This is a genomic window from Pyrodictium brockii, from assembly GCF_055379715.1.
Genome location: NZ_AP042401.1, coordinates 1,405,392 through 1,516,773 on the forward strand (window position 1 = coordinate 1,405,392; position 111,382 = coordinate 1,516,773).

The following is a 111,382-nucleotide window of genomic DNA, read 5'->3' on the forward strand; positions in this document are numbered from 1 at the left end:
GGGTTGCTATGCGTACAATCCTCCATCCGCGGGCGCTGCCGAACTCGCGGATGCGGAGATGCTTAAGCATCCTGTCGGGTATAATGTTGCCTGGCGTCTTCCCGCCGCGCAGCAGCTCCTCAATCATCTCGTCGTCCAGGCCGCCCTCGTTAGCTATCTGGAGTGCGCACACTATCTTGCCCGAGGGCACGCGTACCCCGCGTATAATGTGGTGGGGCGCGTCAGCCAGTATAGCCAGGTCGTCGGGCTCGTTGCGGTAGTGGGCTAGGACATAGATGCCGAAGAGCTGGCGCAGCGTCTCCTCCCCTTCGGGGCTGAAGAGCCACTCGGGGTCGAAGCGTACATACTCAAGCCTGCCCTCCTCTATGGCCTTGATATCGTCCTCGCCCAGCTCGGCGGGCTCGGCGTCGAGCAGGAGTGCGTCGAAGAGCCACTTCTCTATAGGGTCGTCGGGCGCATAGCGTATCGGCTCATGCATCTCGACTTCTATAACCTCGGTCCTCGGGTCCTTCTTGAGGGCGGGGAGGAATCTTACAGAGAAGCCTCTCCCGGCACCCTCGTAGCCGTGGATGGTGGTTGCGAATATCATTCTGCGGTGGCTGCGCCATATACGGTGTAGTAGTGGTACATGCATGCCTGCAGCCTCGTCAACTACCACTATGTCTGCCTTCAGCTTCGGCACGTGTATGGGCTCCCAGTACTCTATGCTGAAGCCCTCGCCGTGAAGCTCTAGTATATTGTCTCCACGCTTTACGATCCTGGTCTTCAGCTTGAGCTTCTCGGCAGCCCTGCTTGCCAGGGTGAAGAAGGACTGCACGTTAGACAGGTTGGGAGCGGTCACTACTATCCTGACTCTTCTGCGCTCCTTGGCGAGCCCTACTGCTAGGCCTATCGAGGCTATGCCTACTGCTCCCGACTTGCCTCTACCACGATCCGAGGTTATCACTATTGCTTTCTTCCTCTTCTTTGAGTTCCTCTCTAAGAGCAGCTCTATAGTCTTTATCACGTTTACCTGGTCCTGGGTGAGCGCTAGCTCGTAGAGCTCACGGGGGAAGAGCGTCTCCCTAGGGATCTTTATCTCCTCCCTGCTGTAGCGCTTCATGGGGTAGTCGTCGGCCTTGATAACCTCTTCATCGTCGACGTCGTATATGTAGATCCCGTCATGCTCTATTAGCTTGCGCTTGAACCTCTTTATGAAGATGTGACGGGGCTCCCGGTAGCCGGGCACTAGGAGGTTCTGCTTGAATATGGTCATCCACCGGTCCCATTCGATCCACGGAGGCACCATGAATACTATGAGCCCGCCTCCCTCGACTATCCCCACGAGCCTGCCTACATCGTTTGGCTTGAGATCGTTAACGAGATCCATGACTAGTAGCTTGAAAGTGGTTCCTAGGAAGCGGTCGCTCTCCTCGTACCTTGCTATAATGTGTGTTATCATATTGGCTCTAGATTTTAGAGTCCTCTTTACTATCTCCTTCCTTATTTTGGCGTCCTTAAACTCGTCGTGGAACACGTAGAGTAGTGGCAGCTCTTCTTTACCCTTTACCCTGCGGTACACCCTCTCATAGAAGAGTAGGGCTCTTGCAACGGTGGCGCCTATCTTTACTGGATCGCTGCCAGTGACTACGAGAAGCCTCCTATGCCTGGACACGATGGACCTTTCTATTCCCCTGCTTAGCTTTCTGAGAAGCTTGTTGAAGCTTGCAGGCACGTAATCCTTTAGACGCTCAGCTACGCGCTTACCCAGGTCCTCTATATCCTTCTTCGTAAGGTCCTCGTAGCTGACGTCAATGGCGCCCAAAAGCCCTCTTCCCCTTCAGCCGTAGGGGTTCAAAGGAGAGAGGGTTAATACTGGTAGACTGCCTGGACTCATCACAGAGGCATTGTAGCATGCAATTACCTCATCTAAATTCTAATTCTGTGAGGTTTAGCTCTCTGAGCTCCTCAAGGGTCAGGACCCTCTGCTCCCTCTTCGCCAGATCTCGTAGAACGAGCTTACCCTCCCTGGCCTCCTGCTTGCCTACTATGGCCGCATAGTGGTAGCCCTGCTTGGCCAGCCGGGGGAGCATTTTCTGGAGCTTCGAGCCCGTGTAGAGTGCGGCTGACACGTTATCCTTTGACGCCAGTATGTCTTGCACCTTGGCTGCGTAGGGTGCCAGCGACTCGTCAAGGACTATTACAGCTATCCTCACCGGCTCCTGGTATATTATTCTTGGTCTAAGCCCCGAACTCTCCATAGCTGCTAGTGTGCGGTCAAGCCCTATGGCGAATCCCGTGCCCGGCACCTTCTCACCGCCGTAAAGCTCGATTAGGTTGTCGTAGCGGCCTCCCCCGGCTATGCTCACGGGGAACCCCGGCACCTTTACCTCGAATATTGTGCCGGTGTAGTAGGCTAGTCCGCGCGCGAATGCTAGATCTATCTCTAGATTCAGCCTGCTATTATAGCCCTTTAGCATGTCTACTAGCTTCTTAAGCTCCTCTAGGGATTCTATGATCTCTTCGCCGCTCTTCGAGAGTATGTTCTTTGCTGCGTCTATGTCGTCCCTGGCATTGCTCCATAGTTCTTCCAGTATACTGGCTAGACCGGGGTGCTCCGCCCCCATGAGCGCCTCCAGGGCCTCCTTGTACATGCCTTTATCCATTAGGTGGAGTATATGGTCTTGGATCTCCTCGCTTATCCCATGCTTGGCGAAGAGCCTGCGGTAGAGCCGGGTGTTGCCTATCTTTAACACTATGTGGTCAAGCATGTCTATGCTCTCGTAGAACTTGAGCAGTAACTTTATGACCTCGAAGTCGCCTAATATAGAGGGCTCCCCGAGAAGCTCTACCCCGGCCTGCCAGAACTCGCGGTAACGCGCCCGCTGGGGCTCCTCGTAGCGGAAGCAGTTGACTACATAGTATAGCCTCACTGGCTTCGGCTGGCCCCGGAGGAGCCGGAGGTATATCCTGGCTATGCTGGCGGTTGCCTCTGGCCGGAGTGCTACCTCCCGCCCAGCCTTGTCACGGAACACATACATGGAGCGTCTTATCTCCTCCCCGGATTTCACTGCGAATAGCTGGAACCGCTCGAGCGTAGGTGGCTTCACCTCGCCGTAACCATAGGACCTGGCTATCCTCGCGAATATCTCGGCCAGTCTTCTGAGGGCCTCGGACTCCGGCGGGAGGATGTCGCGGAATCCGCGGAGGGGCTCTAGCGGCACCTTGCTCATGGCTTGCTACCCGCCCTCCTTGGGCAGCCTTGTGAGGCCCGGTCTGAAGACTAATGCTGTATAATATGTTATGTCGCCATAGCGGTCTACGATAGCTAGTAGTGGCTCCCAGTTGTTCTTCGAAGCCTCTTCGACGAAAGAGTACAGGGTGTCCAGCTTCACCGGCCTGCTCTCCTCGAGGACTAGTATGTAGTGTGTGAACTTGGGCTCCTTCTTCCTCTTCTTGAGGAGCAGGGAGTGAGGCCGAGGCCCGGGGACGGGTAGGCGCCCCCTTTTCCTCAGGTCCAGGTAGACTTCGAACTCTACCCAGGCGTACGGGTTCCTAAGGCTGTAGAGCCTTACGAGGTTCTCGAAGCTATACCTCTTCCCCCTCCTGTCAGTGACTGTCGCTACGCCATTGTATACGAGGTAGAGTGCTTCGAGCGGATGCACGCTTTCAGCGCTGCTGCGTGGTAGGTAGCGTAGAGCCTCTTCGACGCCCCTTACTATCCGCAGCTCCAGGGCCTCCGGATCCTCAACTATTATTTCTATGGTCAATCCTGCACCCTCACTGCTCTCCAGCTGGGACTCCCGGGCCTTGGGCTTTCGCCAAGCCTTTTATAGCCGATTATAGGTGTGCTCTGCCTCATAACCGGTTGATGCATCTTGGAGATTCTCGAAAAGCTCAGGATAAGGCCTCTCGAGTGGGTTGAGGATGATCCTGAGGGCCCTAGGCTTAGATGGCTTGATACCAGGCTTCTACCGTGGGAGGAGGTCTATAGAGAGACCCGTGACTACCGCCGGGTCGCTGAGGCCATAAAAGCTATGGAGATCAGGGGTGCCCCTGCGATAGGCGTCGCTGCTGCATATGGCTTAGCGCTGGCGGCATTCTACTCCGGCGCCAGAGAGCCGGGCGCCCTCTGGAGAGTGCTCCAGGAGGCTGAGAAGCTGCTAGCCTCAACCAGGCCTACCGCATACAACCTCTTCTGGGCTCTACGCCGTGTCATGAATAGGGCGAGGGCTAGCCTGGAGAAAGGTGAGGATGTGGATGGAATTATCAGGACAGTTATCGATGAGGCCAAGAAGATACACATAGAGGATATCAGGACTAATATGGAGCTAGGCCGTATAGGGGCTAAGCTTATCGATGACGGCGATACAATCCTTACACACTGTAACGCTGGGGCCCTCGCTACAGCAGGCTACGGAACCGCCGAGGGTATAATGAGGGCGGCTGTGGAGGAGGGGAAGAGGATAAGAGTGATAGCGACGGAGACTAGGCCGCTGCTCCAGGGTGCAAGGCTCACGGTATGGGAGCTTATGAAGGAGGGAATAGAGGTTAGGCTCATAACCGATAACATGGTCGGCTATGTAATGTACCGGGGCCTCGTGGATAAGGTGATTGTTGGAGCCGACAGGATCACGGCCGATGGCTATGTGGCCAACAAGATTGGGACATACATGATAGCCGCCCTAGCCTACAGGCACCGCATCCCATTCTACGTTGCAGCCCCCTCCTCCACCTTTGACCTCAGCATAGAGGGCGACAACATACCTATAGAGGAGCGCGACCCGGACGAGGTGAGGACAGTGCTCGGTAAAGTACTGATAACAGTTAAGGATGTGGAGGTCTACAACCCCGCGTTTGACATAACCCCGCCAGAGCTTGTGACGGCCATAGTGACGGAGAAGGGGATAATCACGCCACCCTACCGTGAGAATATAGCACGTGTACTCCGTGGAGGATAAAGCCTCTCTAGCACCCTGCTCCTAGGAGAGCATGAGGAGTAGCGCGCCGCCAACTATTATAAGCGGTGCAGCGATGTTATAGGCCAGTGCCCCCCATACCGCGTATGCTATAGCGAAGCTGGCTCCAACCCCCGCTATGGCTATAGATTTCACCGCCAGGGTACTATCGATCGACGCCGGTATAGGGGCTGTGGCGAAGGGTGCATAGCTGGCTTCAAACCTGCTGCCAAATACCTTCGAGATATACACAGTCGAGGCAGCTATTACTAGGACGACACTGGCCAGTAGCACGTTAACGACAAGAGCCTTGTTAAACACCATACGAGTGCTCTCATGCAGTGACTCCAGTATCGCGTTAGCGATGCGCGACACCTTGGCAGCATTACTGCCACTCCTTACCACGGAAGCTATTACCTTGGACAGCAGGTAGGCTAGATGCCACTTCTCCGCGTTACCCGGTACGGCTCTTCCAGTCCTAAGAGCGTATATTAGGGGGGACTCGGTGCCGTCGCCCTTCACCATGGCTACAATCGTGTCAATATTGGAGAGCCTTAACGTAAGCCCCTCAGTGACTACATGCACGGCGTATATGAGTTTCGATAGTTTAGTAAGATCCCCCTTAATTCTCACCAGGCTGTATACATGGATGGGAAGCGCTGTGATGGCGAGCATAGTTGCGTAGAGCGGGCTGCCTTTAACCAGCAGTAGGAGGGAGGCTACAGATAGGACCAGCAGTACGGCATCTATCATAGGGCTTATTCGTCGAGGCAACATGACGGAGAGAATCCTCACCCTCGTGGTAAGGGCTATGGCAAATGACATAGCAGCTACCACTACCGCGGCCATATATGCTGCAGCGTAGTTAGCTGATATAGATGAAGACAAGACCACCGTCAAGAGCACCATGACGGTGGCTGTAGCTATCAGCTCTACACCCTGGATAAGAGTCCCTACCTTCTCCCTGAGCCTCTGCTCGAAGGCATCCACAGCCATTACAGCCAGCTGATGAAGCGTATCAAGGGGGTTGCCTCTTAGGATATAGGAAGCTATGTAGGATCTTATAATCCTTGAGAGGGTCGGGCTGGCTACTCTCTCAGCCACCTTTTCGAGCGCCAGGAGGGTATTGCCGTATTTCTTTACGAGCATTTGGTAAAGACTAGCGATTTTAGCCGACTCCCTTAGCACCGTTCTAAAGCCTTCATCCCGGTTGATATCGTTCAGAGCCTCGTGAGGCGCCCTGTTACCCCCCGCATAGGAGAGAGAATAGAGCATGAGCAGCGGAAGCTCCGCTGCCAGCCTCTCATAGTCGACCCGGATTCTCCCATCTCTGGGAGGCATTGTATCAAACCCTTCCTCCCTCTTTAAGGCGGTCGAGGACGCTGAGCAGAGCCCAACGATAGTACTCGTCAACCATGGCCCTTAGTGATCTAAAATCGCAGGTGATGCAAGACCGTAGCAGTGATTCAAGCTTCGTAAGTTTCTCCCTTATATTGCTCCTGCTGAGCCCATAGACATCCATAATGTATTTTAGCCGGTAGCTAGAGTCTATTACCGTGTCTGCATCGGTTGGGAGAAGCAGGTCTTCCCGCGGACTCCACTTGAAGACGACGTTGAATGTAATGCTGCCGCCCCGTGGTACAACCTCCACTATCTCAACAACCCTTCTCAACTCTAGGCCTTCAGCATTGCGGACTCTGCGCAGCACTATGATGAGCCATATAAGCTGGAGGAAGCTGTCGCCCAGGCTTATCGGTCTGCTCTTCAGCCTCTGGAGAGCGGACTCCGGAGAATCTGCGTGGAATGTAGCTAGAGCAGCGTGCCCGCTTCCAGCGGCGTGTATGAAAACCCGCGCCTCCTCGCCCCTGATCTCGCCTATAACGAAATAGTCTGGCCTTCGGCGTAGCGCGAACTTTGCCAGCTTATACACGTCAATATCCTCGCCCTCGTAGTCGTTGTAGGTGTATCGTGTAACAAGGCTGTCCCACTGCTCGTAGGGGAGATTCAGCTCCGGCGTGTCCTCTATAGTCACTATCCTCGAGTAAGGCGGTATTAGCGAGAGCAGAGCCTGTAGAAAGGTCGTCTTACCCGATGCAGTCGGGCCTACTATTAGTATAGCGGGCCTATACTCCATGAGGAGCCAGAGGTAGGCGGCGGCGAGCGGCGAGACAGTGTTATTTGCTATGAGAGACGCCATGGAGAGCGGCTCCATGCGGTGCTTCCTAATCACGATTGACGAGCCAAATCTGCTAATCTCATTGGAAAAGGTTGCAGCCACTCTATGACCTTCGGGTAGCAGGGCCTCTAGATAGGGGTGTGCGAGGCTCACGTCTCTACCGCTCCTTCGTGAGAGCTGTATTATGAGACTATCAAGAACATCCTGGCGCAGGGTTATGTTAGTCTTGATCCATCCTACCGGTATATCTCGGTGCACAATATATGCTGGCTTGCCGGGACTGTTGACAGCGATTTCCTCTATCCTGGGATCCTCTAGTAGCGGGTAAAGAGGGCCATAGCCGCTAAGCCCCTTAGCTATAAGATAGCTCATTACGGTGTAATTTGATTTGAGAAAGTCATAATCTATTGCATATTTTTCGGCAAATTTTTTCAGCTCCTCACGCTTTGAGGGCAGGCCCTTCAAGCCCTCAGCTATGACACCCTCGATGACGAGAGCTGCTGTCTCGAGAAGCTCGGCCCCGCCTACCTGGGGCTCGTTGACGCAGTAGACGACCTCGTTATTGGTGGTTACGCCTATACCTACATCCACTACGCCTGCCACAGTATACTCAATAGCCTTCTTCCTGAAAGTCTCGGTACAAGCAACCGGTCTTATCAGCTCAATGAGTACATCGTCTATGTCAGCCCTTCTCTTAGATAGAGCCTTCTGGAGTCTGGGCATAACTTTAGGACCCTCCCCAGAGCCTGGTAGAGCCCAAATAAGTATTGATAAACTTCCAAAGCATAGTAATGCTAATAGCTTATATAAATAGAAAAAAGATAGAATCGGTCTAGGATACCGATATTCTTATAGGGTCTGTTGTGTATATCTTATCTCCGGCCTTGTAGCTTATTATTAAGACACGGGGGCTCTTGCACTGGCTTGATATCTCAACGGTCCGTGTCTCTCCTGCCTTTATTGTAGGCCCGTTGAGCGTTACTCCTACTTGCTTGTTGTTGGCGTCGTCGCAGAACAGCGTTGCGTTAAGGAGGGTCACGGGCTGTGAGCCGCTGTTATCGATGGTAACGTATATCACACCTAGGTCTGCCATGTATTCGGCGTTGTAGCCGTATACTATCGGCTTTTTCGTCATTACTTGTACGGTGTTGATGAAGTAGTGGTACATTATGGCGCCGGCTGCAAGTGTGGCTAGCAGTAGTATTACGGCCGATAGTATGGGGGATATTGCTCTCATGTTCTCCTCCAGGTCTACTGGATGCATGGGGGAGGTTATGGTCAGCATTTATTGGTGGAAATGCTTTTAAGCCAGAAAACAGTTTCGGGCCAGCTATTTAAGGCCTCTCTGCTTCAAGTAGACGAGGGTTCAGGTTATGTCTAAGAGGCAGCAGGTAGTGCAGAGAGAGAGTTTCCGCAGCATGACGCCATCCCAGTTCTTCTATGAGTACAGGGAGGTCGCCGGATTCGGCAGCCCCTCCAGGGCCCTATACCAGACTGTGAGGGAGCTTGTCGAAAACGCCCTAGACGCTACTGACGTCCACGGCATACTGCCCGAGATCACACTTATCATCGAGCAAGTGCCCACCCACTCAACCTACTACCGTGTAACCGTGGAGGATAATGGGATAGGCATACAGCCCCAGCATGTACCCTACGCCTTCGGCCAGGTACTCTACAGCTCCAAGTATAGGCTACGGCAGGCCCGAGGACGCTTCGGACTTGGCGCAAAGATTGCAATACTCTACGGCCAGATAAAGACCGGAGAGCCGGTTGAGGTGTACACAGCGCCCATAGGCTCGTCTAGGATATACTTCTTCAGATTGAAGATAGACATAGAGAGGAATAAGCCCATAGTGCTTGCCCGGGGCGAGTACCCCAACCCCAGCGGCTGGCATGGGACACGGGTAAGCGTGGTAGTTGAGGGCGACTGGCCCAGGGCCCGGCAGAGGATACATGAGTACATTAGGAGAACTGCTATAGCAGCGCCATATGCTAACATAACATTCATAGACCCTGACGGCAACGTGACCGTGTATCGCCGTACTATCCAGAAGCTTCCAAGGCAGCCTCACGAAGTGAAGCCCCACCCGCACGGTGTTGATATAGAGCTGCTCAAGCAGCTAATAAGAAAGTCCAACGCTAGGACACTCCTGGAGCTCCTAGTGGAGTCCTTCCAGGGTGTCGGCAGGAAAACTGCCGAAGCCTTCCTAGAATGGGCGGGCTACGACAAAGACCTGGATCCCCATAAGCTAGATGATAAGAGGCTTGAGAGACTCTCGAGGAAGCTGCGTGAATACCCGCGCTTTAGGCCGCCAAGCGCCGACGCCCTCTCACCTCTAGGACCCGAGATAATTGAGGCGGGACTGAAGACCATATTGAAGCCGGAGTTCGTCGCAGCGGTCACCCGGAGGCCTAAGGCGTACGAAGGACACCCCTTCATAGTGGAAGTAGGCATAGCCTACGGAGGAGAGATACCGCCATCTAATGAGCCCATACTCCTTCGCTACGCCAACAAGATACCCCTGCTCTATGACGAGAAGTCCGATGTGGCATGGAAAGTAGTTGATCCTAGGAACTTCGACTGGCGCAACTATCTCGTGGTATTCCCGGCTCCAGTGGCGGTGCTAACCCACATAGCAAGCACCAAGGTGCCATATAAGGGCGTGGGTAAGGAGAGCGTTGCAGACGTGCCGGAGATAGAGCACGAGCTGCGCAACGCTCTCCGCGAGGCAGCCAGAAGGCTGCGGGAGTACCTGCTCCAGAAGAAGAGAGAGGAAGAGGCTAAGAAGCGCGTAGTAACCTTCATGAAGTATACGCCTGAGGTGGCGAAAAGCCTGGCCACAATACTCAAGGACTATAATGTCGGCGAGAAAGATGTTAGGGAAATGCTTCTATCGGCTATGAAGAGGAGGCTCAAGATAGAGGACGAGAAGTTCGCGAGACTAGTAAAGGGGCTAGAGGTTAACATAGAGGAGTAAGAGGAGGTGAGCAGGACCTATGACGGGGACCGGGAAATACATGGACAAGGCTGACATGGAGGCTAGGAAGAAAGCTCTCCAGGTGTTCCGGGAGCGCTTCCGCGAGATATTCGAGCAGATAAAGAGGAGTGAGAACCCGACACTAATGCTGCCTAAGAGGACGCTCTCCAACACCATATACGATGAGAGGAGGAAGCTACTGCTCCTGGGCCCGGAGAAACTGAGGAGAAGCTTCTTCGACCTCAACGAGTCAAAGAAGTTCATGCAAACGCTGCTCATGGCTAGGATAATATACGAGGCGCTGGAGAGGGACGAGTACCCGACAATCCGTGACCTTTACTACCGAGGCAAGCACACCATAGTCTACCGGGAGCCGGGTGGCCGCCGCCACGAGGAGAACACCTGGGATGAGCAGCGCGAGTCAGACGCAGTGATAAGAGACGTTGAGGTGTTCACCGGGCTGCTGCGCGAGGAAATGCTGATACTAAGCAAGGAGAAAGGCAAGGTAGTAGGCAACATGAGGATAAGGAGCGGCAACGATGTCATAGACCTCAGCAAAATGGGTCATGGAGCCTATGCCATAGAGCCCACTCCAGACCTTATAGAGTTCGTAGACGTTGACGCGGAGTACGTGCTGGTCGTCGAGAAGGACGCTGTATTTCAGCAGCTGCACCGGATAGGATTCTGGAGAAGGCATAAGGCTATACTCGTAACAAGCGCTGGCCAGCCTGACAGGGCTACGAGGAGGTTCGTACGTAGACTCAACGAGGAGCTGGGCCTACCAGTCTACATACTGACCGACGCCGATCCCTACGGATGGTATATCTACAGCGTCTTCAAGATAGGCTCGATAACACTGAGCTACGAGAGTGAGAGGCTGGCCACGCCCCAGGCCAGGTTCATAGGCGTAAGCATGACAGACATATTCGGCTACGGGAAGAAGAAGCCCTACCTGACAGAGCAGGAGCGCCGCAACTATATAATCAAGGCCAAGGAGGCGGACATAAAGAGGGCTTATGAGCTGCGCAACTACAAGTGGTTCCAGACTAAGAAGTGGCAGATAGAAATAAACATATTCCTGGAGAAGAAGGCGAAGCTAGAAATAGAGGCCATGACCAGTAAGGGGCTGCGCTTCCTGGCAGACAAGTACCTGCCAGAGAAGATAGAGACCGGCGACTGGATAGAGTAGCGTCGAGGGGCGGGTCATGGGAGAGGGCAGGGGAGCGTTCTGCAGCCTAGCCCCGGGCGAGCTGGCCGCACGGATAGACCACGCAGTCCTCAAGCCGTGGAGCGGGAGGAGCGAGCTGGAAAGGGCCGTAGACGAGCTCGAGGAGCTGGGCCTACGCTGCCTCATACTCAGCCCTACACTGCTCCGCGAAGCCCGCGGCATAACCAGCAGGTGCCTCGGCGCAGTGGTTGGCTTCCCCTTCGGCTACCACACAATAGAGGCCAAGATAAAGGAGATCGAAGACGCGATAGCTATGGGCGCAGATGAGATCGACTATGTTGTCAACACACAGCTCTACCTAATCGGCCGCAGAGAAGAGTACCTTAACGAGGTAAAAGCGGCTATAGAGATCTGCAGAAACGCTAAGGTAAAGTGCAAGGTCATAATAGAGGCGCCGGCACTTACGCCCAGCCAGGTAGAGGAAGTCGTAAGGCTGGTTGCCAGCCTAAGCCCCTCCTTCATAAAGACGAGCACCGGATACGGCCCCCGCCCCACCCTGCCGGAGGACGTCGCACTAATAGACCGGGTGTTGAGGAACATGGGGAAGAGGAGCAGCGTAGGAATCAAGGCTGCAGGAGGGATAAGGAGCGGCCTCCAGGCAGCAGCTATGATAACAGCCGGCGCGGATATTATAGGCACTAGCACGCCGCGCCAGGTGCTGGAAACCTACCGCGCAGCTTGTACAACGTCCTAGAGCGAGCCAATCAAGATCTAGGATGATGAAACGACGGTCTCGGGAGCCTTACGCGATGAAGAACATTCTCCTTGCTGACGCCTAGTGCATGGGGCGTCAGCTGAGACAGGTGTCCGCATCCCCCAGCAGCCCTCCGGGGGTCGGAACCCCTTCCTCATCACAGCCTTCTAGAGCCCTTAGACGGGCCCGGAGAGAGGCCTACCCTCCCTGCTGCGGGGCTCCGAGAGCCCCAGCTCTGCATCCCCGTCCTCGTCAACCCTCTCGAGTATCTCGTGGAATGTATTGCGTTTACAATACCTGCAATAGTGGTATAGTTTCCCGCTGGAGAGCTTGGTTAGGTCGAAGCTGACCTCAAGCTCCCACGTGTTGCCGCACGACGTGCATCTTAGCAGCCACTTAGTCAAGGCTTCGTGCTCACCTCCTGTTCCTATGCCTCCTGCCTCTATCCCTATCCTTCTCCTCGCTGGGTGGCAGCCCGCTCCTGACCCTTATAAGCCCCTGCTTCACAAGCCCCGATAGGACGCGGCGGAGCACCCTTCGAACACGCCATCGTTTCTCCAATCCTCCATAGAGCCTTACAGCGGTGGAGCGTATACTGTTGGTGATCGTCAAGTCTCTTAAGATCTTGCGCTCCTCCTCGGTGAGCATGTTGGAGAGGTAGCGCAGCCCTAGCCTCGCTATATCAGCCGGCTCGAGCCCCAGGTAAGGGTCCTGAGGCTCGAGGGAGGAAAGATCCTGGACGACCTCGAACTCTATAATGGTTACGTAGTCGTCTTCGCTAAAGTCGCCGTACATGCGTCGAAGAGCTTCTAATAGCTCCTCTCGGCTCCGAAACCCGTCCTTCACAGCATCCTCGTCGGTTAGCTCTGAGACCCTCTTGTAACGGACCCCCGTGACCCTCACCTTGGCTACGGGTCGACCGCCCCCATGTACAATAAGCTCGTTGTACTTGAGCTTCACCTTGCCGAGCCTTATGGTGGCCTTCTTCCTCCCAGACAGTATATCCTTAACGAACTCCCCCTTTACCATCAAGTGCCTTCCGAGGAACTTGCCCCGCTCCTCGTGCTCCTTCACTATGATCCCCCAGTAGTTGCTCCTGGAATAATGCCGTAGAGGAGACCTTTTTAGCCGCACATAGGCTACCCTACGCTCTCCTCCGGGGCTGTGAAGCTAGAGAGGCACTTGCCCAGATCCCCGGCCCCCTACAAGCCTCTTGGCGTCCTGAGAGGCTTCCGGGCCGGGCTGCTGACATGCCGGGTGAGGAGGGGCCAAAGCGCTGAGCCCCCAGGTTTAATACCGTCCTGGCAGCCGTAGCTCTCTACGCCTCGTCCCCAGGGTATACCGAGGCAGGCCTCAGCACGCTGTGCGGCCTGGTCCTGCTCCCCGCAGCTATCACGGCCCCTATCTTGAGTCCCTCGAGGGGGTGAGTCGAGGTGACAACGATCTCGCCTGCTACGCCGGTGTAAGGTATGTTCTGGGTCACCGTGTACGGGGCCACGCTAGCCTCCTTGCCAACGATGCTATCCGCTATGTAGCTGTGGGACCCAACGCGGGCGGAATTGTAGACGACGCTCCTCTTAACCTCGGCATAAGCCCCTATAACGGTGTTCTCGTAGACAGCCACGCTGTTCCTTAGGAAGGTATGGGCGCCTACACGAGAGCCGGGGCCAACGTAGACGGGGCCCTTTAAGACGGCATAGTGGTCTATGAAGGCCCCGTTATCTATGTAGACGGGGGGCTCCAGGATTGCGGTATCCTTCACGGTAGCCTGCTCGCTTATGTGGATCCCCTTAAGCCTGGCTAGGCTCAGTCTCACCGCGAGTAGATAGTCCCAGGGAGTGTCGAGGTCTACCCACTCGCCGAGCCACGCGTTCACGTGTATGCGCTGGGACTCGGACAGCTTGCGTATAGCATCATGGAGCGATACGTCTTGCTGGCATATCAGGCTGCGCAGCTCGTTGACGCCTATGCTCATCAGCCCGGCGAACACGTGTTGTCCACTGCCCACAGCATTGATATACATGTCTATGGGGTCCACATCTACGCGGAGGAAAGCGCCGCGCATCATAACGGGCTTTGTGACAGTTATAACAGGCTCATAGTACCTGGCAACAATATTCATGTGGGAGTCCATCATACCAGAGGGCGCATAGATATCGCCGTATAGTATTGTTACAAGCTTCTCCCCCGTATTCAGGATAGACGCTATGCCATCACATATGGCTCCCTCTATCCCTGGCGACCTCTGCTCCACGAACACACAGCCGCTTATCTCCGCGCACCTGCTCCCAACACGTGGATCATCGGATACAACTATGACGCTGTCGAAGTACTTCAACATAGAGCCTACATGCCTGTCAAGAAGCATGCCATCCGGGAACCTCAGCAGGCTACGTGAGCTCGCATCGCCAAGTACAAGCCGCAGCAGCTTAGGGGGGCCTCCTGCAAGCACAATACCTATCATGCTGTCTACACCCTCTGCAAGGACTTATCTCCTCCTATTCAACCGTAACAGTCTTTGCAAGGTTGCGCGGCTTGTCGGGGTCCCGGCCCAGCACCACGGCAAGCCTATATGCTAGCAGCTGGAGTGGCGGCACCAGGGCGTACGGCGCTAGTATCTCGTCAAAGCCGCCGACATCTATAGCGAAGTCCACTCCCTCCAACTCTAGGTAGCTCGACGTCCCAACTAGTATCGTGGAGGCGCCTCTACTCTTCATCTCCATGACGTTGCTCTGTATCTTCTCGAGAAGCTCGGCCTCGGGCGGCGTAGCTACGAAGACGACCGGGAAGTCCTTCTCAACCAGTGCTATTGGGCCATGCTTGCTCTCCCCCGCCGGGTACGCCTCTGCATGTAAATAGCTGACCTCCTTTATCTTGAGCGCCGCCTCATAGGATAAGGGTACGCCGAGGCCGCGTCCGAGAACGTAGATGTTAGTCTTATTCCTCAAGCTGGAGGCGAGCAGCTCGACCTGCCTTATACTGCGGTTGATCCCCGTAGAGGCCGCGCGTCCAGCATCCTTTAGCCTCTCTGTGGCTTCTCTATACTCGCTCTTCGTGAGCGACCCGCTGTATAATGCTGTGGCTAGTGCTATCATGGAGAGTGTGAGCACCTGCGTAAGGAAAGTCTTCGTAGCCGCTACGCCTATCTCTGGACCGGCTCTAGTATAGACAGCAATATCCGACTCCCTCGGTATTGTACTCCCAACCACATTGGATACAGCGACTACTCGTCCACCGCTAGCCCTGAAGCCTCTAAGAGCCTGGAGAGTGTCTATGGTTTCACCGCTCTGGCTTATCGCTATGAGCACCGAGCCCGTGTGATCAATATTCTTAAACACAGCGTACTCGCTGGATATGAATGGTATAACAGGCTTTCCAGCTATCCTCGACATGTAGTAGGCGAATACTAGGCCTGCATGGAAGCTAGTCCCAGCACCCGTGACGAACACGCTCCCGGCCTCGGCTATGAGCTTGGCGGCCTCCTCTACCTCGCGGCTTGAGACGAGGCCGGTATAGGTCTCAAAGAGCACCCGGGGCTGCTCCATTATTTCCTTAAGCATGTAGTGTGGGTAGCCTCCCTTCTCAGCGTCTTCGATGCTCCACGTGGCTGTTATTATCCGGTGGCGCCACTCGACGTGGCTGCCATTCTTTTCTATGTAGAGGTGGTAGGGCTCTATGTACCCGTACTCGCCGTCGTTGAGTGCTACAAACCTCCTCGTGTACTGGAGCATTGACGGTATATCGCTTGACACCATGTTGAAGCCTTCTCCGAGACCTATGATGAGGGGACTAACCCTTCTAGCAAAGTAGATGCGGTGCGGCTCCCTAGCATAGAGCACAGCTATAGCATAGGCGCCGTCTATCACCTTTACGAGCTTTCGGAAGGCATCCCACATGGATTCTGAGGTCTTCAAGTACTCCTCTAGCAGATGCGCTATGACCTCCGTATCGGTTTCGCTCCGGAGCCGATGCCCCTTCTCCTCAAGGAGGCGTCGTAGCTCGAGGAAGTTCCTTATGATACCATTATGCACGACAGCTATCTCGTCTCTACAGTCTACATGGGGGTGTGCGTTAGCCTGGCTAGGCTCGCCGTGTGTAGCCCACCGCGTATGAGCTATACCGCTTATCGAGCAGTAGCGGCTAATACCATAGGCCTTGACGACGTCGTCTATCCTGCCCCTGTCCTTGAAGACGAGGAGTTTCCCGGTGCTGCATTCCACCAGGGCAAAACCGGCGCTATCATAGCCCCTGTACTCGAGCCTCTTCAGCCCCTGTATAAGCATACTTGTTACGTTGTTGATGACTTCTGGATCGGCCACAACGCCCACTATGCCGCACATAGCTTACACGCTCTCCGATGACGCTACTTCCCAGAGGTTTCCTGAGGTCCGCGCCCTGCTACTCCAGGCCTAGCCATGGGAAGCCTATATAATGTTAGCATGAAGGGGATTTTGTGAGACTGGAGCGGTGGATGAAGACTGAACCCCTGTGGCGAGAAAGGCTGGATGAGCGCTCTTCAGCGTGCGGACACCGCCTCCTTCTCCCTACCCACTATCCGGCCCTATACCCTCTTGGCTGCTAGCCCTTGCCCGGCTCTAGCTCTAGGCTTCTCTCGAGGTATACTAGGCTCGGACGCTTGGATACATAACGTGGCAGTGTGGACTGTACTCTTGGATAGTCTTCAATATCTTTGAGAACCATGTCAAGCAGCTCCTCCGGCTTTAGAGCTACTCGGTCGTTGCTACGTCTTATGGTCACGTTTATAGTGCCCGTCTTCACCTCCCTGTCGCCTATGACGCCTATGTATGGTATCCACTCGCGCGCAGCGTCTCTTATCCTCTTGCCGAGGCTGATATCGCGGTCGTCTATGTCTACCCTAATCAGGTTATGTTCTAGCATGTCGGCTACCTTGCTGGCGAGCGCTATCTGGTCCTCGGACTTGGGGTCTACGGGTATTAGGCGTACTTGTATAGGGGCCAGCCAGGTGGGGATATATGGCCTCTTTCCTTGTTGCTCCATCTGAACTGCCGTGTCAAACACCATGTAGATGTATCTCTCTACAGAGCCTATCAAGGCGGTATGGATTATTACAGGATACCGCTCCTGGTTGTTCTCGTCTACATACTTTATGCCGAAGCGCTTAGCATTGCCTATGTCGAACTGGAACGTTGCTATCTCCCGTGGACGGCCCACGCTATCCACTATATGGTACTCGACGTTCACTACCCAGTAGTATATGCCGGCGGGGTATAGTGCTACTACGGCGGGCCTCCCGTCACGTCTTACCAGCTCTAGTAGGAGGTCGCGCTTCTGGCTCCAGAAGTCCTCGGTCACATTGTATACCGCGTAGTACTTCCTGCCTAGTTTGGCTGCCTCACGGTGTATCACTTCCTGCAGCTTCTCGCTGACCTTGACCGCCTCCTCGACGTCACGTGTCAATATATGTAGGTCGGGCATGTAGAATTTGCGGAGGCGGAAGCAGAGTGTAACCTCGCCGCTCTGCTCGAACCGGTAGCTATCAGCTACCTCGAACATGCCTAGGGGGAGATCCTTGTAGCTCAATACATAGTCTTTTAGCATAGCGAACTGCTGGTGGCATGCAGCGTAGCGCATGACTAGGTGCTTCTTATCGGCCCATAGCTCGTATAGCCTGTCTCCGAACAGTGCGGCATGCTCGTAGACAGGCCTCGCGGCCAGGTCGAACATGTTTGTGCCACGTATTCGAAGCACGGGGATACCCAGGCCTCTTGCCAGCTTCCACGCGTACTCCGACACAGCCTCTATCATGAGCGCCGCGTGGGGCTCGTACCTCATATGTCCGTAGTCGGACATGGGCTCCCATTCGAACCCGAACTTGGCGCAGAGCTTGTTTACAGGGTTCTCGACCTCGCCCAGCTCTTTGCCTAGGGCCTCCTTCTCTATCAGTATGCGTAGCTCCTCATCAGCCTTCTCCAAGTATTCTTCGGGCTCATATACATCGCCTTCCGGCGTGAGCACGTAATACTTCTTCTCTACATGGGGCTTCTTGGAAGCCTTTGGAGTGTATGTCCTAGATAGCTCTGAGAGTGGATGCCCATAGCAGTGTATCCTAAACTCCTTATACCAGCCGAAGGGCGCCCTGATCACCCTGAACTTCCCGCTTGCACGGCTCCTCACCATGTCCTCTAGGAGCCTCATCGCCTCAATAGCGGCCTTTGGCGGCGCCAGCTTCTGGGAGAGATGGGCGTACGGGTACAGCACTATGGTTGATGCCTTTACCTTCTCTGCCACATTAACTATATCCGCTGCGGCCTTCTCCACGGCCTCGTTTATGCCTTGTGTATCTATGTCCTCGACTGTGGTAAATGCGACCAATGCATTTTCGGCCGAGGCCTCTTGGGGCGCGCTTTCGGGGGGCTCTGCCTCAGCTATGGCTTTGCTCCTAGCCTTGTAGTAGAATTCTTTGGCGTGTATCAGTATTACACGCATAGCGGTGCACCACTCATAGGCCTCTATGGCCAGCCGTAGTCTAGCGGCAAGGCGGCATAAAAAGGTGGTATATACGCCTGCCCCACATAGTTCATGAATTAGTTTCGGTCAACTAAGGAGTCCTATATAAGGGTGCTACTGAACCGCCCTCTCCACGGGATAGAAGGTATGAGCAGGGGAGAAGTGAAGTCGATAACAGACCTTCCGGGTGTGGGCCCCGCGACAGCGAACAAGCTGATAGAGGCAGGCTATGCTACCCTCGAGGCAATCGCTGTGGCCACGCCCCAGGAGCTGAGCGCAGCAGCCGGCATACCAATAACCACGGCCCAGCGGATAATAAAGGCGGCCCGCGAGGCCCTAGACATAAGGTTCAAGTCAGCGCTTGAGGTAAAGAAGGAGCGCCTCCAGACACGTAAGATAACCACCGGCAGCCGTAACCTCGACGACCTGCTCGGCGGCGGCATAGAGACTCGAACGCTAACCGAATTCTTCGGTGAATTCGGGAGCGGTAAGACACAGATATGCCACCAGCTCGCTGTGAACGTCCAGCTACCGGTAGACAAAGGTGGGCTAAGCACGCCGGACCAGGTAGCCAAGGCAGTGTATATAGATACGGAGGGTACCTTCCGCTGGGAGCGTATAGAAGCTATGTCCAAGAGGTGGGGCCTGGACCCGGATGAGGTGATGAGCAACATCCTCTACATTCGTGCCATAAACAGCGACCACCAGATGGCCATAGTGGACGAGCTATTCAACGTGGTGCCAAAGGATAACATCAAGCTAGTAATAGTCGACTCTGTAACGAGCCACTTTAGGGCGGAGTACCCGGGCCGCGAGAACCTGGCGGCGCGTCAGCAGAAGCTGAACCGCCACCTCCACCAGCTCTCAAGGCTGGCCGAGATATACAACGTGGCAGTCATTATAACAAACCAGGTTATGGCCAAGCCCGATGTGTTCTACGGAGACCCGACCCAGGCTGTAGGTGGCCACGTACTATACCACGCGCCTGGCATACGAGTACAGCTCCGGAAGAGCCGCGGGAACAAGAGAATAGCAAGGATAGTCGACGCCCCGCACCTGCCGGAGGGTGAGGCGGTATTCATGATAACCGACTACGGGATAGCAGATCCGGAGGACTAATGCGGGCAAAATAGCTGGCAGCGGCTCCAGCAAGCATTTACAAGCATTTAGATGCAGTATCAGGGTAGGAATACCTTACTTAGCTTGGGGCAATGCGACGACACCTACCACACCTTTCAACAATGCTCCTGGCTAGGACAAACCGGGAGCCACGCCACTCAAGCTCAACCCTGCAATTGTCTATAACAAGTACTGGTGCTTGGACCCACAGCCTCAGCCCACTCAGCTTGTCCTCAACTATCCTCTTTCTGCATTCAAGCCCTATATGGGAGCCTATGCATACGTAGTAGCTCCTGCTCAACCCTTTCCTGTCAAGCAGTATTAGCACCTGGTGTTCACGGCCCCCCGCTTTAACGCGGCTAATCCGCCTCCGAAGCACCTGGCTAAATGCCTGGAGATCACGCGTATCATAGGGTATTTCGAGTACGCCTCCCTTCTCCACAGCCTCAATGCGGTTATGATCGATCAACCGCTCTAGTAGCCTAACTATATCTATCCCCACTCCTGGAGCCCCCGCTGCCGAGGACTTTTAGGGGGCTTATCAAGCCTTGTACACGGAGCTTGCAGCACTGCTGGTCCTAGCAGTTCTATCGCTCCATGATATTAGGGCTAGAGAGCTGCCCCCGAGAATGGTCCACGCCTCCCTGGCCCTGGTGGCGGTGCTCCGCGTAGCTGAGTACATGCTCCACCCGCCAGCCCCTCCAGCGCCGCTATGGCTCTACGCCGCCGTAGACGCCATCATGCTAGCCGCTACCGCTGCTGTGGCCGCCCTAGGGCTCCTCGGATGGGGTGACGTGGCGGCCCTGCTAATAGTAGCGGTAGCATCCCCCCTCCCCTCCGCCAGCTCGAGAATAATGCCTCCGCTCCTACCGACCCTCCTATACTACGTGGCCATGGGTGCTGGGGCTGCGCTGACCAACTTTGCATTAAACCTCATCCAGAGCCGAGAGGAGCTGAGAAAGCTCCCGCCCCGCTACCGCATAGCCTACGCCCTTCTAGCCCGCCCGGTAGAGGCGAGAAAGCTCATGGAGCGGCCGGGCTGGTGGTACCCATTGAACCTATGTGGCCGCTACAGCCTCCGCTTCAATATATACATGAACCCCGAGGACGTGGCTGAGGAGCTGAAGAAAGCCCTAGGGAAGGGCTGCATAAAATATAGGGACCGGCTCTGGGCCTCCTACGCGTTCCCCGGAGTACCCCTGATCACCACCGCCTACGCTCTAGCCCTGGTGCTCGGCGACAAGCCCTTGCTAGCCATAGCATGCACTAGCCTCTAGCACTTGCCCTTCCCGGGAAAGGGTTACAAAACAGCCCCAGCCAGGATAAACATCACCGGCTATCTAGGCACTGTTGGGTGGGTAAGCAGCTATGACTAGTCACATGGGGATACTCTATGCTCCCTGGCGCTACATCTACATAAAATCCACCGTCGAGAAGGGCTCTACTGAATGCGTATTCTGCACCGCACCCAGGAGGAGCGATGACGAATCCCTCATACTCTACCGGGGCAGCCACAGCTACATAATAATGAACCTCTACCCCTACAACACGGGCCACGTAATGGTGGTGCCATACCGGCATGTAGCCGATATAACCGAGCTTGCGAGAGAAGAGCTGGCGGAGATGACGAGCCTTGTACAGCTCTCGGTAAAGCTGCTAAGAAGAGTGTTAAAGCCCCATGGATTCAACATAGGCGTGAACCTGGGCCGCGTAGCAGGGGCAGGCATAGATAAGCACGTACATATCCACATAGTGCCCCGCTGGAACGGTGACACAAACTTCATGCCGGTCATCGCGGGGGTTAAGGTGATATCCCAGGACGTCCGGGAGACCTACAAGGCGTTAAAACAGGCTCTCAAAGAAATGCTCCAGGAGGAGAGGGCTAGCGAAGATAAGCCCGCAGACCATTAATAAACGCTTTTATGTCGGATATATGGCTTAGTACGTCGTCCCTTACGCTGCTTAAGCCACGGAGAGTATGGAACTCCTCAGCCCTCACCCTATAGGCCTTGACATAGCGTGCCAGCAGTCTAGCCTTCTCCGCGTAGGAATAGGCAGGCTCAACACCCATACGCCATATCTCCTCAAGCTGTGAGGCCAGCTTCTCAAGGGAAGCCTCGAGGGCGCCATTGAACAGGTTTTGCTCGAAGTAGAGCAGCTGCTCCGATATCTTATTGAGAGTGCCTAGAATGGTTTCAAGCCTCCTGTCCAGCTCGGGGCTAGCCTTTCCCGGCAGCCCTAAATACCATCTTCCTTCTCTCAAGGTCAGCCTCCCGTACTACTGTCCTACTTCTAATAAGCCGCGCTAATGTCTCACGCACCTCGTCCTGCCCTGCCTTGACCCCGCGCCGCACCAGCGCTCGGTAAAGCTCGTCGAAAGTCATGGGTTTCTCGCTCTCGGATAGAACCTCGACAATAGCCTTCTCGAGATCATTCATAAGCCTCGTCACCCCGGGTCTTCGTAGCCATGCATGGTGTAGATGCGCCAGGCGGGCCTCAGGTTATTAGGCCTCCCTTGCAACCTACAGACGCCGGGCCCAGATGCTATGAGTGTGAAGCCGATTGAGCTTGAGCTTGTTGAAGAGTACGAGCTGCTGGGCGAGAAACGCTACCGCTTTAGGGTGAAGGGTACATCGATATACCTCAATGTGGGCGCTGAGAGCCTTGACGACGCTAAGCAAAAAGCAATCAACATGATAAAGGAGATGAAGCTAGACACTATACTCTCAAAAGTAATGGAGCAGTTGGGCAAGCCCCATTAGATCTTCTTTACAGCCTGTCTGGCTTTCCTAAGCTCCTCAAACTCCTTTACCACGTCTACAGCCGCCCTCTTGAACTCTTTCTCGTCAAGCCTCTCGACGAACAGCCTAAAGAACTTGGCTAGGCATGACTTGCTGTGGAACGCCAGCAGTATGCCGGCTCTCCTAATCATTATTCCCTGGCCTTCGGGGAATACGCGCCCACACACTATGCATGTATAGCGCCTAGCCTTCATAGCGTTGCAGCCATTAAGGTGTTCCGGCACAATTATATTAAACCCTATTGCGCTGTCCGGCCCCCTGCTAGGGTTTAGCCCCAGGGGTAAGGTCCTCGGTAGATGCCCCCGCTGGGGATGCCGCTACAGGTAGTGTCCCGTGAACCCTCCCGGGATGCCAGAAGCAGCGTGGGGTGGAAGAGGTAGAGAGTCATGCCAGCCAAGCCGGTGGGAGTAGGGGCTCCAGGCTCCCTGGAGATGCTCCAGGAGAAGGTTCGTGAACTCATCCGTAAGAAGGGTTGGGAGAGGCTGACAGAGATCCAAGAGAAGGCAATTAAGCCCATACTAGAGGGGCATAACGTAGTAATAGTGGCTCCCACAGGCTACGGGAAGACGGAGGCAGCACTGCTGCCAGTGCTCTCCAAGATGCTGGAGGAGAGAGCCGAGCCGGTAGCGGCTCTCTACATAACTCCTCTGCGCGCCCTCATAAACGATATCTATGAGAGGATTAACTGGTGGGCATCCCAGCTAGGCTTCGTAGTGGCCAGGAAACATGGTGATGTGCCGCACTCGGAGAGGGCTAGGAGGCTCCGCAAGGTTCCACATATTCTAGTGACTACACCCGAGAGCCTCGAGATAGACCTCGACTGGGCGTCAAAGTTCCGGAGCTACTACAGGAACCTCCGCTGGGTTATAATAGATGAGGTTCACGAGATCGTCTCAACGAAGAGGGGAGTACAGCTCGCTATCCTGCTTGAGAGGTTCCGCAGGCTCGCCGGCGACTTCCAGCTCATAATGATATCGGCTACGATAGGCGAGCCCAGCATCACTGGGAGGGCCTTCATAGGGAGCTCTAGGAGGCCTCTCTCCATCGTGAGCATTGACCGTAGGAAGGAGCTAGAAATACTGGTAGACTACGTCGATGCCCCCAGTACTACGTTCTGGCGCCGCGCTGCGGAGAAGCTACTGAGCCGCATGGAGCCGCTCACGCTTGTATTCGTCAACTCTAAGCATGTAGCGGAGCGTCTCCACAGTGAGATAGAAAAGATGGGCATTGAAGGCGTTGTAGTGCACCATGCATCCGTGTTTGGCGAGGAGAGGCGCCGCATAGAGAGAATGGCCAAGGAAGGAAAGCTCAAGATGATAATAGCTACCAAGACTCTAGAGCTAGGCATAGACATAGGATCAGTTAAGCGTGTGATCCTATTCCGCCCCGCCGGCCGCGTCTCCTCCCTCATACAGAGGCTGGGCAGGAGCGGCCATACTATCGGCGGGAAGATGAAGGGTATAATAATAGCCAGCGATGAACTCGAACTGCTGGAGGCAATAGCTGAGGCCCGCCTAACTCTTGAGGGCAAGGTAGAGGTTCCAGAGATCCCAGCTAAGCCTCTCGACATGGCTGCGAGAGCTGTGCTGGGAATGGCCCTCTCCGGCATGTACACCGTGGACGAGGCCTACGAGGTACTCAGCAACGTCTACTACTTCCGCGGCTTGAGCCGCGAGGAGTTTGACGAGCTGGTTAAGTATCTTATAGAGAACAAGATGATAAAGATCGGGGAGGATTGTAGGATAAGCGCTGGCTCCCAATTCTACCGTATATGGAGGTTCGATACAGGGGATAGCAGGTTTAGCTGGTGGGTGCACAACTTTTCCGAGTTCTTCACAACTATGGGGGAGAAGACAACCTATATTGTTAAGACCACGGATGGCAAGACTGTAGGCGAGCTGGACTCTGACTATGTTATAAGGATGCTGCGCATAGGCCACGTGATTAGACTCGCGGGGAGAAACTGGCAGGTGATAAACATAGACGAGCACTCAAGCAAGGTTATTGTGACAGAGACGCAGGGAGAAACTACTGCAGTACCCTTCTGGAAGGGCCAGGGCCCTCAAGCCTCAAGGCTTGTCCTCTCCGAGATCGAGAAGGTTATCCAGGAGGTGCATGGTGGCTCTCTCCGGCTACCCAAGGGGCTTATGCTGTCCGACGACGCTAGAAGGGCTCTCGAGAGACTCATGAGCGAGATCAAGAAGTATTATTACCCGGCGCCAAGCCGGGACACTATAATAGTTGAGAGGCTGCCCGAGGAGATAGTTTACGTGACCCTTGCCCCGGAGAAGGTGCTTCGTACGCTGGCCTACCTAGTTATGATGGAGGCTTACCGCAATAGCTCAGAGGTGTATGCTAAGGTATCTCACTACGGGTTTGGGCTCCCGGTAAATGCTCTCGACTTTGACCCGCTGGAGTTCCTTTCCGGAATGGACCGGGAGGAGTTCATGCAGAGGGTCTGGGAGGCTGCTAGCAGATCACCTTTCTTCGTAGAGGTTGCCCACAACATACAGCTGGTCTTTGGTGTCACGAGGAGGCTGCGTAAGAGCGACAAGCTGGTCTACGAGGAGGCTGTGAGGCAGACGCTGCAGGAGTACTTTGACCCAGAGTCTGCCTGGGCACTGCTCGAGGGGCTTCGCAAGGGCCGCGTGAAGGTGAAGGTGAACCAGAGCAGGAGCAGCATATACGCTAGGCTCGTCGCTAGGGAGACGCCGGAGCGCCCCTGGATAGGCAACGTTGAGGAACTTATAGCCGAGACCCTCCGCGGCATGGCATTCACGGCGGAGGAGCTTGCAGAGGCGCTGAGCCTGCCGGAGAGCCTCATAGAGGTCAAGCTCCGTGACATGCGCAAGCCTACATCGGAGTACAGGGTGTTCAGCTTCATAGACGTCGATACGGGCGAGCAGAGATGGGCGCTCGTAGAGGACGCAGAGACAGTGGCGCGCTCGGAAGAGTTCTCCTCCTCCTTCAACCCGCCGATGAAGGATAGCCTCTACATGCTGCTGATAAAGAATGACACGGGAAGTCTGATACACGCCATAGTGAGACTGAACGATGTTATAGAGAAGCCGGAGCAAGTCGTGAAGCAGATACCCTTCAACGAGGTGTATGAGCTCAAAGTGGTGCCTCTCACAGGCTACTACGAGGGACAGCCACCCAAGTACCAGCATGTACCCAGGAGCATAGTACCCTACCTGGTGCTCAACGCGGCTACGCTGATACAAAAGATGCAGATGAATAACCCTATATTCTAGAACCGCGCCCGAGGGGCCACGAGTCCCCCGGGGCAGCCTCTGGCCTTGCTGCGATGAAGAGCGCCACGAGTTGCTGAGGCACATGGTGATGAGGGTCCGTGTTGCAGAGCAGCCATGTGCACACTTCCCCGGGTTCTTTCCCACTAGAGCCTCTCGATGATGACGAGCGTTCAGCCTACCCCAAGGCCCCAGGGATGAAGATGTTATCCCCGGCTGAGAGGCCTGGGAGCCGTCTTGGAGCTGGAAGAGGGCATAAGGGATGCCACGCTACTACATGTTCATAACCCTGGTTATCCACGTCAAGCTGGGCGCGTCGATGCCTAGCCTATTGGCTAACGTGGCTAGTAACAGTGAGGTAGAGCTAGTTGACCACGATGAAGAGTCTAGAAGAGTGGTACTACGGGCCCCTGCGAGAGAGACAGCTTACCTGCAGCTCCTGGTAATCAATTACGCCGACGCTGCTAGCTTCGAGGTTAAAGCCTCCCTCAAAGGCAGGCTTGACTGCTCTGAGCTGCGTAAGGTGGCTGACGCCTTTAGGGATCTCGGCTCCAGGCTGTTGTTCTACATGAGATGCAGCGGCGGAGGCGCAGTGCTTGGCGAGGTGAGGAAGAGGGGGATTCTGCTGAAGTACTGTAGGAGTGCTGCAAACGTAGACCCTGCGGCGGTGCCTCCAACGCTCTGTAGCTTTGACCCCCGGGGGGAGCCTATCGCTGTTGTTGTGGAGAAGGCCGGGACATGCTTCAACGAGGTCCTCGGCCGGGTAACGGGCCAAGCCTAGTGCCATCCTCGGCCTGCTTTAAGGGGATGCCTGGCGGGGTTCGGACGCCGAGCGAGTGGTTTAAAGAGTTTACAGCACGGGTCAGCCCCGTGGTAGGTGGTAGCGGGAGAGGTGAGGACCTCATGGCGGCCGAGGAAAACATCGTCATTATAGGTAAGAAGCCCGTCATCGACTATGTTCTTGCAACGATAGTGCTCTTCAACGAGGGTTATGACGAGGTAATCATAAGGGGTCAAGGCTCTAACGTCAGCAAGGCCGTGGATGTCTACAACGCTCTAGTACATAGGCTGCAAGATAGTGTAGAGCTAGTGGGGGTGAGCATAGATAGTGTCGAGCGCGGCAGAAGGCTGATCCCAGTAATAGAGATAAGGGTGCGTAGGAAGATAGCCTAGCTGCCCTTAACATTCTCAAACCGTCATTCTAGGCTGTTCACATCCTCTGGGATGCTGGAGCCTCTCCCGCTGGGGCACGGCCTCTCTAGGGGGCACACTCCTAGGTGGCATTGATGAGTCTGAGTGCGGCCGGCAGCGTTGAGGCTAGCATGCTTGGCCGCATCATAGTGGCCTTCCTCTCCGGGATGCTGATCGGTATTGAGCGGGAGAAGGCCCGTGCAGCTATCGCGCGGAAAAAACGACGCAGCGTGGGTATAGAGGAGATTGTAGCCAAGGAGTTTCCCGGTATACGTACCTTCAGTCTCATAGCGGTCTACGCCGCGGTAGTCGGGGTAATGTGGAGCAGCGGCCTAATAAGCGACTTCCAGATGGTGATGCTGCTCCTAATCTTCGCGGTTGTTGTGGCGGTATTCTCCGCTTACCGGCTTCTAGTATCGAGGATGGCAGGCATAACAACTATTGTAGTCATAATGGTCGACTTCGTTGTAGGGCTTCTAGCAGGCCTTGGAGAGGTCCTGCTAGCCGCGAGTGTGGCGGTGTTAACCACCTTCGTGCTGGCGATAAAGCTGCCTGCGGAGAAAATGGTGGGCAGGATAAGGTATGAGGAGCTACTATGGGCTCTCGAGCTCGGAGTAGTCCTTGTTGTGGTAGGCCCCATACTCTTTAGCTTCAACTACGAGTTCTATGGCATTAGCCTACGTAGCCTATACCTCTTCTTCGCCCTGGTACTTGCAACCTCGTATCTAGGCTACATAATGGCGCGTCTCAAAGGCAACGAGGGGCTAGCCTATGCCGCCCTATTTGGGGGCGTGGCCAACAGCGAGGCTACCCTGATGGCGTTGCTCGGCCTGGTGCCTCGGGAGCTTAGGAGAAGCCTAGCCTTCCATATAACGGTACTAGCCAACTCCGCCATGATTATCCGTAACGCTGTCATAGCTGTGGCTGCAGCTTATCTCACCGGAACCGGGCACTCAGCATCATCAGACTTTACACCGCTCCTCTTAGCCACCGCGGCTTCCATCGTGCCAGTCTTCTTCTCCTGGCGTAGCTCCCTAAGGCCTGGAGCCTCTATGCAGGCGGTTAGGATAGAGAACCCGCTGCGCTTCAGCGCGGCGGCTAAGAGCACGCTCTTCTACCTCTTCATAACCTTCCTGGCCTACATAGTGAGGCATAGCGGTGTGGCGAGCCTCCTTCTAGTGATGGTGGTGGGCGGCTTCGTGTCCAGCAGCGCTACTATATTAGCTCTCTTCTCTCTCGGGGGCCTAGCATCCTTCCAGCTCGCCAGGCTCGCAGTGGTAGCGACCATGGCTAGTGTTATGAACAAGGTGCTCTACGCCTATCTTGTGGACAAGGAGCGTGAGACCCTGAGGCGGGTCACCTTGGCCTGCCTCCTGCAGACGGGCCTGATGGTGGTAGGGCTCCTCCCGGGCGTTGGCCCGGGCTCCTGAAGCGGCTAGTAGAACCCGAACTTCTGGAACACCGCCATATACCCTAGGTCCACGAGCACGGTGAGGGTCCTAACACCCCCTGCATGGAGCCCTGCAACCACGTACGGCGGGGCATCGCTCACATCAACTACCTTGGCGGATATCCCCCTTGCTATCTTGGCGACCCTCCTCGCTATATCGCGGGCGGTAGGCCTGGTAGACGCTATGAGTTGCAACCGGTAGACCTCTACCAGGCCATTCTCCTCCATTGCCGAGAGCAGCGTGTTCAGAGGCCCCCAGCCCGGGACGGGCTCGCTTGGCGCTATCACGCGCAGCCTCCTACCCGAGCCCCTAGCATAAGCCATCGCGGCGACGGCGACCTCCAGGGCGGTGCGCGCGACAACAGTGTCCGGCACCACTTCGCCGCCAACCCTCTTAGCCGCCTCCTGCAGGCCCCCCTCCAGGTCCTCGAGTAGGGCTCTCGCCAGCCGCTCTCGCGCCTCCTCGCTGCCCTCAGCGAGCGCGCGCCGGAAGAGCTCGCCAACACCTAGCTCCGCCATGGCCTGGGCCCTGGATAGACACTGCCCTGGGAGCTGCCCCTACAAAGGCCTAGCAGCTCCCGGTGCCGGGGCACTCGACGAGAGCGTCCACCTCCTCCCCCAGCTCTATGAGGGCGCTGCAGCCCCTGCGGCCGAGGCAGACGTAGAGTATGCCCCCGATGCTGGCGGCGCCGGGGCTGCTGCAGCCTCCTATCACAACTACCTCCGGTCTCCACTTCTCCACTGCTTCTAGCAGCTCGAATAGGCCACGGCTCACGCCCAGCCCTGAGGCGTCGAAGAGCCCGTGGGGCGGGTACTCCGTGGCTAGGATGAGCCTGGCGGGCTTGGCCTCCCTTATCTCCCGGTCTAGAGACTGGAGGTTAGCCAGGGGCTCCCTGCCGCCCACACCAGCTATGTAGACTCCCTGGCCCTGGTAGGCTAGATGCCCCTCGACGCTCACGCTGTGGGCTGAGAGGAGCCTAGCCAGGTAGTGGTCGTCGCCCCGGCCCGGCAGGCTGTAGACCGGGTAGCCTAGCTTCCCCAGCCTCGCTGCCTCCCGGGAGGCTGGAGGCGCCCCCACCAGTATGGCGGCGTCCAGCCCGCCTCTCTCCGGGACCCGGCGCCTGTAGGCCCCAATCCTCAAGCTCCGCAGCCCCTTAGATGGCGAAGGGCCTCAGCGCTACAATGGCGTCCTCATCCCCTGACCCGGGTCCGGCCGCCCATCGCTCTTCACCGGCCGGCCCTGCACTCTACCCGTCTCGCCTCCCCGCCGAGCGCTCGGTTTATCGCGTGCTGCACCGCGTAGGCTAGGTCGCCCAGCCTGTTAAGGAGTCTTGCAACCAGCCTCGCCTCCTCCGTCTCCCCTCTCTCCTCCAGGCACCGCCATAGAGCCCGCTCAGCCCTCCTTATCATGGTACGTGCCAGTGAGGCTGCAGCGGCGGCGGGGTGGCCCCCGTTGAGGGTGAAGACGGGCTCCAGGCCGCTGCTCAGCTTGTCTATCAGCGCCTCGACCTCCTCCACGTCCCTACCCTCCAGGCAGTCCCTGCCAGCGAGGGTGAAGCCGGCGCGGAAGAGCAGCTCCTGCATCCACCGTAGCGTGTCGGCTAGCCCCTCCACCCCCCGGGCCCCCGTGTAGCGGAGGAGGCTCTCGGCAAGCCCCAGGGTGGCCTCGGCCTCGTCGAGAGCGCCCACGAACTCTACACATGGATGGCTCTTCCTAACCCTCCTGCCCAGCAGCGAGCAGAACGTGTAGCCCCTATCGCCGGTCCTGGTGTAGAGCTTCACAGCATCCCGCCTCGTCTAAGGGGGGTCGGCAGCCCGCTGAGAGTTATGGTATTGCAGCACATAACTTCATATGGTTAAAAGGCCGAGGGCGGCTAGAGCCATGTATGGGATCCACTCCCTCCTTTTATATAGCGGGGTGGCTTCAAACAAGATTCGATCCAGATCTCCGAACATTTCAACTACACAAACCAATATAACAGTCGTTATGTAGCACTCCAGCTTGACGACTCGCCGGAGCCAGAGCTACAGTTACCTAGTGTATTGTACATGCCCCTGCGGGATGTAAAAGTGCTGGCCGGCGGCCCCCAGGGCTCTGGCATCGAGACGGTAGGCCAAGTGCTCAGCGCCGCCCTCGCATACAACGGTTACGGGATACTCGTAAACCGCGAGTACTATTCCAACATAAAGGGGAGGCACAGCTATATCACCCTCCGTGCTTCCGCCCAGGAGCTCCCCAAGAGCTTGACATACCCGGTCGAGCTCGTGGGCGCTATGGATGCTGAAACAGTGTTCATGCACTACAACGATCTTGGTGAGAAGGGGTTCCTCGTATACAATGTTAGAGATGAGGATGTGCGTCTAGACAAGATTGTGAGCATGGAGGATTGCACCCGCCACCGTATCGGGGCAGAAAACTTTATAGGTTTCATTGTGTATTGTTGTGTGTAGGTGTGTAATTTGAGGGCCCTCCAGGGTGATGGGGGCTCTGCTCTAAGCCCTGGAGGGTTTTCCCGTGGATGGGAGGCTCGTGCCGTTAGCCTCGACCGCCACCAGTGAAGCCATCTGGATTTCTCAATCCAGATGGCTGAGGTGGAACTCCCTAAAGTGATACACTCTCACACAAAATGAAGCGGTAGGGAGAAACGGCTTACTGGGGGCAGCTGCAGGCTACACGTTCGACGGTTTAGGCGGCACCCTGGCCTCTGGGAGGAGCGTCCTGAGGGCCCCATGTAGGGCTCCGGCACCCCCAGGGACTCCAGCGCCTTTAGCACCCTGCCGGCATCGTAGCGGACCCGGCCGAGCCTTACTTCGCCAGTCTCGGTGTCTAGTAGCGCGTAGCCCGCCGCGGCTATCCCGTCCCTAGGCTGGCCCACGCTCCCCGGGTTGACTATCCTAGCCGCGTCCACGGTGATGCTGAACTGTACATGTGTGTGGCCGACCAGGTAGAGGCCCTTGGGGCAGCTGCCCGGAGGCCTGGCCGCCAGCCTGGCGCTGCGCCGGAGCATGGCGCATATCTTCTCGCGGCCAAGCCAGGGATAGAGGTAGCCGTAGAGGGGGCTGCTGGGGCCCCGTGGACCGCCCTGGCCTCGAGCCCGTCCAGGTCGAGGCGTAGCTGCTCGGGGAGCTGGGCGAGCCAGGCCTTGTCGTTCCTGGATAGCAGCCTCATGGTTATGTTCTCGCGGAACCATGTGCTGAGCCAGTGCGTGTCCTCGCCGCAGCGGCAGTCGACGCCGTAGGCTACCGCGTGGTCGTGGTTGCCCCTCACAGCTCTTGCCCCGAGGGAGCGGATGTAGTCAATGGTCTCGCCGGGCCAGGGGCCGTAGTCGACAAGGTTCCCTAGGACTACTACCTCGTCCCAGCCCTTGACACCCTCCACGACGCTTCTCAAGGCCTCGAGGTTGGCGTGGATATCACTGACCACTAGGACGCGCATATCTGGGCCCTGGGCACCTGGAGGCGGGCTTGCCGTAAAACTCTGCCGGGCCTCCCAATCCCCGTGGGCCTGCTAGCCGCCTGCCACCGGGGGGAAGAAGGCTACTATGTCCCCGTCGCGGAGCCTCGTCTTCTCCTTGTCGAGCCACTCTATGTTCCTACCGTTCACTAGCACCCTGGCCTCCTCGGATATCCTGTCGCCTTCCACCAGCTGGCCCCGTAGCTTTGGGAACTTCTCTTCGAGCATCCTGGCCAGCTCTAGTATAGTGTAGTCCTCGGGGATCTCCAGCTCCACCTCGCGGGCGCCAGCAGCCTCCTGGTATAAGGCGAAGAACCTCACAAGCACGCGTGGCATGGCCGTCTAGCCCCTCGCACTCTCTCCCCGGGCCCCGGGGGCCTGGTATACTCCGCGCCGGCGGCGACACAGCACAATATAGCGCGGTGCTGCGGCGTGTAACGGCCCCGGGGGTGCTGGACTGGCGGGCGCCGAGGCGCTGCTAGAGGGCTTCTGGAGCAGGCTGGCCAGGGCCCGGGGCGTCTTCATATCATACCATTGGGACGCTGGCGGGGTGGCCTCGGCCGCCCCTCCTCCCCAGGGCCCTTGGGGGCAGGGTGGAGGGCCTCTACCCTCTAAGGATAGGCTACTACAGCCAGGATCCCCTGGGGGATAGAGGGGAGCAGCGCCGACACCATAGCTGTCCTGGACCACGGCATCCCCGGCCCTGGCTACGAGGAGGCCGCGGAGAGGGCCGCGCCCAGGACGCTAGCCGTGCTCGACCACCACAACGCGCCGCCCCCAGGCGGCGGGGCAGGCTCAGGCTGGTGTATGCCAACCCCGTCGCCCTCGGCATGGGCGGGGAGGCGGGCTGGCCCGCGACGAGCCTCCTAGCCTACACGCTGCCAGGGGTCAGGGAGGCATGTGGTGGGAGCCGCTGCGGCTGGATAGCAGCCCTCGGGGTCCTGGGGGCCTGGGCCCCATGCTGCACCGGGTGCCGGGGGCCCTGGAGACGGTGTCCAGGCTACTAGGCGGCCAGGGCCTCGAGGAGGCCTGGGAGGCTGTGGAGGCCCTCGACTCCTGCTACAGGATCCTGGACGAGGAATGCACAGTCCATGCCGTAATAGTGCTGGCTGCTGCCGAGGAGCCCAGAGATCTGCTGAGCGGCGAGAGGCGCGCACGCGCCGCCCGGGAGGCCGGGAGGGCGCTGCGGGAGGCCTTGGAGAGGGTGCGGCTGGTGCTGGAGAGGCCCGGGGTTAAGGCCTACTACCTGGAGTCCGGCGCCTACGTGGCCTCCTACGTGGGGAGGAGGCTCACGGCCGCCAGCCCGGGGGACGTGATGATCCCTCCTCCACTGGGCGCCGGGGAGAGGCAGGGGCTTCGTCTACGCCCCCGCAGCGCGAGCCACCGGCTGGATAGGCTGCTGGAGCTGCTGCGGGGGGCTGCCGGCCGGCGGGAAGGAGAAGGTGCTAGCCTTCCCGGTGGAGGAGAGGAGCCTGGGCATCCTGGAGGAGCTGGTCTACGGCGCGGGGAGGGGCGGGAAACACCGCGGGACCTAGCTGAGCTGGAACCCGTGTTTGGCAAGGAACTTCTTGACCTGCTTCGGTATCCTCGGCACCGCCCTCTCGTTGACGGCTATGTAGACGGGGCGGCTGAGCCTCGGGCCCTCGACGAGGGCCCCTATCACGCGGTCCTGCTGGTCGTAGAGCAGGGTGACCCTGTACTTTCCCACCTGGCGCTCCTCCCTCCTGGCTATCTGGAGCATCAAGTGCACCACCTCCGGCCCGGGGGTTCCCTCCTGGAGGAGGCGCGGCGCCCTCCGGGGGCGAGTCGTTCTCCTCTAGTGTGGGGCTCCCTGGAGAGCGGCCTATGCAATAGCGTGGGCTGGGGCCCGCTTATAGCTGCTAGCCCTCCTGGAGGGTGCCGGCACCCTGCTGCGCCTGGGGGCATGCATCGGCGTTGCCCGGCTGCTTCGATGTCGCGAGGGGCTCTGGGCTCTGGGTGTCGGGGCCGGCGAGGGTTGCTGTGGAGAGGGGGAGCGTGTACGCCAGCGGCTACACGCTGGAGGCTGACGGGGAGGCGCTGGTGAGGGGCACCCGCGGGTTCACGTTCTACGCTATCGAGGACTCCAGGCTCTGCGTCCACGCGGGGGCCGGGGCCTCAGCAAGGCTGGTGAGAGAGGGCTTCGAGACTGTGGAGGCCTGGAACAGGCTCGTGGAGGAGCTGGCCTCCCGGGGGTTCCGGCGCCTCGTGGTGGTGGGGCCGCCGGACTCGGGGAAGTCGACGCTGACGGCCTGGCTGAGGAACCGGCTGGAGCTGTGCGTCGTGGAGGCTGATGTGGGGCAGAACGAGCTGGGGCTCCCCGGCATGGTGGCGTACGCGCCTTGGAGCGGGCGGGCGCTGGTGCTGCAGGACCTGGAGCCCGCGGGGGCCTTCTTCGTGGGCCACGTCTCCGCCGAGAAGGCGGGGCCTCTCCTGGTCTCCGCCGCCGCGCGGGCCGCCAGGGCGTGCAGCGGCGGCCTCGTCGCCGACACTGACGGGTTCATCCAGGGCAGGGGCGCGTTCCAGAAGGCCGCTGTAGCCGAGGCCGTGGGGGCCGAGGCGGCCGTGGTGCTGGGCTCGGGGCCGGGGGCCGAGCAGCTATCCAGGCTCCTGGCGGGCCGGGGCCTCGAGGTGTTCCGGGCGCCGAGCCCCGGGCTGCTCCGGGAGAGGAGCAGGGTAGACCGGAGGAGCTTCCGCCAGAGACTCTACGCGGCGCTCTTCGCCAGGGGGAGGAGCCTTGTCCTCGATACGCGTCTAGTGAGCAACCTCTGCCCATACCAGGAGGCGGCGGGCCAGATTGTCTACACCTGCGGCTCCCTGGCGGTGGTGGAGTCCCAGAGGAGGGCCGGCCCTGGGGCCTGGGTGAGGCCTGGCTGGGCACGGGGGCTTCTGGCGGGCCTCAGCCTCCGGAGTGGCGTGGATGAGCCCGCCCTGGTGGAGCAGCTGAGCCCCCAGCGGGGCAGGCTAGTGGTCCGGGTCCCCGAGGCATCGCGGGCCCTGAGGGAGGAGGTGCTGGGGGTGACGCTGGGCTGGGTGAGGCTGGGCGAGGGGTTTAGGGAGGAGCATCTCGAGCCTGGATTCTACCCGGAGGCTGCGGCTAAAACACGTAGGCGGTAGCCCCAGGGCCTGCTACCTCCGGTCCCTCCGGAGCCGCTGCGCCGACACCACGGGCTGGGCCTGCGTGAGGAGCGCCGCTGCCGGGGGCGCTAGGCTCGGGGCCGCGTCGGGGAAGAGGCGCCGCCTCACCGGGAGACCCCCGGCCGAATCTATTCCCAGGCTGCCGGGCACCCTCCTCCGCCCACGTAGCACCCGGGTAGGCACGAGCCCCAAGCCCAGAAAACCCCGGCCGCGGGCCCCGGGCGAACCCTTAATGCCGCTTGGAGAGGCCTCTCCACAGCATGCAGGGACTGAGAGCCTTGTCCTCGAAGCGTGTGCCCCGCTACCTGGAGAAGCTCACCCCGGCCCCCGAGGCCGTGAGGATAGTGGCCTCCCGGGTCAAGCCGGTTAGCGAGACCTGCGAGCTACCCGTCTGGGAGGCGGTTGGCCGGGTCCTCGCCGAGGACGTTAGGGCGCCCCATGACTTCCCCCCGCGGCCTCGCGCGGCCTATGATGGCTACGCGATACGCTCCTCCGACACGCCGGGCAGGCTCCGCGTGATAGGGGAGGCCACCATAGGCAATATAGACGTCAAGTACAGGGTGGAGCCGGGCACCGCGGTCTACGTCTCCACAGGAGCCTACCTGCCCGAGGGCGCGGACACCGTGATACCCGAGGAGGCCGTGAAGAGGGAGGGCGACTACATTGTTGTAGACAAGCAGTTCCCCCCGGGCAAGAACTACGACCCGGTCGGCGCCTATGCGAGGAGGGGCCAGCTCCTCCTCCCCCGCGGCTACGTGCTAACAATGCTCGACGTGGCCGGGCTCCTCGACGTCGCAGTAACCAGGGTCAAGGTGTACCGGCCGGTGACTGTGGGTATCATAGCCACTGGGACCGAGCTCTTCGAGCCCAGCGACCCCGCGGAGGCGGAGGAGAGGATCCTCCGCGGAGAGGTTGCGGAGACGACCGCGAAGCTTGTAGAGTGGGCCATAGAGAAGTATACGCCCTGGGCGCTGGTGGCGGAGAGGGTCCTCCTCCCCGACAACGTGGACACGATAGCCTGGTACCTGACCCGGCAGATGAGGGGCCTCGACCTCGTCATACTGACCGGCGGCACCGGGCCCAGCGACGTGGATCCCTTCTACCAGCTGGCGGAGAAGCTGGGTGGGGAGGTGCTGTTCCGCGGCCTCTTCGTCAAGGGCGGCCGCCCCACCTCGGCGATGCTGCTCCCCGAGGGGCCCTTGGTGATAGCGCTCTCGGGCCACCCCGTATCAGCGCTCCACGGCTTCATAAGGCTCGTCTACCACGTGCTCAAGCACATGGGGAGCGTTAGGAGGGCCGCCGAGCCGCCGCTCCAGGCCGTGGCGGAGCTCGCCGGCGACATACGGGCGAAGAGGCCCCAGCCGGTGAAGGTGAGGCTCTACAGGGAGAACGGGATGCTCTACGCGGAGCCCCTGTCGCTGGAGAGGCAGCAGAGCTCGGTCATAGTAAGCAACGTGGAGGCCGACGGGATAGCAGTGGTGGAGAATAGGCAGTACAGCCGGGGCGAGAGGGTGCCGGTGATGGTGTACCGGGAGCCTGAGGAGAGGGGCAGCGGGGGGAGCCCCGGCTAGCCCCTCGAGGCCCTCCTCACAGCCTCTATTATCCTCCTGGCGGAGGCCGCCGGGTCGCTGCTCCTGGTTATAGCGCCCCCCACCACTATTATCGAGGCCCCGGCCTCGACCATGGCCGGCGCTGTCTTCTCGTTGAGCCCCCCGGCCACCGCCACCAGGCCGGGGAACCTTTCGGCTATCCTCCTCACCGCCTCCCTCAGGTCGGCAGCGGTCATGCCGAGCGCCCTCTGCGCGTCTATACCGACATGAACCTCTACTATGTCCACGCCGAGGCTGGCCAGCTGCTCCGCCCTCTCAACAGGGTTCCGCACCGCTATCAGGTCGGCCGCCAGGGCTGCCCCGTAACGGTGCGCCTCCCGGGCGGCCTCAGCTATGGTCTCGTCGAGGCTGCAGGCCAGCACGATTGTCACTGATGCGCCGGCGCGGGCGGCTAGCCCGGCCTCGAGGGCGCCGGTGTCAGCGGTCTTCATGTCCGCCACGACGGGGTTAGGGGAGACCACTCTGGAGAGGAGTGTGATGCTCCTCAAGCCCTCGCTCTTTATCAGGGGGGTCCCGACCTCGGCGAGCCAGAGGCCTTCCAGGCTCCCCCGCAGCCTCGCTGCGAGCCCGAGGGCGTCGCCCAGGTCGGTGTAGTCGAGGGCCACCTGTAGGACGGGGGCTTCGCTCTCAAGCCTGGAGACTACATCTGGCTTGTACACGTCTGGGCGCCCCGTGTCGGGCAGCCGGGGGCCGCGGAGCCGGGTAGATAAGGGCTAGGCCCCCGGGGGCCTTCCCTGGAGGGCTAGGAGCTGTGCCAGAGAGGGTCCTGGTCTCGGCCCCCGCTCACCTCCACGCCGGCAACATGGACCTCCATGGCGGGCTCGGCAGGCTCTACGGCACAGTTGGCTTCACCATCTCGCGGCCGAGGCTCGTGCTGGAGGCGTGGCGCTGCAGCGGTACCCGGGCCGAGGGCCCCGACGCCGAGAGGGCTGAGGAGCTGGCTGAGAGGCTGAGGGGCCGGCTGGGGCTCCCTGGGCTGTGCGTGAGGATACACGAGTCCATACCCAGGCACGTGGGCATGGGGAGCACCACCGCCCTCGCACTAGCCCTGGCCAGGGCCTACCAGCTCCTCTACGGCGGCGGCTTCAGCCTGGAGGACGCGGCGCTGGCGCTGGGCCGCTCCACCGTCTCAGCGCTCGGGTTCTACAGCTTCACCCGCGGCGGCATGGTGGTTGATGGCGGCTTCCGGCTGGAGGAGAGGGGCCGGAGCATACCCCCGCTCATAGCCAGGTACGAGCTGCCCGCCGGCTGGCGGTTCGTGGTGGCTGTGCCCCGGGAGCCGCTGCCCGCCATACTGGAGGTCAAGGAGAGGGAGGACGAGGTACTAGACGCTATGCCCACCATGTCGGAGGAGATGGCTATGAGGGCTTCCCGGATAGTGCTGATGAAGCTTATGCCCGCCGCGGCCGAGGCCAGGCTGAGGGAGCTGCTGGAAGCACTGGAGGAGTTCAACTCGCTCCTCGGCGAGTATTGGGCCGCCAGGCAGAAGGGGCGCTACTGCTGCCCCCTGGTCGAGGAGGGGATAAGGCTCCTCCACCGTCTCGGCGCTGCGGGGGCTGCGCAGAGCAGCTGGGGGCCGACATTCTACACGATAGCCCCGAGCCTCAGCGAAGCCCTGAGAATCGCGGCCGAGCTGGAGAAGTGGCTCTCCAGCCACGGCGGCGGCAGCGTCTACCTAGCCGGCCCCGACAACCAGGGAGCCAGAGTGCTCTAGCCCCCATGCCCCCCGGGGCTTGCAGCGGCATAGCATGTTAAGACAGGCCACGCCGCTACCTGTGTCCGGCGGGATTAGAGCTCCTAAGGGCCCCGCCCCCAGGGGCCTCCGTGGCCCCGTCCTGGCGGCCTAGCTTCCGGCCTAGAGGTGGGAGTGTTGGGGCTGAGAAGCGCTGGAGTGGACTCGGGCACATACAGCGTGGACATTGTGGCGATAGAGGAGAGCGATGGAGGCTTTAGGGTGGTGTACGAGGAGGCTATACCGAGGATGCTTGTTGTCAAGAACCCTGGCATAATAGTTGAGAGGCTTAGTATGCTTGTCCGGGAGAATAATGTCTCCTCGATAGCCGTGTCCAGCGGCTACGGGGTGCCGCTGAAGAGGGCCCAGGAGACGGGCAGGGAGGAGATAAGGGCCGCCACTTTCATCCACCGCGGGGACGAGGAGAGGGGGCTCCGGATACTCGGGCTCCGGAGGGCCATGGAGTTGCTGGCTGAGAGCGATCTACCCGTCTGGTTCACCCCGGGCGTGGTGCAGCTCCCCACGGTGCCCGAGTGGAGGAAGCTAAACAAGATAGACATGGGGACCAGCGACAAGGTATACTCGGCCGCGGCCGCGCTCAGGGAGGAGGTCGAGGACCGGGGCACCCCGGTCGAGGAGGCGGACATAATAGTGCTGGAGGTGGGCTACGCCTACACCGCGGCCCTGGCCCTGGAGTCGGGGAGGATCGTGGACGGTATAGGCGGCACGGCCGGGTTTACAGGCTATATGGGGGCTGGGGCCTGGGACTCGGAGGTAGCCTACCTGGCGGCTTTCATCGAGCCCGGGTTTAGCAAGGAGAGGCTCTTCGAGGGCGGCGCCGCTGCGCTGCTGGGCGGCGGGTGGCCCCCTCCCCCGCCCGAGGAGGTGGCTGAGAGGGCCGCCAGGGGGGATGAGAGGGCCCGGCTCGTGATCGAGGCGCTGGCGGAGGCTGCCGCTAAGGACGTGCTCGCCCTCCTCGCGTCCGTCAGGCCCCGCAGGGTCTATGTTACGGGGCGCTGGTGGAGGGTGGAGGCCTTCCGCCGCGCCCTGGGGGAGAAGCTCGCCCCCCTGCTTTCCAGGCTCGGGGCGGAGGCCACCGGGCTGGGCTACAGGGGCACAGCTAAGGAGGCCGCCCTGGGCGCCGCGTTGATAGCCAACGGGCTTGCCGGCGGCAGGTACGAGTGGATCGTGGAGACGCTCCGGCTCCGGGAGAGCAGGGGGACAGTGTTTGATCACATAGTGGTCGGCGGGCTGAGTGAGAGGGCGCGCCGCTACTACGGGCTACAGCGGTAGCCTCCCAGGGGGCTGCGGGGCCTTGCCGCTCTACATCGTGGGTGCGGGCGTCTCCTCGGAGTACCTCACCCTACGGGCGCTCCAGCTGATAGGGGCCGCCGACAAGGTCTACATAGACGTGTATACAAGCATAGCGCCGGGCGTCGACCGGGAGCTTGTGAGGAGGCTCAACCCCCGCGCGGAGATCGTGGAAGCCACCAGGAGGATGCTGGAGGACGAGGCGTGGAGGCTCGTGGAGGAGGCGAGGGAGAGGAGCGTCGTGCTCCTCGTCCCCGGCGACCCGCTGCACGCCACCACCCACGTGGCCCTGCTCCTGGAGGCTAGGAGGAGGGGCGTAGAGGCCCACGCCGTCCCGGGGGTCTCGGGGCTCCAGGCCGCTGTTGACGCCACGGGGCTGCAGGTATACAGGTTCGGGAAGACCGTCACCCTTGTCTACCCCGAGGAGGGGTTCAAGCCCTACAGCACCGTGGAGACCATCTGGGCCAACCAGGAGAGGGGGCTCCACACCCTGGTGCTACTCGACCTAAGGCTCGACGAGGGCCGCGCGATGGCCGTGCCGGAGGCGGTGAGCATCCTTCTGGAGCTGGAGAAGGAGCTCGCCCGGGAGACGGGGCGTGAGCCACAGATACGGAGCGCGCTCCTAGCTGGGGTGGCGAGGGCGGGGACGAGCGAGCAGCGCTGCGTCGCGGGGACGCCGGAGGAGGTGGCCTCCGCCAGCTACCCTCCCCCGCCCCATAGCCTTGTGGTGACTGCGCCCAGGCTCCACCCGATGGAGGAGGAGGCTCTGAGGCTGCTCTGCGGCTGCAGGAGCTGCGGCAGGAGATAGCCCCTACATGTGGGTCGGGGGCTGCTCCTGCTCCTCTATGTACTCGCAGCTCCTGGGAACCAGCATAAGCATCGGGCCGGCGTCGGTGGAGCTCACGTATACCCCCGCGACGGGTGCCTCGAAGCCGTCCACGTCGAGGCGGAGCTTGTAGAGCTTCACCTCCGCCCCCGTCTCCCCGGCGTAGGCGAGGGCGGCCAGCCCCCAGAAGTGGTCTATCTCCACGTCGCCCACCATCACCCTGCCCTGGGTAACCCGGAGCTCCTGGACCTCCACAGCCGAGCCCGAGTCCAGGAGCGCCTTAACGTTCTCATCCCCGAAGGTGGCCAGGAGGCAGCCCTCGACCACTATAACCGGCACAGCAGCCCCGGGTGACTCGAGGACCGCGACACCTAGGTCGTAGAAGTGGCAGACTATCTGCCCCGAGTCCGGGTCTATGGCGCCCCTCATCTGGAGGAGGACATCGAACACGCTGTAGGGTATGCTGAAGTACCGCGTGGTAGTGAGCCGCAGCCCCATGCCAGGCACCCGGGCTGGAGCCCCCGGGAGGCCCAGGGGCCGAGGGGCTTGGCTGTTAAAACATGGCGGCGCGGCGGCTAGGCCTTGTTGAGCAGGTAGTGTAGGAGTGTATCCACGTCCGCCAGCACGTAGCTCAGGCGGGTGTACTCGTTAGGCTGGTGGGCCGTCTCGTCGCACGTCATCCAGACTATTGCCTGGTAGCCGTGGCGGCGCAGGTAGCGGGCCACCGTGCCGCCCCCTATGCCCACGGGCTTCGGCTCCACGCCCCTAGCCTCCCTTATAGCCTCGAGGAAGCCCTTCACGAACACGCTGTCCGTCCTAGTAGGCTCGCCCGCCTCGTCGAGTACCACGGGCTCAACCTCCACCCCGGCGCCGGTCTTGGCGGAGAAGCTGTAGGCCACGGCCCTCACCGTGTCGAGGACCTCCTCCAGGCTGTAGCTTGGGAGTATCCTCATATCCCAGTACACCGTGTCCACGCCAGGTATAGTGTTTATGTTGCCTACGTTCTCCTCCTTCCTCGTGGGCTCGAAGGTGGAGACGGGTGGCTCGAACCTCTCGTCGTAGCGGGTGAACCTCTCGTGCAGCAGCCTGTCCAGCTCCAGGTTGAACATCATTCCTAGGCGGTGGGCGTTGAGCCCCGTGTGGGGCATGCTGGCGTGGGCCTGCCTCCCCCTCACCGTGACCCTTATCCAGGCTATATGCTTCTCCGCCACTATCACCTTGGAGCCGTCGGGGCTCCCGGCATCCGGGACCAGGAACCAGTCGGTCTCAGGCGGGCCGAAAGCCCCCTTCTCGAGGAGGTAGATGAGCCCGTACCTGCTGCCCGCCTCCTCGTCGCTCACCAGGGCTATGCCCAGGTTTACCCGGGGCTCGAGGCCCTTCTCCACCAGGTGCTTGGCGGCCGCGAGCGCGAGCACTATGCCCTGACCGTCATCCTCCACGCCTCTGCCATACACCTTGTCGCCCTCCACCACCACGCTGTAGGGGTTGCTCCTCCAGAGACTAGGGTCACCCTCCGGCACCGTGTCCATGTGGGCCACTACCCAGAGGGTGCGGCTCTCGTCGCGGCCGGGGAGGACTGCGAGCAGGTTTGGGCGCACGCCTCCCTCAGCCCTCGGGTCGCTCGCATCAAACCTCTCTACTCTGAGGCCCAGCTTCTCCAGCTCCTCTTGAAGCACCCTGGCCCTCTCCAGCTCGCCTCTGCCCCCGAGGTCCGGGGGGAGCGCCTTCACCGGTATGAAGCGCTTGTATAGATCCACTATGTAGCTTTTGAGCTTATCTACATCTCTCTCTCCGAGCACGCGGGGCATAGCGGGGGCGCCACCCCCTTCTCCGCCAAACCCGGGGCACGCACCTGCTTAAGAGGAGTCGTATGCTCTCCTTCTCCCCTGGAGGGCTCCCCGGAGCCCTTCAGGCAATGCGCCCGGGGAAGGAGGGCCTATGCTCCCGCACGAGCTCGCCGCACGCTATATAGTGCCCCCCATGAAGGCTCTTGTAGCCCATGTGCTCAGGGAGAAGGGGCTAGGCCAGGAGAGGATAGCCAGGCTCCTTGGAGTCTCCCAGCCCATGGTGAGCAGGTACCTGAGGCGGAAGAGGAGTGAGGTGCTCCGCGAGCTCGAGGAGGCCGGCGCCCTCGGAGACGAGGCGTCCTCGGTGGCAGCCGTCCTGGCCTCGAGGCTCCTCCAGGGCGACTATAGGGGCTATATCTCCCTCTTCACGAGCTACATAAACACGCTCCTCGTCCGCGGCTCCCTCTGCCAGCTCCACCAGCGCCTCGACCCCATGGTGCCCCGAGACTGCAGCATATGCTCCAGCCTCTTCCAGCCCGGCAGCGACCCCCTGGTGCTGGAGGTGGAGGAGGCGGTGAGGCTCTTCTCCTCAGCCCCCGGCGCCGAGCAGCTAGTACCCAACGTAGGCTCCAACATAGTCGCAGCGGCCCCCCACGCCTCCTCGTTGCAGGAGACCGTCGGGCTCACCGGGGCCCTAGTCCGGGCCGGGGACAAGGTCGTGGCGGTGGGTAACCCCGCCTACGGGGGGAGCAGGCACACTGCACAGGTGCTTCTCCTGGCCAAGAAGAGGCGGCCCGGCATCCGCGCCGTGGCGGTGATAGCCCACTCGCGGAGCTGCATCGAGAGGCTAAGGGAGAAGGGGCTCCACGTGATCGAAACCGGGCCCCATAGGAGCCCCGAGAGGCTTCTAGAGGAGATAGCGGAGGTGCTCTCCAAGACAGGCGGGCCCGTGGACGCTGTGGCGGACCTGGGCGGCCAGGGCCTCGAGCCCGTGATCTACGTCTTCGGCCCCAACGCCCTAGAGGCCGTGGAGAGGGCGCTCACCTGCCTCCCCCCGAGGGCCGCGGAGCCCCGGGCAATCCCCCGGCAGGAAAGAGCCCTAGGGGACCGCGGCCTTCTCCAGGCGGGGCGCGTGGCCTAGAAACCCGGCCCATGACCGCGGGCCGCCTGGAGGGGCTAGAGCCGGGGGCTCGGCTCCTCCGTGTAGAAGTCCTCTCCCCCCGCGAGCACCTGCTGGAGCGCTGCGTAGACATCGTCGAGCCCGTAGCCTGAGAGCGCTGAGACGAAGCGCAGCGCCGCGGGAGCCGTGGAGCCCTCGGGCGCCAGTGCTTCGAGGCTCTTCGCCGCCGCCTCAGCCATCAGAGGGTCGAGCCCCCCGGCTACGAGGGCGTTGTAGAGGTTCTCGGGGCTGTTAACCTGCTCCTGGATCTCCTCCATCTGCTCCGGCTTCAGGAGGTCGGCTTTGGAGACCGCGTTCACCTGCGGGAGGCCGAGGCGGAGCCTGGTTGAGAGGGCCAGGAAGAGGCTGGAGGCTAGGCTGCGCGGGTTGGAGGCGAACACGGCGTCGAATATGAACAGGGCGGCGGCGCGTTCGCCGGCTATTATCTCGCGTACCACGTAGGGCCCGGTGTCGCGGAAGGCAAATAGCTCCATCTGGCCCGGCGTGTCTATGAGCACGTAGTTAGCCTTGGTCGCCTCTACCTCCGACCTTATCTTGTCCACGTAGTTCATCAGCATGTCCACCGACGCCACCAGGGCCCCGTTGGGGCCGAGCATGTGCTTCTCCATGATGCTTCTAGCGTCGATGTAGTCGCGCACGTCCACGTCGGGCTCGTAGGGGAGCCACTCCGCCGCCGGGTCCAGGTTTACACGGGCTACATCAAGCTCGTTGAACTCCAGCCAGTCCCCGAGCGCGTCGACTAGATGGGACTTACCGCTGCCCGCAGGCCCCACCACGACTACGAAGAACACGGCCCGCCGCACCTCTCTAGGAGCAGCCTCCCGCCCGCCCGGGGGTAATCTGCTAGGAGCCCGGCAGCGTCGTAGAGGCCTAGTGCTTATTATCGCCACAGCCTTGGCTCTCGCTGGGGGCCCGGGAACCCTTGGCCGACGAGCAGGTTGGGGAGAAGCTCATACCCGTTAAGGTTGGCTCGCTGAGGGACCTGGCCAGGATAGCGGCGAGCATAGTAACCCTCGGGCAGCCAGCTTACCTTGTCCGGTTCCCCGGCAAGGATGGTGGGAAGGTGTACGGTATCATAGCGGTGCTGCGCGACTACTACAAGCTCTACGGGCTCCCCATGCTCTACTACTATGTCGACAGCGGCAACGAGCTCGGCGACGGGAGCTACCTGCTCGTGAAGCTAGACGACCAGGGAGAGCACATCGAGGTGTCACACGCTACACGCCCAGGCTGGGTGGCGATACCCATCATAAACCTGGCCGAGAAGCCCAGCTTCTTCCCCGAGGAGGTCTAGCAGCCCCCAGGGGCCCCGGGGGAGCTCCAGAGGAGGCAGCGGATTCAGTGGAAGAAGTAACACAGCTCCCCCGGGTTTTAAACCTTACCTCCATGCCTACAGCGTCCCTACCGGTGAGCCTCCGGGATGCGCCTCGTAACCGTGAAGATGCCCGAGACATACCTTGAGGGGCTCGACGAGCTTGTCAAGATGGGCAGGTACAGTAGCCGGAGCGAGGCGATAAGGATAGCCGTCCGCGAGCTGCTCAAGCGCGAGCTATGGGGCGTCCCCGAGCACCCTACCGGCTTCGAGCTCGCCCCGCGGAGGGAGCCCCGCCGCGTAACCGTCTAGCCCCCTCCGGGGGCCGCGGCTAGCCCTTATGGGCAGTTGGTTTTTAGCAGTACACCGCCCCTCGCGGGCCTCTGGGAACGCTATGTCGCTCCTAGCCCTGGCCCTGGCTGGGGGAGTGCTGGGCCTCGCCTACGCCTTCATTAGGAGGGCTGAGCCAGAGAGGGCGCTCAAATACATAGTGGCTGGGGCCATAGGGCTCCCGCTGGTCTGCGTGACAGCCAGTATTCTCGTGAAAATCATAGTGTTCCTCATAGCTGTCGCCGTGATCGCCGCCATACTCTACATCATCTACGTGTTCCTGGCAGAGAGGGGCCTCGAGGGGCATGGGTTTAGGAGGCCCTAGCCCCTTCCACCTGCTGGGAGGACCTGCAGGAGGGGATGGAGACGCGCTTGTCCCGGGAGTGGCTGGCCGCGGTAACGCTGCTGGCCGTCCTCATGCCTCTCGCCGCCCACCACTCCCTCAGCGCAGGGGACGGGAGAAGCATTGTTGTCGTGGCCCCTGTTAAAGGGGTCATAGACGGGTCCATACGGGACTACGTTGTGAGAGCCCTGGAGTACGCCGAGAAGATGCACGCCAGCGCCGTGGTGCTTGAGCTCAATACTCCCGGCGGGAGCCTGGACGCTGCACTAGACATTGTGGAGATGCTGGAGAGGTCGCCGACGCCGGTCATAGGCTTCGCTAGGGGCCGCTGGGCGGTGAGCGCCGGGACAATGATACTCATGTGCACCAGCTACGCCGCGATGGAGCCGGGCACTGTTATAGGCGCTGTCCAGCCAGTCGAGCTGACCAGCAGCGGGGAGTACCGCCCGGTTAACGAGTCCAAGGTACTGAACCCCGTCTACAAGAAGATTGAAGCGTGCATGAGGCTCCACGGCAGGAATACGAGCCTCGCCAGGGAGTTTGTCTACCACAACCTGGTGCTGGACGCCGAGGAGGCGGTGAGGCTCCACGCGGTGGAGGCGGTCGCCAGGAGCCTATGGGAGCTGCTGGAGAAGGCGAATAATACTGTGGTTGAAACCATATACGGGCCCGTTAGGCTCACGCTGATAGAGCCAAGGATAGTCTACTATGGCATGCCTCCAGGCCTCCGGCTGGCCCATATACTCTCGGACCCCCTGGTCAGCTCCCTCCTCACAACCATGGCAGTGCTAGTGATAATAGCCGCTATCGCCAGCGGGCACCCGCTAGCCATAGCGGCCGGGATAGCGCTGATGCTCCTCGGCCTCTTCGGCCTAGGCCTCAGCGCCAGCGTACTGGCAGCCGCTCTGATGCTGGTAGGCGCGATCATGCTGATAGCGGAGCTGGCGCTCATACCCGGCTTCGGCGTGGTCGGGATAACGGGCATACTACTACTGCTCATAGGCGGCTTCATAATGTTCGCCGGCAAGCCTATATACATTGCTGGGGAGAGCCTCCACAGCACCCTCTACACGCTCCTAGCTGCGACCGTGCCTATAGCCGGGCTAACCCTAGTGGTCGTATACAAGGCTGCCAGGGCCTGGAGGCTGAAGCCCATCTACCAGCCCTCCCCCGTGGGGAAGAGGGGGAAAGCGCTCGACGACATCCCTCCCGGCGGCACCGGCTTCGTGCTGGTCGAGGGGGAGTACTGGCAGGCCCGCAACACGGGGGATAAGCCCATCCGGCGTGGCGACATGGTGCTGGTCGTAGGCAAGGAGGGGGCAATTCTGCTCGTGAGGCTTGCACCGGAAGCCCCGGGGAGCCGGGAAAGCAGGCTAGGATAAACCCCCGGCACCTAGGCCAGGGCACTTTTCAGAAACTACTATCCTAATAGTTATGTTGCCATACTATGATTATTATTGCTGCCTAATAAGAAGGCTGGTCCCGGCACCATCCGTCTATCTTTAGTTGGTTCCTATACCGTCCTGCGGACGAACACTAGGAAGGTTCTAAGTGATAGAGTATACTAATATATGTGAGTACGCTGGGGCTCCAGTGCGGCGGGTGGGTTAGGGGTGGTTGCCCACTACAGACTTACCATGTCACAGCGTGAGGTGCTGGAGGCTCTTATAAAGCTTTATGAGCAGAAGCGGCGGCTCATAAAGAGCAAGGAGATAGCGGAGGTCATAAACCGCGACGAGGGCACAGTACGTAACATAATACTCAGCCTCAAGAGCCTCGGCCTCGTGGAGTCCAAGACGGGGCCCAGCGGTGGCTACATGCCTACCCTCAAGGCCTACGAGGTAATGAAGGGCGCTATGACCCAGGTGCCGGTTAAGCTGCGCAGGGACGGCACAGAGATAGACGTGACTATTATAGGCATTGAGATACTCGACGTGCTGAACCCTGAGGGCGGTAGGGCGATACTAAGGGTGCACGGCGATATAAGGAGGCACGTGAAGCCCGGGGATCACGTGGAGATAGGGCCTACACCCCTAGCCAACGTCATGATAGAGGGCACAGTAGTACATATGGATCCTGCTAGCGGCCAAATGAGCATAAAGATAACCCGTATGGTGAGCGTCCCGAAGGTGCCAGTTATAGAGATTGCTAGCCTTAAGCCTCTCACAACCAGCCCCGAGACGCCTATAAAGGAAGTGGCGGCCATTCTCTCCTCGAAGAGGATACGCGGCGTACCGGTAGTCGAGAGGGGGAGGCTAGTCGGGATAATAACCCAGACAGATCTCACGCGGGCCCTGGCCGAGGGCAGGATCGACGCGAAGGTACGCGACTACATGTCAAGCCCCGTGATAACCGTGAGGGAGACCGACGACATTAACCATGCCATAGAGCTTATGAACAAGCATGATATAGGCAGGGTTGTAGTCGTAGACTCTGCGGGGCGTGTAGCAGGCATTGTGACGAGAACGGACATACTGAGGTTCATAGCGGGCATTTCCAGGAAACGAGCAGGCCCTGAGGGCAGCGTTCCCCAGGCTTCCACGAGCCAGGCCGAGGCCTAGGGATCCGTATAGGGCATGTTACAAAGTCCCTGGAGGGCTTATAGGAGCACGCTCACCCATACCCCGGGTCCCCCCTAGGGGCCGATGAGGAGTACTCCCCAGCTAGAGCATCCTCCACTGAGATGACGAGAATTCCTTTAGCCGAGGCCAGCCCTGGGTACGCCAGGGAAAGATAGATTAACGCAGAAGACAATATTAGAGCGGGATTAGGCACTGTTCCTAGGTTGGAAGAACTTCGGGAGGGGGTACTACGGTGGCCGCTGCCAGCGGGAACGTCGAGGAAAGGCTTGTACGGCTGATAACCGAGCTGAGGAGGCAAGGGCTCCGGGTTACTGCTCAGAGGCTCACGATAGCGCGTATAGTGTTCGAGAACATTAAGGATCACCCCAGCTTCATGGAGATACTCGAGAAGGTTCGGCAGGTAATGCCGAGCGTGAGCCCCAGCACGGTGTACAATAACCTCCAGCTTCTCGAGAAGCTAGGGCTCATCAAGAGCTTCGACGTCGCAGGCGAGACACGCTACGACGACACCAATCCCCATATCAATGTGGTGTGCCTTGACAACGGCAAGGTGCTGGACATAGATCATAACGCCACCAGTATAATGGACGAACTCGTGAAGATGCTTGGGGGCGACAAGAGGGTATACGAGGTAGTGGTGTACGCGTACTGTGGTAAGAGGGGGGAGGCCTCAGGGCCAGGCTGACGTCCTCACCGCCCGGCTTCGGTGTGGGCGACAGCTCCTCAGCGGCCCCGAGATGCGACTACCTGTCTAGAGGTGCGGCTCTTAGCCGTTACCTCTTCGGGGCTGCCTAGGATGCTACACCGTCTCCTCGCCGGTATGCTTGCCCTGGAGGGGCTCGGCCAGGTTCAGCTCCTCAAGCACCTTGAGGAGCTCCTCTATCTTTTCGGCTACACGCATACCCTGCTCGGTTAGCTTCACGCACTTGCTGCTACCGCAGTAGAAGAGCCTTATGAGGCCGAGCGTTGCGGCCTCGCGGGCGCTGCGGTAGGTTGTACCAACACCTATACCGTAGCGGGGGATGCGGTGTATCGGCATAGGGCCGTGCTCGTAGAGTATCGCTAGTATGCGTAGTATCCCGGGCCGTGCTAGTAGCCAGTACCTACGCGACATCCCCGTGCTGTTCATGGCTCCTCACCGCTCGCCGGGGGCTGGAGGCATTTCAAAGGCTTCGCGGAGGGCCGGGGTGACATTAGGAGGGCCTCCCTCGGCCTTCTCCCCACGTGAGTAGTGTTAAGGGTTAGGCTTGAACAGTGTTTGCAAGCAGTTTTATTATGCCGGGGCCCCTGCTTCCCGCCGCCTGCTCTCCCTACACCCATTGGCGTAGGACTATCATGGAGTTTGTGCCGGAGACTCCGGGTATCGACCTTATATAGTCTATACACTTGTTTACGTCATCTATCTTCTCGCCGCGCACCATCACCAGTATATCGTAGTCCCCGGTCACCTCGTACACGGCCTCCACGAGGTCGAGCGAGAGTATCTTCTTGGACACCTCCGGCACCGACACCGGGGGCTGGGTTCTCACAAGTATGAACGCTCTTATCTCGCTCCCGGTATCGTAGACTATGGTGAACTTCTTTATCACACCAGTCTTGATGAGCTTTGTTATCCTCTTCCTTACAGCCGACTCGCTCAGCCCCAGCTCCTGGGCCAGCCTCACGTAGGACATGCGGGCGTTGTCGCGGAGGAGGCGGAGGAGCTTCATATCTATCTCGTCGATGCTCGGCTTCTGCTGACCCTGCATAGCCGGCTCTACACCTCTCCACCACCGGTAGGAGCTGGCTACACCTCTTACAGGGCATCCAGCCCTGAGATAATCTCCGCGGCCCCCGGGTGTTAGAGGGTGCGGGCCCTGGCCCTAGCCCTCCCCGGCCGGGTCAAGCCCCTGGGCGGCGCGGAGTAGGCCAAGGAAGAGCGGGGCCGGCCTCATCGGTCTGCTCCGGAACTCCGGGTGAGGCTGGCTGCCGACGAAGAACCGGTAGCCCTTCAGCTCTATGAACTCTACGCGGCCTCCCTCCAGGCTGTAGCCGGATACATCCATGCCAGCCGAGACGAGCCGGTCGAGGTACTTGGGGTTGACCTCGTAGCGGTGGCGGTGCCTCTCATAGACTATCTCCTTGCCGCCGTAGACCTTGTGGACCAGGGTGCCGTGTATCAGCTTTATCGGGTAGGAGCCCAGCCTCATGGTGCCGCCTAGCTGGTTCACATAGCGCTGCTCCTCTAGTAGGTCTACCACTGGGTAGGGGGTGTCGGGGTCTAGCTCGGTGCTGTTAGCGTCCTCGAGGCCTGCCAGGTGCCTAGCTATAGCCACCACTGCAAGCTGCATGCCGAAGCATATCCCCAGGAAGGGCTTCCCCTCCTCTATGACCTCCCTTATTACCGCTATCTTGCCCTCCGCGCCCCGGGCGCCGAAGCCGGGAAGCACTATTACAGCATCGTTCTCCTCCAGAGGCTTCCTGGGGCTCAGCTTGCCCTTCTCCACCAGCGTCGACTCGTACCAGTTTAGGACGGGCTTCACCCGGAGCGCTGCGCCGGCGTGGCGCAGAGCCTCTATTATGCTGAGGTAGCTGTCCTTGAGCTTGGTGTACTTGCCCACCATTGCTACCCGGACGGGCTTGCTCGCCCCCTTCACCCAGTTGACGAAGTCCTCCCAGGCGGATAGGTCTGGCTTCCTGTCCTCCAGCCCGAGCCTCCGGGCTATGTAGCGGCCGAGGCCCTGCTCCTCGAGTATCAGGGGGACCTCGTATATCACCTCCACGTCAGGGTTGCTGAACACTGCCTCGGGAGGCAGGTTGGCGTAGAGGGCTATCTTGTTCCGGGCCTCGTCCTCCAGCGGCTTAATGCTCCTAGCGATTATCGCGTCTGGCTGTATTCCTATCCTTCTCAGCTCCTGGACGCTGTGCTGGACCGGCTTCGTCTTCTGCTCCCCGGTGGTGGAGAGGACCGGTACCAGAGCCACGTGGATGAATAGGGTGTTCTGGTATCCCTCCTCCATCCTCATCTGGCGCACTGCCTCAAGGAACGGGAGCCCCTCTATATCGCCTACCGTGCCGCCTATCTCCACGAGCACTATGTCGGCCCCGGTATTCCTCGCAACCTCTCTTATCCTGGCCTTGATCTCATTGGTTATGTGGGGGATTACCTGCACCGTCTGGCCCAGGTACTCGCCGCGCCTCTCCCTCTCTATCACGGTGAGGTATACCTGGCCCGTCGTTATATTGTTCCTCTTGGAGAGGAACGTGTCAAGGAAGCGCTCATAATGGCCCAGGTCTAGGTCGGTCTCCCCGCCGTCCTCGGTCACGTAGACCTCGCCGTGCATGTAGGGGTTCATGGTGCCGGCGTCAACGTTTATGTAGGGGTCTATCTTTATTGCTGTGACGGTGTAGCCGCGGGCCTTCATGAGCAGGCCTATGGAGGCTGTGGTTATCCCCTTACCGACGCTGCTGAGGACTCCCCCCGTCACGAAGATGTACTTTGCCATGCCCTGCCCGCTTTTGAGCTCCACTAGGCCAGCCAGCTATTAAGGAGAGCGGCTCCTCCGGCAGCTCCCAGCCGGAAGCTGCTGGAGAGCTCGGGGTAGCGGGCCAGGCTGTCGGCCGCTATTATCACCACCGTTGAGCCTGGGTCGATGGCTCTCTCCAGGATCAGCCTGGAGGCCGCGGCGAAGGCGGCCCCGGTGGAGGGGCCCGCCAACAGCCCGGTGGCAGAGGCCAGGGCCTCAACCCCCATGAGAGCCTCCCGGCCGCTAACCTCGACCACCGTGTCCACAAGGGCCCGGTGCCTCTCATAGAGCGGCGGCACGCTGCGGGAGGCGAGGCCCTCTATAGTGTCGCCGCCCTCTCCGCCGGCTAGCCTGGAGCCCCTGGGGGTCACTGCCACCACCAGCGTGCTGCCCTGGCTCTCGCGCAGGCGGCGGGCGACGCCGGTGACTGTTCCACCGGTCCCGACGCCCATCAGGAAGGCGTCAACCCTACCCACTTGCTCCACTATCTCCACACCGGTGGTCTCGTAGTGGGCCAGGTGATTGTACTCGTTACTGGTCTGGTCGAGGAGGAGGCAGCCCAGCTCCTCAGCGCGCTCCCTGGCCCAGTCCCTGCTCAGCCCCTCATCGCCTATCTCGACGACCTCCCCGCCCAGCATCCTTACGAGGCTCTTCTTAGTGTTCGATGCCATGCGCTCCACGAAGAGAGTTGGACGCAGGCCGAGGCTCCACGCTATCCAGGCGACGGAGGTGGCTGTGTTGCCGCTGCTCACCTCCGCCACGCAGCCGCCAGGGCCCAGGTCTCCCCTCTCGACTGCAGAGCGTATCATGTAGAGTGCTATCCTATCCTTATGGCTGCCCGTAGGGTTTACATACTCTAGCTTGACACAGAGCCTATAGCGGCCAAGCTGGAAGCACCTGGTGGGCGTGGAGCCTACTATTCTGGACAGTTTCTCCAGGCGGGAGAGCATCTCCCCTCGGCTCGAGGCGGAGCCGCCATAGAGCCCCGGCACATGAAGGCCCTGCAAGGTCCTCCCGGTCCTCCCTTCATAACCCGGCAGGGCCCTGGATGGGTCCAGCGCCCCCAGCCGGGCGGCGCCACATGGCTATTTAGCCCTAGCCCCGCATCCAGGGGAACCATGGGCAGCAGCTGCTATGGGGCTGCTCGTGGCTCTCGACAGGCCTGGAGGCTACGAGGAGCTTGTCGGGAAGCTCTGCAGCCGGGTTGACGGCTTCAAGCTGGGCCTCCCCCTCCTCATGGCCAGGGGCCCGGGCTACGCCGGGCTGCTCCGGAGGAGGTGCCGGGACGCGCTCTGGGTGGCGGACCTCAAGCTAGCCGACATAGGCTACGTAATGAGGCTTACGGCTGGGCTTGTCGCTGAGCACGTCGACGCCGTGATAGCCCACGGGTTTGTGGGCGTGGAGGGGGCGCTCGGCGAGCTCAAGGACTACCTGGACTCGCTGGGCAAGAGGCTAGTGGTAGTGGCGTCCATGAGCCACCCGGGGGCCCGGGAGGCCTACGACCACGCTCTCCCCAGGATACTCGAGACGCTGGAGAGGCTTAGGCCCTGGGGCGTGGTGGCCCCCGCGACGAGGCCCAGGGTGGTCGGCATTGTTAGGAGGAGGCTCGGCCCGGGCGTAGCCATAATGTCCCCGGGGGTGGGCGCCCAGGGGGCTGAGCCCGGCTCCGCCCTCTGCGCCGGCGCCGACTACGAGATAGTCGGCCGCGCCATAACCGGGAGCGACGACCCCGTGGAGGCCGCTGAGAGGATACGCAGAGAGCAGGAGGCGAGGCTCAGCAACTGCCGGGGGACGAGCCATGGATCCTGAGAAGCTGCTGGCGAGGATACTAGTCGAGACGGGAGCCCTCCAGCTCGGCGAGTTCACCCTGACCAGTGGAGCGAAGAGCCCGGTGTATATCGACCTCCGGAGGCTGCCCAGCTACCCCCGGGCTTTCCGGGCCGTCCTCTCCCTCCTCCACGCTGCATCGCTCGAGGCAGAGTACGACGTAGTGGCCGGGGTGGCTACTGCGGGCATAGCATGGGCGGCTGGCCTGGCGCTCTACGCGGGCAAGCCCATGGCGTACGTGAGGGGCGAGAAGAAGCAGCATGGCCTGGGCAGGAGAGTTGAGGGCGTGGTTGAGGGCAGGACCGTCCTCGTCGTAGATGATGTGGCAACCACCGGTGGGAGCCTCGCCTCGGCCGTGGAGGCGCTACGGGGCGCCGGGGCAGAGGCGCGCTACGCCCTCGTGATTGTCGACCGGGAGCAGGGGGCTAGGGAGAGGCTGGAGGGCATGGGTGTCCGGCTGATGAGGGTGGCGACGCTGCGGGGGGTGCTCAGGGCTGCGGCGGAGGAGGGGCTGCTCTCCCGCGAGGAGGCCCGGAGGGTTATAGCCAGCCTCTACGGAGAGGAGGACTGAGGGCCTGAATGCCTGCGCAGGGCTGGCGTGGACGGGACGTTATCAGCATCCTCGACTTCACCCGGGAGGATCTCTGCAGCCTCTTCGAAGCCGCTGAGCGGATGAAGAGACTGCTCTCCGAGGGCAGGGTGTCGAGGCTCCTCGAGGGCAAAATAGTGGCGCTAGCGTTCTTCGAGCCCTCAACAAGGACGAGGCTCAGCTTCGAGACCGCCGCCAAGAGGCTGGGCGCAGAGACTATAGGGTTCACCGGCGAAGAGGCGGTGAGCGTTGCTAAGGGGGAGAACCTGGCCGATACGGTTAGGATGCTGGACGGCTACGCGGACGTGATAGTGATTAGGCACCGCTACGAGGGCGCAGCCCTCTACGCGGCTGAGGTGGCGGAGAAACCCGTCATAAATGCCGGGGATGGCAAGCAGCATCACCCAACCCAGGCGATGCTGGACCTCTTCACTGTGAAGGAGCTCTTCGGCGGCATAGACGGGCTCGTCTACGGGGTTCTGGGCGACCTGCGCTTCGGCCGCGCGGCCTCGAGCTTCATCCTCGGCCTAACCTTCTTCAAGCCGGAGAAGGTCTATCTGATCTCCCCGCCACTGCTGCGCACCCGCCCGGAGGTGCGGGTGAGGCTGGAGGAGGCAGGGATACGCTACGAGGAGGTTGACCGGCTCGAGGACGTGCTGGGCGAGCTCGACGTGCTATACGTGACCCGTATCCAGAAGGAGAGGTTCCCGGATCCCAGGGAGTACGAGAAGGTTAGGGGGAGCTACCGTGTTACCAGGGAGCTGCTCGAGAAGCACGCTAAGCCCGGGCTCAGGGTGCTACACCCGCTGCCCAGGGTCGACGAGATAGCCTTCGACGTGGACGAGACCGGCTACGCGGCCTACTTTATCCAGGCTCGTAACGGTGTGCCGGTGCGCATGGCCCTCCTCTCCCTGGTGCTCGGAGCGGAGGTGTAGCCCTCGATGGCTCCCTCCGAGGGGCTGCTCGTACGCAGGATAAGGGAGGGAACAGTCATCGACCACATACCTGCCGGCCGCGCCCTCGCCGTGCTGAGGATACTCGGGATAACCGGGAGGGAGGGGCTGAGGGTTGCCGTGGTAATGAACGTTGAGAGCAGGAAGCTCGGCTGGAAGGACATTGTGAAGGTTGAGGGCAGGCATCTGAGCAGCGAGGAGGTTAACAGGATAGCGTTGATAGCCCCCACGGCCACTATAAACATTGTTAAAGACTATCGGGTTGTCGAGAAGAAGAGGGTCAAACTACCCCCGGTCATAGAGGGGATAATATCCTGCACCAACCCCACCTGCATAACTCGCAAGCCCAGGGAGCCGGTGCGGCCGAGGTTCCGGCTCCTCTCCGAGCACCCCCTACGCCTCCAGTGCGTCTACTGCGGCACCATAATGGAGGAGGAGGACGTGCTTGAGCAGCTCGAGGAGCAGGGGGGCTAGCGGGGATAGACGCTACGACTACTGCAGCCTCAAGCTGCGCAGAATCCTGTGGCGCGGGGAGGGGGTGGCACTCCTCTCATACCAGCCCCTGGGCTGCAGGCCTCCAGTCTTCGAGCCCGCCCAGTTCGCCATGTTCTGGGTCCCGGGGATGGAGGCTGTACCGCTGGCACCGATATACTCCGGCGCTAAGAGGCTCGACTTCCTCGTGAAGGCGCGGGGCCCGACCACGAGGAGGATTGTGGAGGAGCCGCCGGAGAGGGCAGGGATCATAGGCCCGATGGGGAGGGGCTTCAAGCCCAGGGCTGCTAGGCTCCTACTGGCCGCCGGGGGCACCGGGGCCGCCTCGCTGACGCCCGTGGCCAGGTGGGCGGCCGACCAGGGGGCAACGGTAGTCTTCGTCTACGGTGCTCGTAGTGCGGGGGAGCTTGCGCCCGTGGAGGGCTACCTGGGCCCCGGGGTGGAGCTAGTAGTGGCTACCGAGAACGGGAGCAGGGGGCGCCGGGGCACCGTTGTAGACGTCGTCGAGGATCTAGGCCTGGAGGGCTTCGACGCAGTAGCCGCGGCAGGCCCCGAGGCCATGCTCTGCCGCCTATACCGTCTCGCCGCGGGGAAGGGGCTGCTGGGCCGCCTCTACCTCAGCCTAGAGACCATGGTGCGCTGCGGCATGGGCTTCTGCGGCGCCTGCCTGGTGCCCTGCACCGGCATCCTACTATGCCGCGAGGGCCCCGTGCTGCCCGCAGCGAAGCTGGGCTGCTGGGCTGAGGAGTCATGCAGGCAGACACGGTAGTCTGCGGCATCCTCGTAGACCATCGGGGGGTGCTCGGCGAGGGCTGTGTAGCGGCCCGTGGAGGCCTGGTTACGGGCATCCACAGGAAGCCCGTCAGCGCAGAGCGCGTGCTCGACTACCGGGGGATGGGGGTCTACGTGTCCCCCGGCTTCATAGACATGCATGTCCACCTCCGCGGCCTCCGGCTGGACTACAAGGAGGATGAGCGCAGCGGCACAGCCGCAGCCGCCTCCGCAGGGATAACCCTGGTGGCGGATATGCCGAATACGGTGCCCCGCCTCTCCACTCCCGAGGCGCTTGAGGAGAAGCTGAGGGCTCTGCGGAAGAGGAGCCTGGTCGACTACGCCGTCTACGCCGGTGTCCCCGACAGCCCGGGCCTCGTCGAGGAGCTTGCCTCCCTCCCGGTAGCGGGGTTCAAGATCTACCCGGGCGACCTGGAGGAGAGGATGGAGGCTGTCAAGCGTATCCTTGAGCTCCCCGGCGCGCTAGTGGTTGTCCACCCCGAGCTCCCGGAGGCCGAGAAGCCCGTGGCGGAGAGCAATAGCCTCAGAGCAGTGCATCGGGGCTGCCACTGGGAGGCCGCCGCTGTACAGCTGCTGAGGAGCCTGGAGCCCCGGGCCCGGCTCCATATAACCCACGCCTCCTGCCCCTCGACCATAGAGCACGCCCGCAATTCGGGCTTCACCGTGGATGTGGCGCCCCACCACCTGCTGCTCCAGGGCTGGGGCGAGGACTGCCTCTACCGGGTCAATCCTCCACTCCGCAGCTCCATAGAGGAGTGGAGGCTGCTCCAGACCCTCCTCGAGGCCGGGGTCAACGCCGTGGCAAGCGACCATGCGCCCCACGCGGCGTGGGAGAAGACTGAGCCCCTCACCTGCAGCCCGGGCATAGCCTGGCTCGAGGCCTGGCCCAGCCTCCTCTACTGCCTCGTTGAGGCCGGGGCGCTGAGGCTTGAAGAGTTCCTCCGCCTCGCCGGGAAGGGGCCCGCGGATATACTGGGGCTAAGGGGCTACGGCGTGCTGGAGCCGGGGGCTCGGGCGGACCTGGCGGCCTGGCGCCCGGCCAGCACCAGGATAGGGGCGCCCCGGTGGAGCAAGGCCAGGCTAGTACCATACTTCATGGAGAGGGGCTGCATGGAGGTTCTGGCCACCCTGGTGGGCGGGGTACCGGTGTACGTGGAGGGCGAGCTGACCGGGGAGGCGGAGGCGGTGAACCCCTTCGAGAGGAGCCGGCCAGGCTAGCTCCTAGCCGGCTCCCTGCAGCCGCCGCGAGGCGGCGCGGTAGAAGCGGAGCACGTCATCGAACATGTTGCGGCCCGTCATGCAGCCCCGGGAGGCGAGGATGCCGTGTATCATGGCTCCTACCCGCTGCCCCGCGAAGTACATGGCCACGAAGAGGGCTATGACGCCGGCGTAGTCGAGGGACAGCTGCACCCCGGCCCAGTGCCTCAGCACCACTACCACGGGGACTGGGGCGTGGACCGCGATAGCCCACTCTAGCATCCGCCTGCTCCGCTTGGCGAAGGCGCGCCAGTAGCCGAACGGCACGTTCACCAGCAGCGTCAGGGCCAGCGCCGCCAGGAGCATGGACGCGTTCACATCCACGTGCATTGCCCTGACACCCTTGCTGCAGCCCCGGCGCGGGACGCCGCCTAATTTCAGGCGCGGCGTAGCCTACGCCTCTCCTCACGGAGCTTCCTAATCTCGGCCGCTATAGCCTTCAGCGTGTTTAGCTTGGAACCCATCTTGTCCACTACGACGCGCTTCGTGTTCTCCCACCAGCTGCGCGGGTACCGGGCCTCCTCCACCTCCGGGTTGAGCCCGAGCCTCTGGGCCGCCTTAACTATCTCCTCGACTCTCGGCTTCCTCACAGCGTCTCTCAGCGGCACCTTCCGGCCCTCGCCCCGCGAGGCGCTGGAGTCTATATAGACGGGCCAGACTACCACTCTGCGGCCCTTATACTCCCTGCTCAAGCATCCCACCCCCTGCCGCCACTCGGCGCCGGCCCCTGTCTACTCGTAGCGGAGCGCCGCCGCGGGAGGTATCTTAGCCGCCTTATATGCAGGTAGAGCCCCCCCGACCAGCCCCACCACTATAGTCATGACTAGCACCATGGACAGCAGCTCCGGGGTTATCGCGGGCTCAGCCTTTATAACTATTGTCTGGGCCCCCCGTATCACCATGCCCCTGCCGGAGAGCACGTAGGCCGCCACAACGCCCAATACTATACCTATGACGGCGCCCAGCACGCTCATCACGAGCGCCTCCGAGAGTATCATTAAGAGTACCTCAACGTTAGTGAAGCCTAAAGCCTTCAATACGCCTATCTCCCTGGTACGCTCCATAACCGATGTTATCATGGTTGCCGCCACGCCGGTCACAGCAACCATGAACGCCGCCCCACCCGCAGCCAGCGTTACAAACCTCATCGCGGCCGTTATGCTACTGACAACCCTAGCTACCTCCACCAGCGAGATGACGCCGGCGCGGTCCTCGTAGATGCTGCGCAGGCGCTTGGTCAGGTTCTCCACAAGCGCCGGGTCACGCACCACTATGATTATGCCGCTCCAGTCGTGGAGGCCCAGCACCCGCCTACCGGCGCTGAGGGGGAGGAACACGGTCTTATCCGGATTCACGAAGAAGGCGTTGCCGAACTCGGCGAGCACGCCGCTGACCACCACGTTTATCCTCCTCTCCCTGATCTGCCCGCCCTTGCCTATCTCGTAGTATGTGAGGGTCACCACGTCCCCGGGGGAGTAGCGGCGGCGCCCCTGCTCATCGTAGGCTACGAAGTGCCCTAGCACCGCCGCTACGCTCTCACCTGGAGAGGGGACGCGGCCCTCCTCGAGCCGGAGCTTCGCGAGCGCCTTGAAGAACGTGTCCAGGTCCACAGCGTACACTGTCACATCTATGCTCTTCGCGCCCTGCCTTACCTTAGCGTGGGCGGTGTAGAAGGGTGTGAGCACCTCCACGCCGGGAAGCCTCTCAAGGAACGCTAGGTCGTTCTGTGTGAGCTTGTAGCTTGAGCTAGGTACGAGCACTATAATGTTCTGTCCGAGGCCCTGGATCTGCTTGATCACGTAGCCGGAGTAGCCCTGCACCACGCTCATTATAGCTACGAGCGCCAGCGGGCCTATAGCTATCCCTATGATGGTTAGTGCGCTCCTCGCCTTCCGCTCGCTGATAGCCCTTACAGCGAAAACAGCTATGTCAAGAATCTCGCCGAGCTTCAGCATCCTCGCCGCCTCCGGGAGATAGCCCTCTCTACACGTTTCCGGGGAGCCTATGATGCCTCGTATAAGCCACATATCCCAGGACAGCCGCTAGAGCGGCCAGCACGGCCGCCACGCCGCCTACCTCGCTGGGGCTCAGCGGGGGCCTAGCCTCCATACTCTTGCCGGCTGCGGGGGTGTTGCTCGGCACTGCCTCCCTCACCGGCAGCGTCTCGTTCATACTATAGACTATGCCGTAGCTGTCGCTGTAGTAGACCGTGATCCTCGCTTCCTCGGGCCTCCTCTGGAGGTGAAGCTCTAGTCTGAAGGGCGTCTCGCTTGAAGGGTCTAGAGAGCCCAGGAGGATGGAGGCGTGGCCGCCGTCGGCGTAGGCTTCTATTCTTACCGCCTCGGCTGTCTCGACGCCCTCGTTCGCTATTATACCCTTGATTATCAGTGTGCCGTTATGCCACTCTGCATCAAGCTGGGTGAAGCGTAGGATTATAGAGGGCCTCATTATGAAGGCTATGCTGGTGTTCAATGTATTGAGCCTGCCGGCCGCGTCCTCGTAGACTAGCGTCAGCAAACCAGTGAACGTGTAGCTCTTCGAGGAGCCGAAGCTGGCCGGGTTGAATACGACCCGGTAGGTCAAGTTAACGGGCTCCCCCGGCTCGAGCACGGGCAGGTACCTGGTTGAGGAGGCCACGTAGCCTGCCGTGGAGACGGGAGCCAGCACAGCATAGACGTTGTAGACCAGGGAGGGCCCCTCGTTCAAGAGGGTAACGTTGACCGTTGCCACGCCGCCCCGTAGATCGGCGTAGACTGGGGCCCTAACCTCTATGATGCTGGGGGACATAGGCAGGGCTATCTCCAGCTGCTTCACCGCATGGTGGAGATAGCCTAGCTGGTCCACCCAGGCTATGTCGACCACTAGCGCCGCGCTGCCAGGCCTAGTGGTATTGACGCCTACCTGCGCTACATAAACCTCGGCCTCTCCTGCCAGGGCGGCGCCGCTCACTCTGTTGAGCAGCCTTTCCAGGTTAACCCCGGGGCTGCGTCCCCCTGCGGAGCCCGGCGGGAGCTGCGCTAGCGCCTCGGCCTCCGGGACCGCCACCACCATGTCCCCGCCAGTCTGGGGGTTAAAGAGACCCGGCGGGAGCTTGACCACTATGGATGATATGCGGGCGGCCCTGGAGGGGTCTGTGTAGACGCGGAGGAGGAGTACTGCTGTCCTGGTGCCCGGCCTCGGCGTGTAGAGCCAGCCCGCGTCAAGCAGGTACACGGCCTTGTTCGGGTCGTCAACTACCAGGGTTATGTTCCTCCTGGACTCTACCACCACGTGGGCGTTGAACCCGGTGAATATGTAGCTTATCGTTACCTCCAGGCGGTGGGGGCCGGGCTGTGCGCCGGGGGCTACGCGGAGGTAGGCTGTGACCGTGCACGAGGAGCCTGGAGCGAGGGCGTTGCAGGCCTGGGGCTGGCTAGCCACCTCTACCCTCTGGTCGAGGGGCTTTAGCCGGACCAGCACGCCGGTGGCCTGGTAGCGGCCTGGGTTGTATACCTCGATCTGTAGCGGCACAGCCTCGTCGCCGGGGTAGACGTGTACCGGGGCTGTGCCGGGAGCTGTGGCAGGGTAGGCCCTGGCCACCAGCAGCCTTGGGGCATAGTCGCCCACCGGCTCCACTACGAGGGGCACCGTTACCTCCTGGCGGCCGGTGACCACGGTGCCGGCTTCGCCGTGGTAGCTGTACCATATGGTGAGCGGCACACTGTATGCCCCGGGCCTAGCGCTGCTGGAGACGTTCACCTCGAGCCGGAGGGTGCAGACGGAGCCGGGGGCCACGCCTGCTGTCAGGCAGTCGCCCCCGACGAGCCGGGCCTCTACGCCGGGGACGCTGCCAGGGCTGGCGGAGAGTATAGTTACCTGCTCCGGTGCAGTGTTAGCTATCCCCACGTCCACCTCTACGTTGCTCGAGGAGGGGACCAGGTGGGCGGTCGCCACATCAACGTAGCCTAGGCGGAGGGGCTGCTCGCGAAGCGGGCTAAGCTCTATGATCCTCCGGGCTGATATATTGTAGACGCCGCCGCCGGGCGAGGAGATGACCGCAGTCACGTTGAGAGCCATCACCACCCTAGTAGCGTTACCGGCTATGCTCACCCCGGGTATGGATATTGAGGCTATATCGCCTGGGGCGAGGTCGAGCCTCTGGACCACAGTGGCGCTGGGCTTCCCCGCCCTCAGCGCGGCGCCCCTCAGGGGCCTAGCCTCAACGACTAGGTAGCGGAGAGTGCCGTGGCCCCAGTAGCCTATGCTTAGATCAAGGGTCGCCGAGTACGCCTTGTCGCCGGTGACCCAGGTGGCCCAGCGGGCCGAGACAATCTCCACCCTCTCTGCGCGCTTAGGGCTGATGATGAGCACTAAGGGTATTTTCATAGACTTAACGGCCACACTGTTATCGCTCCTCCTGAGCACCAGGACCAGGGTGGCGTTTGCCGTATAGCGGCCCGGCGGGAGGCGGGGCGAAATGTCTAGAGCCGTCGAGAGCTCTACCACGCCCCCATAGCCGGCCGCTAGGTTGCCCGCGGTGATTCTGGCTGTTTGCTGGCCTCTCCAGGTTATACCCTGGGGCAGCTGGATTGTCAGTACCGCGTCGGTCACCGTGGCGTCCTCCAGGTTCTCCACAGCTACGCGTAGGGGTGCCGAGACCTCTCCGGGGTAGGCGTAGCCGTCACTCCAGCCAGCATAGAGGATCTTGGCCTTCAGCGACGCAGGGCTAGCCACCGGGAGGCTGAAGTTGAAGACGGCGGGCAGCGTGGTGGTGGCGCCCTGCCAGGACACGGTGAAGATGAGCTGCAGGCTCGCGTTGTAGACTCCGGGCGCCAGGCTCCCGTCCACGTCGACCCTCGGGGTAAGCGTTATCGTGTCGCCGTAGCCGGCTGCCAGGTTGCTGAGGGCGGTCCGGTATACTCTCTCGCTGCCGCCGGCTATGCTCATACCCTGAGGGAGCTGGAGGACCGCGACGAGCCCCGTGACCGTGTAGGGCTCCCTGTTCACAAGGACTATCCCTATGGGCGTGGAGGCCTCGCCGGGGTAGGCGGCACCCCAGGCCCAGCCTAGCAGGAGGGGCTCGACACGCATCTGCTCCGGCTCATCCACGCGGATGGGGAGGGGGAGCCTGTACTCTACATGCCTAGTTGTGTTGTCGATTGTGCAGTAGTAGTCCATGTAGAGCTTTGCGTAGTAGACGCCGGGGCTCACCCAGGCCGGAACGTAGACCCCTGTAACCTCGTGGCTCGAGGACTCGTTGACGCCTAGCCTATCGATGCTCCAGGATTCGTTGCCGCGGGGCCACCAGCCCCTGGGGAGCTGGATGGATAGGGTGGCATTACTCACCTCCCCGGGGCCCTTGTTATCAAGGGTCACTCTTAGCCGCACATTATTGGAGCCTGGGTAGCTGAACGGGGTGAGCCTGGCGGAGACGGTTAGCCCTGGAGGGCATAGGGACACCTGGAGCCGTAGCGTGTAGTTGAACTCGTATGAGGCGCTGCCGGCTACAGCGTGGAGGGTAACGTTTGCCGTGTAGACCCCGGGCGCTGCATTCACAATCCTAACAGTTTTCTCAACTACTAGTATGTCGCCGGGATGGGAGGGGCCGAGGTGCACCACAAGCCTTTGGGGCGAGAAGCCCTCTGGGAGACTTATAACGGCGTAGACGCTGTCGGCAGCCAGGTAGCCCTCGTGAAGCCATTCTATATGGAGGAGCGCGTCCTCTCCGGCTATCGGCGGGCCTCCCCCGGGACGGGTGAAGCTCTCTGCTATTAGCTCGAAGCCTATGGGGGCCTGGGCGGCAGAGGCCTTAGGGAGGGCTGGAGCTAGGAGCAGCAGCGCCACGGCAGCAGCTAAGACTACCAGCGCCGCACGGATGCGATGCATGTAGCCGCCTCCTAGGCTTTCCCCACCCGGCACCCGGGTATAAATCAAGGGGTTTCGGGCTCCCGTGCGGCGCGCTAGCGTACTGTGTTGATTATACACCTGGAGATGTCTGGCTCCACAACCTCCACTATGTTGCCGTCGCGTATCATGTATATCTTGTGCGTGCAGTTGGCGACCTCGGGATCATGGGTGACGACAACTATCGTCTGGCCACGTTTATTAAGGGAGATGAAGGTATTCACAACGCGCTTTGCAGTCCTCCTATCCAGGGCTCCGGTGGGCTCGTCTGCAAGCAGTATCAGGGGCTCGCCGACTATCGCCCGGGCTATGGCGACGCGCTGCTGCTGGCCGCCGCTGAGCTGAAGGGGCTTCTTGGGGAGCCAGGAGGGGTCTCCCCCAACGCTGACCAGCGCCTCCTCCGCCCTCTTCCGGCGCTCGTGCCTCGGCACGCCGCGGGGGATAAGGGGCAGCTCTATGTTCTCTAGCACTGTGAGCCTGTTTATCAGATTGAACTGCTGGAACACGAAGCCTATGTACTTGTTCCTCAGCCTTGCGAGCTCCCGGTCCCGCAGCCTCGAGACGTCGAGCCCGTCTATGTAGACCTTGCCGCTTGTCGGCCGGTCTAGGAGCCCCGCTATGTTGAGCAGCGTCGTCTTGCCCGAGCCGCTAGGGCCCATGACCGAGATGAACTCGCCAGGGTAGATGCGGAGGCTAAGCCCCCGGAGGCCCCAGGTCACCGTCTCCCCGACCCGGTAGGCCTTAGTGACGTTCACCAGCTCCAGTATGGGTCTTGCAGGCAATGCCGCATCCCCAGAAGGCTCCAGGGCCCCGAGGAGGCGGGGGAGGGCTCTGCCAGAGGGTACTCTCCCCATCCGTCGGCCCGATAATCCGTCTTCACAGCCCCATAGCCGGGCGGCAGCGCCATACCCGGTATTTAGGCTTGCCTGGGAACCCGCCCGCGGGGGTGCCCGGAGGAGTGGTGGTCAAGACCGGGGTGGCGCTGCCCGACCACGTATACCAGCAGCTGCTCGAGGTATCGCGAAACATGGGGTACACGAGCGTGTCCAGGGCTATAAGGGACGCCGTCGAGCTCTTCATAGCGTTCAACAGGTGGTGGAGTCACCGGGGCAGGGTGAGCGGGACCCTCCAGCTACTAGCGCCGAAGTCCAATGAGGCCCTCGCATCCAGCCTCCAGCGGCTCCTCAGCGAGTACAGCGACGTGGTCCACTCGGCCACCCTTATTATAGCCTCGCCGGGCTATATCCTCTATATAATAGCTGTCCGAGGCGAGGGCGGGCGCGTGAAAAGCCTCTACAAGCACCTGGCTAGGCTCCGGGGGGTGCTGAGCATACAAGCAGCGCTCCTCCCCTCCCCGGAGGGGGGTGGCGCTAGCCTAGCTCAACCCCGAGAAGACCTTCGGGGAGAACGCCCATAGCCTTCTGCCACTCCCTCGCGTCATCAAGCCTTCCCGTGACCTCGTTGTACCAGGCCGGCACCACGCCCTCAACCACGGCGAAGTAGTCCATGGTATCCCTGAGAAACCTCACCTCGCCGCCAAGCTCGACGAGGGGCCGCAGCGCCGGGGGAGCATCGTCCACGGGCACAGCCTTGCCCATCAGCGCGAGCCTCTTATGCCAGACATCCACCTCGAAGGTAGACATTAGCACCGCGTGCTGGCCTACAGCGCTGGGGACGAGGTGCACGTTAACCTCCACAATCCTGCCGCCTGCTATCCTCGCGACGCGCACCCCCCAGATGCTGTACTTCTCCGCCGCAAGCGCAAGGTAGTAGGAGCCGTCGCCAGCATCTATAGTACTTGCGAAGAGCGCAGCCTTGCCGTGGCGGGTGCGGACTAGGATAGAGTCGGCTGTAAGCCTCTTCGCGTGAGCGGGGAAGCCCCTCCTAACAGCTTCCCGGAAAACTTCTACAGCATAATCAGCCAGCTGCCTATCATCTGAAACACTCCCTGCAGCGCCCATCCCGGAGCCACACCCTATCCACGAGAGCCAGGGCCGGCAGGCAACCCCCGGATGCCCGCAGGGGGTCCGGAGGCCCAGGCGCAATACAGTGTTACGCCGCCAGAGGAGAGGGGCGGATAAAATATGAACATGGATGATCGATGATACTGGAGCGGTGAGAGAAACCGTAGGAGGCCTTAGCTGTAGTGGGCTGAGGTTATTATCTTCTTGACGGTCTTTATAGTCTTCCCGTCTCTTACGAGCTGTATGTGGGCGGCGCACGCCAGGCAGGGGTCGAAGCTCCTTATCGCCCTCACGAAGTCTAGGCCGGTCCAATCCTCTGGCTTAACCTCCTCTGTAACGTAGGTGTTGATAGCGCTCTGCTCGAAGGGGCTGTAGCCCCACTTGTCCTGCGGGCTCACATTACCGGTTGTGGGAGCGTGTATCTGTATGTTGAGAGTCCTGCCGGCCTTCTGTACGACCCAGTGCCTCACAGTGCCGCGGGGCGCCTCTATGAGGCCGACGCCGAAGGTTATCCTGTTCGGGTAGCTCCACGGCCTGCTGGTCCTACTGGCATGGCCCGTCTTCACGTACTCGAGGGCCTTGGTGAGGTTGTTCCAGGCACTCACTATGTCTATCAGTAGGTTGAAGGCGCGCGCCCACAGCCTGTATATCGTGGAGCTGAACTCCGGCACCTTCCACTCGAACGTCATCTCCTCGCACACGCTGGAGGGTAGCTCGTCGGTGCACGCCCGCGGCAGCGTCACCTTGAGGAGGCCGTTACCGCCGCTCTTGTATAGGCCGAGGTAGTCGCTGGCGGGCTGCTTGCTCGCGACCAGGAGCCTAGCGTAGGGGCCTACCTCGAAGGGTGTTATGGTGCCGTCCTTCCAGACCAGGCGAACGTGGGTGACCCAGCTGTACTTGCCGGCCCAGTCCCTGGCGGTCGGGTTCGGTATGGTTATCTTGAGCCAAGGGTGGTAGGCTGGGTTGTACTTGCCCCAGAGCAGCCTGTTGCCTAGAGGATCCTTGAAGTCGTTCTTGGCCAGCTCATCGTACCATGGCAGGTCCCTTACTTTGTTGGCCCAGTCCTTGTAGAATGCTCTCTCAACATGCTCCATAATGCTGGCGTTATACTCCGTGTACTTGTTGGTTACGAGCTGGCCTCGGAGCACTATGCCAGGTCTTAGCAGCCTGGTGGCTGCGGCCTTGTCGATGTTCCTGTAGAACTCCTCCCACTCTACGTAATCGCCTATACTCTCATAGACCTCGGGGTCATAGAAGATGCCGCTGCTCGCTACAGCGCCTACAGTCGACTTGGCGGGATCGGGGTGGTAGCTTATACCGTTCTCGGCGTAGCCTAGGTCCTCGTAGAACTTGAGTAGATCGTGCCAGACGCTGTACATGAACTTGCCCCAGGCGGTTAGCTTGGTTAGGCGGAACATGTAGCCCGTCAGCAGGTACTCGGCGTTGGTGAGGTCGGTGCCTATGCCTCCCGGTATGAGGGTTGAGGGGTGGCTGTGCCTCCCGTATATCAGCACACCAGCCTCGCGGGCGTAACGCTGGAACTTGGCGGCCAGCTGCCACATCTTCCCAGTTATCGGGGTAAGGGCGTCCATTATCTCTGCTATGGTGGTGAAGCCGTGTATATCACGGTGCTCGGCCAGGGTCTTCTTAGCCCGGTCGTAGACCTTCGGGGTCATGAAGGCTACCACGGGGCTGCTGAAGTCGGGGCCCTCGAGCATGTTCAATATAATCGTGTGGTCGTAGATGTGGTCGGTCATAGCATACGCCATGTTGCGGAGAGCTACACCCATCCTATACGGCGTGATGCCGTAAGCCATGTCCACTGCAAGGGTGCTCGCGTTGGCGTGGCTCGCTCCACAGACACCGCAGATACGGCTGTTTATGTGGGGGAGGTCCTCGGGGGGCCTCCCTAGGTCGAAGACCTCGAAGCCGCGGAACATCGTCACGAAGCTGCGGACGCTATCCTTTATGGGTCTTCTGGCCTCCGTGTCTACTATAACACGGAGCGCCAGGTGGCCCTCTATACGGGTTATAGGGTCTATTATCATCTCACGGGTGGGCACGGTTCCGAGCCTCCCGGCTATCGTAATAACAATCCTCATAAATCAACAAACTACACTACTCTACTTAACTCTATCCCTTCATCAACGCCTGTGCACAGATTGACCTGCCGCCTTCACTGCCCTACCTTCCTCTCGTCTCCCGGCCCCCAACACTCGCTACATTACTCTGCATACCCGTGACTGTGGCATGCTGTGCCCGCAAGCGCTATGCACGGCCAGGCCTCGGCAGCCCGGATCCCCTAACGCCCTCCCTGGAGGCCTCAGTACCCCCACCTGGTCCTCGGCACAGCCCTACCCAGGGGCTCCGCTCGCCAGCTCCTCATCACCGGCATGGCTCCAGAGGAGAGGGCGGGCTCCGGAGCGGATGGGCCCGTTCATCCCCCAGTAGCCGGGTCACCGGTAATACCAGTCTTCACGGCCCCCGGGGAGTTACCGTGGCCCCGGGCGCCGGGGCCCCTTTTCTCTAGCCCGGGGCGCCCGGGGGGTTCAGTGCTCGTAGCAGCTCCTCTCGTGCAGACGGATACCTCTCCTCTCGAGCCTTGCCTCTAGGTCGGGGAGCCTGGGGGCCAGCTCCTCGGGTGCATTGACGCCGGGGTGGCCGTAGCCCCGGGCCGCCTGGGCCACACTCCAGGCATGGACAAGCCCCGTCATGAAGGTTAGTACAGGCGTCTCTATGCCTAGCTCCTCCTGCCTAACATCTATAAGGTAGGATATTGTGGCCCAGCTATCCCCCTTCTCGCCCTCGGCCTCAACGTAGAGTACTACCCGGTCGCCGCTCCTGGGCAGCCTCTCCTCGAGGAGCTTGACCAGCATCTTCCGTGGCGAGGCTGCGCAGCCGGAGGCGACGTGGGGCTTGTCGTCGAGCATGCCTAGGCTACGGAGGCTGCGCAGGAGATCCACGTGGCCCGGGTACCGGAGGGTATACTCCACCAGGTTTGGCACGCTGCTGAGGCTCCGTAGGAGGGTGCGTAGCCCGTCTGTAGGCATAGCGTCGAACACCCCGAGACCGGGTAGCTCGACACGGGTGGCGTCCCAGATTGGGTCAAGGAGCTTCTCTTCGCCCGCTATCCTGGCCCTAGCCTTCCTCGTATACTCCTCTATGAGGTCGTCAATGCTCCATGACGCCACGAGCCCGAGGGGGCCGGTGCTCTCGGCGGAGAGGCCTCCAACGTATATCGTAACCCTGTTGACCTTGTCCAGCTTGCCTGCCGCACGCACGGCCAGCATGTTGGAGAGCCCTGGGGCTAGGCCGGCGTCCACGAATACGCGGGAGCCGTGCTCTATGGCGGGCTGGTGGAAGGCGAGAGGATCCGGCACGTATGAGACGTCTACTACCGCCTCTGCCCCGGCGTCTACCAGGCTTCTCACCACTCTGGCCGCTGCCCTGCTGGGCAGGGCAACTGCAGCTATGCTGCACTCCGCGGCTATCCTGGAGGCAAAGGCGGGGTTCGAGGCATCTACTAGGCTGGCACGGAGCCCCCGGCGCTTCGCCTCCTCCACCCGGTGGCCCGAGGAGTCAAATACCATGGGGTCGAGGCCGTACTCCTGGACTAGCAGCTGAGCCGTTACAGCTCCCACGCGGCCGTAGCCTATGAGGCATATCTCCACGGGGCTCCCCTTCCCCGGTTCCTGCTCGGCGACGGGCCTAGCAGACGCGCCAGCCGGGCTCGGCCTCGTCGCCCACCGTCACCAGTACGGGTCTCTGGCCCTTGTCACAGCCGGCTGCGAGTATCATCCCCTCACTGAGATAGCCGCGTATCTTCTTGGGCTTCAGGTTAACCACCACTACAACCTTCTTGCCTAGGAGGTCCTCGGGCTTGTAGTACTCGGCTATGCCGGAGACTATTTGCCTCTTCTCGCTGCCGAGGTCTACCATCAGCTTTAGGAGCCTGGTGCCGGGTATCCTCTCCGCCTCTACCACCTTGCCGACCCTGAGGTCTACCCGGGAGAACTCGTCTATGGTTATATAGCCCTCCTCGCCCGGCAACGCGACTCCTCCCCAGGCCTCTCGCTAAGCGTCCCCGCGGCTAGGGCTACTCCCTGGGCTTTCTAGGTATCTCAACCAGCCTCTCGCCCGCAACCACCTGGTCGATGCTGTGTATCGCCGCTCCAACCTCCTCGAGTATCATCCTGACCTTCTCGAAGTCTATGTTGTCCCCCTCAACCACTACTGTGAGGCTGAGGGTCTCAACGTCAACCTCATTAACGGTTATGTTAACCCCCTCTACGCCGTCAACCCTGCTGAGCTCGAGCGCGACGTCAACTATGGAAGGGTCTTTGAGGGGCTTTAGAACGTCGAGCACTAGGCGCCGGAGTCCCGCCAACTTCTGGGTGACCCCTCCACCGGCTACCCACCGCGGCCTAAGGGGAGCCTATAGGTGCTTCCCCTAGGGCCCAGGCCAGCAGCATTATACCCTGCTTATGCCGGCAGCATTGCTGGCGTGCGGGCCAGCAGCGCAGCGGGGTGCTTAGCCTGCTTTGCAGGGAGCCCAGCTTGATGAGATTGATGTTAAGCTGGTCAAGCTCCTGGCTAGGGACTCAAGGCGGAGCATAAGGGAGCTGGCCAGGGAGCTTGGAATGGCAGGCTCTACGATACACGCCAGGCTACACAAGCTCGTGGAGAACGGCGTGATAAAGAGGTTTACTGTGCTGCCTGACTACGAGGCACTAGGCTACAGTGTCACCGCTGTAATACTCCTCCAGGTGGAGGGAGGGAAGATACTCGACGCCGGCGAGTACATAGCCAAGGACCCTAGGGTGATAGCGGTCTACGACATAACCGGCGACTACGACCTTGCCGTGATAGCTAAGTTCCGCAGCGTCAACGACCTCGACAGCTTTGTGAAGAAGGTGAACAGGCTCCCCTACATAAGGAGGAGCGTCACTAGCCTCGCGCTCCGGGCTATAAAGGAGGATTTCACCTCCCCCCTGACCAGCGGCTAGGCCACGGGCCTACCCTTAATTTAACCCGCCGCACCCGCCAGGCGCCTGGGGGTCGACGGAGATGCCGGAGCCGCCGCGCGCTATTGTGAAGAAGCCCAGGCTGCTCAAGTATGGTGGTGCAGACCCTGGCACCAGGGTTGGACGCGGCTTTAGCCTAGCGGAGCTCGCCGAGGCCGGGCTGACCCCGGAGGAGGCCCGGAGGCTGGGGCTGTACGTGGACAAGCGCAGGAAGAGCAAGTGGAGCTGGAACGTGGAGGCCCTCAAGCGCTACCTCGAGGAGATCGGCTACAAGCCCCGCGGCACCCGTAGCTAGCCCTGGGGCGGGAGGAGCCTCTCTTTTCACCGGAGCCTCTGCCCCGAGCCTATGGCTCCCGGGGGCGCCGCAGGGCTGCATCCACGCTCTTGCAGCGTGCCCTAGAGCGCGGAGCGGGGTCCGTGAGGGGTGCGTGGAAGGCGGGAGCCTCTTCTCTCGATCCAGGGCGTGACCAAGGTATACCCTGGGGGCGTTGTAGCTAACGACAATGTTTCTCTGGATATCTATCCAGGGGAGGTTCTGGGCCTCCTCGGAGAGAACGGCGCCGGGAAGACGACGCTCGTGAGCATAATAGCTGGGGTCCAGGAGCCGACGAGCGGCGATATAATCTACCAGGGTAGGAGGGTGCGGTTCCGGAGCCCCAGGGAGGCTGCCAGAGCCGGGATAGCGCTTGTACCCCAGAGCCCCCAGCTTATAGACGCGTTCACCGTGGCGGAGAACATAGCGCTCGCCGCCAGCCTGGCCGGGAAGGGCCTAGGGCTCGGGGAAGTACGCTCCCTGGTAAAGAGTATGGGCAGCGAGTATGGCATCAGTGTTAACCCGGATGCCAGGGTCTGGAGCCTCTCCATGGGGGAGAAGCAGAGGGTTGAGATACTGAAGGCCCTCATTCTCGAGGCGAGGCTTATCCTGCTGGATGAGCCCACCACCCACCTCTCCCTCATGGAGGCGGAGAAGCTGCTGGAGCTCACCAGGCGCCTAGCCTCCGAGGGCCGCTCGGTGGTGCTGATAACCCACAGGCTTCGGGAGGTATTGAAGGCCGCCGACAGGATAGCGGTGATGCGCAGGGGCAGGCTCGTAGGGGTGCTGGAGAGGGAGGAGGCTAGCGAGGAGCAACTGCTCCGCCTCATGTTCGGGGAGCGTGTATCGGGAGGGGGGCCTCTTAGAAGGAGGAAGCCTAGCGGGATACAGGTGCTCCGGGTTAAGGGCTTATGGGTGCATGGAGAGCACGGGGAGATGGCTGTCCGGGGTGTAGACCTCGAGGTACTGCGGGGCGAGATACTGGGTGTGGCCGGCGTCGCGGGCAACGGGCAGAGGGAGCTGTTTGAAGCGCTCGTGGGGATACGGAGGCCCAGCCGCGGCAAGATACTTATCAACGGTGTAGACGTCACAAGGGCCGGGCCCGGAGCCCGTGGGAGGCTCGGGGTAGCTGTAATCCCGGAGGAGAGGCTTGGCTGGGCCCTGGTGCCGGGCAGGAGCTTGGTGTTTAACACCGCGCTGGGCCTCTACAGCTCGCCCCGCGGGCCCTATCGCGGCTCCATCGTGGAGTGGCGCCGGGCCAGGGAGACTAGCGAGGAGATAGTGAAGCGGCTGAGGGTCAAGGTGTCCAGCGTCGACGCACCCGTGGAGAGCATGAGCGGCGGCAATATGCAGCGCTTCATAGTTGGGAGGGAGCTGGCTAAGAAGCCCACTCTCATACTAGCCATGAACCCCACCAGCGGCCTCGACGTGGACGCGGCCATCAAGGTTAGAAGGCTCCTGGCCGAGGCGGCCGACGAGGGGGCTGGGGTGCTGCTGATCTCGGAGGATCTCGACGAGCTGCTGGAGATGAGCGACCGGATAGCGGTAATCTCCCGGGGTCGGGTCACCCTCCTGGCCGAGAGACCCTTCAAAGTCGATGAAATAGCAGCCGCCATGACTATAGGCTAACTAACAGCTATACCCCCGGGGGCCGGCCACCGTCCCCAGGGCTTCTAGCCCCCGCTGAGAGGGGCGCCGGGCCCTGTGAGGCCCTACGGTGAAGCGGGGGCGGGGCTTCTCGCCCTGCGCTCCAGCGCTCCTAGGACGCTTCAGGGGCCCTGGGCGCCCCCAGGGTTTAAGTCCCGGGGCGCCGGCGGCCCTTGAGGCCCGAGGACCTGGCCTGGGGCCTCCAGATGTAGGGCTTCCTGCCCAGACGTCAGGGTGAGGGTCTAGAGGTTGAGGATAGCGCTGGAGCCTAGGGGCCCGGGTGAGAGGGGGAACCCGGTCCTCTACGGGCTTGCGGGCCTGGCGCTGGGCTTCCTCATATCCATGCTGCTTGGCGTGTTCACCCCTGTAGGCGTCGCGGGAGTCGCTAGGGCCATATTCATCAATCTCTCGCGGCCCCGCTTCTGGCTCTTCTCCCTCCCCTACTTCGTGCCTATAACCGCGTCGGCTGCGGGGCTCGCGCTGGCCTACAGGGCTGGCTTCATAACCATAGGCTCAGAGGGCCAGGTGATTCTAGGCGCTGTAGTGGCATACGGCCTCCTATTCTATGTGCTCTCCAGCCAGCCTCCCCTGCTCGCAGTGGCAGCCGCGCTCGCCGCCGCCATCCTCGTGGGGGCTGCCTATAGCCTGCTCGTCGGCGTTCTCCGCGTCTACCTAGGGGCCAACGAGACTCTCGTAAGCCTCATGCTCAACTACATAGCTATAGCGATTGTCAACTACCTCGTGGCGGGGCCCTGGCAAGCCGGCGCCTTCACGAGAACGGAGCCGCTCCCCCCGCGCATGTGGATCAGCATCCCCGCAGCCGTAGTGATAACAATCGTGTTTACTATAGTCCTCGAGCTGCTCTACATGTACACGAGGCTCGGCGTGGCTGTCGACTCGGTGAGCAGGGCCAGGAAAGCGGCGGAGACGTATGGAGTCGACCCGGGCAGAACTCTACTCCTCGTCTCCATCCTTGCCGGCGCAGCTGCAGGACTTGGAGGCGGCCTATACATGGTCTCCGAGCAGCACCAGCTGCTTAGCCTGGGTAAGCAGGGGCTCGGCTACGGCTACATGGGTATACTGGTTGCCTGGCTTGCCGGGCTCCGCCCCGCCGCCACAATAGTGGCGGGGTTTCTCACAACGCTCCTCTACAGCATGTTCATAACGCTCCAGCTGGAGGGCGTGCCCGCCAGTTTTGTGCTTGCCTTTGAGGCTGTAATAGTGCTCTCCGTGCTCGCATTCACCAGCCTCTCCAGATACCGGGTGGTGGTGCGCAATGGTTAACACAGCTGCGCTGCTGGCCCAGGGGGCTCCGGAGGCCGGCGTACTGGCCCTCGGCGCGCTTGGGGAGCTTGTGCTGGAGCGCGCCGGCCTGATAAACCTAGGGCTCGAGGGGATGCTCTACCTAGGCTCCGCGGTGGCGGCCTACGTAGCGGTCTCCACTGGCTCTCTCGCCGCTGGCTTCGCCGCCGCTGCGGCCGCAGGGGCCCTGATGGCCGCGATCTACCTGCTGCTCGTCATAGGCCTTAAGGCTGACCAGGCTGTCACGGGGCTGGCCCTGGTCTTCCTGGGCATAGGGCTGGGGGACGCCGTGGGGGTTGCGACCCAGGGGGCTCCGGCCCCCATGCTCTCCGGCGCGTCCAGAGACGCTTTGCTGGCTCTTGTGCTGGTGGCGCTCCCGGTGCTCCTCCATATGTTCCTCTACAGGTCGTGGATGGGCTACGCGCTGAGGGGACTAGGCGAGGACGAGAAGGCGGCGAGAATGCTAGGGGTTAACGTCACCGCCCTACGTGTAGCCGCCGCTCTCCTGGCAGGCATGGCCGCAGGCGCCGCGGGGGCCCTCTTCCTCGCCGGGCCCTCCGGGGGCAGGTGGAGCGCGGGCCGCGCCATAGGCTGGGGCTGGCTCTCCCTGGGCACGGTGATACTGGGCTACTGGCATCCTCTGGGGATTGCTGTAGCTGCCTACCTGCTAGGCGTGCTCTACGCTGCCAGGCCGTTGCTCGAGGGTCTGGGTATCCACCCGGCCCTGGCCGAGGCCACGCCATACATAGTGGTTGTTATAGCGCTCACAATAATATCGTGGGTATACGAGAGGGCTGGGGTTAGGCCGCCGGCTGCCGTGTGGCGGCGCTAACCCTTGCCCGCCAGCCCGGCTCTCGGCAGCTTCGCCGCTAGCCTCTCCAGCCTATCCAGATGCTCCTTTAGGGGCACGAGGCTGCCGGTGGACATGTCCAGCGTATAGATCTCCACGTTCTCAACGCCCGCGTACCTGCCGGCGAGCACCCGTAGGTGGGGAGCGTATATCGAGGCCTGGAGGGGAGGCACCACCAGCCAGACCCTGTAGCCCATCGCGAGACGGTCTCTTATCACAGAAGAGAGCCTCGCCACCGGGTTGCCGCTGCCGTAGAGGGTCTCAACCTCCACCGCTAGCTTGCTGTACCATCCCCTCCGGGCCAGTATGTCCACTGTTACCGCGCTCGCTACGCGCTCCTCGACGGCCAGCCCCGACTCGTCGAACCCGGCCTCGAGGAGGTAGCTTAGCACAGCCATCTTGAAGGCGTAGTGCATGAAGCCCTCCTCGGGCCTGGCCTCCTCCTCGTCCCCCGCGGGCCTGGCTAGGAGTGCGAGCGTGGGGTCGCTGGCCATAGACTCTAAGTAGCTGTAGTAGCGGTGCTCGGCCATCATGACAGCGTCCACAAGGCTTGAGGCTTCTCCCAGGTCGTCGCTGCTGAGCCCATACATAGCCGCTACCATATCGAACACTGTATCGTCCTCTACTATGCTTGTCTCCAGGGGCGGCGGGAGCCTCGTGTAGAGCATGCCTCTGCTGCCTATCCTGGGCTCCCAGATCCTCTCAATAGCCTTGAGCGCCGGCTGGGAGGCATAGACCACGAGGAAGCCGAATCCCTGCGCGTAGGTCTCTCTGACACGGTCCTCGAGGCTCCTAGCGAGATGGGAGCTTGCAGTTATCTTATCAACGCTGCCCTCCTCGACGCCTAGCTCATCCAGATCGAGCACGTATATAGTCATCCCGGCGCGCATCATAGCGAGCTGGTACTCCGTCAGCCGGCGGGCTATGTGCTGGGAGTAGAGGGGCGCCCTCCAGGAGACCCGATAGACCTCCCGTAGAACGCGCTTCAGCAGCTCTATGTAATCGTAGCGGGGGTCCCGCGGCTTACGGGCCAGGATGAGGAAGGGCCTTTCACTGTACACCCTCAGCCTGGGCGTGCCGAAGAGGGCCTCTAGAGGATCCACCCCGGTCTCCTGCACAGCCACCTCTATCTGCCGGAGCTGTGGCTCCTCCAGCCTACGGGCCTCGAGCCTCACCTCCAGGCGCCGTGACAGGGGCTCGGGGAGCTGTCGGTCAAGGGCGGCCATGGCCGCTGCCGGGGCTGAACGGGGCCTTGCTGGAGGCTCCCCGCTGGCTGCGGCGGCCCCCGGGCATCCCTCCCCTGATTGCGGCATGGAGCACCCCTCTGCGTTGCATGGACCTAGTGCACCAGGAGGCGTATGAGCACAGCGGCAGCTATCGAGAATGGCAGTGTTAATCCTATAGCCTTTGCCACCAGGGTCTCGTCGAGACCGTAGAGGGCGGCGTATACGAGGTTCATAGTGGCGGGAGGCATGAAGGCCTCGATGAGCGCTCCGGCTAGCCACACACCCTGGAGGCCCAGGAGGGTGGATGCCGCAAGCGCTATGGCGGGCTCCACCCCGAGCCGCCAGGCCAGGACCGCCAGCACAGGCTTCTCGAAGCCTATCCCGGCATAGGCCAGCACTGAGCCAACGAGGAAGAAGCTGGACAGCGTGGACTCGGCGGCTACATGGCCCAGGATGCCTAGGGCCTCGGCTAGCCAGGGGTGGCCGCCGGCCAGTAGGTAGAGAAGCGTACCCGCTACAAGGGCGTAGAAAGGAGGGAACCTCGCCAGGCTGGCTGCGAGCTTACCGGCTGTACTTCCGGCTTCTCCCACGGGGCTGTAGGCGCCCGCAACTAGGGGGACCGCTACCGCCGCTATAATATTGACCAGGGTCGAGTAGAGGGCTGCGGGGCCGGCGTCATCGTAGAGGATGAGCATGAGCGGTATCGGGAGGAAGCCTGCATTGTGGAAGCCCGCGGCGAGCACTGCTGCGCCCACTACCTTGCTGGGTAGCCCGCGGAGCAGCCTAGGGATCAGGAGGTAGGCCGAGGCTAGGGCACCCAGCACGCTGGCCGGGACCAGGAGGGCGTACTTGCCCGCAACAACCAGGTCAACCGTGTATATCTTGTACAGGACTATGAAGGGTACTGAGAACCAGAGGAGCATGAGGGAGATAGCCCTCGAAGCCGTGGAGGCGGCCCTGGACCTGCCGGCCAGCAGCCCGGCGGCGAGCAGCCCCACTGCCACCAGGGCCCGGGCGGCAACCGCTGCGCCAGCAGCCACTACGCGGACCCCTCCCCGCCGGCCACACCCTCACGGCCACTGGGCTCACGCAGGCCTCGCTGCCTTAGCGGCTAGCTCCCGGAGGAGCCGCCTCACATGGGGCCCCTTTGGCTCGCCGAGTGCCCTCCTGGTTAGGCGGCAGAAGCCGCACTCGCCGCCGGAGCTTAGGAGGCCACATGTGGGGCATTTCTGCGGCTTCCACTCCTTCTCCGCTGCCAGCCTCTTGTAAACCGTGAGCCTCGACTCCAGCCTCCGTATATAGTTTATCTTGACCCCGGGATGCTCCTCCTCTAGGCGGTTCATGGACTCCTTGATCCTCTGCTCTATCGGGGCGACCGGCCTATAGGGGCACTCATCATGGAGGAAGGGGGTGTTAGACAGCAGGGCGTAGAGGAGGGACTCCCTCTCGGTGACCTCGTAGAGGGGGCGGAGCCTCGCCACTGCCAGCCCCTCGATGCTCTCAGTGGCCGGCCCCATCTTGGCTATCGACTCTAGGTCCTGGTTGAGGAAGAGCTTCAATGTGTAGGCTATAATGTCGTCAGCGTTATGGCCCATGGCTACATAGTCGGCTCTAAGCTCCACCGCGGCGGCGTTTATGATGTAGCGCTTCACGAGCCCGCAGACGCTGCACACCGGGCGCCGGGCGCGCCTGGCTATGACATGGACGGGGGCTCCCAGGGCCTCCTCGATGCTGATCACTATGCAGGGAACCCCGTTCTCCCTGCAGGCCTTCTCCGCCGTCTCCCTGCTCTTCTCCGAGTAGGCTCCGAAGCCGAGGACCAGGTGTATGCCCACCAGCTCGAACCCATAGAGCTTGGAGAGCTTCGATAGGGCTGTCAGCATCGCAGCGCTGTCCTTGCCCCCGGAGACGGCCACCAGTATCCTAGCCCCCCGCCGGGGGGCGCCCACGCGGCGGAGGACGCGCTCCACCTTCCTCTCAACGAACTCCATGAAGTGGCTTGGGCAGAGGGAGAGCCTGGCATAGGGTATGCGCGCCACCGCAGGGGCGCCGCAGATACTGCACCTAGCCGCCGCTTGCCGCCCGGAGGATTGTGACATTGTCTCCATCCTCCAGCCTGTCCTCCTCTAGCAGGGGGCGTCCATCCCTCAGTACCACCACGTCCTCGGCGCTATAGCCTAGGCGGTGGACGAGCTCCCGCACCGTTCCGGCTGTAAGCTCCACCTCTACGGCTTGGCGCTCCGGCAGTATCAGCGCCGAGACTTTAATCCCCATTCTTCCCACGCCCTGCGAGCCAGGCGGCATGAGCCATGGAAGGGGCTGCGCGCGGGCGGCGTCCGCCAGGGCTCCGGGCTGTGCTCCCCCTTATTGCGGCAAACGCCGCCCGGGGGCTGGCTATACCTGTCTACAATGCTTACAGCTCGGCGCTGCCGGCCCTCCAGGGCTATAGCGGGGGCGAGATGGGTGCCGGGCTCTCGCTGGCCCGGCTTCTTGAGATAGCAGGGTTCCCGGTAGCGGGGCTGCTCACCGACCGGGGGCTCTACGGGGCCCTGATAGCCTCCTCCATGATCCTGCTGGGGGCTGCGGGGTTCATAATCTGGCTCCGGGCGGACATACTCGGGGTCTCGGCCGCCTACGCGCTGGTCGGCCTTTCCCTCGCAGTCTGGGTCCCCCGAGGAACCGTGCTATATCCCTGCTCCTGCCCTCCAGCCTTCGTGGACGTGGCGTGGCACTGACCAGCATGGCGTTCAACTTCTCCAGGATAGTCGGGCCGCTGCTATTCGCCTACTACTTCGCCCGCCGGGGGCTCCCCGGCTACCGGCTCGGCTTCCTGGCGGCTGGTGTGCCCGCGCTCGCCGCCGCACCGCTCGTCTATGCCGCGCTCCGCCGCGTAGGCGGAGCAGGGGGAGGCGGGAGGCTGTCAGTCCTCCTACGGCTCCCGGCCAGGTGGCTTACCCCCTACTACCTCTACGCGGTCATGTCCCGCGCCGGCACCGCGGCGTGGATATCCCTCATGGGCGCGGTGTTCCTGGGGCTGGGGCTGCCGCAGGAGGCGCCGGGCCTCTACATGGCTTCTACCGCCGCCGCGTGGCTTCTACTGGGCTACTTTACGGGGGCGTTGGTGGACCGGCTAGGGGTCCGCAGGGCCATGTTCCTATCCGAGGCCGGCTTCATGGCCTCCCTCTCCCTGGTTGCTGCCCTCCTTCGCCCTAGCAGCTGGCTCCCGGTGGTTATCGCGGTAGCTGTCGCTGACGCCTTCGCGTTCAGCGGGTTCGTTGCCGCTGTGAACAAGCTGCTCATGTACACGAGAAACGTCGGGGTGGAGGCGGGAAGGCTAAACATGGCTACTAGCGTAGCCTCGGTAGCCACGGTGTACGCTGCAGGGGTTCTCTATGGGCATTCACCCCTCCTAGTCCCGGTGCTCGCGTTGGCTCTCCACGCCTCGGCCGCCGCAGCCCTAGGGGCCGCGGGGAGGGGTGCTGCCCGGGAGCTTGCCGTAGAGCTTCTCCAGGGCCACAGCTAGGCTGCTCAGTGTGTGGCGCAGCGTGGGCCTGGACTTGTCAGCCTCCTGGAGGATGCGCACAGCCTCGTTAGCAACCATTATGGCCTCCCTGACCCCGGCCTCCGGTATGAATTCATCGGTCACCCTGTTAGCTATCACCGCGCAGACGCAGCCGGAGCGGAGCCGGTAGATATTGGACAGCGTGAATATCGTGGCAGCCTCCATCTCGAAGCCCAGCACGCCCATACGCCTCAGATCCTCCATTCTGGCGCGGCTGCCGCTCCACGTGTAGTCCCGATAGCCAGGCCTACTCTGCCCAAGGTGGAACGTGGCCGTGGACGCCACTATGCCTAGGTGGTACCTGGCACCGAGCCTCTCAGCAGCCTCCACCAGGGCCATTACCACCTCGGGGCTGGCCGCTGCAGGGTACTCGGGGGGAGCATACTCGCTGCTGGCGCACTCGTAGCGGACCGCCCCGAATCCTATGACTAGATCGCCCACCTTGATATCGGGCTGTATAGCGCCCATAGTGCCAACTCTTATAAGCGTATGGACACCTATTCTAGCGAGCTCCTCTACAGCTATCGCGGTGGAGGCTCCCCCTATCCCCGTGCTTAGAGCGCCTATCCGGGCGCCGCGGTAGACTCCACGGGCGCTACGGTACTCCCGGTGGAAGGCTACCTCCTCTGCCTCGTCCCACGTCCTCATTATAGCATCTATACGGCCCGGGTCGCCGGGGAGCAGGATGTAGGGCGGTATATCACCGGGGCCGAGGCTTATATGGTATATCTTATTGTTTACGACCGGCGCAGATGCGCTAATCCTCTCCATGCCGTGGCCACACTCCTTCCAGGAAGCCATGCAGCCAGGTTACCTGGTGCAGAGGCGTGCCGGAATTCTCTAAGAGTTTCCCTTGAGGCAGTAGAGGGGAGCAGAGCAGCAGGGATAGCCCGCTATGACGGGGCAGGACGTTGAGAGGGAATACCGAAAGCTGGTTGATGAGATCAAGACGTGCACCAGGTGCAGGCTCCACCGGACGCGCCGTAACCCGGTGCCAGGGGAGGGGCCCCTCGACGCCAAGGTAATGGTGGTGGGGGAGGCGCCAGGGAGGAACGAGGACCTCCAAGGTAGGCCCTTCGTCGGGGCCGCGGGCCAGCTTCTGAACAAGCTCCTGGAGCTAGCCGGGCTCGAGAGGAAGGAAGTCTATATAACTAATGTGGTGAAGTGTAGGCCCCCCGGCAACCGCGACCCCAGGGAGGACGAGGTGGAGGCGTGCCTCCCCTACCTACTCCGGCAGATCCAGCTCATAAGACCCCGCCTCGTGATAGCCGTGGGCCGCCACGCGGCCAGGAGGCTGCTGGAGCTGGCAGGGCACCCTTGGCACAGCATGGGCTCCCAGCACGGCAAGGTGTACCGGGGGAGGATAGCCGGGGTGGACCTGGCTATAGCCGTCACCTACCACCCCGCTGCTGCGCTCTACAAGCCCCCGCTCCGGAAGAAGCTGGAGGAGGACTTCCGGGGCCCCATAGCCAGGATTGTGGCCGAGATCAAGTCGGAGGAGAGGAGGGAGAGACGGGGCAAGGAGAGGGGCGGGCAGTCGACGCTGCTAGACTTTCTCAGCGGCGGCGCGGCGAGAGACCGCGGCTAGCCCGTAGCCCACCACCGCCAGCACCACCGCCTCGGCTGCAATGCCCGCTAGGCTGTAGCTGCTCCAGTCAACCTGCACCGGCGCCGGGCTGACGGCCTGCCGGCCTTCAGCGGTGAGGACCTTCAGGACCAGCGTGTGTATTAGCCACACCGCGGAGTCCGACTCCAGGCTCACCTTCACGAATGTATCGTTAGTGGCGTTGGCGACGTAGCCGCCGTACTCCTCCGCGTAGCTGAGGAGCAGTGCCGCCGGCAGGCTGGCATCCCTAGACATGCTGATGCCCCGCAGGAACTCTACGTGCCTCTCCACGCAGTGGGCTGGCAGCCCGGAGCTGGCTACCAGCGTGTCCTCCAGCATGGAGACGACGTACACCGCTAGGCCTAGCGCTAAGGGGTAGTTGCCCTGCCTGAGGCTCTGGCGGGCGTCGCGGATCCAGGCCTCGACGGACCTGGTGTCGGGCATCGGTATGTTGAAGCCTACCCTGCCTACCACGCTCTTCAAATAGTCGTATGAGAGCTGCATGTAATTCACCATAAACTCCGCGGACCTGGCTAGCAGGCTGCAGGGCACCAGGGGGCCCAGGCTGGGGTCGGCCAGCTCCGCCCAGGACTTGGCCGAGAGGGCGCGGAGGAGGGCGAGAGCCCTCACATCGGGCTTCTCCGAGCTGGCTGCATGCTGCGCCAGGTAGAGCCGGGCTGAGGCGGAGGCGAGGGCCTCATAGCCCCAGAGGCCGCAGAGGCTCCTATTCGTGAACCTGCTGCTGTGCTCGGCTACGCTCCTATTGGCATCCGCTATTGCTTCGTCAAGGCTTATGCCGATCGCCTTTTCAAGGTAGTTGAAGCCTTTATGCTCCGCCACGTCCTTGGAGAGCACGTATAGGGCCATGAAAGCCATGCTGGCAGCGCTGTAGGGGCTCTTCTCGAGAGCCCTCCTAGCGCCGGTGATAAGCTTCTCCGCCACCATACGGGCCTGCGGGTCCTCCACGTCACCTAGAAGCTTCACAGCCTTCTCAATAAACTCCTGGGCATAGCTGCTGAAAAGCCTCTCCTCCCCTCGTATAGAGGGGAACAGTACAGTCCTGCCGGCGCCGCCGGGCGCGGAGAGGAAGCCCCTAGAGAGCTGGGAGGCCGCATCCTCTATGCTGCAGACGCCTACCACCCCAATGCCGCCCGGCACCCTGCTGATCTCCGTGACAGGGAGCAGCACTCTCGCATAGCCATAGTCCTTGGCTGCCGTGACCTTGTCAGCCACGCCCGCCACCGGAAGCACGAGGCCCGTGAGGGAAACCATACCAGTCATAGTAGTGTTGGGGTCCGGGACCAGCCCACGAAGGGCGAGGAGCGAGGATGCCGCTATGAAGCCACTAGCGCTGGGGCCGCTAACGGGCGTATTGGTCTCAAACTCTACGTCCACATCATAGAGCCGGGGGTTTACCCCGTCAATAATGCTGGCAAGATAGTATGCAACCTCCGTCGACAGGGTCGTGCTCTTATCCACAAGGTCGCCGGGCTCAACGGTAACAGTGCCGCTGCCGGGCGAGCTTATGGTTAGCCACGCGTTCACCACTATCCCCTTCCCGGTCGCGCCGTCCACCGCCAGAAGGCCCAGCCTGACCCTGACCCTATAGTCCGGGGAAGCTGGCTGCGCATAGGCGCTGGCGAGAAGCATGAGGAGCACCACTGCGGCCGGGAGCACTCTTAGACGGGTAGCCCTCCTCTCCATCAAGCCTCTCTCCCCGTTGGACACATTCTTGCCCCGCGGACGGGCATGAGGCGTTCAGCTCTTTATGCCTCCCCACGGACCCCTTATCCATATCTATACTAAGTGTACTAAGTGTCCCAGTAGGATGGGAGCGCTACCCGCCGGGGTAAGCGGAGGTCCCCCGGGGTGTCAGATAAGCCTAGGCTCGAGGAGATAAGAGAGGCCCTAGAGCGTGAGATAGCCGAGCTGGAGTCGAGGCTGCAGCTATACCAGCAGCTGCTCGCCATACTAGATGAGTGCTCCGGCCTGGCCGGCGCCCGCGGGAGGGCGGGGGGCCGGGGTAGGGAGTTCCGGTCGAAGGATGGCCTGGTTGTCGCGAGGCTTACAGCCTCGAGGGATACTATGAGGCTCATGTTTGCGAGGCCCGTGCCGGAGCGCCACCCCTACGTGAGGTACATGCTGAATGCTCTTGAGAGGCTCGCCTCCGAGTACGAGGGGCTGGAATACACCGTGGATAGGGACGAGGAGGGCCGGGTCTCCAGCGTTATTGTGACAGGGGTGCCCAGGGATGCGCAGGACGAGGTCCACGCTGTACTGGAGTTCACCGCTAAGAAGGTGGCCGAGATTCCTCCCCGCTAGGCCTCGACGTAAACGTCTACCACTACCTGGCTCTTCCTGGGCCCCACTGTGCGCACCACCCTGGCATGCTCAACCCGGTACCGGGCCCCGAGCTCCTCGAGCCTGCTGGATAGCAGGTCCACGGCCTTCCTCTTCGGGTCTTCCCCCTTCCCCGCGAAGACGTGGAGGTAGACGTGGATCCAGCCGCTTCCCCGGAGGCCGTGGAGCGCGTGGGGGAGGTGCTGGAGGGCCAGCTCGGGGAGGGGCATTAGCACGCGGTCGGCAACGCCCCGTAGCCTCTCCTCCACAATCCTGGCGGCGTCGCCCAGGATGGGTACCACTATACCCTCTACCCTGTTGAGCTTCACGTTCTCCACCATCATCCGGTAGGCGTCCAGGTTTATGTCTATACTGTAGACCCTGGCCGGCTTGGAGTGCCTCGCCATTATTATGGAGAAGAGGCCGGCGCCGGCATACATGTTTATCACAGTCTCGCCGGGCTTGACGAGCCGCGCTATCCTCTGGTGCTCGTAGGAGAGGCGGGGCGATATGTAGACCCGTGTTATGTCTATCTTGAAGACGCAGCCGTGCTCACGGTAGAGGGTCCAGCTCCTCTTCTCGCCGGCCAGGTGGGTGTAGCTCCGCAGCCTATACTCGCCCTCCACCGGGCTGGAGGCTGCCCAGATGCTCTTAACATAGGGGAGCCTGCGGAGGAGGGCCTCGGCCAGAGGCTTCAGCTCCTCAACGTCTACATCGAAGGGCTTGCGTATAACAGCTATATCGCCTATGATGTCTATCCTCTTCCAGAACCTGGCAGCCTTCTCGGGCCCGTAGACCTCCTCTGCTATCTCCCTCAGCAGCTTCCTCTTAGCCACCACTCCTCCCCCAGGGGGCCAGGCACCGCGCCAGGCTGGTATGAACATCATAGTCTATGCTGCAGCGGCCCCGGGCCGCCGCGTGGCAGGCCGTCGCGAGAGCCATGCGCCAGAGGGGCTGGAGGACCCGGGCCGCCCTGGTGAGAATGCGCTGCGCCTCCAGCTCCCTCCGGAGCCGGGCCCACTCCGCGAGAAGCCTCCCGGCGCCACGGCCCTCGAGGGCCTCGGCGAGAGGCTCAGCGAGCAGGGAGACCGCGTAGAGCCCGCCCCCCGTGAAGGGCTTGGAGGCGCAGAGCACATCCCCTATACCGGCGGCGCGGCCCGCCAACGGGGTCTCGGCGGGCGGGCCCAGCACTATCCTCCCCGCCCTATGGCTGATGATAGAGGAGGCCTGGACTCCTATCCTCGCGAGCCTGGGGAGTAGAGCCTGGAGCCTCTCTACGGGCCTCTCGTCGGCAACCCCTATGACAGCCTCCCGGCCCCCAGCGACGGGCACCACCCAGGCGAAGAACTTGGGGGCAGTACGACGCCCGTGAACAGTGTAGAAAGCGTCCTCCCCGAGGCGCAGCGCGAGGCGGGCGCGTACCTCGAAGCCGGGGATGTAGCCGCAGCGCCCTGCACCGAAGAGCCTGGAGAACCCTGGCTTGGCGCCCACCGCGGCCACCACCCAGCCGCCGCAGACCCTGCCCCCGCCGGCCAGCCGAGCACAGCCATTCGGGCCCACGCCCACAACCCTGGAGTGGTAGGCTATCCGGTGGCCCAGCGCCTCCACCCTGGAGGCCAGGACCTCCTCGAGCAGTGGCCGCGAGAACCGGACCGCCAGGGGAGAGCCCTCTACCCGGCACACTTCGCGTAACCCGTCGTCTAGAAACACGGCCTCCCGGTAGCTCTCGGTAACCGCCTCGGGGGCGCCAAACCTCTCCGCGGTCGAGGGGCTCACCAGGCCGGTGCAGTGAGGCGGCCAGCCAGGCCTCCCGGAAGCCTCGAGAACCAGCGCGTCCACGTGCCTCAGCCTAGCAGCTGTCAAGAGGCCCGCGGGGCCGGCCCCAGCAATGACTACGAGGCTGCGGTCAGTCAAGGCTGAACTCATCACCACCCTCAGCTCCGCCTGAGCCAGTCATCCCGCAGGAGCCACACGCGCCTGCAGTGGGCAAGAAACCCGCAAGCCTCCCCCTTGAGCAGCTCCTAGCCCGATGCTTTAATAAATCCGGGACCCGGCAGCCAATATGAATGGACGCCGGGGTGGCCGAGCGGTCAAAGGCGGCGGGCTGCAGTGGCCCGGGCACGGCTACCGCCCATCGCGGACACCCGTTGATCCCGGGTTCGAATCCCGGCCCCGGCTCCACGCCTCTCAGCCACTGGTGTCCCCTACCACGTCCTCCTCGCCCTCAGGTGGAGCCTCAATAGGGGGCGCCGCTCCTCCTCCTAGCCACGGGGCTGGGTGTCGTGGCCTCTACCGAGGAGATCAGGAGGATACTCGAGCCCCTGGCTAGGAGGCGTGGCTACAGCATCAGTGTAGAGGGCGGCTCGGTCTGGATGCTGCATCCGGAGGCGCCTTTCTATGTGGAGGCTAGGCCGACTGGCCAGGGGGTGCTGGTTAGGGTCGGGTACCGGGGGCTCCGCGACTACGTGAGGGAGCTGGTCGATAGCGTGGCTGACCCTAGGTCCGTTCTGGAGGATGTGCTGGACGAGGTTGCAATGGTGGCTCACGAGGCCTACACGGCTCTCCGGGGGGCGGGGATCGCCGCAAAGCTGGAGGCCCGGGAGGCTGTGCTCGACGCGCTAGAGGAGCTGGAAGAGGCTGAGGAGGAGGAGTGAGGAGTGCCGGGGGCCCGGGCCGGGGCTGAGTTGTTGAGGGCGGGGATAAGGCTATAGCGGCTCTATCTAGGGCTGGGGTTTCAGCCAGGTGTAGAAAATGGGCTATCTTGACAGCCTTGTTGAGAGGATAGAGGAGCTGAAGAGGCGTAGGAACGCTGTGATACTCGCCCACAACTACCAGCTGCCGGAGGTGCAGGACATAGCAGACTATGTGGGGGATAGCCTGGAGCTCGCTAGGAAGGCTATGGAGGCCAGCGCCGACGTGATAGTCATGGCTGGCGTCCGGTTCATGGCTGAGACGGCTGCGATACTCAACCCGGACAAGGCCGTGCTACATCCAAGCCCCGAGGCGGGTTGCCCCCTAGCATCCTTCCTCAGCGTGGATGTCATCAAGAGGTACCGGGAGAAGTACCCCGGCAGGCCGCTTGTAGTCTATGTGAACTCCTACGCCGAGGCAAAGTACTATGCGGACTACATAGTGACTAGTGCCTCCGCGGCCAGGCTGGTCTCCAGGCTCGAGGAAGAGGAGGTCCTCTTCGCGCCCGACCGCAACCTCGCCTCCTATGTGGCGGAGGTCGCCGGGAAGAGGGTAATACCGGTCCCCGTGGGCGGCCACTGCCCGGTCCACGAGTACCTTGTGAACGAGTACTATGTGAGGAGGGCGCTGGAGGAGCACCCTGGGGCTAAGCTGCTTGTCCACCCGGAGGCGCCGCCGGCCGCGAGGAGGCTAGCCGACTTCGTGGGTAGTACTAGCCAGATGCTCCGGGCGATAGGCGAGCTTGGGGGCGACGAGTTCCTCCTTGGAACCGAGGAGGGGCTCGTTCACCGTGCTAGGCGGCTCTACCCAGGCAAGCGGGTCTACCCGGTGAACCCCGGGGCTGTCTGCATAGACATGAAGAAGATAACGCTCCAGAATATAGCCCATGCCCTGGAGAACATGAAGCCCGTGGTGAGAGTTGACGAGAGTATAGCTGGAAGGGTTAGGGAGGTGCTGGAGAGGTCCCTCGAGCTGGTGAGGTAGGCCCTGGCCATGTCCGAGTATCTCCTCGAGCAGTTGTTCCTCGAGTGGCTGAGGGAGGACGCGCCCCACGGCGACCTGGCAAGCGAGTTGCTCATACCCCCGGGGCTCGAGGTAAGGGCCGTGGTTAGGGCCAACGAGAGGGGGGTAGCCGCCTGCGTAGAGGATGTGGCAAGGGTGCTGGAGAGGCTGGGCCTGGAGGCGAGGCCGCTGAAGAGGAGCGGCGAGACCGTGGAGCCCGGGGACCTGGTCCTGGAGGTGAGGGGCGAGGCCCGCAGGGTGCTCCTGGTAGAGAGGACTCTCCTCAACCTGCTAAGCTACCTGTTCGGCGTAGCCACTGCCACCAGGGAGCTAGTGGAGAAGGCTAGGCGCGTTAACCCCCATGTCCGGGTGGCTGCAACCAGGAAGATCCCGCCAGGGCTGCGCTACCTGGCCAAGAGGGCCGTGGCTGCCGGGGGCGGGGATACGCACCGGCTCAGCCTCAGCGACGCCGTGCTGATCAAGGATAACCATCTAGCCGTGCTGGGGGACGTGGCGGAGGCCGTGAGGAGGGCCCGGGAGAGGGCTAGCTTCATCCACCGGGTAGAAGTCGAGGTGGAGACCGTGGAAGACGCTGTGAGGGCTGCCAAGGCGGGAGCCGACGTGGTAATGCTTGACAACATGTCGCCCAGGGAGGTGGCGGAGGCGATACGCAGGCTCGAGGAGGAGGGGCTCCGGGGCCGCGTGCTCGTGGAGGTTAGCGGCGGGATCACCCCAGAGAATATCGCCGAGTACGCTCGTGCAGGGCCCGACGTGGTGAGCACGAGCTATATAACGATGAAGGCGCGGCCGGTGGATCTAAGCCTGGAGGTGGTGGAGGTGCTAGGCCGTGAAGAGGGTGGCAGTGATAGGCTGCGGCAACATAGGCACCGAGATAGCCAGGGCCGTGGATAAGGGCGTGGTGAGGGCCAGGCTCGTAGCCCTCTACGACATAGAGCCTGGGCGCTGCAGGAGGCTCGCCTCGGGGCTCGAGAGGGAGAGGCCCCTGATAGCGGAGAGCCTCGGGCAGCTACTGGGTCAGAGGCCGGACCTAGTTGTGGAGGCTGCAAGCCAGGAGGCTGTAAGGCAGTACGGAGAGCAGATACTGAAGAGGGGCATAGACCTAGTGGTGCTGAGCGTAGGGGCCCTCCTAGACAGCGAGACGAGGGAGAGGCTCCGGGGAGCGGCGGAGGCTACTGGAGCCAGGATACACGTGCCCTCCGGCGCGGTAGCGGGGCTAGACGCCCTGAAGTCGATGAGCCTAGTGGGGGTTGACAGGCTTGTTCTCCGCACGAGGAAGCCGCCCAGGGCCCTCGCAGGAGCCCCGGGGGCCCGGGGGGTGGATCTCGAGGGGCTCCGGGAGCCGAGGCTAATCTACCGGGGGCCAGCCAGCGAGGCTGTGAAGCTCTTCCCCGCGAATGTGAACATTGCTGCAGCCCTGGCTCTAGCCGCGGGCAGGGAGCCACTGGTCGAGATAGTTGCAGACCCTACTGTGGATAGGAACATCCACGAGGTGGAGGCCGAGTCCAAGGTCTCCAGGCTCCACATTGTGGTGGAGAACGTACCGAGCCCCCGGAACCCGAGAACGAGCTACCTGGCGGTGCTCTCCATTATAGACCTGCTGAGGAGCCTCACCGGCAGCGTCTACATAATCGCCGGCTAGCCGCCCCCATGGCCTGGGAGGGAGGGGTCGGCACCAGAAACCATCATCACCGGCTCCTTCAGCATATCTAGCCCTCTCCATCCCCCAGCCGCCAGGGATATGGGCCTCCAGGGGGCTCTTTTCCCCTAGCCCTTCAGCCTTCCCTCAACCACTATGGGTACTACGCCCATCTCTCTCAGCCTCCCAACGTAGCTGGCGAGGTCCCTAACCAGCCCCGCATCCAGGATAACGGCTGCCACGCACTCGAAGTGCCTGAGATAGTCCCTGACCTGGCCTATGAGCCTCTGAAGCTGCGTGGACGACCTGGGCACCTTGAGCTCCACACCGCAGGGGCCGACCTGCATGTCTATCCTGTAGCGGCCTACCCTGACCTGCCTCCTGACCGGGACCCTGGTGAGGCGGGCGCGGAGGTACTGGTATAGCTGCTTCTCCAGGTCCTCCTCGCCGCGCACGGGCTCCGGCCTGAACTCCTTCAGGGTATTGACTATGTTCTCTATTCCCTCGCTGATTCTTGCGAGCTGCTTCTTGCTCTCAAGCTGGGCCTTGAACCTGTCAAGCTCTTCAACCACGTCCTTGTACTTGACCTTGTACCTCCTAGCGTACTCTACCACCTTCTTGAGGGAGAGTCTCTCGGCGAGGGCTCTCACCTTCTCCTGCTTGGACCTATACCTTTTGAGGCTGATGCCCTCCCTGACACCTATCTCGTCCAGCTGCCTTGCCTTGAACCTGCTCAGCAGGACCCGTTTGAGCTCGTCGGCCTTCAACTTGTAGGCGATGCTCGCCTGGACCTCTGTGCCTAGGATCTTCGCTCCGCGCACTATCGCATCCATACCCTTCTTCAGCTTGTCGAGAACCAATGCGGGATCCCCGGGATCCCACGCCGGGCCTGAACGCTAGAGGATTAAGTAATACCACTGTTTATATGGTTAGCGCTGAAGATGCGTGGCCAGGTCCCACGCCTTATTACCTGCCGGCTGGGCGGCGTGCACGCCCCGGGCTGATGAGCCTCCTCTCACCCCCATGCCGAGCCGTGGCTGCAGGGCTATGACGTGCCTCACGGTATCTGACCCGGAGCGGTGCAGGGAGAGACGGTTCCGGGAGCTGCCCCGGTACCGGCTTCTCGGCATGCTCGAGGAGAGGGGATGGTATAGGCTCGGCAGCCTCATCCACCTTGACCGGTCGAGGGTGAGGGAGAATCCGTTCCAGGAGCTGCTTCTCCGCGTCCTGGTCTGGGGCGGGGGCTTCCGCGGGGCTGTTGGCTGGTCTGGCGTGGAGGTGTTTCGGGAGGAGTACTGCGGCAGAGTGTTCCGCTACCTCGCGGGCAGAGGCGGGGAGAGGGCTGACGCTGTATACACACCCTCGGCCGACTGGAGGATGGAGCTGCTCGTGAGGCTGCCGGAGCGCACGCTCCCCCTTATAGTGCTCGACCTGAGCCTCCTCCACCGCCACGTCTCCCTTTCGGAGCTGAGTAGTCTCCGGCGCCAGGTTGGGGCAGTGCTTGGCGTGGTCCGGAGGTTCCTCTGGGACCGCCACCTCCTGGTTGCAGGGGCGCCTCCCGGCGCCTATGAGTGGCTCCGCCTCTTCATGGGGAGGGCTCTGGTGGACTACTCTCCGCTGGCCTCGGACGAGGCTGCCTCGCTGCGGGGGGCCAGGCGGATTATCCTCCTCGACCCCGGCGCCGACCGCGACCTCGATGCCCGCGACGTGCTCGAGGCCGACGCCTTCATACTGGGCGGCATCGTTGACCGGGTGCCGAGGCCCGGTGAGACGAGGAGGCTCAGGCTTCAGGGCCTCGCTGAGCCCCGCAGGCTTGCCCTGCGCGGCAGCGTTCACGGCGTCCCCTCGAGGCTCAACTCCGTAGCGGAGATAGTGCTCCGCGCGAGGTACGAGACCTGCGGCGACGTGGAGGAGGCTATCAGGAGGGTTATGAGCCCGAGGGATGCCAGGCTCCGGGCCTACGTGGAGCTTAGCCGCTGGAGCCGGGGAAGGAGGCGGAAGGTACCCTGGAGCCTCTACGAGGAGCTAGCCAGCTGGCTCCCACTCTCCCCGAGGGATTTCGTGCGGGCCACGCGGATGGCGGGGCTGGAGGTCGAGGGGGAGCCGCCTAGTATATGCGGCCCCGGTCCAGCTCGGAGAGAATGCCGTCTATCTCGGTGACCGCTAGGCCGACGAAGCTGTCGGCGGCGCCATAGCTTATGAGTATCTCTGAGCGGCCTATGGGCACGGCGCCGCATGGGAAGACTACGTAGGGCCTATCCCCGTAGACTTCGTAGGTCTCACGCGGCTCCATAATATACCTGGGGGTGATAGCCTTGACTATGAATCCCTCGCTCCTGCTATACTCGAGCAGCAGGGCGAACACCCGGTAGAAGCCGTCCATATCCACGCCGTGCGCGAGGAGGAGGAGATCCCTGCCGACACGGATGGGAGGCGTAGACCAGCCAACCTTGTACTCGAATGGGGCGGGTGTGAGCAGCACGGTAGGCTTCCTGGCCACCATCCAGCGGAGGCCGCTGCCGGCATCATCGCCCTCCTCCACCCTGCTGGCAACCGCCACGAAGCCCCCATCCCCTACATGTGGGCGGTGGAAGAGTATCTCCGGGCGCTCCTCGCCGTACATGAAGGCGTCCTTGTCGCTCCTCAGCAGGCTCCACGGTATATCCCCGGTTATGTGGACGTAGCGCTTACTCCAGGTGTAGCCGCCGTCCTCGGAGACGGCTGTGACGGGGAGGGTTGAGGGCAGCCCATGAGGCTTGTCGGATTTGAAGTAGTCTATCGTGCGGCCACTGAAGGTCATGTAGAGGCGCCCGCCTATCTCGTAGACCCTGGGGTCCTCTGTGCCCCATACATCGTAGCGGTTCGACGGGTTGATAATTATCTTCGCATCGATCACGGTGGGAAGCTCTCCGGCGAGAACCTGGCTGACTATGAGCCTGCCCAGAGCTATGGCGGAGACGTAGCGGTAGTAGCCAACTATTATGCGCATGTATAGCTTAAGCTCCTTGCCCTCAATATGGGCGGAGGCGTTGAACACTGAGAATGGGTTCCTGCGGGGATAGTTGATAAGCCGGATCGCATCGGGACGTATCACCGCCAGCCGCTTGGCTAGGTCTAGCGTCTCGTAGCGTCTAATCCTCGCGGCCTCAAGGGAGCCGGAAGCGTAGCTGAACCGGGCGGGGAGAGAGGCCACGGGCTCCACCCCGGGAGGCGGTGCATGAAGCCAGGAGCGGGGAGGAGACATGCAGAGTCCCGGGCTCAGCAAAGGCCAAATTCTTCACTGCCGGGTGCGGGGCTCCGCGATAGCTGGTCACATCACCACCTGCGAGGACGTGAACGCCCTGGTCCTTAGGCCTAGGTGCGTAGGCGGTAACGGTCACCTGTTTTCTCCAGCAGCCCGGACTCGACCAGCATCTCTAGCGCATCCTGATAGTAGAACTCCTCCACCTCTATACCGTACCACTCCTTGAACAGCCTCTTTATCTCCTCATAGCTCCACTCCCTCTGGCCCGTCTCTCTGCTGTGCTCCTGGAGCATTCTGCGTATAAACTGGGTCACATCCTCCAGCCTTGTCCACGGGTACTGGAACCACACCCAGTCCTTGACCTCCATGTAGTAGAAGTCTGGCTTCAGCTTAGCTACCGAGCTTATCCACTGGAGCGTCGCTATCCTAAGCTCTTCGGGGCCCCACTCCCTGGCCACGTAGTCGCGGGCCAGTATAAGGGTCTCGCCAGTGTCCACGATGTCGTCCACGAGTAGGGCCCGGTGGCCGCGGAGGTCGACCCTGTACGGGAACTTTAGCACAGCCTTCTCGGATGCCTTGGCAGCCTCCGTCCAGTGCTGGCTCTGGATGCTGAGGAGGTTCTCGACGCCGAGGAAGTCGCAGAGGAGCCGTGCCGGCACATAGCCGCCGCGCGCCACAGCTATGACTACTGTGGGCTTATAGCCGGACTGCTTAATCACCCTGGCCAGGCCACGGCTCCACTCGACTACCTCCTCCCAGGATACTAGCTTCACCGGTACACGGGGCACGGCCCCAGCCCACCCTCGGAGCCCTCCGGCTCCCGGGGGCTTCAAGTCTCTTACTCGCTAACCCTTCTTGCAGGGATTGTAGTCCTCGCCTACGCTAGGCTTGAGGGGTATCATGCAGAGGAACACTACGCCCTTGTCTCCGACGAAGTACTCGTGATGAACGTTGGGCGGTATGTATAGAAAGTCTCCCTGCCCCACGGCGTACTCTCTCTCGCCTATCCTGACCCTCATGGAGCCGCTTAGCACGAATATCTCATGCTCCCAGGGGTGGCTATGCCCGGGTATGTGGGAGCCGGGCTCAGCCGTGAACATCCTCATAGCAAATGTCGGCGCGCCATCCTTGTCGGAGACCAGCCAGCGTATATAGACGCCGGGGAGCTTCTCGCCGCCGACCGAGGCCTCGCTGGCCTCCACGTCTACAGCTCTACCAACCTTCTCGCCGCAGGGGCCACGCTCCACAGCCAAGACGCGGGGCACCGGTAGGACCGCCTGCAGAAGGAGGGGAGGCAATAACTAGCTTGCCTTAGGCACAGGTGGCGAGCCGGTCGCGTCCGGCCCGGTACACGTCACCGGCGCCCCGCCTCGGCGGGCAAGGGGCGCGCGAGGGGGCACGCTCATCCCGGATGGCGGAAGGGTTGGTGTGCCCCGCCTGACCGCCCCGCTTCATAGCCCCGTAGCCGGGTCTCAGCGGGTGTGAGACCGGCGGGGCCCCGGGGTCCCGGTGGACGGGGCCGGCCCGGGTATTAGGGAAGCGGCCGCGCCGGATGAAGGGATATAAACTATGGAGCGGCGCCTAGAGCCGCTATCCCGGGGCCGCCCGGAGCACCTCCACCGACGCCCAGGCTACTGGTCCCCGGAGGGGCCCGCGGGGCCGCGTGCTGCTCGAAGGGGTGGTTGTCTCTGCGCGTGGTCGGCGTCGACATAGAGCCCGGGTGCAGCAGCGGGCCCCGCTGCTACTCGGTAGCTATAGTGGAAGACGGGAAGCTCGTAGCCAAGTACGAGTCTGTACCCATTCACAGGCTTATACGGCTTGTCTGGGAGCATAAACCCGACATTCTCGCAGTGGATAATATACAGGAGCTTGCCCCCAGCCGGAGAGAGCTCGTCAAGATAACATCAATGCTGCCCTCCGAGCTCGTCATAGTCCAGCCCACTCGCATGCCCGACGGCACCCTGGTGAGCGTCCGCAAGCTCGCCAAGCTAGCCGGCCTAGAGGCCGGCGGCTCCGGGAAGCTCTCCCCCAGCCGGACCGCCTACCTTGTAGCCCTTCTAGCCTCGATGGGCTACGGCTCTAAGATACGCTTCGTCGAGGAGAAGACGAGGATAGTGGTGGCTAAGTCCAGGCGGCTGAAGCACGGGGGGATGAGCAGCCCCAGGTACCAGCGCCGTGTACGCTCAGCCATACTCCGGGCCGTGAAGGATATCAAGAGGATGCTGGACCGCCACCGGCTAGACTACGACCTGGTGTTCCGAAAGAGCGGCGGGGGCCTCGACAGCGCCGTCTTCATAGTCTATGCGCCAAGAAGCAGGCTTAACGGTATAGTCAAGCCGCACGAGGACAGCGACGTGAGGATAGAGATACAGCCCGTCTACAGCAGCCGCGTAGTCTTCGAGGACTCCGGGCACGGGGGGCTGCAGCAGGCCAGGCCCTACATCATAGTGGGCATAGACCCGGGGATCTCGACCGGCATAGCCGCCGTGGACCTGAACGGCCGTCTCGTAGTAGCGCTTAGCAGGAGAGGCATAGACAGGAGCGAGGTCATAGAGATCATCATGCGCCACGGAATACCTGTAATGGTGGCCACCGATGTGAAGCCCGCGCCAGAGTTCGTGAAGAAGCTGGCCGCCGCGATAGGGGTGCCCGTCTACGAGCCCCCCACATCGCTTAGCGTCGAGGAGAAACGGTCGATACTCGAGGAGTATGCAAGAAGGTTCCCTGAGCTACGCCGTATTGCAGACGCCCACGTCCGGGATGCGCTGGCTGCTGCAATCAAGGCCCTTCATGTCCACGAGTCTAAGATGAGGCAGGCCGAGTCCTACGCTGCGAAGCTAGGCCTGGACGTAGACATAGACGCCATAAAGGCGGACGTTATAAGAGGCGCCACTATAGCTGAGGCCGTGGAACGCGCTATAAACGCTGCTCTCAACGGGCTCGGAGTCAGAGACTACCTCGTGAAGAGGGTCAGGAGGCGCGGCGGCGAGAAGGCCGAGACCCGGGAGGAGCAGAAGCCTGCCGACAGCATAACCAAGCTGCGCGCAGAGCTGGAGACGCTTAGAGCCGAGAACATCGCGCTGCGCGCCAAGCTCCGGGAACTGAGCGAGCAGCTCCAGCGGCTGGAGGCGGAGTATAGGCTACTCCAGATAGAGAGCCGCGACGCCCTCGAGAGGGACCGCGAGATAAACAAGCTCTCCCACGAGGTTAGGCTGCTGAGAGCAGAGCTCGAGAAGGCCCGGGAGGAGGCGAAGACGCTTAGACACGAGCTACGCGAGCTAGAGGAGGCGCTCTTCCTGGCCGCCGCCGGCGAGGCGATACCCGCCATCCAGCTCGGCGAGCTAGACGCTGAGGCTGTCGACAGGCTGTCAAGCCTCGCAGCCAATTACGGTAAGCTCGTGGCAGTCGTCAACGCGATCAACCCGGTGCAGTGGAAGAGGCACGGGCCAAAAGTGGCTGGGCTCCTGCTGGCAGTACTGGTACCAAGGGATTCGCTTGACCGCAGAGAGGCAGTCGAGGCCCACGGAGTACCCGTGCTCCCCCTGGAGGAGTACGAGGCCAAGAGGCTCGGCGAACTCGTACTCCTGGACGAGAGGGTGATCATTGATGCCTTCTACCGGCTGAAGCAGATGGAGGAGCGTAAACGGAGCGAGAGGCGCGGACTTGGACTCATGGAGCTGAAGAAGATGCTTGAGGAGTATCGGGCTAGGAGGATGAAAACTCTGCTAGAAGACGCTAATATTGCCCTCAATGAATAGCTTTGTCAGCTTGCTGTAGTTGTCCAGCTCCTCCTCCACTATAGCCTCTATCTCGCGCACAGCATCGCTGGACAGAGGCTCGCCAGGCTTCTCGGCAAGCACCTTAACATTCGCCACCAGGGGGTCGTTGAGCGGCCTCCCTATCTGGCTGAGAAGCTCAACGTAGACTTCACGAACGCCCTTGACGCTCTCATGTACCTTCCTCGCAATGTTCATGGCCATAACGTTGTATATCTTGCCCACGTGGCTGACCGGGTTCTTGCCCGCCGCGGCCTCCAGGCTCATAGGCCGAAGAGGGGTTATGAGGCCATAGCTCCTATTCCCACGGCCCGTCATGCCGTCGTCCCCATGCTCGGCGCTGGTGCCGGTGACGGTCAGGTACACTATCCCCTTGTCAGGCTTATCACCGGTATTAACATGCACCTCTACATCGTAGTCGGGGGCGATCTTGCTAGCGAGATCCAGCACGGCCTCACGTATAGCGTCCTTGACCGAGAGGTAGTGATCCATGTCGGAGACGAGGCTTGATATCACCGCAGCGGCTATAGTTATGTCCACCCTCCTGCCGCGGCGCAGCCCCATAACCTTAATGTCCTCGCCTACCTCGGGGTTCTTCTCCTTGAACTCCCTGCTGTTGAGAAGCCTCTCAGTCTCATACACCAGCCTCTCGAGGCGGGAGAACGGGGCAAACCCTACGCCAACACTGGTGTCATTGGCTAGCGGTACTTGCCTCTTGCCCAGCTCGAATATGCCGACGAGGTCGGCGCTGCCGTGGCCTATCTTGTAGTCGACTATCACATGCTTCTCGGGGTCTAGAAAGCGGAAGTTGCTTTTTATCCAGCCCTTGACAGCGTCTAGCACTATCGGGCCTATGGGTATCTTCTCAACACTGCCGTCCTCGAGTCTAACCTCTGTGGTTGCCCTACCCGATACTATGATGTATATGGGCTGTAGTACTTCGCCGCCGCCAAACCTGGGAGCTGCCTGGCCACCGACAACCAGCACCTTGTCGAGATTATGATGCAGCACCGCGCCATAACGGTTTAGATAATACTTGGAGAGACGCCTGGCAGCCTCTTCAGCCGCGGCATCGGCTATAGTGTCCGGGTGCCCGATACCCTTCCTCTCAACGAGCTCTACACTATGCTCCTCTATAGGCTGCCACCTGATGCTCTCGACCACAATATTCCGCGGCACCGGCCTCACCGTCTCGGGGGCGCTGCTGCTGGACCTTAAAGGCGTAGTCGGCTGCCGAGACGGGCGGCTCTAGCCTATGGGCAGCGAGCCGCCGGCCGCAATCTCGTAGTCGACGCTCACGTATACCACGTGGCTTCCGCGTATCAGCACCCTACCGTACTTCACCTTAGGCTCCATAGTGCCGGGCTTCAGCTCAACGCATTCGTCTAGAACAAGGTTCATTGTGGAATCGGTTGCATCGAGCTTCCCTATGTACTCGCTTCCATCCTTTAGCTTCACCAGTATAACCCTTCCCACGGCCTCCTTTAGCACCCTTAGAGGGCTGACCATCCTGACGCGCTGGCGCTGCGACATAGCCATAATGCACCTCCGCCCAAAAACGCTCAATAGCAGCATGTATTGCCATGCTGCTAGCCCGGAGCGCCCAGAGCTATAAATCTACGCGCCCTCCTGTCCTCTCAGCCCCTCTCCCAGGAGTTCATGGAGTATTGAGCGGTTCAGTGAGAGCTCCAGTAGGTCTATACTGTAGTCCACCAGCCTTTTACTGCTCTCAATAATGTTCCTGACCAGCGCTACTACTATGGGCTTATGCTCCCACTCCCTATCACAGTTAATGGTCTTGAGCAGCTCCTCGTTCCTCCTACGAATCTCCATACCCTTCTCTATCCCCTCATCAGCGCGGGAGGGGCTGGGCTCTAGGAAGGTGGAGGTGGCTAGGCGGTACTGCTCCGCAATCTCTTCAAGATGGCCGGGCAGCGGGGCCAGGCATCCCCTGCTAAAGTCTATGCCGTGGTTAAGCAGCTCTATAGCAGTAGACGCTATCCTGGAGACGTGGTCTCCAGACCTCTCAAGGTGCTTAGCGGCCATCATGATTATACTGGCGTCCGCTAGGCTCGAGAGCCCTATCTCGCTCGGCAGCCTGTACCCCGCCAGGACGCTGGTGAGCTGCCTCGAAATGAACATGTAGAACTTGTCTACTACGTCGTCTCTCTCCTCAACCTCGACTAGTACATCACGGAGGCTGCGGCGGAGGCCGGTTATCACGTCCTCTAGCATGAACTCGACGGTCTTTATGAGGCGCCGCAGCGATGTCTCGAGTGGAAGACTCGCTGTGTCGGCTATAACCTGGAGCACTATGGAGGAGGATGACTCCTCGACAACCTCTACCCCGATGAGCCTGCTGCCTATAAACCCGCGGAGCTGCCTGGCTATCTGAGGGCCCGGGGCACTGCCAAAGACCACTTCTATGATATCGGCGCCCGCGATATAGTGGGAGATCACCCTTCTAACTATCTGCCAGAAGCTCCACCCCTCCTCCACCTTGATCCTGGCCGTGACCGGCCGGCGCTGCCGCCCTCCCGCGGGCGCCAAGCGGAGGGATCCATCGGGCTCGAGCCTCATTAGCACCTCGGAGCCCTTGCCTATACCATGGAGCCTTATCCACTCCTTAGGCAGCGTTACCACGTAAGAGCCTCCACCCGTAACCTGCACGCGCCTACGCTCCTGCAAACAGCGATACCCCCTGAGATGATGAGGGCATCCTAGGTGATGAGGCCTAGGGAAGCATCCCCTCCACACAGCGTAGACGTGTGGAGGGCTTCCCGCTCAGCCCCTCATCACGAAGGCTCAGCGGGGTTCGCAGACACCCCGAACGCCGGGTGGCGTAAGCCATTGAAGAGGCTGTAATAAGTATCGAGTCCAGGCCTGGCACGCGGTGAGGGCTTGGCGGGCCGTGGAGGAGGCTGGGGCGATGGTGGGCCCGCGGGGATTTGAACCCCGGACCTCCGCCGTGTCAGGGCGGCGTCCTAACCAGGCTAGACGACGGGCCCGCCCGCTGCCCTGCAGGACCCATGTCTAGGGGGCTGACAGGCTTAGGGCGTTATAAAACTTCATACCAGGCCCCAAGGGCCCTGCCACGCCCAGGGTTATATCAGCCTCCAAGCCGAGGTATGGAGGGAGATCACCGTGGCGCCCGGCGTAAAGTTCGTAAAGGAGATAGGATGCGGTGACCGCAAGATAATTGTGGCTAAGGGAGATATAACCGAGATAGAATGCGACGCTGTAGTAAACCCAGCCAACAGCCTCATGTACATGGGTGGCGGGGTAGCCGGTGCCCTGAAGAGAGCCGCAGGCCCAGAGGTCGAGGAGGAGGCTAAGAGATACGCCCCAGTGCCGGTCGGGAAGGCAGTGGCCACGGGGGCGGGGAGGCTCGAGCCGCGGATAAGAATGATAATACACGCACCGACCATGGAGAGGCCCGCTATGAGGACTACGGTGTCCAAGGTGGTCAGGGCTACCAGGGCAGCGCTCGATACAGCGAAGGAGAAGGGGGCCAGCTGCGTAGCATTCCCCGCTATGGGGGCTGGGGTTGGAGGCCTTGAAGCAAGAGAGAGCATGGAAGCCATGCTCGAGGCCTTAGACGAGCACTGGAAGAAGAGCAGCAACCCGCAGACCGTGGTGTTCGTAGCCTATATGGATAGGGATTTACGCCAGTTCCTCGAGGTGCTGGAGAGGGCCCGGCTGGAGAGCTGCCGGAGGGAGGGCGCAAAAACAAGGTCCTAACTCTCGGGCTCTAGGATTATCCTTATCTCCCGCACCGTTGTTTTCACTACCTTCCTTACCCCTCTCACTCCAGGCTTGTACTCGGAGCGCACTAGGCCTATCTCCTCTAGCCTCCTCACCTGCGTCGACGCGTTAGCCTTGCTCTGGTTTATTATCTCGGCTATCTCTCCTATATCGGCCTCCCTCTTAAGCAGCTCCGTCAGTATCCTAATCCTCGTTGGGCTTGCGAGCGCGCTGCACACCCGATAGATGTACTCCTCCCCGGACACTATGAGAACGCCATCCTTCTCAACTATCCCCTCATGCGATGCCTCAACCGGGCGCCTTACCTCGCTCTGCTCCAACGCAGCCATTCACTCCACCCACGTAGCAGGACTATCGGGGTTTGTACTTTTTAGCGCTTCGCTTCATAGCTAGGTGGTAGCAAGCGCTACTATTTACCGGGAATTTTAGCTATGAAGACAATCTACAATAATGACAGTACGCTATGCATGCTCAGATAGAATCCGCCTCGCCCTTCACGTATTTAATGAGTTTCCTCGTATCAGCCGCAACACCATACCTTTTGCGGAAGAAGCGCGCCACGTACTCTACATCCCTGCGGAGGAGCTGCTCCGCGGAGGGATGATCCCTCTCCACGTACTGGGGCCAGTCTATTATGTAGGGGCGCTCCCGGTCGTCCTCGAGGACGACTAGGATATTGTACTCGCTGAGGTCCCCGTGGACTATCCCAACCTCGAGGTATGCCTTCCTAAGAGTATCCATTATATCCCTGAGCATGGACTCGGGGTCGACAACCTCCTTGTACATGTAGAGCTCGACCCCCTCGATGTACTCGGTGACCACGGCATGGCGGCTGTAGCCCAGGGGCCTCGGCACGAGGGCGCCGACGCGGTACAGCTCTTCAAGGGCTCGGTACTCCCTCTGCCCCGCGAGCTTGGCCAGCTGGAGCCATGAAGAGTAGGGCTTTTCTGCAGCATAGTGCCGGACCCTCACTATACGATGGAAGCTCGTCCTCCCAGCCCGGTGGAACTTCACTATCACCCTTTCCCCGTTGGGGGTCAAACCGGAGTAGACGTCGCTCTCCTTGCCAACACCCAGGGTGTCGCCTAGGGCTTGGAGGATCCCGCGCTCAACGAGGGAGTGAAGGGCAAGCATGTCTAGTCCCATGTAGGTTAGGCGGTAGCCGGTGTACTCTCCAATCCTGCGTTTAACCAGCTTGAGCCTGTTGAGCTTCTGGAGGCTCATGGCCACATGGATTGATGGCATGCGGAGCCGCCGCTCTATGACCTCGACTGGGACGTACTCGTACCTGGGCATCTCCCTCTCTATGACGGATAGTACCTTGAAGTCTCTATCAACGAGCTTTCTGTACGTCAGCGCAAGCAGTACCATCCTGCCTGTGCCCCTCTATGCTTCCTCATCTCGGCCGCCGCTCTTACGGGCCCCTCTCCCACTATGGGCTCCCGGGCCCCGCCGGTAATAGGGTAGCCGGTATAACCCGGGTAGCTGCTGTAGTATTCAGCCCGGGGACTAAGGGTGGGAGAGAAGGGCTGGCAGACGCTGGACCCTGAGATAGAGGAGTGCCTAGAGCGCTTCAGAGGGCTGCGCTCCAGCCTCCCCCGCAGCAGGGAGCCTTTCGACCTCTTCCTCCTGGAGTGGGCGGCGTTCAAGCGCCGGGCCGCAAACGTAGCGGCAGAGTGTCTCTCGAGGCTGCTGCCCGGCTTGGTCAAGAGCGTCTACTACCTAGAACTCGCAGACTCCTATGCGGGCAGGGACGTGGATCTTGTAGTCGACCTCGACGATAGGGCTATGCGCGTGGATCTGGAGGAGGTCGAGGCGACGCTGGAGGCTCTCCTATCCAGGCTGGCCGAGATGGCCGCTATAGAGGTGCAAGTGTATACCACAAGCCCCAGCCTCTTCGAGGTACACATAGCAGCCCGCGGGGTCTACGGCTCCCGGACCCTGCCGGGCCACAGTGTCCAGCTCCTCCCACGGCCGGGGACGGGGCGGGGGAACCTCTAAGCATAGCCAAGAATACCCGCGGAGGACTCCAGAGCCCACGGCTCGGAGAGCTGTGGGCTCTGAGAAGGACCTCGAGAGCTGCATCGCCGGGGAGCTGGGCCGCGCGGCTAAGAGTATAGCCGTCCTCCTAGAGGCCGCCCGCAGGCTTACACACGCATCCACCCTCTGGGAGACCTTTGAGTGGCAGAGGGCTAAGCGAATCATAGCACAGTCGATAGCCTCATGCCTCTGCCGGATCCTGGGCTGTCGCGTCTACATGACCGACCTGCATGGGGGAGAGCCTAGCACCGGCCTCGGGGACAAGGACATAGACCTGATCATAGACTGCCCCCAGGGCCCTAACCCATCCAGCCTCGAGGGGGTAGCGGAGAGGCTTGCAGCCGGCATGCTGAGAAGCTTGTTGGGAGACAGCCCCTACCGGGTCCTCGGGGTCCCCAACATTGTAGAGGTGCATGAGGCTAGCGAGTTCCTGTTCAAAAAGTACCTTGAAAGGGGGGCTCCCTACGTGGCTAGGCTATGCTAGCGCCTAGCAAGCACTGTGAAGGCCGCTAGGACAGCTGCCACCAGGATTGCCACCAACAGCGTGGTGCTGGAGCTCCCCGCCGGCTGCGCGGCCGTGCTCGAGGAGCCCGGGCTGCTTGCCACGAGCTGGGGCACTGTCAGTGTTGGGCTGAAAGGCTGACTGGCCGTCGTATGCGCGGCTTCCTGTGTAGCAGGTGTTGACGCTGTAGCCGATGTGGATGCTGTGCTGGTTTTAGCCGCGGCTGCCGCGGTAGTGGTGCCGGTGTGCATGGTAGATGTAGTTGTTGTAGCTGCTTCATGCGTGGTGGTAGCCCTTGTTACAGACGTGGTGAAGGCCCGGTACTCTATTACACGAGTCAGATACGAGGCTTTGCCGGAGGCGTCGACGGCCACTATTGTGACCTTCACCTTGCCGGCCTTGAGCGGGGGTATGACGAACCGCGCAGTGCCCCCCATAACCATCGGCTTTAGCGTTAAGGTCTTCCCGTCGTACTCCAGCTTCGCGTAGATCTCCTTTATACCCCAGGAGTCGTCGCCGACCTCGACTGCCAGAACCACCGGACGGCCCTGGAGCGGCTTAGAGGGCGTTATCCCCTCCAGCCTGAGTACCGGCGGCTCCTTATCCGGCTTTATGTAGAGTGTTGCCTGGTACTCGAAGCCCTGAACCGGGGGCCTGTTAGCGTAGGCATAGAGCACGCAGCCCAGGGGCGTGCAGCGTAGCTGGTAGTGGTCGAGGCCCCGGAGGTACAGCTCTGCAGTCTTGCCGAGCCAGCTCCTCGGCACGTGGAGGGCCACCATGGTCCTCTTCATGTAGCTAGCTACCTTGGTGTCGCCTAGGAGCAGTGTAGCAGTAACAGCTGTGGGCGTCTCCACGTAGCTCACGTGGACTTGCTCTAGGTTAAAGCTTGAGTGGCGCATCCAGTAGGGCCCTTCACCATGTATCTCGACGCTGCCATCTGGGCTCACGGTTATTATGCGGAATCCGTGGTAGTCCTCCGGCCTCACGCTACCGCCGGTGGCTGTAGTGACTACGTAGCGTATGAGGCTCCCGTCGGGCCTTACTACCTCGGCGTAGGAGTTTAGGTGCACGTGGCCAGAGAGGACTAGCACTACCCTAGCCCTGGCAGAGAATATACCGTCCACGAGTATCCTCAGCGCCTTGGGGCTGGCGAGCCAGCTGGTGTATATGTATCGGTAGCTGCTGTTAGGCTTATTGCTTAGGAGGAGCCTGTAGAGCTGCTCACCGCTGGACACGTTGAACCTGTAGGGTATGTCGCCGAACATGTGGGTGAAGTGGGGGTGATGGAAGGCTACAATCTTGACGGGCTCGCCCGCGGCTGCTAGCACGCTGCTAGCCCAGAGGGCCTGCCCCTCATCTATATAGCCGTCTCCGCCGCTGTCCACAATCACTATACGGTATAGGCCGTAGATACTGAGCGTCTGGTTGAAAGGACCGTAGTACTTCTTGAAGTTCTCCGAGGCTCCTACATGATCGTGGTTGCCGGGCACCACTACCAGCGGCTTGTCGAGCAGCATGTCTGTGAGCACTGCCTGCATATACTCATCGTCCTTAGCCGTGTCCGCCACATCCCCAGTGTCGAACACTATGGTGTTGTTAGGCAGGCCGATGGCTATAATGTCGGCGGCTAAGTCGTAGTTGGCTGCACTCCTTCCGTTGGAGTTTATTACTCCGAAGTGGCGGTCCGTAACATGCACTATATTCATCGGCTTGAAATCGTCGGCACTCCCTACATACACCGCGTGGGGCTCTCCATAGACACCCTCCTCAGCGTATATTATGAGGTCGTAGAGCCCGTGTACAGCCGTGTCTGGAACCCTTACCTCTAGGCTTCCGGGAGCGAAGCTGCACTCGTAACTGTGGCCATAACCATCATCTATAGCTATCTTCCTTATATGTAGGGGCTTGGAGATTACCAGCTGGAAGGAGCCGCCGGGCTCTACGAAGGCAGGCCTACCTAGCTTGGGCAGCAGCACCAGGCCCGGGACGTACTCAGCGAGGGATTGCGGCCTGGGAATGTTTACTTCCACTACTTTGCCGGCCTGCCCGGTCCCCGCGGCAGCTATGCCACAAGTCTGCAGCAGTACCTCCAGAATCAAGGCTACAAGCATTATCCTGGCCAGGTTCTTCATGCCGTCACCTTCACCGTGGATAGGGTGCAGCCGGAGCTATATTATTGAGTTCCTACAGGGGCTCTGCACTACTATAGCGGCTCTGGAGCATACGGCTGCCCACAAAACCTTGCCGCAACACCCCGCGCCCCATACAGCATGGTGCCCCGTGCCGCTACGAAGCCCCCTACACCCAGGGGTGAAGGGGTGAACGAGCCGGAGGCCAGAATGCGGTAGGATGAGCACCAATATGGCCCAGGGGTGTAAAACCTTCTACCAGGTGAACCGCCTATACTGCCCCCTTCTACTTGCGGCGCATAGCCAGCCCTGCCGCTATGAGGGCTATTATTGCCAACACGAGGCCGCCCACGGCTATTGACATCGCGCTTGAAGCCTTGGACTCGGCCTGGCCGGCGGCATTGGAGGCAGCGGCCATCCTCTGGTCTACATAGGATTTTAGCTGCTCCACCGCCTTGTTGAGGCCCTGCTGTAGAGCCTGGTTCAGGGATGCCTGCACCTCCGACAGCCTCTTGTCCACGTAGCTCTTGGCACCGGAAGCCGCCTGGCTGGCATCCTCTGCCTTCTTCATAGCCTGCTGCGCGGTATCCATAGCCTGTTCTGCCTTCTTCGCGGCCTCCAGGGCAGCCTCCTTAGCCTTCTCCAGCACTTCCATCTCCTTCTTGAATATCTTTAGCTCCTCGTAGTTCCCGGTCGCCCATAGTATCAAGTTACGGAAGAACCTTGGCCCATCGAGGTGTACCCCGTGATAGTAGTAAGATACTAGCGACTGGTAGCCGAAGTAGGGAGATTCACCACTCACTATGACTATCTTGGTGCCCTTGCTGGTGTTTACTATCTGGGCAGCCATGAGGACGAAGCGGCCCTTCTCCCCGGCCTGGTGGGCATAGCCGAACTCGCCGGGCTCGCCAGGGTTCCTGGGCTGGTGCTCCACCACCACGCCGTTCTCGCTCGTGAAGAGTATGGGTATTATGGTGTCGGGCGTACCGGGGTCTGTGACTTTATGCCAGTTGCCGTTCTCGTCCACCCAGGCCACTGCACCGGGGCCGTGCATTAGCACCTTCTCCGCGCCTAGGGCCAGGAGGTCGGCGTCATAGCGGCTTGGAGGCTGAACGAGGGCTACTACACGGTAGGAGCGCCCGGCATTGCTCTTCGTATCCTCTATGCTGACGTAGTCGCTGCGTAGCTTCACGTCGAAGCCCTTCTGGGCCAGGTAGTCGAGGAGGTCATTACATATGTGCTGTGCGAGCTCGAGGTTGCCCCCCTGGGCTGGGTAGTCGCTATCAGTTGCACACCACAGGGCCTTGCGGCCCTCGCCGCCGAACCAGCTGGCTACAGCGTCCTTCTCAGCCTTGCTGAGAGGCTCCACCGGCTGGCCTATTATCACCATGTCTATGGAGGCCTCCTTAGTGAGGACTGTTAGATCGCCAACCGCTATCCCGTAGGCCCTATTCTTTATGCACTGAGGCAGCTGGTCCACCTGCGCGTTGGACTTAACTAGTATAATCCAGTAGGCATCCGGGACGACACTCATCATTGCACAGACTCCATTATAGTTCTGGCCATGGGCCAAGTCTACCAGTATCGTGGGCAGCTCGAGGCGGGCCGCATGAGCCGCCTGCACCAGGCTTTGGTAGGAGGCCAGTAGAGCAGCTAGGAGAAGCAGGGGAACAATACTCCTTATACTCATTCATGACACCTCGCATTACTGCTAGAACAGCTTGTTCCATGTCGTAAGCAGTTAGCGGGCCCTAGGATTTAAATCATGTCTCTCTGTAGAGTATGGCTGGCCCAACAACACTACTTAGGGCTACAACTGGCTTACATAATCGCCTGCTAGCGCCGTAAAAAGAGACTAAAAATACTGTACTATTGCTCCAATAGCTAACACGGTGCTACTGGGATTGGACGCCCGCACCCTTAGCATAATAGCAGCTGTTATCATAGTTGCCGCTATTGTGGCTACCACCATCATAGCCTGGCACCACAAGCCTTCTGGAGCGGTTACAACAACTGCTACCTCAGGTACAGCAAGCGCTACGGGCAAGCCATCTCCCACAGCTCAGACCACCCAGACACAGGCTACGGCGGTCGGCACCAGTACCACAACTATCACCACAACCACGACAACAGCCACCGGGGCTGCAACGGGGACCCCAACGTCCACCAGCGGCGGAGCTGCCACTACGACAGCAGCCGGTACCGCTACGGCTACGCAGCCCCCGGCAGGCAAGTGCAGCAAGAGCATCGAGCTCGTAGTGTTGACGAGGCACCCCGCTGACATCCAGGAGAAGGCTAGGGAAATGTACCTAAAGTCCGACATAGCGAAAAGATACTGCATAAAAGATATTAGGTTCATAGCCGTGCCCGCGGGCTTCTGGCCCACGTACATCGAGAAGCAGAGCATCGACGTTGCATGGGGCGGTGGCCCCACACTGTTCGACAACCTATACCTTAAGGGTCTCCTCCGGCCGCTCCAGAGCAAGCTGGCGCTCGACGCTGCCAGCCAAGTGCCCGACCGCTTCGCCGGGGTATCTATGAAAAGGATCGGAAAGGATGGAAAGATATACTGGGTTGCCGCAGCAATAGCTAGCTTCGGCTTCACAGTTAACAGGGATGTGGCTAAGCAGCTAGGCTTCAATGTAAGCAGGCTCAAGTCCTGGAGAGACCTGGCCAGCGACGACCTGGGCCTGATACTGGTGAAGTATGGTGTTCCAGCCCTCGCGATAGCTAACCCACTGCAAAGCACCAGCAATACTAGGATATACGAGATTATCCTCCAGGCTTACGGCTGGAAGGAGGGCTGGCGGGTTCTAACACTCATGGCTGCCAACGCCAGGATAGAGGAGGGCAGCGCTATAGTACGCGATGACGTGATAAACGGCGAGGTTATGGTGGGCATAACTATAGACTTCTACGGCTACACCGCCGAGAGGCTTAACCCCGCGTGCAAGTACGTGCTGCCACGGGGCGAGACCATAGTCAACGGCGACCCCATAGCAGTGGTTAAGTCCACGAAGAACCCCGAGGCCGCCGAAGCGTTCGTGGCATGGGCGCTGACAGAGGGGCAGAAGATATGGCTTGACCCCAACATCAACAGGCTGCCGGCCAACCCCAAGGTGTTCGAGACCCCGGAGGGCCAGAAGCGCCCCGACCTCGAGAGGGCGTTCTACGAGGCCATGAGATCCAAGGTTATAAGGTTCAATGACACCCTGGCGCTCGAGACTGAGTATGCTATGCAGCTGTACTTCGTGGCCACGCTGATAGACCAGCACACGCTGCTCCAGAAGGCGTGGACAAGACTGCTTAAGGCATACTATATCGACCATAGTATAGACGAGGCCACTTTCAAGGCGCTCAGGGAGAAGCTGACAGACCTGGTTAATTACAAGGACCCCGTCACGGGCAAGGAGGTCGTGTTTACGCTGCAAGACGCTATAAGGGTTAATAAGATCCTGCAGAAGAACATAAACCTGAAGGAAGCCTATATGAATGCATGGCGTGAGGCTGCGAAGCAGAAGTATGAGGAGGTACTAAAAGCCCTTGGCGGCTAGAGAGCGGCCGCTGCTAGAGCGTCTAAGGCCGGCAAGGGCTAGGGCCGACCCGGAGATAGTTATACTGCTCTACACTCCTCTGCTCGCCATTATTTTTGCATTTATAGCGCCGCTCCTCACAGTGGTCCTCGAAGCGTCGAGGATGGATTTCCGGGAGCTCGCTACAAGCTACTATATAAACCCTAGCCTAGACGCGTTCAGCAACTTCATATCTATTAATAGGCTTCCCGGCACTATACGTATAGATGTTAATGGATTTGATATGGGTGTTATAGGTAATACTCTAGTCAACTCTGCCATAGTGACCGCTGCGGCGGCTACTATAGGAGCCAGCATAGCGGTACTGATAGGGCTATACCGGTTTCCGGGAAGAAGGCTGCTGGCGGTACTCGCCTATGTGCCACTGCTGATAGCTCCCTTCGTAAACGCCTATGTTATGGAGCGCTACTTCGGGAAGAGCTTCACCTTTAACACGCTGTCATACATGATAAGTATGATTACAAGGCCCCTATTCGGCGAGAACGTTGTGATAGAGTTTAGCGGCCAGGCAGGGGTGGCGCTCGCACAGACACTCATGTTCTACCCGATAGTCTATATAAACGCGTTGGCCGCTCTCGGCACTGTAGATGCCACACTCGTCGAGCAGGCCATAAACCTTGGCGCCAGGGGCTGGAGGCTGATAAGAAGCATAATCCTGCCGCTCATAATGCCTGGCGTGCTAGCGGGGTCCGTCCTCGTGTTTATACTTAGCCTCGAGGATGTGGGAGCCCCTATAGTGTTTCGCTTCCACAAGATGATGTCATACCAGATATACCAGTACTTCCAGAGCGTTGGGAGCGAGGCCTCGCGCCCCCTCGTAGCTGCCCTCAGCCTGCTCATGCTTCTATTCGCGGCGATCCCGCTGGCGGCGATACGTAGGTACCTCAGCCTACGGTACTATGCCAGGCTCGCCCGGGGGGCTCCCCGGCCCTTCAGGGGGCTCCGGCTGGGGCCTCGGGGCCTCCTACTAGCCTACCTTGTGGCGCTGCCCATAGTCCTTACTGCTGCAGCTCCCCAGATAGGTGTGGTTGTACTAGCCTTCAGCAGGAAGTGGATAGGCCCATTGCCAGATCTACTGCCGCCGGGCAGGCTTTTCGACAACTTTGCTACACTAGCTGGCATGGCTGGCGTGGTTAGGAGCATCTACAACAGTGTCACCTACATGCTCGAGGCTATAGTGTTCATAGCGCTGCTCGGGTTCATGGCAGGCTACGCTACCGCGCGTGCACGGCTACCCGGCGCCGCGCTGCTGGATCTGCTCTCATCGCTGCCTCTAGCCGTGCCCGGCCTCGTTGTAGCCTTCAGCTACTACGTGTTCTTTGCCACTTACTTCCATGGCACGTTTCTAGACCCGGTGCTCTTCCCGGGCCACGTGCTGGTACTGGCTTATATCATGAGGAAGCTGCCCTTCACAGTGAGGTCTGTCTTCACAGCTGTGATACAGACACCGGAGGAGCTGGAGGATGCTGCACGGAGCCTCGGGGCCAGACGGGCCATGACTATAAGGAGGATAGTGCTGCCCCTTGTATGGAGGGGCTTATTGGCTGGGCTCCTGCTGAGCGCCATATACGTGCTTAGCGAGGTTAGTGTGAGCATCACGCTCGGCGGGCTTAAGGGGAGCATAGTGTCGCGCGAGCATGCAGGGCCGATAACCTTTGCGATACTCCAGCTAACTACGCAGGCTACAATAGTAGCTGGGGGGACGCAGCCGCAGGCGAAGGCCGCCGCACTAGCGGTGGTATTGATGGCCCTGGAGGCTGGCGTCATACTCGCCGCCAGCAGGCTCACCAGGCGTGGCCAAGCCCTCGTGACTATCTAGCCTGGGCCGGCCCCTTGCCCACCATGGCACCCCGGGTGGTACACCCCTGGAGGGGCGCAGGCTTGTCCTTCATAGAGGTTCGGGGCGTGGTCAAGAGGTTCGGTAGGACTGTAGCGCTGAGGGGAGTCAACCTTAGCATAGGGAAGGAGGAGCTCTTCTCGATACTCGGGCCGAGCGGCTGCGGGAAGACCACCCTGCTGAGAGTTATAGCGGGGTTTGAGGTGCCCGACGAGGGGAGGGTTTTCCTCGAGGGCGATGACGTGACCGAGCTTGCGCCGGACAAACGCGGGACTGTTATGGTGTTCCAGAACTGGGCCCTCTGGCCCCACATGACTGTATACGACAACATTGCCTTTGGGCTCCGGCTGCGCAGGCTCCCCCGCGAGGAGATAGACCGGAGAGTGCGATGGGTTCTAGAGCTGCTCGGCCTTGAAGGCATGGAGAACCGGTACCCGGGGCAGCTGAGCGGGGGCCAGCAGCAGCGGGTCGCGCTCGCCAGGGCGCTGGTGGTGCAGCCGAGAGTGCTTCTCCTCGACGAGCCGCTGAGCAATCTTGACGCCAAGCTCCGGCTCAGGTTACGCGGCGAGCTGAGGAAGCTTCAGAGGCAGCTAGGCATAACGATGGTGTATGTTACTCACGACCAGGAGGAGGCTATGTCCCTCTCGGATAGGATGGCTATAATGAGGGACGGGCTCATAGAGCAGGTTGGGAGGCCGGAGGAGCTCTACAGAAGCCCTAAGACGCTCTTCACAGCGGTGTTCCTGGGCCGCACCACCCTCGTGCTAGGCAAGGTGGAGGACGTGGAGGGGGAGACAGTGGTAGTACGGGTGGGCAGCACCCTGCTCCGAGCAATGAACCATGGACTCTCCCGCGGCGATGAGGCGGCAGTCGTGGTCAAAGCGGAGGGGGCCAGGCTCCATCCCCCAGAGGAGGGCGGGTACGAGGCCGTGAAGGGCCGCGTGACAGTGTCCATGTACATGGGCTCCTTCATAGAGATCAGGCTCCTAATCCCGGGCACTCGGTATGAGCTGCTCCTCGACCTCCCCAGCGACGTGGAGCAGCCCAGGGTGGGGAGCGAGGTGAAGGTGTACGTGCCGCTCCCCAATCTGCACGCTTACCCCGTCGAGGAGAGGATAGTCAAGGAGGCAATGGAGCAGGTCTGAAAAGGCGTGGAACCCCGGCCCCGAGAGAATGGCGGCGGGGCTAGTAGGCCTTCAGCGCCTCAACAAGCTTCCTCTTCACGGGCTCTATCTCGCTCAGCCTCTCAGATACTATGCGTTTAGCCTCCTCCTCAAGCCTCCTAGTGTACTCCCTGTAGATCTCCTCTAGGCTCCTGCGGGCCTCGGCAACTATACTCTCAACGTCCAGCTGCGGCACCGCGCTCCCCCTCTCCACACTACAGAAGCGCAGGCCCGTGATTTATAGCTTAGCCGTGCCTCAGGGCTGGGGTTCTTGCCCCAGCTGTTCTCGAGGCGCGGGAAGGTGGGGGTGGATACGGCCGGGAGTGACCCGCCCCCTGCCCATCTAGCCCCGGCGACACGGGGTCGCGTTGCAGGGGACCGGGGTCCGCGTGACAGACAAGACCTCGGGGGCCGGGCTATAAGCGGCTCGGCTCCAGGGGCTAGAGCCCCAGGGCCTCCGCTGCGCTCCTTACAGCCTCGCTGAACTCCCCCAGGCTATAGACTACCTTGTCTATCCTCAGCCGGAGGTGTTCACGCAGCCCTCTCCGCAGGAACCGGTAGTCGCCTAGAACTACTAGCGCACTGTCCTGGGCACTCCGCCTGGCACGGCCCACTGCCTGCCTGGCCCTCACCGCGGCAGTAAAGTCGAAGAGGAGGCGGCGCGCCGCAGCCCGCCCCAGCCTCTTCTCGAGCACCGTGAACTGGTCGCGGAAGTAGTCGTCGGGCTGCGGGTAGGGGACGCCGGCGACGAACACTACTCCTATCATGCTGCGCCCGTTCTCGTCTACAAGCTCTATTCCCTCTGTAAGCTTTCCTCCGGCCACCGCGTTCACGAGCAGGTGCTTCTCCCCTCTCCCAGTCTTCTCCAGCACCTCCTCTATGCTGGTGGACCTGGCCTCAGCCACCATGCTCA

At 61.2% G+C, this 111,382-nt stretch carries 116 protein-coding genes and 2 tRNA genes (2 of these 118 only partly in view); 55 read left to right on the forward strand and 63 right to left on the reverse strand.

Going from position 1 to position 111,382, the window contains the following annotated elements; translation table 11 throughout:
* The 3 genes from ACZ42Y_RS07530 to ACZ42Y_RS07540 form a co-directional block, all read right to left on the reverse strand.
* Positions 1–1,804 carry the 5' portion of a tRNA(Met) cytidine acetyltransferase TmcA gene (locus tag ACZ42Y_RS07530; protein WP_083494469.1) on the reverse strand. It extends 845 nt beyond the left edge of the window, so the window shows 1,804 of its 2,649 coding nt (coding positions 1–1,804); it begins with the start codon at positions 1,802–1,804; the stop codon falls past the left edge of the window.
* Between the two features lie 100 nt (positions 1,805–1,904).
* A complete protein-coding gene (gene hisS, locus ACZ42Y_RS07535; protein WP_058370581.1) occupies positions 1,905–3,212 on the reverse strand; it encodes a histidine--tRNA ligase in 1,308 nt (435 codons plus the stop codon).
* Between the two features lie 6 nt (positions 3,213–3,218).
* Positions 3,219–3,749 carry a hypothetical protein gene (locus ACZ42Y_RS07540; protein WP_058370580.1) on the reverse strand — a complete coding sequence of 177 codons (531 nt, stop codon included), beginning with the start codon at positions 3,747–3,749 and terminating at the stop codon, positions 3,219–3,221.
* Positions 3,750–3,857: 108 nt separating this feature from the next.
* Between ACZ42Y_RS07540 and mtnA the strand changes: the two genes are divergently transcribed.
* Positions 3,858–4,940 (forward strand): S-methyl-5-thioribose-1-phosphate isomerase, encoded by a 1,083-nt coding sequence (gene mtnA, locus ACZ42Y_RS07545; protein WP_058370579.1) that lies wholly within the window; start codon positions 3,858–3,860, stop codon positions 4,938–4,940.
* Between the two features lie 21 nt (positions 4,941–4,961).
* On the opposite strand, the gene ACZ42Y_RS07550 is transcribed toward mtnA, so the two are convergent.
* The 3 genes from ACZ42Y_RS07550 to ACZ42Y_RS07560 all read right to left on the reverse strand — a co-directional run bounded on the left by ACZ42Y_RS07550 (position 4,962) and on the right by ACZ42Y_RS07560 (position 8,377).
* On the reverse strand, positions 4,962–6,278 hold the full coding sequence (locus tag ACZ42Y_RS07550; RefSeq protein WP_058370578.1) for a hypothetical protein: 1,317 nt from the start codon (positions 6,276–6,278) through the stop codon (positions 4,962–4,964).
* 4 nt (positions 6,279–6,282) lie between these two features.
* Positions 6,283–7,836, reverse strand: coding sequence for a type II/IV secretion system ATPase subunit (locus tag ACZ42Y_RS07555; protein WP_464735397.1), 1,554 nt, complete (start codon positions 7,834–7,836; stop codon positions 6,283–6,285).
* Between the two features lie 109 nt (positions 7,837–7,945).
* Positions 7,946–8,377, reverse strand: coding sequence for a hypothetical protein (locus ACZ42Y_RS07560; RefSeq protein ID WP_464735398.1), 432 nt, complete (start codon positions 8,375–8,377; stop codon positions 7,946–7,948).
* A gap of 109 nt (positions 8,378–8,486) precedes the next feature.
* Here ACZ42Y_RS07560 and ACZ42Y_RS07565 point away from each other — a divergent pair, with 109 nt between their 5' ends.
* Genes ACZ42Y_RS07565 through deoC form a run of 3 tightly spaced genes read left to right on the forward strand, consistent with a single transcriptional unit; the run spans position 8,487 to position 12,013 of the window.
* On the forward strand, positions 8,487–10,091 hold the full coding sequence (locus ACZ42Y_RS07565; RefSeq protein WP_464735399.1) for a DNA topoisomerase VI subunit B: 1,605 nt from the start codon (positions 8,487–8,489) through the stop codon (positions 10,089–10,091).
* 19 nt (positions 10,092–10,110) lie between these two features.
* Positions 10,111–11,280, forward strand: a complete 1,170-nt coding sequence (locus ACZ42Y_RS07570) for a DNA topoisomerase IV subunit A (RefSeq protein WP_464735400.1) — start codon at positions 10,111–10,113, stop codon at positions 11,278–11,280.
* A 16-nt stretch (positions 11,281–11,296) separates the two neighbouring features.
* Positions 11,297–12,013 (forward strand): deoxyribose-phosphate aldolase, encoded by a 717-nt coding sequence (gene deoC / locus ACZ42Y_RS07575; RefSeq protein WP_464735401.1) that lies wholly within the window; start codon positions 11,297–11,299, stop codon positions 12,011–12,013.
* A 176-nt stretch (positions 12,014–12,189) separates the two neighbouring features.
* Here the strand turns inward: deoC and ACZ42Y_RS07580 are convergent, their stop codons facing one another.
* The 5 genes from ACZ42Y_RS07580 to ACZ42Y_RS07600 form a co-directional block, all read right to left on the reverse strand.
* Positions 12,190–12,417, reverse strand: coding sequence for a hypothetical protein (locus ACZ42Y_RS07580; protein ID WP_464735402.1), 228 nt, complete (start codon positions 12,415–12,417; stop codon positions 12,190–12,192).
* Between the two features lie 10 nt (positions 12,418–12,427).
* Entirely contained in the window at positions 12,428–13,147 is a 720-nt protein-coding gene (locus tag ACZ42Y_RS07585; protein ID WP_464735403.1) for an ASCH domain-containing protein, read from the reverse strand.
* A 184-nt stretch (positions 13,148–13,331) separates the two neighbouring features.
* Entirely contained in the window at positions 13,332–14,477 is a 1,146-nt protein-coding gene (locus ACZ42Y_RS07590; RefSeq protein WP_464735404.1) for a hypothetical protein, read from the reverse strand.
* 34 nt (positions 14,478–14,511) lie between these two features.
* On the reverse strand, positions 14,512–16,353 hold the full coding sequence (gene glmS, locus ACZ42Y_RS07595; RefSeq protein ID WP_464735405.1) for a glutamine--fructose-6-phosphate transaminase (isomerizing): 1,842 nt from the start codon (positions 16,351–16,353) through the stop codon (positions 14,512–14,514).
* Between the two features lie 238 nt (positions 16,354–16,591).
* A complete protein-coding gene (locus ACZ42Y_RS07600; RefSeq protein ID WP_058370569.1) occupies positions 16,592–18,481 on the reverse strand; it encodes a threonine--tRNA ligase in 1,890 nt (629 codons plus the stop codon).
* Positions 18,482–18,649: 168 nt separating this feature from the next.
* On the opposite strand from ACZ42Y_RS07600, the gene radA reads away from it, so the two are divergent.
* A complete protein-coding gene (gene radA, locus ACZ42Y_RS07605; RefSeq protein ID WP_058371364.1) occupies positions 18,650–19,621 on the forward strand; it encodes a DNA repair and recombination protein RadA in 972 nt (323 codons plus the stop codon).
* Positions 19,622–19,700: 79 nt separating this feature from the next.
* On the opposite strand, the gene ACZ42Y_RS07610 is transcribed toward radA, so the two are convergent.
* Positions 19,701–20,090 carry a hypothetical protein gene (locus tag ACZ42Y_RS07610; RefSeq protein ID WP_464735406.1) on the reverse strand — a complete coding sequence of 130 codons (390 nt, stop codon included), beginning with the start codon at positions 20,088–20,090 and terminating at the stop codon, positions 19,701–19,703.
* A 79-nt stretch (positions 20,091–20,169) separates the two neighbouring features.
* On the opposite strand from ACZ42Y_RS07610, the gene ACZ42Y_RS07615 reads away from it, so the two are divergent.
* Positions 20,170–20,898, forward strand: a complete 729-nt coding sequence (locus ACZ42Y_RS07615; protein WP_058370567.1) for a prepilin peptidase — start codon at positions 20,170–20,172, stop codon at positions 20,896–20,898.
* A 103-nt stretch (positions 20,899–21,001) separates the two neighbouring features.
* Positions 21,002–21,532, forward strand: a complete 531-nt coding sequence (locus tag ACZ42Y_RS07620; protein ID WP_058370566.1) for an HIT family protein — start codon at positions 21,002–21,004, stop codon at positions 21,530–21,532.
* Here ACZ42Y_RS07620 and ACZ42Y_RS07625 read toward each other — a convergent pair.
* Both ACZ42Y_RS07625 and ACZ42Y_RS07630 read right to left on the reverse strand, forming a co-directional pair.
* Entirely contained in the window at positions 21,504–21,884 is a 381-nt protein-coding gene (locus ACZ42Y_RS07625; protein ID WP_058370565.1) for a hypothetical protein, read from the reverse strand. The genes ACZ42Y_RS07620 and ACZ42Y_RS07625 overlap by 29 nt on opposite strands.
* Positions 21,841–22,059, reverse strand: a complete 219-nt coding sequence (locus tag ACZ42Y_RS07630; protein ID WP_168371250.1) for a helix-turn-helix domain-containing protein — start codon at positions 22,057–22,059, stop codon at positions 21,841–21,843. Before ACZ42Y_RS07630 ends, ACZ42Y_RS07625 begins: the two co-directional genes overlap by 44 nt.
* A gap of 114 nt (positions 22,060–22,173) precedes the next feature.
* On the opposite strand from ACZ42Y_RS07630, the gene ACZ42Y_RS07635 reads away from it, so the two are divergent.
* The gene (locus ACZ42Y_RS07635; RefSeq protein ID WP_058370564.1) at positions 22,174–22,383 is read left to right on the forward strand and encodes a hypothetical protein; all 210 of its coding nucleotides are present in this window, start codon (positions 22,174–22,176) and stop codon (positions 22,381–22,383) included.
* On the opposite strand, the gene ACZ42Y_RS07640 is transcribed toward ACZ42Y_RS07635, so the two are convergent.
* Complete coding sequence (locus ACZ42Y_RS07640; RefSeq protein WP_236698110.1) at positions 22,380–22,646, reverse strand: hypothetical protein; 267 nt, start codon at positions 22,644–22,646, stop codon at positions 22,380–22,382. The two genes, ACZ42Y_RS07635 and ACZ42Y_RS07640, sit on opposite strands and share 4 nt — an antisense overlap.
* Before the next feature lie 162 nt (positions 22,647–22,808).
* Here ACZ42Y_RS07640 and ACZ42Y_RS07645 point away from each other — a divergent pair, with 162 nt between their 5' ends.
* From ACZ42Y_RS07645 to ACZ42Y_RS07660, 4 genes are all read left to right on the forward strand, one after another.
* A complete protein-coding gene (locus ACZ42Y_RS07645) occupies positions 22,809–25,676 on the forward strand; it encodes a DEAD/DEAH box helicase (protein WP_464735407.1) in 2,868 nt (955 codons plus the stop codon).
* 259 nt (positions 25,677–25,935) lie between these two features.
* Positions 25,936–26,454, forward strand: a complete 519-nt coding sequence (locus ACZ42Y_RS07650) for a hypothetical protein (RefSeq protein ID WP_464735408.1) — start codon at positions 25,936–25,938, stop codon at positions 26,452–26,454.
* A 122-nt stretch (positions 26,455–26,576) separates the two neighbouring features.
* Positions 26,577–26,846: a DNA-binding protein gene (locus ACZ42Y_RS07655; protein ID WP_464735409.1), complete on the forward strand. Its 270-nt coding sequence runs from the start codon at positions 26,577–26,579 to the stop codon at positions 26,844–26,846.
* A 113-nt stretch (positions 26,847–26,959) separates the two neighbouring features.
* Positions 26,960–28,294, forward strand: coding sequence for an MgtC/SapB family protein (locus tag ACZ42Y_RS07660; protein WP_464735410.1), 1,335 nt, complete (start codon positions 26,960–26,962; stop codon positions 28,292–28,294).
* Between the two features lie 5 nt (positions 28,295–28,299).
* Here ACZ42Y_RS07660 and ACZ42Y_RS07665 read toward each other — a convergent pair whose 3' ends face one another.
* The 3 genes from ACZ42Y_RS07665 to ACZ42Y_RS07675 all read right to left on the reverse strand — a co-directional run bounded on the left by ACZ42Y_RS07665 (position 28,300) and on the right by ACZ42Y_RS07675 (position 30,096).
* Positions 28,300–28,833, reverse strand: coding sequence for a hypothetical protein (locus ACZ42Y_RS07665; protein WP_464735411.1), 534 nt, complete (start codon positions 28,831–28,833; stop codon positions 28,300–28,302).
* A gap of 49 nt (positions 28,834–28,882) precedes the next feature.
* A complete protein-coding gene (locus ACZ42Y_RS07670) occupies positions 28,883–29,455 on the reverse strand; it encodes a metallophosphoesterase family protein (protein ID WP_058370557.1) in 573 nt (190 codons plus the stop codon).
* 86 nt (positions 29,456–29,541) lie between these two features.
* Entirely contained in the window at positions 29,542–30,096 is a 555-nt protein-coding gene (locus ACZ42Y_RS07675; protein WP_058370556.1) for an ATP:cob(I)alamin adenosyltransferase, read from the reverse strand.
* A 267-nt stretch (positions 30,097–30,363) separates the two neighbouring features.
* On the opposite strand from ACZ42Y_RS07675, the gene ACZ42Y_RS07680 reads away from it, so the two are divergent.
* Complete coding sequence (locus ACZ42Y_RS07680; RefSeq protein WP_168371249.1) at positions 30,364–30,765, forward strand: 2-oxoacid:acceptor oxidoreductase family protein; 402 nt, start codon at positions 30,364–30,366, stop codon at positions 30,763–30,765.
* Positions 30,766–30,932: 167 nt separating this feature from the next.
* On the opposite strand, the gene ACZ42Y_RS07685 is transcribed toward ACZ42Y_RS07680, so the two are convergent.
* From ACZ42Y_RS07685 to ACZ42Y_RS07695, 3 genes are all read right to left on the reverse strand, one after another.
* The gene (locus ACZ42Y_RS07685) at positions 30,933–31,223 is read right to left on the reverse strand and encodes a metallophosphoesterase family protein (RefSeq protein WP_269082805.1); all 291 of its coding nucleotides are present in this window, start codon (positions 31,221–31,223) and stop codon (positions 30,933–30,935) included.
* On the reverse strand, positions 31,205–31,750 hold the full coding sequence (locus ACZ42Y_RS07690; RefSeq protein ID WP_269082804.1) for a metallophosphoesterase family protein: 546 nt from the start codon (positions 31,748–31,750) through the stop codon (positions 31,205–31,207). Before ACZ42Y_RS07690 ends, ACZ42Y_RS07685 begins: the two co-directional genes overlap by 19 nt.
* Before the next feature lie 72 nt (positions 31,751–31,822).
* Positions 31,823–32,104 carry a ubiquitin-like small modifier protein 1 gene (locus ACZ42Y_RS07695; RefSeq protein WP_058370554.1) on the reverse strand — a complete coding sequence of 94 codons (282 nt, stop codon included), beginning with the start codon at positions 32,102–32,104 and terminating at the stop codon, positions 31,823–31,825.
* A gap of 494 nt (positions 32,105–32,598) precedes the next feature.
* On the opposite strand from ACZ42Y_RS07695, the gene ACZ42Y_RS07700 reads away from it, so the two are divergent.
* On the forward strand, positions 32,599–32,775 hold the full coding sequence (locus ACZ42Y_RS07700; protein WP_168371248.1) for a hypothetical protein: 177 nt from the start codon (positions 32,599–32,601) through the stop codon (positions 32,773–32,775).
* Between the two features lie 524 nt (positions 32,776–33,299).
* Here ACZ42Y_RS07700 and ACZ42Y_RS07705 read toward each other — a convergent pair.
* Complete coding sequence (locus ACZ42Y_RS07705) at positions 33,300–33,512, reverse strand: hypothetical protein (RefSeq protein WP_464735412.1); 213 nt, start codon at positions 33,510–33,512, stop codon at positions 33,300–33,302.
* 191 nt (positions 33,513–33,703) lie between these two features.
* On the opposite strand from ACZ42Y_RS07705, the gene ACZ42Y_RS07710 reads away from it, so the two are divergent.
* On the forward strand, positions 33,704–34,903 hold the full coding sequence (locus ACZ42Y_RS07710; protein WP_464735413.1) for a Clp1/GlmU family protein: 1,200 nt from the start codon (positions 33,704–33,706) through the stop codon (positions 34,901–34,903).
* 12 nt (positions 34,904–34,915) lie between these two features.
* Here ACZ42Y_RS07710 and ACZ42Y_RS07715 read toward each other — a convergent pair whose 3' ends face one another.
* Entirely contained in the window at positions 34,916–35,116 is a 201-nt protein-coding gene (locus tag ACZ42Y_RS07715; protein ID WP_464735414.1) for a hypothetical protein, read from the reverse strand.
* An 86-nt stretch (positions 35,117–35,202) separates the two neighbouring features.
* Between ACZ42Y_RS07715 and ACZ42Y_RS07720 the strand changes: the two genes are divergently transcribed.
* Complete coding sequence (locus ACZ42Y_RS07720) at positions 35,203–36,495, forward strand: molybdopterin molybdotransferase MoeA (RefSeq protein WP_464735415.1); 1,293 nt, start codon at positions 35,203–35,205, stop codon at positions 36,493–36,495.
* On the opposite strand, the gene ACZ42Y_RS07725 is transcribed toward ACZ42Y_RS07720, so the two are convergent.
* Positions 36,492–37,193: an orotidine 5'-phosphate decarboxylase / HUMPS family protein gene (locus ACZ42Y_RS07725; protein WP_464735416.1), complete on the reverse strand. Its 702-nt coding sequence runs from the start codon at positions 37,191–37,193 to the stop codon at positions 36,492–36,494. The two genes, ACZ42Y_RS07720 and ACZ42Y_RS07725, sit on opposite strands and share 4 nt — an antisense overlap.
* Positions 37,194–37,285: 92 nt before the next feature.
* Here ACZ42Y_RS07725 and ACZ42Y_RS07730 point away from each other — a divergent pair, with 92 nt between their 5' ends.
* The 3 genes from ACZ42Y_RS07730 (at position 37,286) to dph5 (ending at position 40,385) form a co-directional block, all read left to right on the forward strand.
* Positions 37,286–38,248: a GHMP family kinase ATP-binding protein gene (locus tag ACZ42Y_RS07730; protein WP_464735417.1), complete on the forward strand. Its 963-nt coding sequence runs from the start codon at positions 37,286–37,288 to the stop codon at positions 38,246–38,248.
* Positions 38,249–38,404: 156 nt separating this feature from the next.
* The gene (locus ACZ42Y_RS07735) at positions 38,405–39,559 is read left to right on the forward strand and encodes a DUF1464 family protein (RefSeq protein ID WP_058370546.1); all 1,155 of its coding nucleotides are present in this window, start codon (positions 38,405–38,407) and stop codon (positions 39,557–39,559) included.
* A 22-nt stretch (positions 39,560–39,581) separates the two neighbouring features.
* The gene (dph5, locus tag ACZ42Y_RS07740) at positions 39,582–40,385 is read left to right on the forward strand and encodes a diphthine synthase (protein ID WP_464735418.1); all 804 of its coding nucleotides are present in this window, start codon (positions 39,582–39,584) and stop codon (positions 40,383–40,385) included.
* A 3-nt stretch (positions 40,386–40,388) separates the two neighbouring features.
* On the opposite strand, the gene ACZ42Y_RS07745 is transcribed toward dph5, so the two are convergent.
* Together ACZ42Y_RS07745 and ACZ42Y_RS07750 are read right to left on the reverse strand one after the other, a co-directional pair.
* A complete protein-coding gene (locus tag ACZ42Y_RS07745) occupies positions 40,389–40,901 on the reverse strand; it encodes a hypothetical protein (protein WP_058370544.1) in 513 nt (170 codons plus the stop codon).
* A gap of 77 nt (positions 40,902–40,978) precedes the next feature.
* Positions 40,979–42,211, reverse strand: coding sequence for a M20 family metallo-hydrolase (locus ACZ42Y_RS07750; protein ID WP_464735419.1), 1,233 nt, complete (start codon positions 42,209–42,211; stop codon positions 40,979–40,981).
* Positions 42,212–42,341: 130 nt separating this feature from the next.
* Here ACZ42Y_RS07750 and ACZ42Y_RS07755 point away from each other — a divergent pair, with 130 nt between their 5' ends.
* On the forward strand, positions 42,342–43,331 hold the full coding sequence (locus tag ACZ42Y_RS07755; RefSeq protein WP_464735420.1) for a thiamine-phosphate synthase family protein: 990 nt from the start codon (positions 42,342–42,344) through the stop codon (positions 43,329–43,331).
* A gap of 35 nt (positions 43,332–43,366) precedes the next feature.
* On the opposite strand, the gene ACZ42Y_RS07760 is transcribed toward ACZ42Y_RS07755, so the two are convergent.
* On the reverse strand, positions 43,367–44,161 hold the full coding sequence (locus ACZ42Y_RS07760; RefSeq protein ID WP_464735421.1) for an ATP/GTP-binding protein: 795 nt from the start codon (positions 44,159–44,161) through the stop codon (positions 43,367–43,369).
* Between the two features lie 131 nt (positions 44,162–44,292).
* Here ACZ42Y_RS07760 and ACZ42Y_RS07765 point away from each other — a divergent pair, with 131 nt between their 5' ends.
* The 6 genes from ACZ42Y_RS07765 to ACZ42Y_RS07790 all read left to right on the forward strand — a co-directional run bounded on the left by ACZ42Y_RS07765 (position 44,293) and on the right by ACZ42Y_RS07790 (position 48,622).
* Complete coding sequence (locus ACZ42Y_RS07765) at positions 44,293–44,664, forward strand: cren protein (protein ID WP_464735422.1); 372 nt, start codon at positions 44,293–44,295, stop codon at positions 44,662–44,664.
* A gap of 126 nt (positions 44,665–44,790) precedes the next feature.
* Positions 44,791–44,994, forward strand: a complete 204-nt coding sequence (locus ACZ42Y_RS07770; RefSeq protein WP_058370540.1) for a ribbon-helix-helix domain-containing protein — start codon at positions 44,791–44,793, stop codon at positions 44,992–44,994.
* Between the two features lie 82 nt (positions 44,995–45,076).
* Positions 45,077–45,337, forward strand: coding sequence for a hypothetical protein (locus ACZ42Y_RS07775; RefSeq protein WP_058370539.1), 261 nt, complete (start codon positions 45,077–45,079; stop codon positions 45,335–45,337).
* A gap of 47 nt (positions 45,338–45,384) precedes the next feature.
* Positions 45,385–46,737, forward strand: coding sequence for an NfeD family protein (locus ACZ42Y_RS07780; protein ID WP_464735423.1), 1,353 nt, complete (start codon positions 45,385–45,387; stop codon positions 46,735–46,737).
* Positions 46,738–46,992: 255 nt separating this feature from the next.
* Positions 46,993–47,916: a CBS domain-containing protein gene (locus ACZ42Y_RS07785; protein WP_464735424.1), complete on the forward strand. Its 924-nt coding sequence runs from the start codon at positions 46,993–46,995 to the stop codon at positions 47,914–47,916.
* Between the two features lie 253 nt (positions 47,917–48,169).
* Positions 48,170–48,622: a Fur family transcriptional regulator gene (locus ACZ42Y_RS07790; protein WP_464735425.1), complete on the forward strand. Its 453-nt coding sequence runs from the start codon at positions 48,170–48,172 to the stop codon at positions 48,620–48,622.
* Positions 48,623–48,736: 114 nt separating this feature from the next.
* Here the strand turns inward: ACZ42Y_RS07790 and ACZ42Y_RS07795 are convergent, their stop codons facing one another.
* From ACZ42Y_RS07795 to ACZ42Y_RS07810, 4 genes are all read right to left on the reverse strand, one after another.
* Positions 48,737–49,066 (reverse strand): hypothetical protein, encoded by a 330-nt coding sequence (locus tag ACZ42Y_RS07795; RefSeq protein WP_058370536.1) that lies wholly within the window; start codon positions 49,064–49,066, stop codon positions 48,737–48,739.
* Between the two features lie 181 nt (positions 49,067–49,247).
* A complete protein-coding gene (gene lysM, locus ACZ42Y_RS07800; RefSeq protein WP_058370535.1) occupies positions 49,248–49,685 on the reverse strand; it encodes an HTH-type transcriptional regulator LysM in 438 nt (145 codons plus the stop codon).
* A 114-nt stretch (positions 49,686–49,799) separates the two neighbouring features.
* Complete coding sequence (locus ACZ42Y_RS07805) at positions 49,800–51,422, reverse strand: CTP synthase (protein ID WP_464735426.1); 1,623 nt, start codon at positions 51,420–51,422, stop codon at positions 49,800–49,802.
* Positions 51,423–51,445: 23 nt separating this feature from the next.
* Complete coding sequence (locus tag ACZ42Y_RS07810) at positions 51,446–52,450, reverse strand: PLP-dependent cysteine synthase family protein (protein ID WP_464735427.1); 1,005 nt, start codon at positions 52,448–52,450, stop codon at positions 51,446–51,448.
* Positions 52,451–52,577: 127 nt separating this feature from the next.
* Between ACZ42Y_RS07810 and ACZ42Y_RS07815 the strand changes: the two genes are divergently transcribed.
* The 6 genes from ACZ42Y_RS07815 to pyrC are packed head-to-tail and all read left to right on the forward strand — an operon-like array spanning position 52,578 to position 57,314.
* The gene (locus ACZ42Y_RS07815) at positions 52,578–53,252 is read left to right on the forward strand and encodes an orotidine 5'-phosphate decarboxylase / HUMPS family protein (RefSeq protein WP_464735428.1); all 675 of its coding nucleotides are present in this window, start codon (positions 52,578–52,580) and stop codon (positions 53,250–53,252) included.
* Positions 53,242–53,841, forward strand: a complete 600-nt coding sequence (pyrE, locus tag ACZ42Y_RS07820) for an orotate phosphoribosyltransferase (protein ID WP_464735429.1) — start codon at positions 53,242–53,244, stop codon at positions 53,839–53,841. Before ACZ42Y_RS07815 ends, pyrE begins: the two co-directional genes overlap by 11 nt.
* 8 nt (positions 53,842–53,849) lie before the next feature.
* Positions 53,850–54,794, forward strand: a complete 945-nt coding sequence (pyrB, locus tag ACZ42Y_RS07825; RefSeq protein ID WP_464735430.1) for an aspartate carbamoyltransferase — start codon at positions 53,850–53,852, stop codon at positions 54,792–54,794.
* 6 nt (positions 54,795–54,800) lie between these two features.
* Complete coding sequence (gene pyrI / locus ACZ42Y_RS07830) at positions 54,801–55,286, forward strand: aspartate carbamoyltransferase regulatory subunit (protein ID WP_058370528.1); 486 nt, start codon at positions 54,801–54,803, stop codon at positions 55,284–55,286.
* Complete coding sequence (locus ACZ42Y_RS07835; RefSeq protein WP_058370527.1) at positions 55,258–56,073, forward strand: iron-sulfur cluster-binding protein; 816 nt, start codon at positions 55,258–55,260, stop codon at positions 56,071–56,073. The genes pyrI and ACZ42Y_RS07835 overlap by 29 nt, the downstream gene beginning before the upstream one ends.
* The gene (pyrC, locus tag ACZ42Y_RS07840; RefSeq protein WP_464735431.1) at positions 56,055–57,314 is read left to right on the forward strand and encodes a dihydroorotase; all 1,260 of its coding nucleotides are present in this window, start codon (positions 56,055–56,057) and stop codon (positions 57,312–57,314) included. Before ACZ42Y_RS07835 ends, pyrC begins: the two co-directional genes overlap by 19 nt.
* Positions 57,315–57,317: 3 nt before the next feature.
* Here pyrC and ACZ42Y_RS07845 read toward each other — a convergent pair whose 3' ends face one another.
* The 5 genes from ACZ42Y_RS07845 to ACZ42Y_RS07865 form a co-directional block, all read right to left on the reverse strand.
* On the reverse strand, positions 57,318–57,683 hold the full coding sequence (locus ACZ42Y_RS07845) for a hypothetical protein (RefSeq protein ID WP_058370525.1): 366 nt from the start codon (positions 57,681–57,683) through the stop codon (positions 57,318–57,320).
* Between the two features lie 47 nt (positions 57,684–57,730).
* Positions 57,731–58,045, reverse strand: a complete 315-nt coding sequence (locus ACZ42Y_RS07850; protein WP_058370524.1) for a signal recognition particle protein Srp19 — start codon at positions 58,043–58,045, stop codon at positions 57,731–57,733.
* A 39-nt stretch (positions 58,046–58,084) separates the two neighbouring features.
* The gene (locus tag ACZ42Y_RS07855; protein WP_464735432.1) at positions 58,085–59,308 is read right to left on the reverse strand and encodes an ABC transporter permease; all 1,224 of its coding nucleotides are present in this window, start codon (positions 59,306–59,308) and stop codon (positions 58,085–58,087) included.
* A gap of 28 nt (positions 59,309–59,336) precedes the next feature.
* Positions 59,337–63,218 (reverse strand): COG1361 S-layer family protein, encoded by a 3,882-nt coding sequence (locus ACZ42Y_RS07860; protein ID WP_058370522.1) that lies wholly within the window; start codon positions 63,216–63,218, stop codon positions 59,337–59,339.
* A 74-nt stretch (positions 63,219–63,292) separates the two neighbouring features.
* Positions 63,293–64,018 (reverse strand): ABC transporter ATP-binding protein, encoded by a 726-nt coding sequence (locus tag ACZ42Y_RS07865; RefSeq protein ID WP_464735433.1) that lies wholly within the window; start codon positions 64,016–64,018, stop codon positions 63,293–63,295.
* 176 nt (positions 64,019–64,194) lie between these two features.
* On the opposite strand from ACZ42Y_RS07865, the gene ACZ42Y_RS07870 reads away from it, so the two are divergent.
* The gene (locus ACZ42Y_RS07870; protein ID WP_058370520.1) at positions 64,195–64,653 is read left to right on the forward strand and encodes a CopG family ribbon-helix-helix protein; all 459 of its coding nucleotides are present in this window, start codon (positions 64,195–64,197) and stop codon (positions 64,651–64,653) included.
* Here ACZ42Y_RS07870 and ACZ42Y_RS07875 read toward each other — a convergent pair.
* The 5 genes from ACZ42Y_RS07875 to ACZ42Y_RS07895 form a co-directional block, all read right to left on the reverse strand.
* Entirely contained in the window at positions 64,607–65,197 is a 591-nt protein-coding gene (locus ACZ42Y_RS07875) for a hypothetical protein (RefSeq protein WP_058370519.1), read from the reverse strand. The genes ACZ42Y_RS07870 and ACZ42Y_RS07875 overlap by 47 nt on opposite strands.
* 176 nt (positions 65,198–65,373) lie before the next feature.
* Positions 65,374–67,302, reverse strand: coding sequence for a nickel-dependent hydrogenase large subunit (locus tag ACZ42Y_RS07880; protein ID WP_464735434.1), 1,929 nt, complete (start codon positions 67,300–67,302; stop codon positions 65,374–65,376).
* Positions 67,303–67,749: 447 nt separating this feature from the next.
* A complete protein-coding gene (locus ACZ42Y_RS07885; protein ID WP_464735435.1) occupies positions 67,750–68,871 on the reverse strand; it encodes a saccharopine dehydrogenase family protein in 1,122 nt (373 codons plus the stop codon).
* Positions 68,872–68,908: 37 nt separating this feature from the next.
* Positions 68,909–69,250, reverse strand: coding sequence for a methionine--tRNA ligase subunit beta (gene metG / locus ACZ42Y_RS07890; protein ID WP_464735436.1), 342 nt, complete (start codon positions 69,248–69,250; stop codon positions 68,909–68,911).
* A gap of 46 nt (positions 69,251–69,296) precedes the next feature.
* A complete protein-coding gene (locus ACZ42Y_RS07895; RefSeq protein ID WP_058370515.1) occupies positions 69,297–69,587 on the reverse strand; it encodes a DUF211 domain-containing protein in 291 nt (96 codons plus the stop codon).
* A gap of 154 nt (positions 69,588–69,741) precedes the next feature.
* Here ACZ42Y_RS07895 and ACZ42Y_RS07900 point away from each other — a divergent pair, with 154 nt between their 5' ends.
* The 5 genes from ACZ42Y_RS07900 to ACZ42Y_RS07920 all read left to right on the forward strand — a co-directional run bounded on the left by ACZ42Y_RS07900 (position 69,742) and on the right by ACZ42Y_RS07920 (position 74,318).
* On the forward strand, positions 69,742–70,206 hold the full coding sequence (locus tag ACZ42Y_RS07900) for an Lrp/AsnC family transcriptional regulator (RefSeq protein ID WP_464735437.1): 465 nt from the start codon (positions 69,742–69,744) through the stop codon (positions 70,204–70,206).
* A gap of 61 nt (positions 70,207–70,267) precedes the next feature.
* On the forward strand, positions 70,268–70,519 hold the full coding sequence (locus ACZ42Y_RS07905) for a 50S ribosomal protein L13e (protein WP_464735438.1): 252 nt from the start codon (positions 70,268–70,270) through the stop codon (positions 70,517–70,519).
* A 168-nt stretch (positions 70,520–70,687) separates the two neighbouring features.
* Complete coding sequence (locus ACZ42Y_RS07910) at positions 70,688–72,166, forward strand: ABC transporter ATP-binding protein (RefSeq protein WP_168371240.1); 1,479 nt, start codon at positions 70,688–70,690, stop codon at positions 72,164–72,166.
* Between the two features lie 267 nt (positions 72,167–72,433).
* On the forward strand, positions 72,434–73,468 hold the full coding sequence (locus ACZ42Y_RS07915; protein ID WP_464735439.1) for an ABC transporter permease: 1,035 nt from the start codon (positions 72,434–72,436) through the stop codon (positions 73,466–73,468).
* Positions 73,461–74,318, forward strand: coding sequence for an ABC transporter permease subunit (locus tag ACZ42Y_RS07920; RefSeq protein ID WP_464735440.1), 858 nt, complete (start codon positions 73,461–73,463; stop codon positions 74,316–74,318). Before ACZ42Y_RS07915 ends, ACZ42Y_RS07920 begins: the two co-directional genes overlap by 8 nt.
* On the opposite strand, the gene ACZ42Y_RS07925 is transcribed toward ACZ42Y_RS07920, so the two are convergent.
* The 4 genes from ACZ42Y_RS07925 to ACZ42Y_RS07940 form a co-directional block, all read right to left on the reverse strand.
* Entirely contained in the window at positions 74,315–75,562 is a 1,248-nt protein-coding gene (locus ACZ42Y_RS07925; RefSeq protein WP_464735441.1) for a hypothetical protein, read from the reverse strand. The two genes, ACZ42Y_RS07920 and ACZ42Y_RS07925, sit on opposite strands and share 4 nt — an antisense overlap.
* 113 nt (positions 75,563–75,675) lie before the next feature.
* Complete coding sequence (locus ACZ42Y_RS07930; protein WP_058370508.1) at positions 75,676–76,602, reverse strand: AEC family transporter; 927 nt, start codon at positions 76,600–76,602, stop codon at positions 75,676–75,678.
* A gap of 45 nt (positions 76,603–76,647) precedes the next feature.
* Entirely contained in the window at positions 76,648–77,670 is a 1,023-nt protein-coding gene (locus tag ACZ42Y_RS07935) for a PP-loop family protein (protein WP_464735442.1), read from the reverse strand.
* Positions 77,627–77,836, reverse strand: coding sequence for a MoaD/ThiS family protein (locus ACZ42Y_RS07940; RefSeq protein ID WP_058370506.1), 210 nt, complete (start codon positions 77,834–77,836; stop codon positions 77,627–77,629). The genes ACZ42Y_RS07935 and ACZ42Y_RS07940 overlap by 44 nt, the downstream gene beginning before the upstream one ends.
* 80 nt (positions 77,837–77,916) lie before the next feature.
* Here ACZ42Y_RS07940 and ACZ42Y_RS07945 point away from each other — a divergent pair, with 80 nt between their 5' ends.
* Both ACZ42Y_RS07945 and ACZ42Y_RS07950 read left to right on the forward strand, forming a co-directional pair.
* On the forward strand, positions 77,917–78,297 hold the full coding sequence (locus ACZ42Y_RS07945; protein WP_464735443.1) for a hypothetical protein: 381 nt from the start codon (positions 77,917–77,919) through the stop codon (positions 78,295–78,297).
* Positions 78,288–79,085 carry a hypothetical protein gene (locus tag ACZ42Y_RS07950; RefSeq protein WP_464735444.1) on the forward strand — a complete coding sequence of 266 codons (798 nt, stop codon included), beginning with the start codon at positions 78,288–78,290 and terminating at the stop codon, positions 79,083–79,085. Before ACZ42Y_RS07945 ends, ACZ42Y_RS07950 begins: the two co-directional genes overlap by 10 nt.
* Here the strand turns inward: ACZ42Y_RS07950 and udp are convergent.
* Positions 79,020–79,925 (reverse strand): uridine phosphorylase, encoded by a 906-nt coding sequence (gene udp / locus ACZ42Y_RS07955; protein WP_464735445.1) that lies wholly within the window; start codon positions 79,923–79,925, stop codon positions 79,020–79,022. The genes ACZ42Y_RS07950 and udp overlap by 66 nt on opposite strands.
* 94 nt (positions 79,926–80,019) lie before the next feature.
* On the opposite strand from udp, the gene udg reads away from it, so the two are divergent.
* A complete protein-coding gene (udg, locus tag ACZ42Y_RS07960) occupies positions 80,020–80,712 on the forward strand; it encodes a type-4 uracil-DNA glycosylase (RefSeq protein WP_058370502.1) in 693 nt (230 codons plus the stop codon).
* Here udg and ACZ42Y_RS07965 read toward each other — a convergent pair.
* A complete protein-coding gene (locus ACZ42Y_RS07965; RefSeq protein WP_464735446.1) occupies positions 80,671–82,434 on the reverse strand; it encodes a S16 family serine protease in 1,764 nt (587 codons plus the stop codon). The genes udg and ACZ42Y_RS07965 overlap by 42 nt on opposite strands.
* A 165-nt stretch (positions 82,435–82,599) precedes the next feature.
* On the opposite strand from ACZ42Y_RS07965, the gene ACZ42Y_RS07970 reads away from it, so the two are divergent.
* The gene (locus tag ACZ42Y_RS07970; RefSeq protein ID WP_058370500.1) at positions 82,600–83,052 is read left to right on the forward strand and encodes a hypothetical protein; all 453 of its coding nucleotides are present in this window, start codon (positions 82,600–82,602) and stop codon (positions 83,050–83,052) included.
* Here the strand turns inward: ACZ42Y_RS07970 and ACZ42Y_RS07975 are convergent.
* Positions 83,049–83,906, reverse strand: coding sequence for a class I SAM-dependent methyltransferase (locus ACZ42Y_RS07975; protein ID WP_058371362.1), 858 nt, complete (start codon positions 83,904–83,906; stop codon positions 83,049–83,051). The genes ACZ42Y_RS07970 and ACZ42Y_RS07975 overlap by 4 nt on opposite strands.
* Positions 83,899–84,984 carry an NAD(P)/FAD-dependent oxidoreductase gene (locus ACZ42Y_RS07980; protein ID WP_058370499.1) on the reverse strand — a complete coding sequence of 362 codons (1,086 nt, stop codon included), beginning with the start codon at positions 84,982–84,984 and terminating at the stop codon, positions 83,899–83,901. Before ACZ42Y_RS07980 ends, ACZ42Y_RS07975 begins: the two co-directional genes overlap by 8 nt.
* Positions 84,985–85,142: 158 nt before the next feature.
* Here ACZ42Y_RS07980 and ACZ42Y_RS07985 point away from each other — a divergent pair.
* From ACZ42Y_RS07985 to ACZ42Y_RS08005, 5 genes are all read left to right on the forward strand, one after another.
* Positions 85,143–85,251: transfer RNA gene (locus ACZ42Y_RS07985), tRNA-Gly, on the forward strand.
* Between the two features lie 101 nt (positions 85,252–85,352).
* Positions 85,353–85,724: a hypothetical protein gene (locus tag ACZ42Y_RS07990; protein WP_058370498.1), complete on the forward strand. Its 372-nt coding sequence runs from the start codon at positions 85,353–85,355 to the stop codon at positions 85,722–85,724.
* A 97-nt stretch (positions 85,725–85,821) separates the two neighbouring features.
* Positions 85,822–86,745, forward strand: coding sequence for a quinolinate synthase NadA (nadA, locus tag ACZ42Y_RS07995; RefSeq protein ID WP_058370497.1), 924 nt, complete (start codon positions 85,822–85,824; stop codon positions 86,743–86,745).
* A gap of 9 nt (positions 86,746–86,754) precedes the next feature.
* Positions 86,755–87,675, forward strand: coding sequence for a carboxylating nicotinate-nucleotide diphosphorylase (gene nadC / locus ACZ42Y_RS08000; RefSeq protein ID WP_058370496.1), 921 nt, complete (start codon positions 86,755–86,757; stop codon positions 87,673–87,675).
* Positions 87,611–88,423: an aspartate dehydrogenase gene (locus ACZ42Y_RS08005; protein WP_464735447.1), complete on the forward strand. Its 813-nt coding sequence runs from the start codon at positions 87,611–87,613 to the stop codon at positions 88,421–88,423. The genes nadC and ACZ42Y_RS08005 overlap by 65 nt, the downstream gene beginning before the upstream one ends.
* Positions 88,424–88,548: 125 nt before the next feature.
* Here the strand turns inward: ACZ42Y_RS08005 and ACZ42Y_RS08010 are convergent, their stop codons facing one another.
* Positions 88,549–89,280: a hypothetical protein gene (locus ACZ42Y_RS08010; protein WP_058370494.1), complete on the reverse strand. Its 732-nt coding sequence runs from the start codon at positions 89,278–89,280 to the stop codon at positions 88,549–88,551.
* A gap of 163 nt (positions 89,281–89,443) precedes the next feature.
* Between ACZ42Y_RS08010 and ACZ42Y_RS08015 the strand changes: the two genes are divergently transcribed.
* Positions 89,444–90,580 (forward strand): tRNA (guanine-N1)-methyltransferase, encoded by a 1,137-nt coding sequence (locus tag ACZ42Y_RS08015; RefSeq protein WP_464735448.1) that lies wholly within the window; start codon positions 89,444–89,446, stop codon positions 90,578–90,580.
* Here ACZ42Y_RS08015 and ACZ42Y_RS08020 read toward each other — a convergent pair.
* From ACZ42Y_RS08020 to ACZ42Y_RS08030, 3 genes are all read right to left on the reverse strand, one after another.
* Entirely contained in the window at positions 90,528–91,613 is a 1,086-nt protein-coding gene (locus ACZ42Y_RS08020) for a glycoside hydrolase family 130 protein (RefSeq protein WP_058370492.1), read from the reverse strand. The two genes, ACZ42Y_RS08015 and ACZ42Y_RS08020, sit on opposite strands and share 53 nt — an antisense overlap.
* Positions 91,614–91,774: 161 nt before the next feature.
* Positions 91,775–92,452, reverse strand: a complete 678-nt coding sequence (locus tag ACZ42Y_RS08025) for a phosphoribosyltransferase (RefSeq protein WP_058370491.1) — start codon at positions 92,450–92,452, stop codon at positions 91,775–91,777.
* A 57-nt stretch (positions 92,453–92,509) separates the two neighbouring features.
* Positions 92,510–92,911, reverse strand: coding sequence for a cupin domain-containing protein (locus ACZ42Y_RS08030; RefSeq protein WP_236698193.1), 402 nt, complete (start codon positions 92,909–92,911; stop codon positions 92,510–92,512).
* Positions 92,912–93,346: 435 nt separating this feature from the next.
* Between ACZ42Y_RS08030 and ACZ42Y_RS08035 the strand changes: the two genes are divergently transcribed.
* Positions 93,347–95,422, forward strand: a complete 2,076-nt coding sequence (locus ACZ42Y_RS08035; protein WP_464735449.1) for a DUF460 domain-containing protein — start codon at positions 93,347–93,349, stop codon at positions 95,420–95,422.
* Here ACZ42Y_RS08035 and ACZ42Y_RS08040 read toward each other — a convergent pair.
* The 4 genes from ACZ42Y_RS08040 to ACZ42Y_RS08055 all read right to left on the reverse strand — a co-directional run bounded on the left by ACZ42Y_RS08040 (position 95,390) and on the right by ACZ42Y_RS08055 (position 98,448).
* Positions 95,390–96,619 (reverse strand): methionine adenosyltransferase, encoded by a 1,230-nt coding sequence (locus ACZ42Y_RS08040; protein ID WP_464735450.1) that lies wholly within the window; start codon positions 96,617–96,619, stop codon positions 95,390–95,392. The two genes, ACZ42Y_RS08035 and ACZ42Y_RS08040, sit on opposite strands and share 33 nt — an antisense overlap.
* 69 nt (positions 96,620–96,688) lie before the next feature.
* Positions 96,689–96,973 (reverse strand): U6 snRNA-associated Sm-like protein LSm6, encoded by a 285-nt coding sequence (locus ACZ42Y_RS08045; protein ID WP_058370488.1) that lies wholly within the window; start codon positions 96,971–96,973, stop codon positions 96,689–96,691.
* Between the two features lie 84 nt (positions 96,974–97,057).
* Positions 97,058–98,128, reverse strand: a complete 1,071-nt coding sequence (locus tag ACZ42Y_RS08050; protein ID WP_464735451.1) for an AbrB/MazE/SpoVT family DNA-binding domain-containing protein — start codon at positions 98,126–98,128, stop codon at positions 97,058–97,060.
* Positions 98,129–98,370: 242 nt separating this feature from the next.
* Positions 98,371–98,448: transfer RNA gene (locus tag ACZ42Y_RS08055), tRNA-Val, on the reverse strand.
* Positions 98,449–98,584: 136 nt separating this feature from the next.
* Here ACZ42Y_RS08055 and ACZ42Y_RS08060 point away from each other — a divergent pair.
* On the forward strand, positions 98,585–99,181 hold the full coding sequence (locus tag ACZ42Y_RS08060; protein ID WP_058370486.1) for a macro domain-containing protein: 597 nt from the start codon (positions 98,585–98,587) through the stop codon (positions 99,179–99,181).
* Here ACZ42Y_RS08060 and ACZ42Y_RS08065 read toward each other — a convergent pair.
* Together ACZ42Y_RS08065 and ACZ42Y_RS08070 are read right to left on the reverse strand one after the other, a co-directional pair.
* Entirely contained in the window at positions 99,178–99,534 is a 357-nt protein-coding gene (locus tag ACZ42Y_RS08065; protein ID WP_058370485.1) for an ArsR/SmtB family transcription factor, read from the reverse strand. The two genes, ACZ42Y_RS08060 and ACZ42Y_RS08065, sit on opposite strands and share 4 nt — an antisense overlap.
* A gap of 142 nt (positions 99,535–99,676) precedes the next feature.
* The gene (locus tag ACZ42Y_RS08070) at positions 99,677–100,576 is read right to left on the reverse strand and encodes an RIO1 family regulatory kinase/ATPase domain-containing protein (RefSeq protein WP_058370484.1); all 900 of its coding nucleotides are present in this window, start codon (positions 100,574–100,576) and stop codon (positions 99,677–99,679) included.
* A 144-nt stretch (positions 100,577–100,720) separates the two neighbouring features.
* On the opposite strand from ACZ42Y_RS08070, the gene ACZ42Y_RS08075 reads away from it, so the two are divergent.
* Complete coding sequence (locus ACZ42Y_RS08075) at positions 100,721–101,206, forward strand: hypothetical protein (RefSeq protein ID WP_058370483.1); 486 nt, start codon at positions 100,721–100,723, stop codon at positions 101,204–101,206.
* 52 nt (positions 101,207–101,258) lie between these two features.
* Positions 101,259–101,729 carry a hypothetical protein gene (locus ACZ42Y_RS08080; protein WP_058370482.1) on the forward strand — a complete coding sequence of 157 codons (471 nt, stop codon included), beginning with the start codon at positions 101,259–101,261 and terminating at the stop codon, positions 101,727–101,729.
* Here the strand turns inward: ACZ42Y_RS08080 and ACZ42Y_RS08085 are convergent.
* Both ACZ42Y_RS08085 and ACZ42Y_RS08090 read right to left on the reverse strand, forming a co-directional pair.
* The gene (locus tag ACZ42Y_RS08085; protein WP_464735452.1) at positions 101,726–103,879 is read right to left on the reverse strand and encodes a metallophosphoesterase family protein; all 2,154 of its coding nucleotides are present in this window, start codon (positions 103,877–103,879) and stop codon (positions 101,726–101,728) included. The genes ACZ42Y_RS08080 and ACZ42Y_RS08085 overlap by 4 nt on opposite strands.
* A gap of 283 nt (positions 103,880–104,162) precedes the next feature.
* On the reverse strand, positions 104,163–105,566 hold the full coding sequence (locus ACZ42Y_RS08090; RefSeq protein ID WP_464735453.1) for a hypothetical protein: 1,404 nt from the start codon (positions 105,564–105,566) through the stop codon (positions 104,163–104,165).
* Positions 105,567–105,780: 214 nt separating this feature from the next.
* Between ACZ42Y_RS08090 and ACZ42Y_RS08095 the strand changes: the two genes are divergently transcribed.
* From ACZ42Y_RS08095 to ACZ42Y_RS08105, 3 genes are all read left to right on the forward strand, one after another.
* Positions 105,781–107,430, forward strand: coding sequence for an ABC transporter substrate-binding protein (locus ACZ42Y_RS08095; protein WP_464735454.1), 1,650 nt, complete (start codon positions 105,781–105,783; stop codon positions 107,428–107,430).
* Complete coding sequence (locus ACZ42Y_RS08100; RefSeq protein WP_464735455.1) at positions 107,420–109,288, forward strand: ABC transporter permease; 1,869 nt, start codon at positions 107,420–107,422, stop codon at positions 109,286–109,288. The genes ACZ42Y_RS08095 and ACZ42Y_RS08100 overlap by 11 nt, the downstream gene beginning before the upstream one ends.
* 62 nt (positions 109,289–109,350) lie before the next feature.
* Positions 109,351–110,451: an ABC transporter ATP-binding protein gene (locus ACZ42Y_RS08105; RefSeq protein ID WP_464735456.1), complete on the forward strand. Its 1,101-nt coding sequence runs from the start codon at positions 109,351–109,353 to the stop codon at positions 110,449–110,451.
* Positions 110,452–110,491: 40 nt separating this feature from the next.
* On the opposite strand, the gene ACZ42Y_RS08110 is transcribed toward ACZ42Y_RS08105, so the two are convergent.
* Positions 110,492–110,683, reverse strand: a complete 192-nt coding sequence (locus ACZ42Y_RS08110) for a hypothetical protein (protein WP_464735457.1) — start codon at positions 110,681–110,683, stop codon at positions 110,492–110,494.
* A 226-nt stretch (positions 110,684–110,909) separates the two neighbouring features.
* Positions 110,910–111,382, reverse strand: partial view of a helicase C-terminal domain-containing protein gene (locus ACZ42Y_RS08115; protein ID WP_058370475.1) — the end only. 1,381 nt of this gene lie beyond the right edge of the window; the window shows 473 of its 1,854 coding nt (coding positions 1,382–1,854); its start codon lies beyond the right edge, outside the window; it ends in the stop codon at positions 110,910–110,912.

Coding starts and splice junctions, on each gene's coding strand:
- hisS (WP_058370581.1), bottom strand. CDS start 3,212: ATGAGCAAGGTGCCGCTAGAGCCCCTCCGCGGATTCCGCGACATCCTC.
- ACZ42Y_RS07550 (WP_058370578.1), bottom strand. CDS start 6,278: ATGCCTCCCAGAGATGGGAGAATCCGGGTCGACTATGAGAGGCTGGCA.
- ACZ42Y_RS07555 (WP_464735397.1), bottom strand. CDS start 7,836: ATGCCCAGACTCCAGAAGGCTCTATCTAAGAGAAGGGCTGACATAGAC.
- ACZ42Y_RS07560 (WP_464735398.1), bottom strand. CDS start 8,377: ATGCATCCAGTAGACCTGGAGGAGAACATGAGAGCAATATCCCCCATA.
- ACZ42Y_RS07565 (WP_464735399.1), top strand. CDS start 8,487: ATGTCTAAGAGGCAGCAGGTAGTGCAGAGAGAGAGTTTCCGCAGCATG.
- ACZ42Y_RS07570 (WP_464735400.1), top strand. CDS start 10,111: ATGACGGGGACCGGGAAATACATGGACAAGGCTGACATGGAGGCTAGG.
- deoC (WP_464735401.1), top strand. CDS start 11,297: ATGGGAGAGGGCAGGGGAGCGTTCTGCAGCCTAGCCCCGGGCGAGCTG.
- ACZ42Y_RS07590 (WP_464735404.1), bottom strand. CDS start 14,477: ATGATAGGTATTGTGCTTGCAGGAGGCCCCCCTAAGCTGCTGCGGCTT.
- glmS (WP_464735405.1), bottom strand. CDS start 16,353: ATGTGCGGCATAGTGGGCGTTGTGGCCGATCCAGAAGTCATCAACAAC.
- ACZ42Y_RS07600 (WP_058370569.1), bottom strand. CDS start 18,481: ATGCGTGTAATACTGATACACGCCAAAGAATTCTACTACAAGGCTAGG.
- radA (WP_058371364.1), top strand. CDS start 18,650: ATGAGCAGGGGAGAAGTGAAGTCGATAACAGACCTTCCGGGTGTGGGC.
- ACZ42Y_RS07620 (WP_058370566.1), top strand. CDS start 21,002: ATGGGGATACTCTATGCTCCCTGGCGCTACATCTACATAAAATCCACC.
- ACZ42Y_RS07630 (WP_168371250.1), bottom strand. CDS start 22,059: ATGAATGATCTCGAGAAGGCTATTGTCGAGGTTCTATCCGAGAGCGAG.
- ACZ42Y_RS07645 (WP_464735407.1), top strand. CDS start 22,809: ATGCCAGCCAAGCCGGTGGGAGTAGGGGCTCCAGGCTCCCTGGAGATG.
- ACZ42Y_RS07650 (WP_464735408.1), top strand. CDS start 25,936: ATGCCACGCTACTACATGTTCATAACCCTGGTTATCCACGTCAAGCTG.
- ACZ42Y_RS07655 (WP_464735409.1), top strand. CDS start 26,577: ATGGCGGCCGAGGAAAACATCGTCATTATAGGTAAGAAGCCCGTCATC.
- ACZ42Y_RS07660 (WP_464735410.1), top strand. CDS start 26,960: ATGAGTCTGAGTGCGGCCGGCAGCGTTGAGGCTAGCATGCTTGGCCGC.
- ACZ42Y_RS07665 (WP_464735411.1), bottom strand. CDS start 28,833: ATGGCGGAGCTAGGTGTTGGCGAGCTCTTCCGGCGCGCGCTCGCTGAG.
- ACZ42Y_RS07680 (WP_168371249.1), top strand. CDS start 30,364: ATGCCCCTGCGGGATGTAAAAGTGCTGGCCGGCGGCCCCCAGGGCTCT.
- ACZ42Y_RS07690 (WP_269082804.1), bottom strand. CDS start 31,750: ATGCGCGTCCTAGTGGTCAGTGATATCCACGCCAACCTCGAGGCCTTG.
- ACZ42Y_RS07695 (WP_058370554.1), bottom strand. CDS start 32,104: ATGCCACGCGTGCTTGTGAGGTTCTTCGCCTTATACCAGGAGGCTGCT.
- ACZ42Y_RS07700 (WP_168371248.1), top strand. CDS start 32,599: ATGGGCGGGGAGGCGGGCTGGCCCGCGACGAGCCTCCTAGCCTACACG.
- ACZ42Y_RS07745 (WP_058370544.1), bottom strand. CDS start 40,901: ATGGGGCTGCGGCTCACTACCACGCGGTACTTCAGCATACCCTACAGC.
- ACZ42Y_RS07750 (WP_464735419.1), bottom strand. CDS start 42,211: ATGCCCCGCGTGCTCGGAGAGAGAGATGTAGATAAGCTCAAAAGCTAC.
- ACZ42Y_RS07755 (WP_464735420.1), top strand. CDS start 42,342: ATGCTCCCGCACGAGCTCGCCGCACGCTATATAGTGCCCCCCATGAAG.
- ACZ42Y_RS07770 (WP_058370540.1), top strand. CDS start 44,791: ATGCGCCTCGTAACCGTGAAGATGCCCGAGACATACCTTGAGGGGCTC.
- ACZ42Y_RS07775 (WP_058370539.1), top strand. CDS start 45,077: ATGTCGCTCCTAGCCCTGGCCCTGGCTGGGGGAGTGCTGGGCCTCGCC.
- ACZ42Y_RS07785 (WP_464735424.1), top strand. CDS start 46,993: ATGTCACAGCGTGAGGTGCTGGAGGCTCTTATAAAGCTTTATGAGCAG.
- ACZ42Y_RS07795 (WP_058370536.1), bottom strand. CDS start 49,066: ATGAACAGCACGGGGATGTCGCGTAGGTACTGGCTACTAGCACGGCCC.
- lysM (WP_058370535.1), bottom strand. CDS start 49,685: ATGCAGGGTCAGCAGAAGCCGAGCATCGACGAGATAGATATGAAGCTC.
- ACZ42Y_RS07805 (WP_464735426.1), bottom strand. CDS start 51,422: ATGGCAAAGTACATCTTCGTGACGGGGGGAGTCCTCAGCAGCGTCGGT.
- ACZ42Y_RS07815 (WP_464735428.1), top strand. CDS start 52,578: ATGGGGCTGCTCGTGGCTCTCGACAGGCCTGGAGGCTACGAGGAGCTT.
- pyrE (WP_464735429.1), top strand. CDS start 53,242: ATGGATCCTGAGAAGCTGCTGGCGAGGATACTAGTCGAGACGGGAGCC.
- pyrB (WP_464735430.1), top strand. CDS start 53,850: ATGCCTGCGCAGGGCTGGCGTGGACGGGACGTTATCAGCATCCTCGAC.
- pyrI (WP_058370528.1), top strand. CDS start 54,801: ATGGCTCCCTCCGAGGGGCTGCTCGTACGCAGGATAAGGGAGGGAACA.
- pyrC (WP_464735431.1), top strand. CDS start 56,055: ATGCAGGCAGACACGGTAGTCTGCGGCATCCTCGTAGACCATCGGGGG.
- ACZ42Y_RS07845 (WP_058370525.1), bottom strand. CDS start 57,683: ATGCACGTGGATGTGAACGCGTCCATGCTCCTGGCGGCGCTGGCCCTG.
- ACZ42Y_RS07855 (WP_464735432.1), bottom strand. CDS start 59,308: ATGCTGAAGCTCGGCGAGATTCTTGACATAGCTGTTTTCGCTGTAAGG.
- ACZ42Y_RS07860 (WP_058370522.1), bottom strand. CDS start 63,218: ATGCATCGCATCCGTGCGGCGCTGGTAGTCTTAGCTGCTGCCGTGGCG.
- ACZ42Y_RS07875 (WP_058370519.1), bottom strand. CDS start 65,197: ATGGGCGCTGCAGGGAGTGTTTCAGATGATAGGCAGCTGGCTGATTAT.
- ACZ42Y_RS07880 (WP_464735434.1), bottom strand. CDS start 67,302: ATGAGGATTGTTATTACGATAGCCGGGAGGCTCGGAACCGTGCCCACC.
- ACZ42Y_RS07905 (WP_464735438.1), top strand. CDS start 70,268: ATGCCGGAGCCGCCGCGCGCTATTGTGAAGAAGCCCAGGCTGCTCAAG.
- ACZ42Y_RS07920 (WP_464735440.1), top strand. CDS start 73,461: ATGGTTAACACAGCTGCGCTGCTGGCCCAGGGGGCTCCGGAGGCCGGC.
- ACZ42Y_RS07925 (WP_464735441.1), bottom strand. CDS start 75,562: ATGGCCGCCCTTGACCGACAGCTCCCCGAGCCCCTGTCACGGCGCCTG.
- ACZ42Y_RS07935 (WP_464735442.1), bottom strand. CDS start 77,670: ATGGAGACAATGTCACAATCCTCCGGGCGGCAAGCGGCGGCTAGGTGC.
- ACZ42Y_RS07940 (WP_058370506.1), bottom strand. CDS start 77,836: ATGGGGATTAAAGTCTCGGCGCTGATACTGCCGGAGCGCCAAGCCGTA.
- udp (WP_464735445.1), bottom strand. CDS start 79,925: ATGGCTTCCTGGAAGGAGTGTGGCCACGGCATGGAGAGGATTAGCGCA.
- udg (WP_058370502.1), top strand. CDS start 80,020: ATGACGGGGCAGGACGTTGAGAGGGAATACCGAAAGCTGGTTGATGAG.
- ACZ42Y_RS07965 (WP_464735446.1), bottom strand. CDS start 82,434: ATGGAGAGGAGGGCTACCCGTCTAAGAGTGCTCCCGGCCGCAGTGGTG.
- nadA (WP_058370497.1), top strand. CDS start 85,822: ATGGGCTATCTTGACAGCCTTGTTGAGAGGATAGAGGAGCTGAAGAGG.
- nadC (WP_058370496.1), top strand. CDS start 86,755: ATGTCCGAGTATCTCCTCGAGCAGTTGTTCCTCGAGTGGCTGAGGGAG.
- ACZ42Y_RS08015 (WP_464735448.1), top strand. CDS start 89,444: ATGCCGAGCCGTGGCTGCAGGGCTATGACGTGCCTCACGGTATCTGAC.
- ACZ42Y_RS08045 (WP_058370488.1), bottom strand. CDS start 96,973: ATGTCGCAGCGCCAGCGCGTCAGGATGGTCAGCCCTCTAAGGGTGCTA.
- ACZ42Y_RS08065 (WP_058370485.1), bottom strand. CDS start 99,534: ATGGCTGCGTTGGAGCAGAGCGAGGTAAGGCGCCCGGTTGAGGCATCG.
- ACZ42Y_RS08070 (WP_058370484.1), bottom strand. CDS start 100,576: ATGGTACTGCTTGCGCTGACGTACAGAAAGCTCGTTGATAGAGACTTC.
- ACZ42Y_RS08085 (WP_464735452.1), bottom strand. CDS start 103,879: ATGAAGAACCTGGCCAGGATAATGCTTGTAGCCTTGATTCTGGAGGTA.
- ACZ42Y_RS08090 (WP_464735453.1), bottom strand. CDS start 105,566: ATGAGTATAAGGAGTATTGTTCCCCTGCTTCTCCTAGCTGCTCTACTG.